Origin of the sequence: Psychrobacillus psychrotolerans (assembly GCF_900115805.1) — a bacterium.
Classification (GTDB): domain Bacteria; phylum Bacillota; class Bacilli; order Bacillales_A; family Planococcaceae; genus Psychrobacillus; species Psychrobacillus psychrotolerans.
On the sequence record NZ_FOXU01000004.1, the window covers coordinates 115,343 to 230,685 of the forward strand.

General features: G+C 35.8%; 100 protein-coding genes (2 of these 100 running past the window's edge). 84 read left to right on the plus strand and 16 right to left on the minus strand.

Annotation, left to right across the window (positions count from 1 at the left end):
- The 22 genes from BM260_RS09825 to BM260_RS09930 all read left to right on the plus strand — a co-directional run.
- On the plus strand, positions 1–939 hold the 3' portion of the coding sequence (locus tag BM260_RS09825) for an alpha/beta hydrolase family protein (RefSeq protein ID WP_175496258.1). It extends 132 nt beyond the left edge of the window; 939 of the gene's 1,071 nt are visible here — the last part of the coding sequence; the start codon falls outside the window, past its left edge; the stop codon is at positions 937–939.
- 80 nt (positions 940–1,019) lie between these two features.
- Complete coding sequence (locus BM260_RS09830; RefSeq protein WP_093537179.1) at positions 1,020–2,450, plus strand: extracellular solute-binding protein; 1,431 nt, start codon at positions 1,020–1,022, stop codon at positions 2,448–2,450.
- A 57-nt stretch (positions 2,451–2,507) separates the two neighbouring features.
- Positions 2,508–3,155, plus strand: a complete 648-nt coding sequence (locus tag BM260_RS09835; protein WP_093537180.1) for a YesL family protein — start codon at positions 2,508–2,510, stop codon at positions 3,153–3,155.
- 164 nt (positions 3,156–3,319) lie between these two features.
- Positions 3,320–4,243, plus strand: coding sequence for an ABC transporter permease (locus tag BM260_RS09840; RefSeq protein WP_407691711.1), 924 nt, complete (start codon positions 3,320–3,322; stop codon positions 4,241–4,243).
- Positions 4,244–4,275: 32 nt separating this feature from the next.
- Complete coding sequence (locus BM260_RS09845; protein WP_093537181.1) at positions 4,276–5,151, plus strand: carbohydrate ABC transporter permease; 876 nt, start codon at positions 4,276–4,278, stop codon at positions 5,149–5,151.
- Positions 5,152–5,217: 66 nt separating this feature from the next.
- Positions 5,218–6,837, plus strand: a complete 1,620-nt coding sequence (locus BM260_RS09850; protein ID WP_245762686.1) for an extracellular solute-binding protein — start codon at positions 5,218–5,220, stop codon at positions 6,835–6,837.
- A 240-nt stretch (positions 6,838–7,077) separates the two neighbouring features.
- Positions 7,078–8,322 (plus strand): Nramp family divalent metal transporter, encoded by a 1,245-nt coding sequence (locus BM260_RS09855; RefSeq protein ID WP_245762687.1) that lies wholly within the window; start codon positions 7,078–7,080, stop codon positions 8,320–8,322.
- Between the two features lie 18 nt (positions 8,323–8,340).
- Entirely contained in the window at positions 8,341–9,357 is a 1,017-nt protein-coding gene (locus BM260_RS09860; protein ID WP_093537183.1) for an NAD-dependent epimerase/dehydratase family protein, read from the plus strand.
- On the plus strand, positions 9,358–10,413 hold the full coding sequence (locus tag BM260_RS09865) for a dihydrodipicolinate synthase family protein (protein ID WP_093537184.1): 1,056 nt from the start codon (positions 9,358–9,360) through the stop codon (positions 10,411–10,413). It abuts the gene before it with no gap.
- A 63-nt stretch (positions 10,414–10,476) separates the two neighbouring features.
- Positions 10,477–11,799, plus strand: a complete 1,323-nt coding sequence (locus tag BM260_RS09870) for a GGDEF domain-containing protein (RefSeq protein ID WP_093537185.1) — start codon at positions 10,477–10,479, stop codon at positions 11,797–11,799.
- The gene (locus BM260_RS09875) at positions 11,796–12,665 is read left to right on the plus strand and encodes a Gfo/Idh/MocA family oxidoreductase (RefSeq protein WP_093537186.1); all 870 of its coding nucleotides are present in this window, start codon (positions 11,796–11,798) and stop codon (positions 12,663–12,665) included. The genes BM260_RS09870 and BM260_RS09875 overlap by 4 nt, the downstream gene beginning before the upstream one ends.
- Before the next feature lie 97 nt (positions 12,666–12,762).
- Complete coding sequence (locus tag BM260_RS09880; protein ID WP_093537187.1) at positions 12,763–13,629, plus strand: STAS domain-containing protein; 867 nt, start codon at positions 12,763–12,765, stop codon at positions 13,627–13,629.
- Positions 13,630–13,954: 325 nt separating this feature from the next.
- Entirely contained in the window at positions 13,955–17,584 is a 3,630-nt protein-coding gene (locus BM260_RS09885) for a S8 family serine peptidase (protein WP_093537188.1), read from the plus strand.
- Positions 17,585–18,009: 425 nt separating this feature from the next.
- On the plus strand, positions 18,010–18,861 hold the full coding sequence (locus tag BM260_RS09890) for an ABC transporter permease (protein ID WP_245762688.1): 852 nt from the start codon (positions 18,010–18,012) through the stop codon (positions 18,859–18,861).
- Positions 18,840–19,631, plus strand: coding sequence for an ABC transporter ATP-binding protein (locus tag BM260_RS09895; RefSeq protein ID WP_093537189.1), 792 nt, complete (start codon positions 18,840–18,842; stop codon positions 19,629–19,631). Before BM260_RS09890 ends, BM260_RS09895 begins: the two co-directional genes overlap by 22 nt.
- 38 nt (positions 19,632–19,669) lie before the next feature.
- Positions 19,670–20,680 (plus strand): ABC transporter substrate-binding protein, encoded by a 1,011-nt coding sequence (locus BM260_RS09900; RefSeq protein WP_093537190.1) that lies wholly within the window; start codon positions 19,670–19,672, stop codon positions 20,678–20,680.
- Positions 20,681–20,785: 105 nt separating this feature from the next.
- On the plus strand, positions 20,786–22,252 hold the full coding sequence (locus tag BM260_RS09905) for a sensor histidine kinase (RefSeq protein WP_093537191.1): 1,467 nt from the start codon (positions 20,786–20,788) through the stop codon (positions 22,250–22,252).
- 17 nt (positions 22,253–22,269) lie between these two features.
- Positions 22,270–22,944, plus strand: coding sequence for a response regulator transcription factor (locus tag BM260_RS09910; RefSeq protein ID WP_093537192.1), 675 nt, complete (start codon positions 22,270–22,272; stop codon positions 22,942–22,944).
- A gap of 34 nt (positions 22,945–22,978) precedes the next feature.
- Positions 22,979–24,379: a sulfatase family protein gene (locus tag BM260_RS09915; RefSeq protein ID WP_093537193.1), complete on the plus strand. Its 1,401-nt coding sequence runs from the start codon at positions 22,979–22,981 to the stop codon at positions 24,377–24,379.
- A 16-nt stretch (positions 24,380–24,395) separates the two neighbouring features.
- The gene (locus tag BM260_RS09920) at positions 24,396–25,079 is read left to right on the plus strand and encodes a chromate transporter (RefSeq protein ID WP_093537194.1); all 684 of its coding nucleotides are present in this window, start codon (positions 24,396–24,398) and stop codon (positions 25,077–25,079) included.
- 10 nt (positions 25,080–25,089) lie between these two features.
- A complete protein-coding gene (locus BM260_RS09925) occupies positions 25,090–25,629 on the plus strand; it encodes a chromate transporter (protein ID WP_093537195.1) in 540 nt (179 codons plus the stop codon).
- Positions 25,630–25,649: 20 nt separating this feature from the next.
- A complete protein-coding gene (locus tag BM260_RS09930; protein WP_093537196.1) occupies positions 25,650–26,582 on the plus strand; it encodes a formylglycine-generating enzyme family protein in 933 nt (310 codons plus the stop codon).
- Positions 26,583–26,794: 212 nt separating this feature from the next.
- Here the strand turns inward: BM260_RS09930 and BM260_RS09935 are convergent, their stop codons facing one another.
- Together BM260_RS09935 and BM260_RS18790 are read right to left on the minus strand one after the other, a co-directional pair.
- Entirely contained in the window at positions 26,795–27,730 is a 936-nt protein-coding gene (locus BM260_RS09935) for a putative bifunctional diguanylate cyclase/phosphodiesterase (RefSeq protein WP_093537197.1), read from the minus strand.
- Positions 27,731–27,809: 79 nt separating this feature from the next.
- Positions 27,810–27,935 carry a hypothetical protein gene (locus BM260_RS18790; protein WP_281249750.1) on the minus strand — a complete coding sequence of 42 codons (126 nt, stop codon included), beginning with the start codon at positions 27,933–27,935 and terminating at the stop codon, positions 27,810–27,812.
- Positions 27,936–27,976: 41 nt separating this feature from the next.
- On the opposite strand from BM260_RS18790, the gene BM260_RS09940 reads away from it, so the two are divergent.
- Together BM260_RS09940 and BM260_RS09945 are read left to right on the plus strand one after the other, a co-directional pair.
- Positions 27,977–28,858 (plus strand): helix-turn-helix domain-containing protein, encoded by an 882-nt coding sequence (locus BM260_RS09940; RefSeq protein WP_175496260.1) that lies wholly within the window; start codon positions 27,977–27,979, stop codon positions 28,856–28,858.
- Between the two features lie 349 nt (positions 28,859–29,207).
- Positions 29,208–29,870 carry a ribonuclease H family protein gene (locus BM260_RS09945; protein WP_093537199.1) on the plus strand — a complete coding sequence of 221 codons (663 nt, stop codon included), beginning with the start codon at positions 29,208–29,210 and terminating at the stop codon, positions 29,868–29,870.
- Positions 29,871–29,961: 91 nt separating this feature from the next.
- On the opposite strand, the gene BM260_RS09950 is transcribed toward BM260_RS09945, so the two are convergent.
- On the minus strand, positions 29,962–30,363 hold the full coding sequence (locus BM260_RS09950) for a hypothetical protein (protein WP_093537200.1): 402 nt from the start codon (positions 30,361–30,363) through the stop codon (positions 29,962–29,964).
- A 174-nt stretch (positions 30,364–30,537) separates the two neighbouring features.
- Between BM260_RS09950 and BM260_RS09955 the strand changes: the two genes are divergently transcribed.
- Complete coding sequence (locus BM260_RS09955; RefSeq protein WP_093537201.1) at positions 30,538–31,017, plus strand: metal-dependent hydrolase; 480 nt, start codon at positions 30,538–30,540, stop codon at positions 31,015–31,017.
- A gap of 114 nt (positions 31,018–31,131) precedes the next feature.
- On the opposite strand, the gene BM260_RS09960 is transcribed toward BM260_RS09955, so the two are convergent.
- Positions 31,132–32,415: a S8 family serine peptidase gene (locus tag BM260_RS09960; protein ID WP_093537202.1), complete on the minus strand. Its 1,284-nt coding sequence runs from the start codon at positions 32,413–32,415 to the stop codon at positions 31,132–31,134.
- Between the two features lie 126 nt (positions 32,416–32,541).
- Here BM260_RS09960 and BM260_RS09965 point away from each other — a divergent pair, with 126 nt between their 5' ends.
- The 5 genes from BM260_RS09965 to BM260_RS09980 all read left to right on the plus strand — a co-directional run bounded on the left by BM260_RS09965 (position 32,542) and on the right by BM260_RS09980 (position 36,907).
- A complete protein-coding gene (locus tag BM260_RS09965; RefSeq protein WP_093537203.1) occupies positions 32,542–33,759 on the plus strand; it encodes a helix-turn-helix domain-containing protein in 1,218 nt (405 codons plus the stop codon).
- Positions 33,760–33,773: 14 nt separating this feature from the next.
- Entirely contained in the window at positions 33,774–33,911 is a 138-nt protein-coding gene (locus BM260_RS18420) for a hypothetical protein (protein ID WP_175496261.1), read from the plus strand.
- 147 nt (positions 33,912–34,058) lie between these two features.
- Complete coding sequence (locus BM260_RS09970; protein WP_093537204.1) at positions 34,059–34,952, plus strand: NAD-dependent epimerase/dehydratase family protein; 894 nt, start codon at positions 34,059–34,061, stop codon at positions 34,950–34,952.
- Between the two features lie 87 nt (positions 34,953–35,039).
- Entirely contained in the window at positions 35,040–35,741 is a 702-nt protein-coding gene (locus BM260_RS09975) for a gamma-glutamyl-gamma-aminobutyrate hydrolase family protein (RefSeq protein ID WP_093537345.1), read from the plus strand.
- Between the two features lie 161 nt (positions 35,742–35,902).
- Complete coding sequence (locus BM260_RS09980; RefSeq protein WP_245762700.1) at positions 35,903–36,907, plus strand: M23 family metallopeptidase; 1,005 nt, start codon at positions 35,903–35,905, stop codon at positions 36,905–36,907.
- A gap of 9 nt (positions 36,908–36,916) precedes the next feature.
- On the opposite strand, the gene BM260_RS09985 is transcribed toward BM260_RS09980, so the two are convergent.
- Positions 36,917–37,252 carry a DUF5658 family protein gene (locus BM260_RS09985; RefSeq protein WP_093537205.1) on the minus strand — a complete coding sequence of 112 codons (336 nt, stop codon included), beginning with the start codon at positions 37,250–37,252 and terminating at the stop codon, positions 36,917–36,919.
- A 115-nt stretch (positions 37,253–37,367) separates the two neighbouring features.
- Between BM260_RS09985 and BM260_RS09990 the strand changes: the two genes are divergently transcribed.
- Together BM260_RS09990 and BM260_RS09995 are read left to right on the plus strand one after the other, a co-directional pair.
- Entirely contained in the window at positions 37,368–38,027 is a 660-nt protein-coding gene (locus tag BM260_RS09990) for a Dph6-related ATP pyrophosphatase (RefSeq protein WP_093537206.1), read from the plus strand.
- A gap of 65 nt (positions 38,028–38,092) precedes the next feature.
- The gene (locus BM260_RS09995) at positions 38,093–38,557 is read left to right on the plus strand and encodes a divergent PAP2 family protein (RefSeq protein ID WP_093537207.1); all 465 of its coding nucleotides are present in this window, start codon (positions 38,093–38,095) and stop codon (positions 38,555–38,557) included.
- A gap of 172 nt (positions 38,558–38,729) precedes the next feature.
- Here BM260_RS09995 and BM260_RS10000 read toward each other — a convergent pair whose 3' ends face one another.
- A complete protein-coding gene (locus BM260_RS10000) occupies positions 38,730–39,236 on the minus strand; it encodes a YusW family protein (RefSeq protein ID WP_093537208.1) in 507 nt (168 codons plus the stop codon).
- 163 nt (positions 39,237–39,399) lie between these two features.
- On the opposite strand from BM260_RS10000, the gene ytxJ reads away from it, so the two are divergent.
- From ytxJ to BM260_RS10020, 5 genes are all read left to right on the plus strand, one after another.
- The gene (ytxJ, locus tag BM260_RS10005) at positions 39,400–39,732 is read left to right on the plus strand and encodes a bacillithiol system redox-active protein YtxJ (protein WP_093537209.1); all 333 of its coding nucleotides are present in this window, start codon (positions 39,400–39,402) and stop codon (positions 39,730–39,732) included.
- A 17-nt stretch (positions 39,733–39,749) separates the two neighbouring features.
- Positions 39,750–40,565: an STAS domain-containing protein gene (locus BM260_RS10010; RefSeq protein WP_093537210.1), complete on the plus strand. Its 816-nt coding sequence runs from the start codon at positions 39,750–39,752 to the stop codon at positions 40,563–40,565.
- Between the two features lie 129 nt (positions 40,566–40,694).
- The gene (locus tag BM260_RS10015; protein WP_093537211.1) at positions 40,695–42,446 is read left to right on the plus strand and encodes a mechanosensitive ion channel; all 1,752 of its coding nucleotides are present in this window, start codon (positions 40,695–40,697) and stop codon (positions 42,444–42,446) included.
- Positions 42,447–42,455: 9 nt separating this feature from the next.
- Positions 42,456–42,629: a hypothetical protein gene (locus BM260_RS18425; RefSeq protein ID WP_175496262.1), complete on the plus strand. Its 174-nt coding sequence runs from the start codon at positions 42,456–42,458 to the stop codon at positions 42,627–42,629.
- Between the two features lie 170 nt (positions 42,630–42,799).
- Positions 42,800–44,293 (plus strand): class I adenylate-forming enzyme family protein, encoded by a 1,494-nt coding sequence (locus BM260_RS10020; protein WP_093537212.1) that lies wholly within the window; start codon positions 42,800–42,802, stop codon positions 44,291–44,293.
- A 302-nt stretch (positions 44,294–44,595) separates the two neighbouring features.
- On the opposite strand, the gene BM260_RS10025 is transcribed toward BM260_RS10020, so the two are convergent.
- The 3 genes from BM260_RS10025 to BM260_RS10035 are packed head-to-tail and all read right to left on the minus strand — an operon-like array spanning position 44,596 to position 48,189.
- Positions 44,596–46,512: a PTS fructose transporter subunit IIABC gene (locus BM260_RS10025; RefSeq protein ID WP_093537213.1), complete on the minus strand. Its 1,917-nt coding sequence runs from the start codon at positions 46,510–46,512 to the stop codon at positions 44,596–44,598.
- Positions 46,513–46,528: 16 nt separating this feature from the next.
- Complete coding sequence (gene pfkB / locus BM260_RS10030) at positions 46,529–47,440, minus strand: 1-phosphofructokinase (protein WP_093537214.1); 912 nt, start codon at positions 47,438–47,440, stop codon at positions 46,529–46,531.
- A complete protein-coding gene (locus tag BM260_RS10035) occupies positions 47,437–48,189 on the minus strand; it encodes a DeoR/GlpR family DNA-binding transcription regulator (RefSeq protein ID WP_093537347.1) in 753 nt (250 codons plus the stop codon). The genes pfkB and BM260_RS10035 overlap by 4 nt, the downstream gene beginning before the upstream one ends.
- A 643-nt stretch (positions 48,190–48,832) precedes the next feature.
- On the opposite strand from BM260_RS10035, the gene BM260_RS10040 reads away from it, so the two are divergent.
- The 13 genes from BM260_RS10040 to BM260_RS10100 all read left to right on the plus strand — a co-directional run bounded on the left by BM260_RS10040 (position 48,833) and on the right by BM260_RS10100 (position 64,082).
- Positions 48,833–49,126, plus strand: coding sequence for a WXG100 family type VII secretion target (locus tag BM260_RS10040; protein WP_090565261.1), 294 nt, complete (start codon positions 48,833–48,835; stop codon positions 49,124–49,126).
- A gap of 78 nt (positions 49,127–49,204) precedes the next feature.
- The gene (locus BM260_RS10045) at positions 49,205–49,444 is read left to right on the plus strand and encodes an EsaB/YukD family protein (RefSeq protein ID WP_093537215.1); all 240 of its coding nucleotides are present in this window, start codon (positions 49,205–49,207) and stop codon (positions 49,442–49,444) included.
- Between the two features lie 14 nt (positions 49,445–49,458).
- Positions 49,459–50,823 (plus strand): type VII secretion protein EssB, encoded by a 1,365-nt coding sequence (gene essB / locus BM260_RS10050; protein ID WP_093537216.1) that lies wholly within the window; start codon positions 49,459–49,461, stop codon positions 50,821–50,823.
- Between the two features lie 63 nt (positions 50,824–50,886).
- On the plus strand, positions 50,887–55,365 hold the full coding sequence (gene essC / locus BM260_RS10055; protein ID WP_093537217.1) for a type VII secretion protein EssC: 4,479 nt from the start codon (positions 50,887–50,889) through the stop codon (positions 55,363–55,365).
- Positions 55,362–58,208 carry a type VII secretion protein EsaA gene (esaA, locus tag BM260_RS10060; protein WP_093537218.1) on the plus strand — a complete coding sequence of 949 codons (2,847 nt, stop codon included), beginning with the start codon at positions 55,362–55,364 and terminating at the stop codon, positions 58,206–58,208. The genes essC and esaA overlap by 4 nt, the downstream gene beginning before the upstream one ends.
- Entirely contained in the window at positions 58,198–58,707 is a 510-nt protein-coding gene (essA, locus tag BM260_RS10065; RefSeq protein WP_175496263.1) for a type VII secretion protein EssA, read from the plus strand. Before esaA ends, essA begins: the two co-directional genes overlap by 11 nt.
- Before the next feature lie 17 nt (positions 58,708–58,724).
- Positions 58,725–59,084: a YwqH-like family protein gene (locus tag BM260_RS10070; protein ID WP_093537220.1), complete on the plus strand. Its 360-nt coding sequence runs from the start codon at positions 58,725–58,727 to the stop codon at positions 59,082–59,084.
- Between the two features lie 21 nt (positions 59,085–59,105).
- A complete protein-coding gene (locus tag BM260_RS10075) occupies positions 59,106–59,408 on the plus strand; it encodes a YwqI/YxiC family protein (RefSeq protein WP_093537221.1) in 303 nt (100 codons plus the stop codon).
- On the plus strand, positions 59,405–60,865 hold the full coding sequence (locus BM260_RS10080; RefSeq protein WP_093537222.1) for a ribonuclease YeeF family protein: 1,461 nt from the start codon (positions 59,405–59,407) through the stop codon (positions 60,863–60,865). The genes BM260_RS10075 and BM260_RS10080 overlap by 4 nt, the downstream gene beginning before the upstream one ends.
- Before the next feature lie 20 nt (positions 60,866–60,885).
- Positions 60,886–61,599 carry a hypothetical protein gene (locus tag BM260_RS10085; RefSeq protein WP_093537223.1) on the plus strand — a complete coding sequence of 238 codons (714 nt, stop codon included), beginning with the start codon at positions 60,886–60,888 and terminating at the stop codon, positions 61,597–61,599.
- A gap of 55 nt (positions 61,600–61,654) precedes the next feature.
- On the plus strand, positions 61,655–62,386 hold the full coding sequence (locus tag BM260_RS10090) for a hypothetical protein (RefSeq protein ID WP_093537224.1): 732 nt from the start codon (positions 61,655–61,657) through the stop codon (positions 62,384–62,386).
- Positions 62,386–63,183, plus strand: coding sequence for a hypothetical protein (locus BM260_RS10095; RefSeq protein ID WP_093537225.1), 798 nt, complete (start codon positions 62,386–62,388; stop codon positions 63,181–63,183). Before BM260_RS10090 ends, BM260_RS10095 begins: the two co-directional genes overlap by 1 nt.
- Positions 63,184–63,323: 140 nt before the next feature.
- On the plus strand, positions 63,324–64,082 hold the full coding sequence (locus tag BM260_RS10100) for an ABC transporter ATPase (RefSeq protein WP_093537226.1): 759 nt from the start codon (positions 63,324–63,326) through the stop codon (positions 64,080–64,082).
- A gap of 82 nt (positions 64,083–64,164) precedes the next feature.
- On the opposite strand, the gene BM260_RS10105 is transcribed toward BM260_RS10100, so the two are convergent.
- The gene (locus tag BM260_RS10105) at positions 64,165–64,374 is read right to left on the minus strand and encodes a hypothetical protein (protein WP_093537227.1); all 210 of its coding nucleotides are present in this window, start codon (positions 64,372–64,374) and stop codon (positions 64,165–64,167) included.
- A 200-nt stretch (positions 64,375–64,574) separates the two neighbouring features.
- Here BM260_RS10105 and BM260_RS10110 point away from each other — a divergent pair, with 200 nt between their 5' ends.
- From BM260_RS10110 to gdhA, 3 genes are all read left to right on the plus strand, one after another.
- Positions 64,575–65,012, plus strand: coding sequence for a HEAT repeat domain-containing protein (locus BM260_RS10110; RefSeq protein ID WP_093537228.1), 438 nt, complete (start codon positions 64,575–64,577; stop codon positions 65,010–65,012).
- Positions 65,013–65,242: 230 nt separating this feature from the next.
- A complete protein-coding gene (locus tag BM260_RS10115; protein ID WP_093537229.1) occupies positions 65,243–66,838 on the plus strand; it encodes a M20/M25/M40 family metallo-hydrolase in 1,596 nt (531 codons plus the stop codon).
- A 648-nt stretch (positions 66,839–67,486) separates the two neighbouring features.
- A complete protein-coding gene (gene gdhA / locus BM260_RS10120) occupies positions 67,487–68,869 on the plus strand; it encodes an NADP-specific glutamate dehydrogenase (RefSeq protein WP_245762689.1) in 1,383 nt (460 codons plus the stop codon).
- Between the two features lie 257 nt (positions 68,870–69,126).
- Here the strand turns inward: gdhA and BM260_RS10125 are convergent, their stop codons facing one another.
- Entirely contained in the window at positions 69,127–70,827 is a 1,701-nt protein-coding gene (locus tag BM260_RS10125; protein ID WP_093537230.1) for a methyl-accepting chemotaxis protein, read from the minus strand.
- Positions 70,828–71,198: 371 nt separating this feature from the next.
- Between BM260_RS10125 and BM260_RS10130 the strand changes: the two genes are divergently transcribed.
- From BM260_RS10130 to BM260_RS10140, 3 genes are all read left to right on the plus strand, one after another.
- Positions 71,199–71,684, plus strand: a complete 486-nt coding sequence (locus BM260_RS10130) for a C40 family peptidase (RefSeq protein WP_245762690.1) — start codon at positions 71,199–71,201, stop codon at positions 71,682–71,684.
- A 232-nt stretch (positions 71,685–71,916) separates the two neighbouring features.
- Positions 71,917–72,993: a branched-chain amino acid aminotransferase gene (locus tag BM260_RS10135; RefSeq protein WP_093537232.1), complete on the plus strand. Its 1,077-nt coding sequence runs from the start codon at positions 71,917–71,919 to the stop codon at positions 72,991–72,993.
- 65 nt (positions 72,994–73,058) lie between these two features.
- Complete coding sequence (locus BM260_RS10140) at positions 73,059–73,856, plus strand: gamma-glutamyl-gamma-aminobutyrate hydrolase family protein (protein ID WP_175496264.1); 798 nt, start codon at positions 73,059–73,061, stop codon at positions 73,854–73,856.
- Between the two features lie 18 nt (positions 73,857–73,874).
- Here the strand turns inward: BM260_RS10140 and BM260_RS10145 are convergent, their stop codons facing one another.
- Entirely contained in the window at positions 73,875–74,474 is a 600-nt protein-coding gene (locus BM260_RS10145) for a transposase (RefSeq protein ID WP_093537234.1), read from the minus strand.
- Positions 74,475–74,743: 269 nt separating this feature from the next.
- On the opposite strand from BM260_RS10145, the gene BM260_RS10150 reads away from it, so the two are divergent.
- Genes BM260_RS10150 through BM260_RS10160 form a run of 3 tightly spaced genes read left to right on the plus strand, consistent with a single transcriptional unit; the run spans position 74,744 to position 78,041 of the window.
- Positions 74,744–75,451: a response regulator transcription factor gene (locus BM260_RS10150; RefSeq protein ID WP_093537235.1), complete on the plus strand. Its 708-nt coding sequence runs from the start codon at positions 74,744–74,746 to the stop codon at positions 75,449–75,451.
- The gene (locus tag BM260_RS10155) at positions 75,441–76,802 is read left to right on the plus strand and encodes a sensor histidine kinase (protein WP_093537236.1); all 1,362 of its coding nucleotides are present in this window, start codon (positions 75,441–75,443) and stop codon (positions 76,800–76,802) included. The genes BM260_RS10150 and BM260_RS10155 overlap by 11 nt, the downstream gene beginning before the upstream one ends.
- 39 nt (positions 76,803–76,841) lie before the next feature.
- The gene (locus BM260_RS10160; RefSeq protein ID WP_093537237.1) at positions 76,842–78,041 is read left to right on the plus strand and encodes a hypothetical protein; all 1,200 of its coding nucleotides are present in this window, start codon (positions 76,842–76,844) and stop codon (positions 78,039–78,041) included.
- Positions 78,042–78,557: 516 nt separating this feature from the next.
- Here the strand turns inward: BM260_RS10160 and BM260_RS10165 are convergent.
- Positions 78,558–79,535 (minus strand): proline dehydrogenase family protein, encoded by a 978-nt coding sequence (locus tag BM260_RS10165; protein WP_093537238.1) that lies wholly within the window; start codon positions 79,533–79,535, stop codon positions 78,558–78,560.
- A 263-nt stretch (positions 79,536–79,798) separates the two neighbouring features.
- Here BM260_RS10165 and BM260_RS10170 point away from each other — a divergent pair, with 263 nt between their 5' ends.
- The 3 genes from BM260_RS10170 (at position 79,799) to BM260_RS10180 (ending at position 84,007) form a co-directional block, all read left to right on the plus strand.
- On the plus strand, positions 79,799–82,114 hold the full coding sequence (locus tag BM260_RS10170; RefSeq protein WP_175496265.1) for a 5'-nucleotidase C-terminal domain-containing protein: 2,316 nt from the start codon (positions 79,799–79,801) through the stop codon (positions 82,112–82,114).
- Between the two features lie 205 nt (positions 82,115–82,319).
- A complete protein-coding gene (locus tag BM260_RS10175; RefSeq protein ID WP_093537239.1) occupies positions 82,320–83,168 on the plus strand; it encodes a hypothetical protein in 849 nt (282 codons plus the stop codon).
- A 197-nt stretch (positions 83,169–83,365) separates the two neighbouring features.
- Positions 83,366–84,007, plus strand: coding sequence for a hypothetical protein (locus tag BM260_RS10180; protein WP_093537240.1), 642 nt, complete (start codon positions 83,366–83,368; stop codon positions 84,005–84,007).
- Positions 84,008–84,141: 134 nt separating this feature from the next.
- On the opposite strand, the gene menC is transcribed toward BM260_RS10180, so the two are convergent.
- On the minus strand, positions 84,142–85,248 hold the full coding sequence (gene menC / locus BM260_RS10185) for an o-succinylbenzoate synthase (RefSeq protein ID WP_093537241.1): 1,107 nt from the start codon (positions 85,246–85,248) through the stop codon (positions 84,142–84,144).
- Between the two features lie 453 nt (positions 85,249–85,701).
- On the opposite strand from menC, the gene BM260_RS10190 reads away from it, so the two are divergent.
- The 4 genes from BM260_RS10190 (at position 85,702) to BM260_RS10205 (ending at position 88,869) form a co-directional block, all read left to right on the plus strand.
- Entirely contained in the window at positions 85,702–85,899 is a 198-nt protein-coding gene (locus BM260_RS10190) for a hypothetical protein (protein WP_093537242.1), read from the plus strand.
- Between the two features lie 139 nt (positions 85,900–86,038).
- A complete protein-coding gene (gene guaC, locus BM260_RS10195; RefSeq protein ID WP_093537243.1) occupies positions 86,039–87,022 on the plus strand; it encodes a GMP reductase in 984 nt (327 codons plus the stop codon).
- A 93-nt stretch (positions 87,023–87,115) separates the two neighbouring features.
- Positions 87,116–87,544 carry a VOC family protein gene (locus BM260_RS10200; RefSeq protein ID WP_093537244.1) on the plus strand — a complete coding sequence of 143 codons (429 nt, stop codon included), beginning with the start codon at positions 87,116–87,118 and terminating at the stop codon, positions 87,542–87,544.
- A 146-nt stretch (positions 87,545–87,690) separates the two neighbouring features.
- Positions 87,691–88,869, plus strand: coding sequence for an aminotransferase class I/II-fold pyridoxal phosphate-dependent enzyme (locus BM260_RS10205; protein WP_093537245.1), 1,179 nt, complete (start codon positions 87,691–87,693; stop codon positions 88,867–88,869).
- Positions 88,870–89,063: 194 nt separating this feature from the next.
- On the opposite strand, the gene BM260_RS10210 is transcribed toward BM260_RS10205, so the two are convergent.
- Together BM260_RS10210 and secA are read right to left on the minus strand one after the other, a co-directional pair.
- The gene (locus tag BM260_RS10210) at positions 89,064–89,984 is read right to left on the minus strand and encodes an LCP family glycopolymer transferase (protein ID WP_093537246.1); all 921 of its coding nucleotides are present in this window, start codon (positions 89,982–89,984) and stop codon (positions 89,064–89,066) included.
- 166 nt (positions 89,985–90,150) lie between these two features.
- Positions 90,151–92,520, minus strand: a complete 2,370-nt coding sequence (secA, locus tag BM260_RS10215; protein WP_175496267.1) for a preprotein translocase subunit SecA — start codon at positions 92,518–92,520, stop codon at positions 90,151–90,153.
- A 163-nt stretch (positions 92,521–92,683) separates the two neighbouring features.
- Between secA and BM260_RS10220 the strand changes: the two genes are divergently transcribed.
- The 18 genes from BM260_RS10220 to BM260_RS10305 all read left to right on the plus strand — a co-directional run.
- The gene (locus BM260_RS10220; protein WP_093537248.1) at positions 92,684–94,996 is read left to right on the plus strand and encodes a hypothetical protein; all 2,313 of its coding nucleotides are present in this window, start codon (positions 92,684–92,686) and stop codon (positions 94,994–94,996) included.
- A 33-nt stretch (positions 94,997–95,029) separates the two neighbouring features.
- Positions 95,030–97,531: a phosphodiester glycosidase family protein gene (locus tag BM260_RS10225; RefSeq protein ID WP_093537249.1), complete on the plus strand. Its 2,502-nt coding sequence runs from the start codon at positions 95,030–95,032 to the stop codon at positions 97,529–97,531.
- Between the two features lie 89 nt (positions 97,532–97,620).
- The gene (locus tag BM260_RS10230) at positions 97,621–98,025 is read left to right on the plus strand and encodes a hypothetical protein (RefSeq protein ID WP_093537250.1); all 405 of its coding nucleotides are present in this window, start codon (positions 97,621–97,623) and stop codon (positions 98,023–98,025) included.
- 460 nt (positions 98,026–98,485) lie between these two features.
- Positions 98,486–99,550, plus strand: a complete 1,065-nt coding sequence (locus BM260_RS10235; protein ID WP_093537251.1) for a glycosyltransferase family 4 protein — start codon at positions 98,486–98,488, stop codon at positions 99,548–99,550.
- Between the two features lie 71 nt (positions 99,551–99,621).
- Positions 99,622–100,737 carry a DegT/DnrJ/EryC1/StrS family aminotransferase gene (locus BM260_RS10240; RefSeq protein WP_093537252.1) on the plus strand — a complete coding sequence of 372 codons (1,116 nt, stop codon included), beginning with the start codon at positions 99,622–99,624 and terminating at the stop codon, positions 100,735–100,737.
- An 80-nt stretch (positions 100,738–100,817) separates the two neighbouring features.
- A complete protein-coding gene (locus tag BM260_RS10245; protein ID WP_093537253.1) occupies positions 100,818–101,555 on the plus strand; it encodes a hypothetical protein in 738 nt (245 codons plus the stop codon).
- On the plus strand, positions 101,552–102,565 hold the full coding sequence (locus BM260_RS10250; RefSeq protein ID WP_093537254.1) for a Gfo/Idh/MocA family protein: 1,014 nt from the start codon (positions 101,552–101,554) through the stop codon (positions 102,563–102,565). The genes BM260_RS10245 and BM260_RS10250 overlap by 4 nt, the downstream gene beginning before the upstream one ends.
- Before the next feature lie 18 nt (positions 102,566–102,583).
- On the plus strand, positions 102,584–103,900 hold the full coding sequence (locus BM260_RS10255) for a nucleotide sugar dehydrogenase (protein WP_093537255.1): 1,317 nt from the start codon (positions 102,584–102,586) through the stop codon (positions 103,898–103,900).
- Positions 103,901–103,913: 13 nt separating this feature from the next.
- A complete protein-coding gene (locus tag BM260_RS10260; protein ID WP_093537256.1) occupies positions 103,914–104,645 on the plus strand; it encodes an acyltransferase in 732 nt (243 codons plus the stop codon).
- Entirely contained in the window at positions 104,646–106,061 is a 1,416-nt protein-coding gene (locus BM260_RS10265; RefSeq protein WP_093537257.1) for a lipopolysaccharide biosynthesis protein, read from the plus strand.
- Positions 106,062–106,074: 13 nt separating this feature from the next.
- Positions 106,075–107,673 carry an asparagine synthase C-terminal domain-containing protein gene (locus BM260_RS10270; protein WP_093537258.1) on the plus strand — a complete coding sequence of 533 codons (1,599 nt, stop codon included), beginning with the start codon at positions 106,075–106,077 and terminating at the stop codon, positions 107,671–107,673.
- Positions 107,670–108,734: a non-hydrolyzing UDP-N-acetylglucosamine 2-epimerase gene (gene wecB, locus BM260_RS10275; RefSeq protein ID WP_093537259.1), complete on the plus strand. Its 1,065-nt coding sequence runs from the start codon at positions 107,670–107,672 to the stop codon at positions 108,732–108,734. Before BM260_RS10270 ends, wecB begins: the two co-directional genes overlap by 4 nt.
- A 351-nt stretch (positions 108,735–109,085) precedes the next feature.
- The gene (locus BM260_RS10280; protein ID WP_245762691.1) at positions 109,086–110,384 is read left to right on the plus strand and encodes an O-antigen polymerase; all 1,299 of its coding nucleotides are present in this window, start codon (positions 109,086–109,088) and stop codon (positions 110,382–110,384) included.
- Entirely contained in the window at positions 110,381–111,496 is a 1,116-nt protein-coding gene (locus tag BM260_RS10285; RefSeq protein WP_093537261.1) for a glycosyltransferase, read from the plus strand. Before BM260_RS10280 ends, BM260_RS10285 begins: the two co-directional genes overlap by 4 nt.
- Complete coding sequence (locus BM260_RS10290) at positions 111,493–112,560, plus strand: glycosyltransferase (RefSeq protein ID WP_093537262.1); 1,068 nt, start codon at positions 111,493–111,495, stop codon at positions 112,558–112,560. The genes BM260_RS10285 and BM260_RS10290 overlap by 4 nt, the downstream gene beginning before the upstream one ends.
- Before the next feature lie 28 nt (positions 112,561–112,588).
- Positions 112,589–113,452: a UTP--glucose-1-phosphate uridylyltransferase GalU gene (gene galU, locus BM260_RS10295; protein WP_093537350.1), complete on the plus strand. Its 864-nt coding sequence runs from the start codon at positions 112,589–112,591 to the stop codon at positions 113,450–113,452.
- 13 nt (positions 113,453–113,465) lie between these two features.
- Complete coding sequence (locus BM260_RS10300; RefSeq protein WP_093537263.1) at positions 113,466–114,686, plus strand: glycosyltransferase family 4 protein; 1,221 nt, start codon at positions 113,466–113,468, stop codon at positions 114,684–114,686.
- A gap of 80 nt (positions 114,687–114,766) precedes the next feature.
- Positions 114,767–115,343, plus strand: partial view of an LCP family protein gene (locus tag BM260_RS10305; RefSeq protein ID WP_093537264.1) — the 5' portion only. 461 nt of this gene lie beyond the right edge of the window; the window shows 577 of its 1,038 coding nt (coding positions 1–577); its start codon is at positions 114,767–114,769; the stop codon falls past the right edge of the window.

A 115,343-nucleotide genomic window follows, 5' to 3' on the forward strand; every position in this document is an offset into this window, starting at 1 on the left:
GGTCTTCCTCCTTTAGTTAAACCAGAGATGAAGATTAACTCATGGGAGATCTTTACCGATTATTACCTGATCAACATTTGCTACGCTACAGTTTTTGAAGACTGGGTACCTGCCAATCTTTTAGTTCCGAAACTACAACAAGTAGAAAATTTAACGTCCAAAAGTGATGTACTTTTTTTACTTAACTGCACGAATAGCAAGCCGTTTCCAGCAGTGATCGCTCTCCATCCGACGAGCGATAATGGAAAAGATGATATATGTACAACAGCGGGAAGAAAGAATAGACAGTATGGATTGGAGCTTGTAAAAAGAGGATATGTAGTCTTAGCTCCAGATACGATAACTGCAGGAGAACGCGTTTTACCAAACGACAATCCTTTTCAAACAGCGACATTTGATAAGAAACACCCAGAGTGGTCCGCGGTTGCTAAGATGATTATTGACCATCAACAAGGTATTAGCTTACTAGAAGAACTTAGTATAGTAGACAACACCAACATTGGAGCTATTGGGCATTCGTTAGGTGGGTATAATAGCTTCTTTCTAGCTGGAATTGACAGAAGGGTTAAAGCAGTTGTTTGTAGCTGTGGATTCTCTTTGTTTGCACAAGATCCAGAACAGCATCGGTGGGGCAGAAGAGAGTGGTTCAGCCATATTCCAAAGATTAGTGACTATATAAATGAAGGAATTGTACCATTTGAGTTCACTGAAATAGCTGCTCTAGTTGCTCCGACTCCGTTATTCATGTGGATGGGCCAAAATGATCACATATTTCCTCATTGGGAATCTGCAGCCAAAGGGTTAGTGGAACTTAACACCTTATACGAATGGATGGAAACAGGAGAACGCTTTACATCATTAATAGGAAACTCTGGGCATGACTTTCCATCTGAGATTCGTCAACTGGCCTATAGCTTTCTAGATCAATGGCTTAGTTAAAGTAGTCGTTCAAGTTTTCAAAGCAAATATGCTATCCTAAATAAATATAAACTAATCAATATGGTAGGGAGTTGAGACAATTGCTAAAACGGAAAAGTGCATTTGAAGATCGCTATAACAAGTTCATACATGAATTAAAAAATGAAATTATTTCGGGAAAGTTAAAGCCTGGAGAATTCATTCTCCCTGAAAATACATTAAGCAAAGTATATGACTTAAGTAGAGTATCTATTAGAAAAGTATTGGCAGAGCTAGTAGATGATGGCCTTATCGAGAAGATACCTGGAAAAGGAAACCGGGTAACTATTCCAAATGATACGCAAAAACAAACAATTACTTTAGGATGGTTTTCACATTCTTATGAGTTAGAAGTTGTTCATAAAATTATTGAACGATTTGAGATGCTCAACCCGTTCACGAAAGTAAATCTACAATTACTACCTAATAGTCAATATGTTTATAATCTAAAACAATCTTTGAAGCATGAGAGCGGACCAGATGTATTTATATTATCTGATTATCATTTTCGGGAACTAATGGATTCCAATTCATTGGATATCATAGATCCCTACTTACCGTATTTTATAGAACCAGAAAAAGATAGTTATAAACAAGTATTTGAAATGTTCACTTACGACAAGAAAATTCCTGTAACACCTTTGGTATTCTCTCCAGTGATGATTTGCTATAATCGACGAATGTTTGAAGAGGCGGGAATTGCAAAGGATTTCAAAATGGAAAACTGGGATGATTTATTAGAGTTAGCAACCCGAACTACGAAGGAAATGGATAGAGAAGGCATGATTAACGAATACGGCTTTTGTTTTTCCTCCTCTACGAATCGTTGGCCGGTTTTTCTTTTGCAGAATAAGGGTAGTTTCATGGCAACCGATAGATCTAAATCCGTTATGAACAGTAAAGAAAATATAGAAGCATTGAATTACTGTGCTGATTTAATGTATAAGCATCAAGTTTCTCCAATTTTCTCTCATGGGAGTAATGAACTTGCCGAAAATCTTTTCATGCGAGAAGGAGCAGCAATGATTTTGACTACTTACTATTTTATGAATGAATTTAGAGATCATAAAATTGAATGGGACGTTGTTCCGCCTCCTCAAAATGATGCTCAAGGAACATTAATCATAGGAGGAGCTTTAGGGATTAGTGCAAATAGCAAAATAAAAGAATCTGCTCAAGCATTTGTTCAATTTATGGTAAGTACAGAAGCACAAACATTACTCAAGCAAAATGGTTGTACGATTCCAATGCTTCGCAAAGTTGCCGAGGATAACCATCTTCTGCAATCAGGCATTCATCCTGAAAAGTATAATGCTTTTAAAGAAGCTATGGGATTCTCCAAGACAATGAAAGACCTTCATCTCACCATTGAGGAGACTGAACTAGTAGAACGAGAGATGCAATTTTTCTGGGCCAATATGGAAAAGGCAGAGGATACGTGTAAACGAATTGAAGAACTTCTAAATTCAAAACAAGCGGTAAATAACGTTTAAACCTATTTGAAGTTCATCCATTCTCAAAGGAAATATGTTTTTAAAGAGGTGATTTACATGGAACTAACTGGTTGGAGAGGTTCACTATATCATTATATGGATTGGGCATTAAAGCTTGCATATCTCAATATTCTTTGGTTAGTAGGGATAATCATTGGTATAGGAATTGCAGGTTTTTTTCCCTCAACCGCGGCAATGTTCTCTGTAATTAGGAAGTGGACCCAAGAAGAGGAAGATATAAAGGTATTCGCTCATTTTAAAAACGAATATAAAAAGGAATTTCTTCAGTCCAATAAATATGGCTATTCCTGGGCAGTTCTCGGAGTAATAATATATGTAGATTTACAGTTCTTCCGTGGCATTCCTACTATTTGGGCATTAGTTATTTCTTTGTTCTTTTTTATACTTGGTGCCATTTATATAGTTTCTTTACTGTATGCATTCCCTGTTTACGCTCAATTTCAATTAACTATAAAGCAATACTTTAAAAATTGTTTACTCATTGTCCTTTCTAATCCATTATTTTCTGTATTAATGGTCTTAGGATTTTATTTCCCCTATTATTTAATGACTAAGGTTCCAGGGTTAATACCATTTTTCGGAGGCAGTCTTATAAGTCTAGTGTTAGTGATTATTTCTAATAGAATGTTCGAAACATTAGAGAAAAATAATAAGAAGTATATAGAAGAACAAGAAATAAAATAGTAAGTGTTTAATATGTACAAATCAAATTATTATAGAATACATGTATATTACATGTACTGAATGGAGTTAAAAGAAAGCAGGAATTTGAAAGGGGAGATTAGTTATTGAAACTAAAAGTCAAAAAAATTGACCCGCTAGATTCACCTTTAGCAGTATCAAATAATATCCCGATTAAAAGAAAAAAGAATTCCTTGAAAAGTAAATTATGGCGGGATCGCTATTTGTTACTACTAATCTTCCCCGGAGTTCTATACTTTCTTATTTATCGTTATATACCAATGGCAGGAATACTTTTAGCATTTAAGGATTATAGCCCGTTTCGAGGATTCGCAGAGAGTCCGTGGGTAGGGTTAAAGTATTTCAAACTAATCTTTGAAGATGCAGAAGTTATTCAAGTTATATGGAATACGTTACAAATTTCTATGCTACAAATCTTTTTTGCTTTTCCTATCTCTATAGTACTTGCCTTAATGCTGAATGAAATTAGAAATCAAGTTTATAAAAGGTTTCTCCAATCAATTGTGTATTTACCACATTTCTTATCCTGGGTAGTCGTAGTTGGGATAACTGTTATATTTCTTAGGAGTGAAGGGTTGATCAACGGAGTTTTAGTAAATTTTCTGGATCTCAATCCAATTCCGTTTTTAACAGATCCCACTTTGTTCAAACCTATAGTCATTTTACAGGTTATTTGGAAGGAATCAGGATGGGGTACTATTCTTTTCTTAGCTGCATTATCTGGTATAAGTCCACATCTATATGAGGCTGCTGTGATAGACGGAGCAAGTAGACTGAGACAAATGTGGCATATCACTTTGCCAGCTCTTAAAAGTACAATTGTCATCTTATTAATACTTCGTTTAGGAAATGTCATGGATAGTGGGTTCGAGCAAATCTTTCTAATGTTGAATCCTTTCAATATGGAAACAGGAAATGTATTAGATACGTATGTGTATTTTAAAGGGATCCAGCAGGCTAACTTTAGTTTTGCCACAGCTGTTGGGCTATTTAAAGGAATTATAGGTTTAATACTTGTTGTACTTGCCAATAGACTTGCGAAGAAGTTTGGCGAAGACGGCTTGTATTGAAGGACTTATAGATTTTGGTAGGGGGGTAGATTATGTTCAAATCTTCTGGTGGGGAAAGGGTAATGGAAATCATTAATAACATCGTTTTGTTATTAATCGCTGTAACGATGCTCTTTCCCTTCCTTTACATTTTTTCTGTTTCATTTTCAAGCGTAAGTGATGTACTCAATAGTGATTTCCTTTTATGGCCAAAGGAATGGGTGACAGACGCCTATTCGTATATCTTAGGGTCGGACCAATTTATCCGTTCTTTAGGAGTAACCGTTTATATTACTGTGGTTGGAACATTTGTTAATCTAGTGTTTACATCAACGATGGCCTATTCTTTAACAAGAAATATTATTGGACAACGATTAATCTTGTTCTTAGTATTGTTTACAATTTTATTTTCTGCGGGAATGATTCCAACTTATATAATTGTGAAAGAAACTGGATTATTAAATTCGTTATGGGCATTGATCATACCAGTGGCGATTAGTCCTTTTAACTTAATCATCATGACTCAATTTTTTAAAGGAATTCCAGAGGAACTAACAGAGGCTGCCATTATAGACGGGGCCAATGATATTCAAATTTTTACTAAAGTGATTTTACCGTTATCTAAGCCTGCTTTGGCAGCATTTGGTCTGTTTTATGCAGTGGGTCATTGGAATAGCTACTTCTCGGGAGTGCTCTACTTGAATGATCCGTCGAAGTGGCCAATACAAGTTATTTTACGCCAAATTGTTATTGTAAATGAACCAAATGCTGCACTGGGCGGTCATGCAGCAATGTTAGAGGCTTTACCTCCTCCAGAAACGGTTCAAATGGCGGCAATTTTGTTGGCAACCTTGCCAATACTTATTGTTTATCCGTTCTTACAAAAACATTTTGCAAAAGGAGTGATGCTTGGATCTGTAAAGGGTTAGTAACTAGAAATTTGTCTGTACTACTGTTTTACGAAGCCTTACAATAAGATAATTGGAGGGGTTAATGTGAAGAAAAAGCACAAAATAATTAGCTTTCTACTTCTTTTCCTAAGTTTTATGTTAGTTGCATGTACGGATGAAAAAACAGATGAAAAAGCAACTGTGGACGAAGGAAATGAAACAGCAGGAGAAAAAGCACCAGTTACACAAATTGATCCATTTGATCATTCAGAGAAATATACAATTACGGGGATGACATTCCGTTTTGGTGATCCACCTCCCTTAAAAAGTCCTGGTTTAGATATGATAAATGAGCGATTTAACGTAGATTATAAACCAGAGATTATCCCACAAGGTGATTATGTGGAAAAATCATCTGCCATTGTAGCATCAGGTGCTATGCCAGATTTAATTGGATTTCAAGCTGGCGATACCCGTTTTTATCAGTGGGCAGAAGATGGAGCATTTCTACCTTTAGATGACTATTTATCACATTATGCAACGTTAGGAAACATTCCAGACTATATTTATAATTCTTTTAAAGTAGATGGAAAGATTTACGGCATTCCACGTTATTCTAATCCATATCCTGTAACGCCAATTATTCGTCAAGACTGGTTAGATAAATTAGGAATGGAAGTTCCAACAAATTACGAAGAGTTAGAGAAAATTGCCATCGCATTTACAAAAGAAGATCCAGATGGGAATGGTAAGGACGATACGTATGGGGTAGCTATTGGAGAAAATATTAACCCAAGTTTTAATATGGGAACTTACTGGGACTTCAATTCTTGGTACCACCAAAATGATGATGGTGATTTTATCCCTGGTATCATTTCGGATGGAAGAAAAGATTTAGTTCAATTTTTTGCTAATTTGTATAAAGAAGGCGCGATGACAAAAGACTTTGCAGTACTTGATTGGGCTAGTACTAATAATGAGTTTTACTCTGGTAAAGCAGGAATTTTCGTTGCTGGTGTTTCAGGAATGTCACAGGAATACTTTGATGGATTATTAGCTATTAATCCAGATGCAAAGCTTGTAGCAATTCCACCATTTGAAGCACCTGATAAATCGAAAGGATTTACAATGGGTTCAGGTAACTCAGGTATTCTTGCATTAAATGCTAATCTTGCTAAAGATGAGGGTAAAATATACCGTGCATTAGAGTTAGTAGACTTTGGGAAAACATATTTCCCAGCTGAGGAAAAAAATCCGCAAAATGCGGACTTTGATTTCTATTTAGGTAAAGAAGGAACAGGTTATAATATGGAAAATGGATTACCTGTTCAAGTTCCGACATTCTCTTCTGAAGGACTTTCTCCGTCAACTTATTTCCTAGATAACAGAGAACAGGTGCCTGAGGATGCGAAGATTACCTATTCAGATAGCTATACATTACCAGAATTGAAAGAGATGACCTCGTCATTACAAGAAATGTTTGAAACGACCGATTTATATGTGGATCCTTCTCATGGAGTGCAATCCCCAACAAACCAAGAAAAGGGTACGGATCTATTTCAATTCTTAATCAATGAACAATCGAAAATGATTGCTGGCCAAAGACCATTATCAGACTGGGACGCACTTGTTAAAGAATATTTAGCAAAAGGCGGCGAAGCAATCATTAAAGAGACAAACGAAGGAATTAAGTCAAAAGGTTATACAGAAAGAGAATGGAAGTAATAAGAATATAGCCTGTTCGCTCATGCGAATAGGCTATTTTTATTTTTGTCTTTGTAAGTTAGCACTGCTGATACCTTTACATGTGGACTCTTTCTAATATATTCATAGTCCATTCGAAAAGACTATAGTTTAGAATTCCTCCTTCCCTATTTAAAGACATATTAAAGACATGTCATAAATTCTACTCATAAGTTAATATAATAATAGAGTATTCAGAAAATTAGTGAGGGAGGAATTTGTTTGGTAGTTCAAGGGGAATCAGTCTCAACAAAGGGTAACGAGAATATTAAAAAGAAAAGTATATTTAGTTATCTTGGGCCGGCTTTAATAACTTCTGCATTAGTTTTAGGTCCCGGAAGTGTTACGCTTTCATCGAAAATCGGTGCTATATATGGCATGCAATTGGTTTGGACGATTATTTTAGCCATTGCTTTAATGATGGTGTATACAGAAATGAGTACTCGAATAGGTTTAGCTGCTGAGCATAGTTTCATACAAACAATTAAGAAAAAGTGGGGGATACCTGCAGGCATACTAATTGGGATCGGGGCATTTCTAGTTACGGCTTCCTTTCAGGCCGGTAATGCAATCGGTACAGGTATCGCTGTATCAGCAGTAACTGATATGAATCCTACAATTTGGATTATTATCTTTACTTTAATATCCATTGCGCTGTTATTTGCAAAAAAGTTTTATCAAATTCTTGAAAAAATGATGCTTGTATTGGTAGTGATTATGTTGCTAGCATTTTTAATCACTGTAATAGTAGTCCAACCATCTATTGTTGATATATTTAAAGGATTTATACCAGTGTTACCTGAAGGTAGTATGGGGTTAGTCATTGCATTGTTTGCTACAAGTTTTTCTATAGTAGGTGCCTTATATCAATCTTACTTAGTTAAAGAGAAAGGCTGGAAAATTACAGATGCTGCAAATGGTCGAAAGGAATCGTTTTTAGGAATCTTTCTATTAGGTTTTATATCTTTTCTAATAATGATTACAGCCGCTACAATTTTAAAGCCTCAAGGACTTGTTGTGAGTGATGCAAGTGAAATGGGTCTGGCGTTAGAGCCACTTTTCGGGAGCTGGTCTACTTTCGTATTTATGCTCGGATTGTTTGGCGCTTCTTTTTCTTCCCTCATGGGAAATGCCACAATTGGTGGATCCTTACTTGCTGATGGCCTTGGTTTAGGAAGCAGCTTATCGAATTTGAAAGTGAAGCTCCTCATTATTGTCGTGATGCTCTTCGGTTCTATTATTGGTATAGTATTTGGCTCTGCTCCATTAAATCTAATTGTATTTGCACAAGCCGTCACCATATTTGTAGTACCTTTTATCGCAATTGCTATTTTAGTAGTGGCTAATGATAAAAATATTATGGGGGAACTTAAAAATAAACTATTAAGTAATATCCTAGGAATTATTGGGCTACTCGTTCTAATTTATTTAGCATTTAATAATTTGAAGAATATCTTTTTCTCTTAATGAACAGGAGGGTTTCAGTTGAAAACAGTCGAAGAACTAGAAAACTTAATGACCGAGCCATCGGATGCATTGGTAGAGGATATGCGTAAAATAGACGGAAATATTTTGATATTAGGTATTGGAGGCAAAATGGGACCGACATTAGCTATTATGGCTAAAAGAGCGATTGATAAAGCTGGAGTAGACAAAAAAGTGATTGGTGTATCTCGATTTTCCAATGGCACCTTAAAAGAAGATTTAGAAAAAGCCGGAATTGAAACAATTTCCACAGATTTATTAAACGATGAGCAATTGAAACTTCTTCCGAAAGAGAAAAATATCATTTATATGGCAGGCAATAAATTCGGGACAACTGGAAATGAATACTTTACTTGGGCAATGAATACATATTTGCCTGGTAGAGTAGCAGAGCACTTTAAAGGAGCAAATATTGTGGCTTTCTCTACTGGAAATGTTTATCCACTGGTACCACTTTCACAAGGTGGCTGTGATGAACTGCATGAGGTTGCTCCAGTTGGTGAGTATGGTCAATCCTCTCTTGGTAGAGAAAGAGTGTTTACTTACTTCTCTCATAAAGATAATACGCCACTAACTGTTTTTAGATTAAATTATGCAATTGATATGAGATATGGCGTATTACTAGAAATAGCTCGTTCTGTATATAACGGAATTCCTTTGGACTTATCGATGGGTCATGTAAATGTTATTTGGCAAGGTGATGCAAATGAATATGCAATTAGATCATTGTTAAGAGCTAGCTCTCCTCCTACTATTCTTAATGTAACAGGACCAGAAACATTATCAGTTCGATGGCTTGCAAATGAATTTGGAACGTTGCTAGGAAAAACTCCGGTTTTTGAAGGAGTAGAACAAGAAAATGCATTATTAAATAATGCCAGTAAAGCACATAAGGAATTTGGATATCCGCGTGTCTCCATAAGAGAGATGATTGAGTGGACAGCAACGTGGGTAGCCAACGATGGAGAAACGATTAATAAACCGACGCACTTTCAGGAACGGAAGGGGCAATTCTAAATGTCTTTAACACCAGAATTACAAAAACATTTACAAGATGGAGCCTTTATCCCAGCTCACCCTTTAGCCTTGACAAGGGAGAAACAATTAGATGAATATGCCCAAAGAAGATTGACTAGATATTATATGGAGGCTGGTGTAGGTGGAATTGCAGTAGGCGTTCATACAACTCAATTTGAAATTAGAGATCCACAGTTTAATTTGTACGAAATTGTTTTACGGTTGGCGATGGAGGAAGTTGAAAAAGCACAGTTACAGCGTCCGTTCCTGAAAATAGCAGGTGTTTGTGGTAATACGGAGCAGGCTTTAAAAGAAACGAAAATAGCTAAAGCGTTAGGCTACGATATGGTACTTTTAAGTAACGGCGGGTTACAAGATTATTCGGAAAAGGAACTTATTGATCGAACTAAAGTTGTTGCAAATGAGTTACCAGTGTTTGGTTTTTACTTGCAACCTGCTGTTGGAGGAAGAATCTTCAGCTATAATTTCTGGGAGGAATTTGCAAGTATTCAAAACGTAGTAGCTATTAAAATGGCGCCTTTTGATAGGTATTTAACATTGGATGTAATTAGAGCTGTGTGTGCTTCTCCTAGAAGAGATGAAATTGCACTTTACACTGGAAATGACGATAATATTGTTTTGGATTTATTGACAATGTATGAATTTGAAGTAGATGGTAGGAAGGAGAGCAAAAGCATAGTTGGTGGTCTCCTAGGTCATTGGTCGGTCTGGACTCACGAAGCCGTGAGGCTTTTTGAGAAAGTAAAAGAAGCTAGGCTTCATAGTCAAATAGATAAGCACTGGTTTTCTATTGCACAAAATGTCACAGATGCGAATTCAGCATTCTTTGATTCTAAAAATAGTTTCAAAGGGAGTATTGCTGGGATCAATGATGTCCTGAGCAGACAAGGTCTACTGCAAGGAAATTGGTGTTTAACTGACCATGAAGTTTTAAGTCCAGGTCAAGCAAAAGAAATCGACCGTGTTTATGCAACGTATCCACAGTTAAATGATGAAGTTTTTGTACAGGATTTTCTTCGTAGTGATAAAGAATAATGAACAACGGAAAGGACACATTGCTAATTATGTGTCTTTTCGTGGTGGAATGGAGGAAGGGGAATGAAAGCACATTTAAAAGTAGGAGTGATTGGTCCATTATGGATTTATGACACATTAGTACGTTGTTTTGGGCTTTTTCCAACCATTCAGCCGATATTTCGTTTGTCTGATGAAATAGAGAATGCTAAAAAGTTCACTGTTGAACTAGAGGACAAAGTGGATTGTTTATTTTACTCCGGACGAATTCCATACTTGTTAGCAAAAGAAAAAGTATCAGTGGAAATTCCAACATTTTATATACCCTTAAAAGGAGCAGGTTTATACCAATCGTTGTATAAATTGAAAAGTAATATGAATTTTACTCAAATAAGCTTTGACGGAATTCAAAATGATTATATTGAAATTGTAAAAAAAAATTTAGAAGAAACGTTTAGTTATGACAATTATAGTGACTTAGTTTCCCTAGACAACATAGAGGATATTGTTAACTTTCATATGGAGAATGTAGAAAAGAATTCTGGTACGGCTGTAATTACAAGCTTAAGATTAGTAAGTGAACGTTTGACGAGTAATAATATTGTAAATGAATGGTTAAAGCCCTCTGAAGAAGATATTATTGTCGCTATCGAACGAATGCTATTAGGGACTACTCAGCGAAAACAAAAAGAAATGCAAATTATAGTGGGGCGAATTTGTATAGAAAACTTGACTATGTTAGCATCAGAATTTATGACCGAGCAACAAATTCAAAAACGAAACCATACTACATACCGAATGCTCCTCCATTTTGCTGAGCAAATGAGCGGTTATTTGACGGCATTAAGTAGTACTGAATACTTGTTTGTTACAAGCCGGGGAATATTTGAAAGAGTCACTGAAGGTTATAAAGTATTGCCAATTTTAGATGAGTTAAAGAAAAAAATAGGTGTCACCCTTTCAATCGGAGTAGGCTTCGGCTTTTCTGCATTAGAAGCTGGATCTCATGCAAGAGTTGCACTTATGCAAGCTCAAGAAAACGGAGGTAATAGCTGTTATATCGTGAATGAGGATAAAAGTGTATTTGGACCAATTAACTTAATAGCCCCTATGAAATATCCATTAACAGTGACCGATCAACTATTAATACAACAATCAGAGGCAGTTGGTTTGAATGCAGCAAACATTGAAAAGACGATGGCGTTAATAAGAAGAAAAAAGAAAAATGAATTTACCGCTCATGAGCTCGCTTCGGTATTAGGAATTACGCCAAGGAGCGCGCATAGAATTGTTCAATCTTGGCTAGATATCTCTTTAATAGAAGTGATTGGTACAGAGAAAATATCGAGAAGAGGTAGACCACGGCAAGTTTTCACTCTACTAAAAAGTGAGGAAGAGAGATTATGAAAATAGGTTTAATAGGTTTGGATACATCCCATAGTGAGATTTTCACGCGATTGTTAAACGATTCGGAGGACGCTCATCATGTAAAAGGTGCTCAAATAACACATGTTATTCCAACTTACTCCGAAGACTTACGCATCAGTCGGGAACGTTTCCCTCAATACTACGAAATCGTCACCAATAAATATGGAGTTATTCCAGTTGAAGATGTAGAAGAGTTTATGACGGTCGTTGATGCAGTAATTATCGGAACGGTAGATGGTAGAAATCATTTAGAATGGTTAAAAAAAGTGGTTAGTTATAGTAAACCAGTATTCATCGATAAACCGATTGTCATGAACAGTGGGGAAATGAAAGAATTAATCAATCTTAGTAAAATTTATAATACCCCTGTTATGAGTTCCTCCTCTTTGAGATTTTCAGAATCAGTTGTACAAGCAAAAAGTGCAGATATCCAGAGTGGCTATTTTTTTGGACCGACCCCTCGTCAAGAACAAATGCCAGGATACTTTTGGTATGGGATTCACTTAGTTGAAATGGTTGTCACTATATTTGGTACCGAAGTTGAAAAAATGAAAGTAGAGACATATAAGGATTGCGAACAAATTCACATGACATTTTCTAACGGAAAACACGCCATCATTCGAGGAGAAAACGAGTGGCATAATCGATTTGGAGCAACTCTGCATACCAAAGAAAATGTTCATTCCTTACGTTTATGGGAAGAGGAGAAACCGTATTACGCAGGGCTAATAGAGCAAGTCGTACAATTTTTTGAAACTGGCGTATCCCCGGTACCCATTGAGGAGACGAAGGAGATTGTTGGGTTACTCGAGGAGATTTCGTCCCTGTGTAGCAAACAATTCTGAATGTTTTTAAATATACTTACTTTAGGTATAGTCCATTACACTCTAAACGTTTATACTAAATGGTAGATGGTGGTAATGTAGAAAGTAGGTAGATATAATGGCATCGATTGATCGCGAACTTTATGAATACATTCTTGTAAATTCAAGTAATATTACAACCAAATGGTTTACCGCAAAATGTGATTTTGACAGCCCTTTTTATTCTAATAATTTGAATCCTGAAATAGACAAAGTTTTAAAAGAACAGCATGCATTAACAATTAGTACCGTAGCTTATGCTTTTTTGGAGGAAGAACACGGCTTTCAGGAGCAACTTTTAATATGGGCTGAAACAGTAGCCCAAAGTAGAATTGAACATAATATACCGATCCATGACGTCATAAAGGCGCTAAATAAAACGCGTGAAACAATATGGCTATTTGTGGAGAACTTTGCATTTGCGCATCATGATGATTTGCTCAATACCGTTGTGTTGAAGTGGAGTCGCTTGTTTAATACCGCATTCGATCAACTTATTCATAGTTTTTCGGAAAGGTATTACTATCTATCTAACAATAGATTGAATGCCCAACAAGCGTTGATAAATGAACTTAGTGTACCAGTCATACCAATTTTAGAGAGTGTCGGAGTTTTACCTATAGTAGGAGATATCGATACATTTAGGAGCAGGTTATTATTGGAAAGTGTCCCTAATACATGTGTGGAAATGAATATAGACAAACTTTTCATAGATATTTCATCGGTCACGTTTATGGATACAATGGTAGCAAATGAATTATTCCGTTTAATAGATGTACTTCAATTGCTTGGCATTAAGACTGTCTTATCTGGTATTCGACCTGAAGTGGCGCAGACTTCGATTCAACTTGGAGTCAATTTCGGGAATATTTCTACTTTTAGTTCATTAAAGCAAGCCTTGTTAAGGACTGGAGTTTATACTACTAGTGGAACTAGTAAAAAATAGAAGTCTAAAAAATAAAACACTTACAGGAGAGGTCTGTAAGTGTTTTTTTATGTCCCTGTGTAGCAAACAAATCTGAATGAAAAAAATAACGAGATTTAAGTATTAATAAATCTATTAATTTAAACCAATTATACTAGTATAAAATACTAATATATAATTTTGAATTAGGTTCAAAAGATATGCATTATATTTAGTAAACTAATACTATTTTACAATCTTTTGAATAATTAGAAATTTCGGTATTCGCACTAGTTTAATTGTGATAAATTGGTATTGTCACACTTAATTGGAAGTGTGAAAACTCAAGTTAAAGGGGAAATGAGATTTGAAGAAGTTTAAGTTTACGAAGTTCTTTAGTAGTATGCTAGCTGTGATTATGGTTTTATCTCTATTGGTTCCATTCTCAAATGCTAGTGCTGAAGAAGTTAAACCATTCAAGCAGAATGGTCAAAGTGAAAGTACTATTCAACTGAAGGCTGCTATAGCGGAACAATTGAGCTTATCTAAAGATGGCCCAACCCTTCATGAAAGTTTACAAAATGTGTCAGGCAATCAAGATGTTGCAGTAATTATTCATTTATCCGAAAAGCCTGTAGCACTAGAACAAGGAATTAGCCAAGTGAAAGGCAACAAATTCTCAAATGCGCGCGCAAATCAGGTCCGTGCAAATGTAAAAGCTCAACAAGCAAAAGTGAAAAAAGAACTAACTGTTAAACAGGTTCAATTAAAGCAAGGATATACGTTTGATACAGTATTGAACGGATTTGCAGCAACAGTTAAAGCAAGTGACATTACGAAACTATTAACTGTAGAAGGAATTACGTTAATCGAACCAGATGCTACTGTTTATGCATCAGAAGAAAGTACAACTAAATCTTCCGGTCTTATAAAAGATGAAACATTAGAAGCACAAATGAATACAAGTGTTTCCTTCCTAGGCATTGAACAGCTATGGGATGAGGGAATTGAAGGACAAGGGGTTAAAGTAGCGGTACTTGATACAGGTATTGATGCGGATCATCCTGAGTTTGCTGGTATTTATAAAGGCGGGAAGAACTTCATTCCAAACTCATCTACTTATGCGAAAAATCGTGCAGATGATGATGCTTCCGAGACATTACCTTCGGAACGCCCAGCGGGAACACCTGAATTTAATACAACGGGAAGTTCATTTTATACATCACATGGCACACATGTAGCCGGAACAATAGCAGCAATTGGTGCAAACGAATTCGGTATTAAAGGGATTGCACCTAAAGTAGATTTATATGCTTACCGTGTACTTGGTGCGTATGGTAGCGGAGCGACTTCAGGAATAGTTAAAGCAATTGAAACAGCTGTAATAGAAGAGATGGATGTTATTAATCTATCACTTGGTGGTGGAGCTAACTCTGAAACGGATGCAGGTTCATTTGCGATTAATAACGCGATGATTGCTGGAACTATTGGAGTAATTGCAACTGGTAACTCTGGTCCAAATCGTGGAACAATGGGAACTCCGGCTACTGCACGTTTAGGGATTGCAGTGGGTAACACAACGAATCCTGAAACAATGTATAACGGACAAGTAAATCTTACGGTTGGAGATTACAACTTAACGAAACAACTACAATTAATGGGCACAACATTTGGGCAAAATTTAGCAACACAACTACAAGGTGAGTTTGACCTAGTTGAAGTACCTGGGCTAGGGGAAGTAAAAGATTTTGAAGGAATTGATGTCAAAGGGAAAGTAGCTTTGATTGCTCGTGGTTCTATCGCATTTGTCGATAAAATTGAAAATGCAAGAGCGCAAGGAGCAGTTGCTACAATTATTCATAACTCAGCGACAGGATCAGGTGCGCCAAATGCATCAGGTACATTCCTTGGAGATTCATTTGCCTTCATTCCGACATTTGATATGTCCTATACGGATGGAATGGCAATCCGTGCGGAATTAGCAAAAGGAACAGGTAAAGTAAGCTTTGGTCAGTTTGCATCCACAAAAACACTTGGTGACGATGTAAACGATTCTAGTTCACGTGGACCATCTACACCAAACTTTGATATTAAACCAGATGTAAGCGCACCTGGAACAAATATTATGTCTACTATTCCAATGTACAAAAAAGATTTCCCTGAGGCTGTTTACGACGAAGCATATGATCGTAAAACAGGAACTTCTATGGCAACACCACATATCGCAGGTATTGCTGCGCTTGTAAAACAAGCAAATCCTGATTGGAATGCTTTTGATGTAAAAGTAGCACTTTCCAATACGGCTAAAATATTGGATACAAATAAGTATGATGTATTTGCTCAAGGTGCAGGTCGTGTAAATGCGTATGCAGCGGCACATCCAGAAATTCTTGCGTATGCATTAGATACGGCTGTATTAGATAGCAATGGAGCTATTGTGGATAACGTGAAAGGAACAGTTACTTTCGGTCCTCAATCATTGAAAGATGGTAATATTTCCGTCACAAAAGAGATTTTAGTAAAAGATATTGCTGGTAAAGGTGGAAACTATAACGTCTCAGTAGATGTAACCAAGTCATTTGGTGACGCAAAAGTGACGATAGACAAACCGACATTCAATCTTGCTGGAGAGCAAGTGTTAAAAGTTACATTGACAGCTTCTAAAGCAACTGCACCAAATGGTTCTGAAATACTAGGATATATCCATATTAACGGTGGTAATTCAGAAGTTTCCTTGCCATTTGCGGCTGACTTTGGTGGAGCAGAGGCAACACAATTAAAAGACTACAAAATTTCAACAACAGATTTATCCTTTAATGGTGACGGAGTTCAGGATTCCGCAGTTCTTTCGTTTACATTAACTGGTGACGTAACAACAAACTATATCGAACTTTGGGATATTATGAATCCTGAAGGTGGGGAATACGGGGATGGCTATATTGGTTACTTACATTCAGGTTCCGCACTAGCAAAAGGATCTTATAACCTGAATATTGCAGGACAATATAAACCGTGGGGCACAGATCCAGCAACTACTATTCCTGATGGCTTATACACTATAGACTTCACTGGTGTTGCAGCTTCTGGAGTTGTGCAAGATTATGTTGGACCAGTTATCGTGAAAACAACAAAACCAGAAGTTGCTGGAACAGTAACTGAAGGCGTTGCAACTGGTCAAGTAACAGACAAATATATCGATTATAATGAAAAACTATATTTGTATGGATTAGATTATAATTTAAATGAGAAATTAAAAGCTTCCTATATTACTACTGTCAATGGTGAAGCAACTGCACCAGTAGCGTTTAACTTGAACCAAGACGGTAGCTTTACATTCCCAGTAACAGCTGACACAGATTCAGTAAAAGTAATCGTTAAGGATGCTGCAGGAAATGTCGGCGAAGCGTTAATTTATGAAAAAGAAATAGTAGAACCAGTAATAACTCTTTCTATTAATCCAACTACGCTAGAATTAACAGCTGGAGAAACATCTCAACTAACTGTGACAGAAACATCTACACCTGTAGAAGGTGATGCAACTGATAAAGATGTAACTTCAGATGCTACTTATACAGTAGCAGACGAAAGTATCGCTACAGTTAAAAATGGAGTAGTAACTGCAGTGGCAGAAGGTACGACAACAATTACAGTTTCATATGGTAAAAATGAAGTTACTGTAAATATTACAGTAAAAGCACCTGTCGTTGTTGAACCTGTAGTAACACTAACTATCGACCAAGATCAGGTAGAAACTAGACCTGGCAAGGAAGTAAAAGTGAAAATTACAGAAGTTACAACTGTAGATGGTAAGACAACAGAGAAAGACGTAACGAATCTTGCATCATACAAAGTTGAAAAAAATAATGTGGCTTCCGTAAATGCTGGAGTTGTAAAAGGTAAAGGCCCTGGTGAAACAACAGTTACCGTAACATATGGTAAGCATACGCTGACATTCGATGTGACTGTAGTAAACCCGGGAAAGGGTAATAATAAGTAAAATACATTAAAAGAAGCAGCCCTACTCGATAGAAATGTTGAGTAGGGCATTTTTTTGTCCCTGTGTAGCAAACAATTCATAAATTACTGTATTTAGGACTAACTTCTGTCTTTAAAGGAGCAACTATATCACTTTGATGAGAAGAGATAGTTAATTGTCAGAATAGTTTGATACACAGGGAACAATGGAACATCAGGGATGATTAAGCAATAGTATTCGTTTTTCCTTTAGACAGACTACCAGCCTTTATTTAATCTTTGCATGGATTTATTTTTATAATATTTGTCCATGTAACTTGCTATCCGGAAAAGTTATTGAGATGTGCTTTTAAGTCGAAATGAAATCGCTTACAAAAGGTAGTAAGAAAATTCATACTATTTAATAATAGGGTAGGGTGATAGCATTAGTAATAATAAATAACCGAAATGAAGAGGGTGGTTAAAATAGTAATAAATCAAACATTAAAAACGAAAAATAAATCAAATGTGAAAAAAACACCAATGACTAAATCGAATTGGGTTGAAAAAATTCCTAGTAACTTGTGGGTTCTAATATCACTAGTTGTCGCTATTTTCATTTGGACCATCCTGTCTATAATACCGAATACTTCTAGAAGTTTTCCGAACATTTTCTATGTTTCAGAGTCTGTTGTAACAATGATGCAACGGGGAGTATTTTGGAGTGATATTGCGAGCAGTCTAATATCTGTTTTGGTTGGGTTCTTGATTGGGTTTGTTATTTCTTTACCAGTAGCTGTACTGATGGCATGGTATCGGCCTATTCGTTTTATAATTGAACCTTGGATACAGTTTGTTCGGAATATCCCCCCTTTAGCGTATGTTCCGTTGGTTGTTATATCGGCTGGGGTTGGACGCACTCCACAGATTATTGTCATAACAATTGCTACATTTTTGACAATGTCTATTACAATTTACCAAGGGGTACGTAATATTGATCCAACTTTGATCAAGGCAGCGAGAGTGCTTGGAGCAAAGGATAAAGATATATTCTTGAAGGTCATTGCTCCCGCTTCGCTCCCTTTTATTATGACTGCAATTCGTCTTGGAACAGCAATAGGGTTAACTTCTTTAATCGCAGCCGAGTCTACAGGGGCAAGTGCAGGACTTGGAATGAGGATAAGGGCATTAAATAATACTTTCGAGGCGAGCCCGATGCTACTTTACATTATAGTCATTGGTGTAATTGGATTAATATTTGAGCGTTTAGTGAAACTGCTTGAAAGGAGATTAACAGGATGGCAGGAGAAGAGAGAGTAGTAAAGTTAAAGATTGATAATGTCCGGAAAGTATACAACTCGCAGAATGGCGAGGTTATTGCTTTAAATGGTGTTAGTCTCGATATTTATGAAAATGAATTTATTACAGTTGTAGGGCCGTCTGGTTGTGGGAAGTCAACTTTGCTTAATATTATTGCTGGATTAGAAAAGACAACTTCTGGAAAAGTTTTCTGTGATGATCAAGAAATAATGGATACAGGAACTGAAAGAGGAGTAGTTTTTCAGCAGTATGCGCTATTTCCATGGTTAACGGTGTTGGGGAATGTGAAATTTGGATTAAGCCTGCAAGGTATGAAAAAAGAAAAAGCAGACGAAATAGCCATGAAATATATTCGAATGGTGGATTTGGAGGACTTTGTAAATTCTTATCCGAAAGAGTTATCTGGTGGTATGAAGCAACGAGTTGCAATAGCTAGAGCGTATGCAGCGAATCCAAGTGTTCTATTAATGGATGAACCATTTGGTGCTTTAGATGCTCAAACTAGAACACAGTTACAGGAAGAGCTGCTACATACATGGGAAAAAGAACAAAAAACCTGCTTTTTTATAACCCATGATGTAGATGAGGCGATTATTTTAGGGCAACGAGTAATTATTATGAGCGCAAGACCTGGGCGTATTAAAGAAGTAGTAGATATAAATATTCCATATCCTCGTAGTCAGGAAACGAAAATTACACCTGAGTTTTTAGAGGCAAAGAATTATATTTGGAGTCAAGTATACAAAGAGTATTTAGAAGTTAGGAAATAAGGATACACCACTAATTCTAAACATAGGGAGGAAAGAAGATGAGGAAGTTTTTAAGCATTATAGCTATTGCACTATTCGGCTTTATGTTAGCGGGGTGCTCGGAAGATGAAGGAACTAGTGAGGCAGAGGGCAAGGAAGCAGACAAAGTTAAAGTAGCATATATGCCCAACTATGCAAGCTTAAATACGGTAGTTGCTGGTATGAAGATCGGTGCCTTCGAAGAGCAAGGAATAGAAGTTGAGCTTGTTGAATTTGCAGACGGACCTACAATTATTGCAGCTTTGGAATCTGGAAGCATTGATGTAGGATATATCGGACCTGGTGCACATGTACTACCTATTCAAGGAGAAGCGGAGATATTCGCATTTTCTCAGTTAGGAAATGCTGATGAAGTTATTGGTAGTTCTGAAAAGGGTGTAAAAACTATTGAAGATTTAAAAGGAAAAACAATTGCAGTAGCAACGGGGACCTCAAGTGAAACAATTTTAGATTTAACGCTTGCAGAAGTAGGTTTAACAAAAGATGATGTGACATTGATGAATATGGATGCGTCAGCTATAGTAACAGCGATGATTTCCGGGAGTGTAGATGCAGTTGCTACTTGGTCTCCAAATACGAATGCGATTAAAAACGAAATGGGTGACGATGCCGTCATGCTTTCGAATAACGCTAGATACGCTGACCAATTTCCATCCATTGCATCATGGTTAGTAAAACCGGGTTACGCCGAAAAGAATGAGGATGTATTGGTGAGATTTACTAAAGGGTTATACAAAGGTATGGATTATCGAGTGGATAATTTGGAAGAGGTAGCGAAGTGGGTTGCAGAAGAAATTGCTGTCGATCCAGATGCTGTAGTACAACAAATTGGAGACGGGGAATGGATCACTCAAGATCAATTGATGACAATGATCGAAGATGGCACTTTAGAAGCATACTATAAAAAACAACAAGAAAACTTTAAGGACGCTGGAAGATTAAAAGAAGAAGAGATGCGACCAGTAGAAGAATATGTATTATTTAATATTATGACAGATGCGGCAAAATAAAGTTATATATTTAGAAGATTAATTAAGTTAGAATTATCTGAAAGAATATTACAAAAGGTTATCCTTTACCAAGATAACCTTTTGTATTTAGTAGGTGAATTCTAAATGCTCATTATTCTAATGCTTTTTCTATTTCTATCATCCATTTTGGTATTAATACTCAAACGAAATCGAGAGACCTTCTATATTTTTGGAATGTGTATGAGTCTTGTAATTATGTTCTCTGGTATTTTACTATATATAGCTAAAAAAGGCGGAATAAGCAGGGAACTTCAAGAATTCCTTTTCTTAAATCTAGAAATTAAAATGCATATTCAATACTATCTTATAGATGTCTATGATATGGGCTATATTATTGCGATTGGCAGACACTTATTTCCAATGTTTTTGCTGTTTTTAGCTTTCCATTTCTCAATGATTCCATGGTTACAAAGGAATTATTGGGTGAAGAGGTTTACTTTTGTTATACCACTATTCACCCTGATCATCTATTATCCACCTATTTTTAGTTACTTAACAAATAACAATGAAAGCCTGCAACAAATTATTGCTGTTGGTACCATCATATGGATTCTGCTGTATATAATCATCTCTATAGCGTTGTTGCTATTTGAAGCATATTCAATTGAAATGATTTTTTTTCAAAGAAAGTTTATTTTAATTACATCCTTCATCCTATCATTAATTTTATTTTATTTTCTTTATTTCGGTCAGGATCCAGCTCAGGTTTATCAATTCTATTCGTTCAAAACCGGTATCTATTATATGAACACAGTATTGTCAGTACCTATCTATATTTTTATTGTGTTTATTAATGTAATCTTTGCCATTATTGGTTTCACGAGTCTAATGAAATATACAAATGATATTGTACAGTCGAGTAAAGAAGAAGTTATAATTCAACGAAAATTTGATGCAATCAGCACAGGTACCTCGGTATTTGTACATAGTATAAAAAACCAACTATTAGCAAACCGAGTAATCTTCAAGCGAATTAATAATAACTTAGATGATCTTGAAAAGGTGAAGGAATACACGGATAGATTGTCTAAGCAAAATGAAAATATATTGACGCGTATAGAAGAGTTATATCGTTCTGTAAAAGCAAATTCAGTTTATTTGGTTCCGGTTAGTTTGAGTGACGTGGTGGAGAGCGCTCTGGAACGTTTTAACCAAAAGTTTCCCGATAAAGTAGTGGAATTGAATTTAATGATCAAAGGAAATGTTCTAGCTGATAAAAATCATTTGAGTGAGGCTGTTTATAACTTATTAACTAATGCACAAGAAGCGGTAAATAGCCTGACAAGTGTAGAAGGAAGCGTAGTATTAAGTTGCTATAATGTTAGACAGTATACAGTAATTGAAGTGAAGGATAACGGGATAGGTTTTAGTAAGGAAGATGCCAAAAAGATTTGTGAACCGTACTTTACGAAAAAGAACTCTAATTACAATTGGGGTATGGGTTTACACTATGTTCGTTCCATCGTTAAAGAACACTTCGGAAGTCTTCGATACGAAAGTAAGGAAGGCAATGGGAGTACATTCTATCTATTACTTCCCAAATATAAATGACAAAGTAGTGAAGCTAAATGAGTGAAATTATTAAAATAATGATAGCGGAGGACTTTTCTTTATTATTAGAGGATTTATCCGAACTAATCAATGCCCAAGAAGATATGCAGGTGGTAGCTACAGCATCAACCGGAAAAGAAATGATTGATTTAGCAAAGAGTATTGAGCACGATATTATTTTAATGGATATTGAAATGGAAAATACTACAGCAGGCATAATAGCTACTGAATATATACGGGATTGGGATAAAAGCGAGAAAATCATTTACTTGACTGCCCACGAAACAGATGAATTTATATTAACGGCGATGGGAACAGGCGCTATTGACTATATGGTGAAGGGAATTCCAGACGAAGAACTGCTGAATCATATTAGAAGTGCTTATAATGGTCATTCATTATTAGAAGGTAAGATTCAACAAGTTGTCATGCAGGAGTATAAACGGTTGCAGCTATCAGAGAGAGGCCTTTTGTTTTTTATACAAAATATCTCCAATCTCACAATGACAGAAAGAGAATTAATACGTTACTTAATAAAAGGTATGAAAATAAGAGAAATAGCGATGGAAAGAAGTGTTGAGGTCGTTACCATTAAATCGCAAATCAGCACTCTACTAAAGAAATTCGGTGTATCGAGAACGAAGGAAATTGTAAAGAAAATAAATGATCTAAACCTTTCTCACTTATTTTAATGTTCAATAACCATAATTAAAAAGGAGTGGAATTATGCCGGAACAAAACAAGCAACCTAATGTCATTTTTATTATGAGTGATGATCATGCTGCACATGCAATGAGCTGTTATGGCAGCAGAATAAATGAAACACCAAATTTAGATAGAATTGCAGATGAAGGTATGCGCTTCGATAATTGTTTTTGTACCAATTCTATTTGCGCACCAAGCCGGGCTACTATACTAACTGGACTCTATAATCATAAAAATGGAGTGAAGACACTCGGTGACCAATTTGATAGCCGTCAACCAACTGTTCAAAAAATTTTAAGAGACAATGACTATCAAACAGCCCTTGTTGGTAAATGGCATCTAGGACATGGTGAAAATCATGATCCTGCCGACTTTGATTACTGGAACATTTTCCCTGGCCAAGGCGTATATCATGATCCAGTGATGATTGAAATGGGAGAGGAAAAGACAGTCCAAGGTTATGCAACTGATTTAGTGACAGATTTGTCCATTGATTGGATGGAAAAACGTGATAAAGATAGACCATTCATGCTAATGTGTCACCACAAAGCACCTCATCGTCCTTGGGATCCAGATGAAAAACATGCTCACTTATATGAGGATGTGGATATTCCGGAACCTTTAACTTTCCATGATGATTATTCTGGCAAGGCCTCTGCTGCCAAGGAAGCCAAGATGAGAATTGATCGGGATTTAGTAACTCGTGACGTTAAGGCAGAACCCCCTGAAGGTCTAACTCCCAAGCAATTGAAAAGTTGGTACTATCAGCGTTACATAAAGGATTACTTAAGATGTATCGCTTCCATTGATGATAATGTAGGTAGATTACTAGAATATTTAGATTCCGAAGGTATTGCTGAAGATACGATGGTCGTTTACACATCTGACCAAGGCTTTTTCCTTGGTGATCATGGCTGGTACGATAAGCGATTTATGTACGAAGAGTCACTTAGAATGCCATTTATTATCCGCTATCCACGCGCTATTAAAGCTGGTACTACTACACGAGACTTTGCCACAAATGTCGATTTTGCTGAAACATTTTTAGATTATGCGGGAATAGATATTCCTGAGTTTATGCAGGGGAGAAGTCTTCGTCCAGTTCTGGAAGAACGCACTCCAGAGGATTGGCAGACTTCGATGTATTATCGTTATTGGGAACATTTGAGTGTAGAGCATCAAGTGGGGGCGCATTATGGACTTAGAACCCATCAATATAAACTTATTTATTATTACGGAGAGGCATTAGGATGTGCGGATGCGATTGACGATCCAAGAACTCCTGAATGGGAATTATTCAATTTAGAAAATGACCCGTATGAAATGAATAATGTATATCACGACCCTACTTATGCAGAAACAGTTGAGAGATTAAAGGAAGAATTGTATAGCTTTAAACAACGTGTTGGTGATGACGAATAAAGTGAATAACTAATCAATGCCTTTCATCAATGAATTTAGCTACAAGGTAGCCTTACATTGTTGGAGGGCATTATTAACTCTCCGTAAGAGGGGTAGTGATTCTATTAAGAAAACGGACTGGAAGCTTATTAGAGATATTTTCTTTTCATTCTTAAAAATTGGCCCTGTAACATTTGGTGGTGGATATGCGATGATCCCGCTAATTGAACGGGAAGTCGTATGGAAAAAAAGATGGATTACTGTTAAAGAGGTGACAGAGATTTTTGCAATAGCTCAATCGGTACCTGGTGCCATTGCGATCAATTCTGCTATTTTTGTTGGATACCGGCTTGCTGGCTTTAAAGGGGCAGTAGCAGCGATGTTTGGAGTATTATTACCAACGTTTTGGATCGTGATATTATTGAGTGTTTTGTATCTGTATGTTCAAGATAATCACTATATAGAAGCCGCTTTTGTTGGAATACGTGCTGCCGTAGTGGCTATAATTGCGTATGCAGCTTATAAAGTTGGATTAACATCCATATACGATAAAACAACTTGGTTAGTAGCTATAACGTCAGTAATTGTTTTATATGTTCTTCAAGTGCATCCTGTATTTATGATTGTTGGTGGGATTTTGACAGGTCTTATTGCTGTATATATAAAAAAATACTTGGGAATAGTGACGAGACTTGAAAAGGAGTCGGAGCAAATAGATTAGGGGGTACTTCATGCTGTTGTTGGAATTGTTTACAACCTTTTTAATGATTGGCTTCGTCTCTTTTGGTGGGGGATATGCGATGATTCCAGTTATTGAATCAGAGGTTACTGTTCACGGTTGGATGACAACCCAGCAGTTTACAGATGTAATAGCGATAGCTGGTATGTCTCCTGGTCCTATAGCTACTAACTGTGCCATCTTTGTAGGTTTTCATACCGCTGGTTTACCTGGTGCTATTATTTCAACAGTAGGAATGGTTTTACCATCTATACTTATTATTTTAATAATTGCTAAGTTCTTTTTCCAATTTCATGAAAATAAATATGTGAAGTTTGCATTTTATGGACTACGACCTATTATAACAGGACTAATCGCTTATTCTGCAATTGAATTTGCGATTTCAAATGATGTAATCGGGGAACTTTCCTGGTATACGTTTAGTTTAGTAGCAATCTTTGGACTATCTTTATTTGCAGTTACTAAAACAAAGATGCATCCAATTCTAATCATTTTGTTGTCTGGAGTTTGTGGAACTATATTATATAGTTAAGATGTATAGGAGCTGGAAAAATGAACAAAGAAAATTCTTGTTGCTCAGTGAATAGAAATAGACAATCGATCCAAACCAGAGAGAATATAGTACAAAATAAAGAAACGCTAGATAAGGAAATAAAATTCAAAGAGAAAATGGTCTATTTGTCAGGCGGTGAATTTATAATGGGGACAAATGATCATGATGGCTCCCCAGAAGATGGAGAAGGACCTGCAAGAAGAATGAGCGTTTCTCCATTTTACATAGATCGCCATACAGTAACGAATGAAGAGTTTATGCAATTTGTGCAGGAAACAGGATATAAAACGGAGGCAGAGCAATTTGGCTGGTCATTTGTTTTTAATCATTTTGTAGAAAAAAATAAAGCAAAAGTAATACAGCAGGTTCCTGGAACCCCATGGTGGCTAGTTGTTGAAGAAGCCTACTGGTACCAACCAGAAGGTCATGGATCTACAATCGACAATCGAATGGATCATCCTGTTATTCAAGTATCCTGGAATGATGCAATAGCTTTCTGTGACTGGGCTGGAAAACGCTTGCCAACAGAAGCAGAATGGGAATTTGCAGCGCGTGGGGGTCTGGAACAAAAGAAATATGCCTGGGGAGATGAATTAACTCCAAATGGTAAACATCACTGTAATATTTGGCAAGGTAACTTTCCATATGAAAATACGAATGAGGATGGTTATTTAGGAACTGCGCCAGCACAGTCTTTCCCAACCAATGGATTTGGTCTCTATAATGTAGCAGGTAATGTATGGGAGTGGTGCTCGGACGCTAGACAAACAGATTCGATGGAATCTCAAAGCCATGCTTCAAAAGTGATGCGAGGTGGCTCTTATCTATGTCATGAGTCTTATTGTAATCGTTATAGAGTGGCTGCACGTAGTTCTAATACAGCAGATAGTTCTACAGGGAATATTGGCTTTAGATGTGTAAGTGACGTTTAATAACTGATGGTAAGTATAGTTAGTAGATTAATAGAGGCAAGATATAATTAGAGGTACCGTTAATTCAAGCTCAATAAAGATGTTTTGTACGAGGTATAGAATTACTATAAGTAGAAAACAGAGGAATTTTGGTAAAGTAATAGAAAAGTAAATTAGATACCTATACTAAATCTAAGGTTTCCTTCATAGGAGGGGAACCTTTTATAGAATTTTCATCGAATAGGTTCTATCCTCTGTTTCTTCAATAACTCGGCAAACTGATTTGCGGGTACTGGTTTGGAAAACAAATAACCCTGAACTGTGTTGCAATTATAGTTTTGTAGAACCTTCAATTGCTCCATAGTTTCAACGCCCTCTGCGATTACATCCATGTTTAAGTGATTTGATAATTGCAGAATCATATGTACGATGAAATTTGCATCTTCTTGCTTAGTGTTACTCAAATCTTTAATAAAAGAACGATCAATTTTTAATATGTCAATTTTTCCATTAAAATGATGCAAATGGGATAACGAAGAGTAGCCAGTTCCAAAGTCATCTAATGCAATTTTAATCCCTAACTTTTTTAACGCATCTAATTGGGAGAATACAATTTCCTCGTTCCTCATAATAGAAGTTTCGGTAATCTCTATCTCTAAATAACGAGCTTCAAGCTTAGTTTGCTCCAGTGTTTCCCTAGTACTGTTAACTAAATCTGTCTCCATGAAGCGTGAGGCAGATAAGTTGATAGACACTGGAATAGCAGGAAGTTTCGCATCTTGCCATGCTTTATTTTGAGCACATGCAGTTTTCTTAACCCATTTGCCAATATCATTAATAAAACCTATTTTTTCAGCCAACGGAATAAAATCATTGGGCGATATTAACCCTAATTTAGGATGATTCCATCTAATAAGTGCCTCGGCACCAATAATAACATTTTCTTTCGTATTCACTTTAGGTTGGTAATACAATTCAAACTCGTTTCTATGTATTGCATATATAAGGTCCAATTCCAGCACGGAGGAGGAAGAAACAATTGCTTGGTCGCTATCCACTCCATTTAAGCTATTTAAATCAGTTTCACTATTTTTTTGATGATTATTTTTATTAACTGCGCTATGCTTAATAGACGAGGGATTCGGTTCAAGGTTCACTTTAGGCTGCATTGGTTTTTCTCCTTATATATGATTTGGTTTTGTTTAGAGAAGTCCAATAAAATTATGAATTTTATTGGACTTTGATGTCTTAGTTAATGAATGGTAAATCAAATGTAGTTATAGGTTGTTTAATTGATTTTGTCTCTTCACTGCTTCCATTTGGATATAAAGCTACTGCTAATACGATTAATAGGATAATAGATAATTTTTTCATGTTTTTTTACCGTCCTTTTTTCTATAATTTGGGGTGATATTTTGGAAATTAAATACTTAGGTTTAGAAATTAGTAAACTGCGGACAGAGTTGGGTTTTTCCCAAAAGGAGCTCGCAAAAGATATTTGTACACAGTCGACGATTAGTCGAATTGAAGCTGGAGAAGTATATCCAGCAATAGATACTTTATTGAAAATTGCTTTAAAACTTCAAGTCCCTATTGAGTACTTTATTGAAATGCTATTCCATAAAAATGTCCTTGAAAGTGAGGAATTAATAAATGATATTGATTACCACTTAAAGGAACATAATTATAAAAAGGTAATTTCAATAATTGATAATAATAAACTTGAGAAAGATAATATTTGGTTAAACTTATACTTAGAATATATTTTAAGTACAGCAAAATATTATTTGAAAATAATCTCGCCAGAAAAATGTATAGAGAACTTAAAGAGTATTATAAAATTTTCAAATCCAACAACAATCCAATTTAGATTCTTACAAATCAAAATTAATAATACGATTGCGAATGTCTATGGAGAGAATGGTGAGAGTCAGAAATGTCTATACCATTATAATAAAATCTTAAAAGAACATATTCATAAAAATTATAGTGATTATAAAATTTATAGAACCCTAATAACAGTTTTATTTAATAAATGTAAGATCCTTTATGACTTAAAAGAATATGATACTTCCTTAGAAACTGCTAACCAAGGTATTCAAAAATCTAAGGAAAGCTCGTTTATGTTCTTAAATGGTCAATTCTTATACTACAAAGGCCAATGTTTAGAAAAGAAGGCCGCTCCATTAGAAGAGATTAAAGAGGCTTATAAACAAGCATTGTTTTTCTTTGAGTTTCAGGAACTACCTTTTTACATTCAAGCAATAAATCAAAATAAAAAGCAATTTTTACATTAGACTGGGAGTCTTGTGTCGATTTTCAGTAAGCTTCTATTGTTAGATGTTTTCCTCCATTTCTGTAATTAAGTAATTTACTCACTCGTTACTAAAAGAGCATTTACAAAAGAGTACAAAATACTTAATAAAACGTGTTTTAAATACTTTTTGCATTTCAAATATACTAGATAATTTGAAAAAAATCTGTAGGATATGCATAAATGGATATTTTCTTAAGTATTCAACAACTTTTATTTAAAATTTTTCCTTAACAAGAATATCGGTCATTTTCTTAAGCTTTCACTTTGTAGAAGAAGCATCATAAATGGATATAAAATGGTGATACTAATGCTATTAGGAGGAATGCGATATGAAAGTGAGAATAGAGTGGATTTACAAAACGAAGCGAGGAGCGGAGATGGATTTCTTTTCAGAGGAAGTGCCCGCAGCGCAAGCGTTGTTATTTGCCGAAGATATGGAGCGTACCGGTCGACTAAAGCAAGTTACTTTTGTGGATAGGTTTGATAGTTCGTGGACAGTAAAGGAATTGAAGGGGTATTTGAAAGGTATTGAGACGGAGCCGCATAATGTCTCGGTTTATTTTGATGGGGGATATGATCGAGATACGAAAAGTTCGGGGCTAGGTTGTGTTATTTATTATGAACAGAATGGCAAGTCTTATAGACTTAGAAGAAATGCTGCTACGACGGGTTTAGAATCGAATAATGAGGCGGAATACGCTGCTATGCATTTAGGTTTACAGGAATTGGATTTACTAGGAGTTCATCATTTGCCTGTTCGATTTATAGGGGATTCACAGGTTGTGATTAATCATTTAAATGGTGAATGGCCAGTAATTGAGCAGGATTTAACTGGGTGGGCAGATCGAATTGAAGGAAAACTATCGAAGCTTGGCATACAAGCAGAATATGAGTTGGTGCCAAGGAAAATGAATGGAGAAGCAGACCGTCTTGCTACTCAAGGTTTAAATGGTATTGAGATTCAGGCTGTTATTGAATTAGTAAAGGATTGAATATTAAAATGATGTTGATCATTAACTATATACAATATAAATAAACACCAGTGCCGCAGAGAGACACTGGTGTTTATTTATATTTCAAATTTTATAAGTGTGCTGCATTTTCCTGTTTTGCTGGTGAATCATTATTATCTTCTGGTAATGACTCTTCTTTTTTAGCTAATTTTTTATGTTGTGATTTAGGAAATGCTTGTTTTGCCTCAGCTTTTGAGTTAGCGTCCTGTACGTTTTCGTTATAATATTGGACGCTTGTCATTGCTCCCTCTTCCACCATACGATTATCATCTGGATCGTTTGGATCAGAGTAACCTGTCTTAGTCGCCTGACTAGGTTTTGTGTTCTTAGAAGACATCATCGAATCGATCTTCGTTTTCGAATTTTTTACTGCTGTTTTTAATTGAGCTTTATTGTTTTTGTTTGTGAAATATACTGCTGCGAGCGCAGTAGCTGCCCCTATTATCAGAGATCTTTTATTTCCGTTTGCCATAAATCATCACTCCCTTTCTTTATATATACCCAAATGTTTTCATGCTCAATCCTTTTACTATTTATTTCATTTTTGTTTGTTTTAATATTCAATGGCAGTACAAATGCCCGATAACGTTTATCCTCATAATAGTGTAAAATAATTGTCTATATACATAAAAAGGAGAATAAAAGCATGACAGGAAACACACACATCATCGGCGGTCTTGCAGCAAGTCTTGCTTTTGCCCAAGTTTCAAATTATGATCCGGTATTATTAGTTGGAGCAGGCGTTGTTGGGGCAATCATCCCGGACATATGCCACGGAGGTAGTAAAATCGGTCGCAAATTTAAAGTATTATCAAAGGTGATTAACACGCTTTTCGGGCATCGTTCATTCACACACAGTTTACTATTTTTAGTATTAATGGCATTTCTTTTGAATGGTTTTATTAACAATGATTCCATCATACTTGGTTTTCTTGTTGGGATGGCAAGTCATTACATACTTGATATGGCAACAAAAAATGGTATTAAATTATTGTACCCACTTAAGATAACGGTTCGATTTCCTGTAACTACGAGAACTGGTGGTACAGTTGAGTATGTCGTATTTGCAGCTTTATCAGTACTAACGGTCTATTTTGGCTACGGGGTATTTGGTAAATATATATAAATCATTCAACATAGGATGTAATGCTGTAGAATATTTTGTCATAACTATATAAATAAAAGAGGCTTATTCCACTTGTCCCGGGGGCGAAACAGTGGAGTAAGCCTCTTTTGTTAGTTATTGCACTCTTGCAAAACCGAAACCAGAAGCATAGTCGTCGCCAGTTGCTGCGCCGCTACCTCCTTTAATATCTACTGCTCTCGCACGGGTTTGTAAATTTGTGCGGAGTTGTGTATGGGACCAAGAGGGGTTTTGGGACCATACCTTTGCTGCCAGTCCAGCTAAATGGGGAGTGGCCATTGATGTTCCGCTTATTGTATTATATCCACCATTATTCCAAGTAGAATATATAGATGCTCCAGGAGCTGAAATTTCTATATCTCCTTGTTGAATTACATAGTCTCCGTCAGTGGAGCTATATCCGCGTGAGGAGAAATCAGCAACCCGGTATGTACCGTTTTGTTGACGATTTTCTAGAGCTGCTACAGCCACAGCATTTACTAAGGCTCCTGGATAACCTATTGATCCTTGGGAAGGACCTGAATTTCCTGCAGCTGCAATTATTAATACTCCTTTGTTATAAGCGTAATTTACAGCACTTGTTATTAAACTATTACTAGCAGAAGAGCCAAGAGACATATTAATAACTGTTTTTGTTCCCGTAGAAACGGCTTGGTCGGCTGCATGTCTAATTGCTGCGGCGATATCATCTGAATATCCCGATCCATCATCTCCTAGAACTTTATAAGCCCATAAGTCAGCACTTGGTGCTACTCCGTAAATTCCTGCTCCATCACTCCCACCGTCTGCAAGGGCAGTGCCAGCAACATGCGTACCATGTCCATTTGCATCATTACAGCTATTATTGACAATTGGAGTAGCGGTAGTGAAGTTTTTACATTGTTCCACTGTATTAGTTAAGTCATAATGATTAATATTTACTCCAGTATCTAAAACCGCAATATTAATACCTGCTCCACCAGAAGTGGCCGTTAAATTTGAATTATTATAAATAGCTTTTATTCCCCAAGGGGTTTGCTCGGTTGGATATTCACCTGCCATTGTTTCGAATTCAGAAGAACGTACATCTGCATCAAGTGTTACTTTGTCAATTTTTGTTACGGTTATATTTTTGTTTTTTTGAAGTGCTTCATATTGATTTTGGTTCATATTAGTGGAGAAACCATTCTCAGTTAACTCCCAACGAACTTGGTATTGATTTTTTATATTATTTTTTGTAGATTTATTATTACTTTCAACATAAACTCGAAATGCCTCTGATCCTTTAGCAGAATCGATTAATTCGGAAGAAGTTGCGTTTACTAATGAAGTACCTTGCAGTGGTATTGTTAATGAGCCGATTAATGCTGCGCTTAGTAATAATAATTTTGCTTTGTTCATTTCTCCAAAACTCCTTTTCGATTTTTTTGTAGTGCAATTTAAAACTAGCATACAAAAGTAATTTTGTTTATTGGGAAAATTTAAACTACTATAGTATTATAAGAAAACTAGAAAGAATGTGATTATATGAAAATAGGACCATTGATCAAATATCATCGCACGAAGAAAAAAATGACCCAAGCTAAACTCTGCGAGGGGATTTGTTCAATCACGCATCTAAGTAAAATTGAGAATAATTTTAGAGAAGGAAATGCTGAAACAATTCAATTATTACTAGAACGCTTAAAAGTTGATATAAAAGAAGTGGAAAAAGGGGAACGCAATATTCAATACCTACTCGACGAATTTGTTTCTTACCTTCAATATTATGACTTAGAAAAGTTACCTCTAGCTTATAAACAATTAGAAAATTTTAAGGACTTTATTATTTTTACAGACTTTATGTACTTGTATGAACTATATAAGTTTAGGTACTTTCTATCTATGAATGAGCTAAAGGAAGCAGAGAAACAATATAAATGGTTACATGTTCAGAAACAGAATTTTTCCCAACATGAGAGGTATTTACTTTCCTATTTCCATTCGATATCTTTAGTAACAAGAGGTAAATATACGGAAGCTGATAAGAATCTAATGAAAATTATTCGACAAAATATTAATCTAGGTGTTTTTAAAGGAGAGGTTCTTTACCATATTGCGGTAGTTAAAGGCCACTTGGAGGAATCCAATCAAGCAATAATTTACGGAGAAAAAGCTTTGGAATATTTTATAGAACAAATTAACTTTAAAAGAATTCTTTACACGTTGTTATCGCTTTCGATGAATTATTCACGTGTAAAGGTCTATGACAAAGCACTAGAAACATATGGACACTTACTAAGAAACGCTGAAATATTTAATTATGATTCTTTACTTCCTCAGGTTTATCATAATATTGGAGATTTACATTACATAATGGGGAATTATTCTATAGCAAATGCCTATTTTAAGAAGAGCCAAACAAGAATGCTAAGAGATACGGAAGATTTTCTGTTATGTCTTTTCAATCTTGGACAAACAGAATACCAACTACAAAATTGGGATGCGAGCAAAGGTAATTTTGAATTATTAAAAGAAGAAGCTAGTAGACTTAAGGTTCACCATTATGGAATGTACGCAACCTTTTATTTAATACTCTTAGATAACAAAAAGTCCAAAGCCATGGATTATTTAGAGAAGAAGTTATTGCCGTATATTTCTACTGATGGGCGTTGTGCTGATGCGTATAAACTTTTTTCAAACCTCCTTTCTGATTTTTACAAGGAAGAAGGTAAATTTGATAAAGCAGTATATTTTAAACTTTAAGGAGGTGAATCTTTATGAAGAAAGCTTTCGTAGTTTTAGCTATCATAGTAGTTTCTATTTCAATTAACTTGAATGTAGACAAAGTAGAATCTGTCGCAAATAGTACAATGTCAGATAGTCTATATCTTCCTATTCATCCTCCTATTATTTAAATAAGGTATCGCTTTTACCAGTCTTTGAGTCAATTAACTCTGAGACTGGTATTTTTTTATGATAATTGAAATCTAAATATTCTCATATTGACTAATTGGTAGTAGAAATGGGATAGTAGAGAGAATATTATGATAGGGGGATTACATATGACCAAAGCTTTAGTATTAGGTGGAACAAGGTTTTTTGGTGTGCAGTTAGTCGAATCTTTGTTGCAACAGGGAGTTGAAGTGACCGTTGCCTCGCGAGGTAATGTGGAAGATCCGTTTGGAGATAAAGTAAGTCGTATTAAAGTAGATCGTCTCGATGTGGGTGATATGCAGAAGAATTTTGTACATACGGATTGGGATATCGTATTCGATCAAATATGTTATTCATCTCAAGAAGCAATTGATACAATCGATGTGTTTGCCGGTAAAACGAAAAAGTATGTATTCACTTCTTCTAAATCCGTTTATGAACTAGGTGGTGGAGAACAAGGATTTATAGAAGAGTATTTCAATCCATTTGAATACAACTTAAATATTGGGCCAAAAGAAGATTTTTCGTATGGTGAAGGAAAAAGACAGGCAGAAGTAGCATTTTTCAGTCGTGCACCTTTCCCGGTTGTCGCTGTAAGATTTCCTATTGTAATTGGTATAAACGACTATACGGATAGACTCAATTATTATATTAAAAAAGTTCGAGATCAAGCAGATATTCATTTGGTCAACTTAGAAGCTGCCATAGATTTTATATCAGAGGAAGAGGCTGGCGATTTCTTAGCTTGGGTTGGGCAATCCGATTTTGAAGGTCCGATTAATGCGACATCTAACGGAAATGTGAAAATAGGAGAATTGCTTGCCTATATAGAAGAAAAGGTTGGCAAATCAGCGATAGTAGTAGCAGATACGAAAGAAGAGAGTGATTCACCCTACAATATTTCTAAAACTTGGTTGATCAGCAATGAAAAAGCTGAGCGGCAAGGATATGAGTTTAGGGAGCTTAAAGAATACCTTCCTAGCCTAATAGAGGAGGCATTAATAAAAATAAATACTAAATAGGTTCCTAGACTCTATTTAGCAAAAGTGAAAGATACTCGTATCACAAGCATACAATCATTATATATTTCACCAGGAGGAGTGTTTGGTATAAAAGCTGTAATTGGTGTGTCGTCAAATATAAAAGAGGATTTGCTATCAGTCCCAATGAGTAATGTGCGTGCAATCACACAATTTGGAGGAGTTCCAATTGTGTTACCAAATTTAGTAGGAGATGGAATTACAGAAATCGCAAATACAATTAATGGTCTTTTACTAACTGGTGGTGGAGATATTGACCCGACATTATTTGGAGAAGAGCCACTTCCGGGTCTAGGTAATATTGTTCCAGAGCGAGATCTATTTGAAATGGCACTTGTTCAAAAAATGCTAGAGTTAAATAAACCTGTTTTAGGAATTTGTCGTGGAGCCCAAATTATGAGCATTGCGATGGGCGGGGATATGTATCAGGATATCTATTCTCAAAAGGATGGACCATTACTACAGCATGAACAGCAGGCTCCAAATTGGCATGGCTCTCATTTTGTTGAAGTGACGGTGGGATCTTTGTTACGCAAAATAGTTGGAATGGAAAAATTTAAGGTGAACAGTTATCATCATCAGGCACTTAGAAATATGCCAGCAGGTTTTATCGTCAGTGGTGTCGCTAGTGATGGTGTAATTGAAGCTTTTGAAAGTACGAAGCATCTATTCGTTATGGGTATACAGTGGCATCCGGAGAGCTTGTTAACAAAAGGGGATGCTAGTTCGTGTGCAATATTTCAAGCCTTTATGAATGCATGTATGAAATGAATGTAGAATGTATTGTCTAGCTGTTGGACTTAAGCTTTAATAAACGACTGTTTATACAGTCGTTTTTATTATTCTCCTATTTACTTAAAAAATGTAATTCATGAAATGTTTTTTCTAGGGAAAGCTATTTGAATCATGAATGAGGAGGTATTGCTTTGAAAATCGGGCTGAGGCAAGGGTTTTTTGTTTGTGTGCTTTCCTTTTTAATATCGACTAATGTTTCGGCTGCGGAGAAAGAGCCGACGCGTGAAGAAATTTTGGAAATGCGCATGGACTACTATATAAAGTATTCAAGTGAGATGCTCCCATGGTATTACTTGGCAGCAATTGACCAATACGAACGCAATTTACAAGAAGTTCGCAGTGATCTCCCAAAACGAGAGGGAGTTGTGGCATTTCAATTTTCCGATGACTTTTGGGTTGGATTATTGAATCCTATAAGAGATGATCGGAATAGTACATCCATCACTTTTTTTGATGGTAGTGGACTTGATGGGAATAATGATGGCTTTGCTGATCTTAAACACGATGATGATGTGATGTTTACATTAACTAATTATTTAAGCGAGCGTGTCGTAACAGAAGAAGATTTTGAAAAAACACTGAAGGACTATTACACTCGAGATGAAGCAGTTAAACAAATTATGACAAATGCTGAAATCTATAAGCATTATAATACGGTAGACCTAGATGGACGTGCATTTCCACTGGCACTTCAGCATAATTACAGTTACCGCAGTACTTGGGGTGACAGAAGAGGCTGGGGAGGACGACGGATGCACGAAGGAACCGATTTGTTCGCTTCCTATGGTGTACCTGTGAAGTCCACAACTTATGGAATTGTAGAAACAAAAGGTTGGAATGATTATGGTGGCTGGCGTGTTGGAATTCGTGATGTAAATAATACTTATCATTACTATGCTCACTTATCAGGCTATACAAAGGAATTAAAAGAAGGAGATATTTTGGAGCCAGGAACCGTTATCGGCTATGTCGGAAGCTCGGGTTATGGTCGGGAGGGTACCTCTGGTAAATTCCCACCACATTTACATTATGGAATGTATAAATTTAACGGACGTACAGAATGGGCTTATGATCCTTTCCCATTGTTAAAACGTTGGGAGCAGCAGGAAAAGAGTGCGAAAAAGAATCCAGCAGCAAATTAGTTGCTGGATTTACATTTCTATAAAAGCAAGCGTTAACCAAAAAAAATGAAGGAATAACACACTTACATAGAGAAAAATAGCAACATTCAATAAAACTACTATAAATGGTCTCGATTTTAATTTGGAAACAATACCGATTAATAAAATAGGAAGAGCAATTTTTATCAGATAAAAGCCTATTAAGTTACCTTCATATAGGTTCCGCATAATAGGATTTGCTTCTGTAATATGATGACTTTGAATGCCAAAATCGGTAAAGAAAGCATCGAGAGTAGCAAGTATTAATAGGATTATTCCTAATTTGACTAATTTATTTTGTATGAATGAGAGGGGATTTGTAAGCAATAGAAAATGTACTCCTTTTACTTTTTTCTATTAGTATGTGATTGAAGCAACGGATTATATTCTTCATTTGCAAAATAGCTTACAATGAGATGAGGTAGGAAAGGTTGTGCTAAAAATGAAGGATGTTCCATTTGTTTGTTCTTGGTCGGGGGGGAAGGATTCTGCGATGGCCTATTATCGGGCAATGAAAATGGGGATGAAACCGAAGAGGTTACTGACCATGTTCGAAGAAGAAGGAGAAATTTCTAAATCTCATGCACTACCATTTGAAGTGGTGACAGCTCAGGCAGAACGGTTAGGAATACCATTATCTATAAAAGAAGCAAGCTGGAGTTCCTATGAGGGACTATTTACCGAAGCAATGGACGAATGTCGCGCTGAAGGAATTACTCATGGCGTCTTTGGAGATATTGATCTCGATGGGCACTTAGAATGGGTTCAAAATACATGTGCAAAATCGGATATAGTTGCGGTTCATCCCTTATGGAAAGAACCACGCCATAAAATTATTGTAGATTTGATAGATGCAGGATTTGAAGCCTGGATTGTAGTAGTGAACACTACAATGATGCCAGCTGAGTTTGTTGGTAGGAAGTTTTCAAAAGAGTTGATAGTACAATTGGAAGCTCTAGGAATTGATGCTTGTGGAGAAAATGGAGAATTTCACACGGTTGTTGTGGATGGCCCCATATTTTCTAGTAGAGTGCCTATAAAAATTGGACAGACTATAGTAAAGGGTGACTATATTTTCTCTCCGGTAATGATTAATGATTAATACAAACGGAAAAGGGTATCGTAAAGAAGAAAATACATATTATTTTGAAATGGTGGAGGAGAAAAATGACCAAAATGAATAGAGGAATTATAACTGCTTTATCGGCAATAGGGCTAGCACAGGGTTTGAAGGTATTAACACATAAGAAATTGACGGGCAATTGGGATTTGAAACAGGCGTTTACTACAGGTGGAATGCCAAGTTCTCACTCTGCAGGTGTCGCAGCATTAGCATCCTATGTTGCTGCCAATAAGGGAACTCGACATACAGAAACTGCTCTTGCTGTTGTTTTCGGGGCAATTGTTATGTATGATGCGCAGGGAATTCGAAGACATACAGGGGAAATTGCACAATTAGTAAACGATTTGGAAGATAATATTGCAGCACTTTCAGGGAATTTTCCAAGTTTTGAATATGTTCAACGAGAAAGTGAATTAAAAGAGCTTCTTGGACATCAACCAGTAGAAGTAATGGCAGGTGCAGTATTAGGAACTGCATTTGGGGTATTATGCGCTAAATTAGAAGATTAATTAATCCATTTAGATAGGAAAGGCCGAGTTAGATAGTAATTCTAACTTGGCCTTTCCTATTGTTTATTTTTTCGTCCATCCTCATACTCAATCTCTAAATCTGTTAAATAATCTCTAAAATAAATTGACAAAATAAAACCAAGTTGAAAAGATCCAACTCGGCTAAATAAGGTTATTTTTTAGAATCGGTATAGGTTTTAACTTCCTTTTCACCATTATAAGCAATCTCTAAATTAAAGTTTTTATATTCTTCAATACCAAAGGCAAGTGTCACTCTTTGAATGACATCTTCATCAGCCATATCTTTGTTTAGTTGTAGCTCGCCTAAAACAGAATGAAGAAGTTCCTTGGCTTCTTCTCCTTTGATATCAGCAGCATCGAGTTCATTGGAGTAAAGAGAGTCTTTCGGTTCTTTACTATATTGAGCAACTACCGCCTCTTTTGTATCTGCAGTATCTATTTTTAGATTAAACGTTTCGAATGCTACTTCTTTTGGCTCTTCTTCAGGAGTTTCTACAACAGTATCCTCTTCTGTTGTTACTTCTTCTTCTTGTTTTTGAACTTCTGATTCATTTAGTTCGTTTTCTTCTACCTCATCATTGTTGTCTCCACAAGCTCCTAGCAGTAATGCCGAAGTTAGAAATGTAGATGTAAGTACTTTAAATTTGGTGGTTTTCATCTAGTTGGCTCCTTTCCAGGTGTTTAAACCTACTCTTTTATTATATAACCCAAATTGTTAGCCCTAAACATTTCCATATAATTTAAAATAAATGTAGAAAATGATTATGATTATAACAATGGGGGTAAAGAACTGTAATATTAAAGTATAGGAAGGTGATGGAATGGGAAATTATAAAGAAATTACATCAGTTAATCAGTGGAAGAATATCTTTGATGAGTCAAAGGATAAAGCAATCCTAGTGTTCAAACATAGTACAACATGTCCTGTGAGTGCACATGCATACGGGGAATTTACAGCTTTTAATAATTCAATAGAAAGTTATTTAGTGAAAGTTATAGAAAATCGTGCAGTATCTAATGAGATCTCAAAGGACCTTGGCATTCAACATGAATCTCCTCAGGCGTTTGTCATAGCAAATAGCGATGTTGTATGGAATGCCTCTCACTGGAAAATTACGAAAAAGGAGTTAGATAAAGTAACTGAATCATTATAAAAGATTGGAGCAATGAAATGGAATCAATACTAAAAGTAAAAAATTATTTAGTGGATAATGCCGAGAAGATTATACGAGACATGACGGATACAGCAAACGACAATCATAACCCGAAATTATCACCGGAAGAGCTGGAACAATTCATTCAAAAAAATACGCAGTTTTTAGTATTGTTGGCAGATTCCTTACAAGGTTCAAGAGAGTCGGCAGAGGAAGAACTGAAACAATGGAGCAAACAGACGGGGGAAGAAGAAGCTAAATTGTTCCGTCGATTTTCTAACATTATGAAACCGTACCCAAATCGACGATTAATATTTTTACAAAAAATTTCTCAAATATCCATGGAGCATGGACTGTCTACAGAAGATGTTATTAAAGTAAATAATCGCTTTTGTTATTTGATGGATGTCAGTATGGCAGAAACGATTAGTGCGTATGAAATGTATCGGGATAAGTCAATAAAAGATCATCAACGTGAAATCAATGCACTATCTGCACCAATTGTTCCTATTCAGGACGGTGTGGCAGTCTTACCATTAATAGGAGCGATTGATTATACACGGGTGCAGCATTTATTAAATTATGTTGTTCCGACCATTCCAGATTTGAAAATTGACTATCTCATTATTGACTTTAGTGGAACTATGGCAATAGATATGGAAATAGCACAGCATATATTCACTATTCACAATGTGCTCGGATTATTAGGTATCCATGTGTTATTCTCCGGTATTCGTCCTAACTTATCGATGACTGTCGTGAAAGCAGGGATTGATTTTACCTCTTTTAATACATATGGTAGTGTAAAAATGGCCATTAATAGTTTGAAGTAATAATCTCCAATAAATTCAATCCTATCTTCGGGGATTGGATTTTTTTTGTATTTCTGTTTAATTTTTCTTTGTGGTGGGTAACTAATCTATGTCAAGGATATAAAAAGTTGAATTGAAGGAGGAGAGAGTATGCTAGATAGTTATTACTGGAATGATACCTTATCTTATATACCGGAGTTAGTTGTTGCAATTCTTGTGCTTCTTATTGGATTTATCGTTGCAAAAGTATTGGAAAATGCAACTCACAAATTATTACGTAAGTTTAGGGTAAATGAACGATTAGGAAACACGAAGTCTAAATGGACCGTAGAAAAAGTTATTAGTAAGGTTGTTTTCTTCATCGTATTGATTTTAGCACTTGTTTTATTCTTTAATATATTGAATTTAAATACGATGGCAGCACCATTTGTTTCGATGTATTCTGGTTTGACGGGGGCTTTCTTGAACATTTTGAAAGCTGCTTTGATATTATTATTTGCTTGGGTTTTAGCTACTGTTGTGAAAAAAGGGATTCAAATGCTTGGATCAAAGTTCAATTTGAACAAGTATTCGGAGAAAGTAGGGTTTGACGCAAAACCTGAAAATCAAATGAAGTGGACAGATACTGCAGCTAAAGTTGCGTATTACTTAATCTTCCTATTATTCATTCCAGCAGTGTTAAGTGCACTAGGAATTGATGGGTTAAGTGGACCGTTTGAAGGAATGCTCGCGAGTTTCTTTACCTTTATACCGAAGTTAATATCAGCGGTACTTGTATTTGCTATTGGTTGGTTTATTGCGAAACTAGTTCGTAACTTACTAGAAAAGTTATTGCATTCAGCAGGATTGGACCGCTTAGCTGATAAATGGAAATTGTCCTCGTTTGTTGAGGGAACAAGTTTATCTAAAATTGTAGGCATCCTTGCATTTGTTTTAATAATGATTCCAGTTTCCATTACAGCACTGGAGATTTTAGATTTAGAAGGTATTTCAGGACCAGCCATTGCAATGTTAAATGATGTCATGACAATGCTGCCGAAAATATTCGTAGCAATTGTACTTGTATTAGTTGGTATTGTTGCAGCTAAATGGGTCAAGGATGTGGTTGTATCTCTCCTTGAAAAATTAGGTGTGAATTCTATTTTTGGAAAAATGGGCTTCCAATCTGCTAATGGAGCAGCACCATCTTTTGCTACTTTAATAGGGACGATTGTACAAGTCATTATTATCCTACTATTTGTAGTGGAAGCACTTCAATTATTAGAGCTAGACTTTATGGTAACACTGGCAACAGGTATCTTTGCTTACTTGCCATCTGTAATTGCAGCTATTATTATTTTAGCGGTAGGATTCTGGTTAGCTAGTTTAGTAGAAAAAATAGTTGGAAACGTAATGACGCATTCATCAGGAACACCACATTTCCTTCGTTATGTAGCAAAATATGCTATATTAGCATTTGCATTTTTCATGGCATTAGACCAATTAGGCATTGCCGCATCTATTATTAACGCAGCATTCATCCTTATTCTTGGAGGAGTGGCATTAGCATTCGGACTTGCATTTGGACTAGGTGGTCGCGAACATGCTGCAAAATATTTAGCGAAAATGGAAAAAAGCTTAAATGATGCAGAAGTTTCTACTGAAAGATATCAACAAGAAAAAGAAACAATGAAAGAATCATTTAAAGAAAACTTTCAAGATCCTAAAAAAGCGGAACAAAGCTTAAAGGGCACAAGTCCCCATATGGACGAAGTGAACCCTATTCAAGAAGCGGATGTAAATGTTGTAAACCCGGCTCATGAGGAAGATTCCCCAAGCACGGGTTATAATATCCCATCAACGGATGATCTTCACCCGTTTGAAGACTTACCACCAATTGATGAAAGAAAAGATGAACAATAAAAATATGAATTGGCTCCAGCGAGTATAAAACTCGCTGGAGCTTTTTTTGGAAAGGAATATTTTTTGCATTTAGAAGCGAAAATTATTAATGACCACCATGATCATCGATCGATTATTGCCGCGGATCAATCGATTCTTGCTATTGATCGATCGATTATTAGTGGCTATCGCTCGATTTTATAGGATCATCAATCGATTATCTTCAACCATCGATCGATTCACACTTTTATATGGTTGGAATTCCCGGTTAAAATATTATCATTTTGCTACTAATTATGTATAATAACATTAAAGTTATAATATTATATAAATTCAGAATAATTGAGTGTGAGATAGGATAAAGGGGGAATAGAATGTTAGTATCAGAGAGATTGGCATACTTAGCAAAGGAAACACCTAATAAAATTATCACTTCTTTTCAAGGCAGGGAGACAAGCTACAAGGAATTGTTCGAACAGGCAAAACGTCTAGCAGGATATTTTCAATCGAAAGGGTATGAGCAGGAAGATTTCATAGCGGTATACTTGATAAATTCCGATTATTTTCTGACTTGTTATTATGCATGTCAGTTAGGCGGATTTACCATTCTTCCGATTAATACGAAGTTAACTGCTCCAGAAGTCAATTATATATTTAAGCATTCAGAGGCAAAGGCCTTAATATATGATACTCGATTACACTCAATATTAAATGACCTTCCAGAAACAATGAATAGTTTTGAGGATGTTTTATATTTAGGAGAAGAAAATACGCTTTTGGAAGTGTTCAATAATGATAGTTTGTCATTTAATGAAGGAAAAGTAGATGAAAATACAACGACTGTTATCTTTTACACATCTGGTACAACTGGTAAGCCAAAAGGGGTTATGCTTTCGGCAGCGAATGTTCGAGCAACCGCGAAGCTTTATGTGGAAGCACTTGAACTAAAATCAGCAGATCGTATGCAAATAGTAGCTCCTCTTTTTCATTGTGCAGCAAGTCATGTATTTAGTATCCCGGTTATTTATGCTGGTGGAACTGTTGTTATTGAAGAAGGCTTTTCTCCAGAACAAACAATGGATACATTAGAACAAGAGAACATCACTGTCTTTTTTGGTGTTCCAGCGATGTATAGTATCTTATTGAATAACCCTAAAATGGAAATACTTAAGTTAACTAATCTAAGATTGTTTACGTATGGTGCAGCGCCTATGCCATTTGGGTTAATCCGTAAAATAAAAGCAATGTATCCAGAAGTGAAAGTTCAAAATATATATGGGCAAACGGAAAACTCGCCGGCGGCAACGACGTTGAAGGATCGTTATGCCCTTGAAAAAGTAGGATCTGTCGGAGAGCCTGTACCAGGAACACAAGTGCGAGTAGTTGGCGAGCAAGGTAACCCTTTGCCTATTGGGCAAGTAGGTGAAATTGTTGTGAAGGGTCCTCAGTTAATGAAGGGATATTTGAAAAATGACGAAGCAACACGACAGGCAATTAGAGATGGGTGGCTGTACACTGGGGATTTAGGACGAATGGACGAGGACGGTCTATTATATATTGTCGACCGAAAAAAAGATATGATCATTCGTGGTGGAGAAAATGTATTCCCAGTAGAAGTAGAAGAGGTGCTTTATGAAATACCGGAAGTACTAGAAGCCGCAGTAATTGGTGTCCCTCATGAAGTATATGGGGAGGTTCCAAAGGCGTATGTAGTTTTGAAGGAAGGGAAACTACTTAAAGAAGAAGATATATTGGGTAAATGCTCCAAAAGTTTAGCGAAATATAAGCTCCCCGTAGAAGTCGAATTTATCGACAGCTTACCACGTAATGCAAGTGGAAAAGTCCTAAAGACTATATTACGAGACTGATAATAATGACATTCTACTTCTGATAAGGAATAGGATGTCTTTTTTTGAATTTCTCCAAATAATTAGCTAACCTGCAAAATTCATGTACAAGCGTAACTGATATAAAATAAAAAACAGGCAAAAAGATGCCTGGTCCTCTAAAAAAATGTAGATATGCTATTGATTTCTGCTCCGAGCGTCCACATGTAACGGAAATCAGTAGTATGATTCATTCCATAACTATGTATTCATACTGTATTTTTATATACTTATCCATTAAAAAAGCTTTCGGAGAAAAGATCCGAAAGCTAGAGTGTATTGAATCATGCAGCAATTACGATTTTCTTTTTCAGGAATCCAAGGGTTATAGCTGTTATAAAGGACCCCACGAGAATAGCGAATGCATACAATAGTATATTTATCGCACCTCCATAAACAAGGCCGATCACAAAAATTCCACCGTGAGGAGCGCGCAAACCAATGTCAAACAGCATTACCAATGCACCAGTGACTGCAGCTCCGGCAACAGAAGCTGGGATAACGCGTGCGGGATCTGCTGCTGCAAACGGAATAACACCTTCCGTGATAAAGCTAGCACCGAGCACATAAGCTGTCTTGCCGGCTTCTCGTTCAGGTTTTGTGAATTTATTTTTGAAAAGTGTGGTAGAAATCGCTACGCCAAGTGGCGGTACCATTCCTGCTGCCATGACAGTAGCAATAAAGTTAAAGTTTTGTGCATCAAGCATAGCAATGCCAAATGTATAAGCCGCTTTATTGACAGGACCGCCCATATCAATAGCCATCATGCCTCCTAGAAGTAATCCGACAAGCACTAGATTTGTCCCACCAAGGCTTTCAAGAAAACTTGAAATGCCTGTATAGACTTTCGTCAATTCAGGATTGACTAACATCATGATTATTCCAGTAATGGCAATTGAAAACACTGGGAAGAACAATACTGGATTTAACCCTTCAAGTGAATTAGGAAGTCTTGAAAATATTTTTTTGACTAACAGCGTAACATAACCAGCGAGGAACCCGGCAATCAGTCCACCAAGAAATCCGGAACCACCACTTGCTCCTTCAACGCCTGTTACGGTAATAGCAATCAGTCCGCCGACCATTCCTGGTGCAAATCCCGGACGTTCGGCAATACTCATTGCGATAAATCCGGCTAGAACTGGAACCATTAGGAAGAAGGCATTGCCTCCACCAATAGTATTCAGCATCGCAGCGAATTCATTGTATTCAGGACTGTCAGGATTTGATGCATTTATGCCCCAGAAGAAGGAAATGGCAATTAGAATACCCCCACCTACGACAAATGGTAGCATATTGGAAACACCGTTCATTAAATGTTTATAAAACCCGCCTTTACCTTCACTAGAGGATGCTTCATCCTTTGACTTGTCATGCTTATAGATCGGTGCATCTTGGTTAACCGCTCGATTCAGTAAATCGTCTGTTTCATAAATCGCTTTGCCAACTGCAGTCTGGATGACATGTTTTCCATCGAAACGAGCCATATCCACTTTGGTATCTGCTGCCACGATAATAGCTTCCGCTTCTGTGATTTCCGCATCGGTCAGCCGATTTTTTACACCACTCGAGCCATTGGTTTCCACTTTCAGTGTAATACCAAGTTCTTTTGCACGATCATTGAGTTTTTCTGCCGCCATATAGGTATGGGCGATTCCTGTCGGACAGGCTGTAACCGCTAGAATCTTTTTAGCGGATGAACGAGGTTCATCCTTTTCTTCAAGCGGCTTTTCTGACCCTTCGGCTTCCATCTCCTTGTCTGTAATCGCTTGCAAAACTTGCTGTTTAGAACTGGCTGCAAGAATACGTGAACGGAATTTTTCATCCATTAAAAATGTTGCTAGTCTTGACAAGGCTTCCAGATGATCATCATTGGCACCTTCAGTGGCTGCAATCATGAAAAATAGATGAGCGGGTTGGCCATCCAATGATTCATAGTCGAGACCATGTTCAGATCTGCCGAATGCAATGGCTGGAGCATCGACTGCTACTGACTTGGCATGAGGAATGGCAATGCCTTCGCCGATACCTGTAGTGCTCTGGTTTTCACGCGTTAGGATATCCTTCAGGAACGCTTGGCGGTCCACTAGTTTTCCGGCCTGTTCCAATTGTCCAGTCAATTCTTCCAGAACCTGTTGTTTTGAAGTGGCATCTAAATTCAGTATAATTGTTTCTTCTGTCAATAATTGTGTAATTTTCATCCTGTCACATCCTTCATCAGATTGGGGTGATTTCTACTTGTTCAAGTAATACTTCGACGCCTTGTTGATCACATAAATCTGAACGGAAGGCCGTGGCGCTTCCACTTGCAACACCGTAACGAAAAGCTTTTTCAGGATTTTCGTCTTTTGAATAGGAAGCGATGAAACCAGAAACGAGTGAATCGCCTGATCCTACGGTATTGATGACAAGACCAGTCGGCGCTTTAGCTCTTAAAGAGAGGTCTTTGGTAACGAGTAAAGCCCCGTCGCCGCCCATCGACACGATGACATGTTTGATGCCATTTTCTAAAAGTCTTCTGGCATAATGATGGGCATCCTTAATAGTTGTGATTTCGGTATCGAATAATTCTCCTAGTTCCTCGAGGTTAGGCTTGATCAAAAAGCAGGGTACTTTTGTCAGTTTTTTCAGTGCTTGACCGGAAGTATCAAGTACAAAGTGCACTCCGTTCTCCCTACAGATTTCCGCAAGGTCAAGAAAATAGCTATCGGAGATGGAGATAGGAAGACTGCCTGCAAGAATGAACCAATCGCCTGTTTTCATGCCTTTTACTTTATTTGTGAGAACTAGTAATTGTTGCTCCGTTAATTTTGGACCTGGCCCGTTTAATTCCGTTTCTTTATCTGCCTTTATTTTAATATTTATCCGGGTTATTTCCGAAGTTTCAATGAAATCAGTATCTACTCCTTCTTTTTGTAGAAATTCTTCTATATAGCTACCTGTAAAGCCGCCAGTAAATCCTAGGGCTTTGCTCTTAACACCAAGTCTGTTCAATACTCTGGAAACATTAATACCCTTGCCGCCAGGATAATAATATACTTCTTCGGAGCGGTTTAGTTTTCCATTTTCGAAAGCCGCCAGGTAAACGGTATAATCGATTGATGGTGTAATAGTGCAAGTATAAATCATTCGTGCACCACCTTTACTGAAGTTTTTTTTCTGAAAATATCCAAAGTTTCTGCCGGTATACTATCGATGATGAGTTCGGCCTTTTCCAAATCCATGATTTTCGCAAAACTAACTTGATTAATTTTTGAATGATCAGCTAGCACAAAGGTTTTTCTAGACAAGGAACTTGCCAATAGTTTGATAGCTGCTTCTTCAGGATCGGGTGTCGTATACCCATATTGCTCATGCAGACCATTAACACCAAGAAAACAGATATCAAAACGATAGTTTTTCATAGCCTGGGCAGTTTGAGAACCGACAAATGCACTCGTTTTAGACTTAAATAATCCACCGGTTAAATACGTGGTGATGCCATAATCTTTCAAGGCATCAACGAGTGTCAAACCATTAGTTACAACCAAAAGGTTTTTGTTTTGCAAAAATGGAATCATTTGAAAAGTTGTGGTACCAGCATCCAAATAGACGCTGTCTCCTTCTTTGATCAGTTCCGCTGCAGCTTGTGCAACATGAATTTTTTCGGCTAGATTCTGAGTAGATTTATCTGTCACACTTTGTTCTATTAGATTGTTCCTAGTCAGAATAGCGCCTCCGAAAACGCGTTCTAGTTTCTGCTGGCTTTCAAGTTCTGTTAAATCTCTTCGAATTGTCGATTCGGAAGCCGCAGTTTCATCCACCAATTCTTGGATTTTTACCGTGTGTTTTTTTTCTAGCTTTTTTAAGATATAAGCATGTCTCTCGTTTGTTAACAAGTAATCAACCGCTTTCTTGAATAGAGTTAAATTTCTGTTAAATAAATAATACCTGAATTCATAATTTAATTCAATCACAAACATTCATAAACGCCCAAAAACAATCATTTTTTCTCTCTCTTTTTTAATTTTGCTCTCAACCTTTATCTAATGATGAATGGGGACAATAAACTAAGTCTTTGAGTATCTTTATAACGAGATATTATCCTGTTGCATTTTTGAAAAAATGATATAAAAGTAATGCGTATTATTTTTAATAATATTTTTATGATTTTTATACAACTAATTTTTAAATATGAAAACGAAAAAATATTAAGTAACTCTATATTCGAAAATTTAATGACAAAAGTCTATGAGTTTATATATCTAGTATTTTTTTGGGTTTTTGATAGGATTTTTGACTATGAGATTATGTAATGTTATTTATAATAATAAAGGAAAAGTTTTCTAAGACTTATAAAAATTTTTTAGTTTATAGATTTTTTGAAATTAATAATTTTATTAGGTTTATAAACTAATAGATAGAGGGTAATGGGTATTAGTGGAACTTTGAATGTAGGAAGTACCTGTGGGTTCTGTTGAAAGCGCTACACAGTTATTTTATAAATGTCATAAAATTTCAAAGAAAAGGGAGATGTTTGGAATGTCAGGAATTATTCGCGTAACACCAGCTGAGTTAGATGCTATGGCTTCTCGCTACAACCATGAATCAGGGGAGGTTGCTTCACAAATTGGTCGCCTAGATGGCATGATCGGTGAATTACAATCGATGTGGGAAGGTTCTTCTAGTGCTGCATTCGCTGAGCAATATGAAAGACTAAAACCTCATTTCAATGAAATGCGTGAATTATTAAGTGAAGTAGGTATTCAATTAAGCCGCGCTGGTCAAGCACTACAAGATGCAGATCAACAAGTTGCTAGTCAAATTCGTGGATAATTTATCAGTTAGCTTGTAAAAAAATAGGGCGTCATTCCCGAACAGGAAGGCGCTTTTTCCTTAATTGGGGTGAAAAAAGTGTATATAGAAATTACTGTCGATCTTTCTAAATACGATGGAAAAATCATCGATTTAAGACTATCCGATTATTATACAATGAAAAAAATGATTGATATTGCCTGGCAGGCCAGTTCTATTTCAAAAAATCCACGCGAAGGTCATTGGGTGCGCGTTGTGAACAAAGATAAAATATTCCCTGGACATTTGACGTTAGCCCATTGCGGTATAACGACAGGTGATCGAATTGAAATTATTTGATAGGAGCTACAAAGATGGTCAATCATTCACATACATACTTGAAAAACCGAATCGGTGCGGAAATTAATGAAGAACCTTCTAAAACTACTTTTGTCTTTCAGAAAGAGAGAGTTGGGTTTAAACGAACAGAAGAGATTATTTTTTTAAAAGAAGTTAATCCAAAAATAAAAAAAGACATAGTCATAACCGACGATGAATTAATTATACAAGCAGATATTCCCGCATCCTTTAAGAGATATGATGCTATCCATGTGGAGGATGAAAAGTCTAGGTGGATGTTTGCATACCAATTAGTGGAAAAGGTATATTCACATCCATACCCGCGCTTAAATTTAATTGTTTCTCCGGAAAACATTATATATAGCAAAGGGATGGATCCGAGTTTTCTTTATTTTGGAGTTTTAGGTAGTTTACCACCCTTTGAAACAAATGATGAGCGGGTCTGGTTAGAAACAAAAGCCGTAGTTGCAGCCGCAATAGACGGCTCTTTCACATTTGAGGAGTATTTAAAGTATTCAGAGATTTTGGAATTGAAGGATCTAGGCTCTACGATTATGACGATGAAGGAAAGTGACTCGCTACTCAACTATATAAGTCAGCAAATGGAGCTATTAGAACAAAAAGAACTAGAAAATGTGAAGCTTCCTCGAAAGAAATGGAAATTAACTAAGTGGTTATCGATTGGGTTAGGTGTACTTATTATTCCTGCTATTGTATTTGCAATTATTTACCTCGTACATGAAAAGCCAAAAAACGAAGCCTTTATCGATAGTCAAATGTCATTCCTCGGTCAAAACTACAGCCAAGTAGTAACAATATTAAGCCCTTATAGTGTTAAGTCCATGCCGTTTATCGTGCTGTATGAACTTGCCTATTCCTCCGTTACAAATGAACGCTTAGATGAAGAACAAAAGAAAAATGTACTTTCTAATATTACCTTGCAAACGGATCCTGATTATTTGAAGTATTGGATTTATCTCGGACGTGGTGAGGCAGAAAATGCTGTAGATATCGCTAGAGCAATGGAAGATGGAGAGTTAATCACGTATGGTCTGTTGAAATTAAGAGAAGAAGTGAAGGCAGATAAAGATTTAACTGGTGAAGAAATGCAAGAAAAGCTAAATGAAATAGATCAAGAAGTAGCGGAATATGAGAAGTTAATGGAAGAAATAGAAGAACAAGAACAACAAGCAATAGAACAACAGGAACAGCAAGAACAAGAAAAAGAAGAACTAAAGAAAAAGGAAAAAGAAGAACAAGCACTGGAACAAAAACAAAAGGAACAACAAGAACTAGAGCAAAAACAAAAGGAACAACAAGCACTAGAGCAAAAGCAAAAGGAACAACAAGATCAGCAAAAAACGGAACAACCAAAGTAATAGCAAACAAAAATATTGCTCCCTATATAAAATTCGAAAATGAATTGAAAGAAGGTGTACCTATTGCAACAATTATGGTTGTTCTATGACGAAAACTATCAGCAAATTACAATTCCTGAAAAAGGTTTTACCGCTTTGACGATTGGTCCAGCAATTGAACATGATATAACGATTCAGACGTTTCCCTTTATAAATGGACCATTAACGTTAAAAAAAGAGGAGGATGGACTCGCCGTTTATAGCGAAGATAATTCCTTTGGAAAGTTAACAGACGATGAGGGATTGACAATTGAACAAAAGGAAAAGTCCCTCCACCTATATGCTTTTTCCACTCCGGTCTCTTCCGGAACATACTATATAGACTTTAAAAATGAAGTTTCATTTGATACCCAATTAGAAATCGCAACATTTCAAAGGCTGAAAACTAGTTTTCCAAGAATAGAATCTGGACATTTTTCACTAAATCAAATCGCAGATGGGTGGATTATAAAAAAAGACTACGGGTGTCCATTATATGTAAATGGGAAATTAGTGGATTCTAACACGATTCTAGCTAACGGTGATGTGCTTCAGTGGGCTTTTATGGAGATGAAATTACTTCAAAAAGACTTAATAGAGGTAACTGCTGCAGTTCCTTATACGACGAAACTTCCTATAATTGACATTCCGGCATCTGAAATATTGCAGATGTATCCAGATTATCGTCGAACACCAAGAATGATTTATGATCTTCCAGATGACAAAGTTTCGTTAACATTTCCTACCCAAGAAACGGAGGCTTCTGGAAGAGGATTATTGCTTATTATAGCACCGCCACTTGTGATGCTTGTTGTAATGGCACTTGTAGCTATTTTCATCCCAAGAGGAATTTTCGTCATTATTTCTATTACTATGTTTTTAACAGTATTAGTTACCTCTACCGTTCAATACTTCCGAGACAAAAAGAAAGATAAGCGAAATGCGGAAAAAAGACTTCGAGTTTATACCGCCTATTTAGAGAATATGAGAGAACAGCTTTATGAATTATCCGAGAAGCAGAAGAAAGTGTTGACCTACCATTTCCCCTCTTTTGAAGAAATGAAACAAATGACAGAAGACTTGTCTAGTAGAATTTGGGAAAGAACGCTAGAAAGCCATGATTTTTTAGAATTCAGATTAGGAACAGGAAATGTGAAAGCTAGCTATGAAGTTAAACTATCTTCTGGAGATTTAGCAAACCGAGAAATAGATGATTTACTAGAACAAGCTCAGCGAATGGAAAAGGTTTACAAAGAAATTCCAGACGCACCAATTACAACGAAGTTATCAGAAGGCATCTTAGGTTTAACAGGCAAAGAAACCGTTATAAAGCGTGAATTACAACAAATAATTGGTCAATTGGCATTTTCACAAAGCTATCATGATACGAGATTTATCTATATTTTCAATCATGAGGAATATGCCGAAATGGAATGGATGAAATGGTTACCACATTTTAAACTGCCGCATATGCATGCAAGAGGTTTGATACATAACGAAGAAACGAGAGATCAATTATTATCTTCGTTATATGAAATTATTCGTGAGCGAGATACTGACGTCCAAAAGGGTAAAACAATATTTACCCCCCATTTAGTTTTCTTCGTGGCAGATTATTCCCTGCTTGCTGAGCATGTCATCTTGGAATACTTAGAAAGCCAGCATACAAAAGACCTTGGCATATCTGTTGTTTTCGCAGAATCTGCGCAGGAACGAATGACCGAAAATGTTCATACGCTCATTCGATATGTAAATGAACGCGAAGGAGATATCCTCATTGAGGCAGGAAAGGCTGTTGATATTCCTTTTTATTTAGATGAATTTGATGCTTCGACTAATGAAAGGTTTACACGAATGCTTCGAACATTGAATCACCAAGTAGGCATTAAAAACTCGATTCCAAACTCGGTAGGTTTCCTAGAGATGTTTGGTGTGAAAGATGTAGAGGATGTACCAATAGCACGAAATTGGACATTGAATGAGTCAGCAAAATCACTTGCTGTTCCAATTGGTTTCAAAGGGAAGAATGAACTTGTTGCATTGAATTTGCATGAGAAGGCGCATGGTCCCCATGGATTGTTAGCGGGGACAACTGGTTCAGGTAAAAGTGAATTTTTACAGACATATATTTTATCGCTTGCAGTCCATTATCATCCCCATGAAGTAGCTTTCTTATTAATCGACTATAAAGGTGGAGGAATGGCTCAACCTTTCAAGCATATTCCCCATCTTTTGGGAACAATTACGAATATAGAAGGTAGTAAAAACTTTAGTATGCGAGCACTTGCATCTATAAATAGTGAGCTCAAACGAAGACAACGTCTATTTGATCAATATGTTGTGTCGCATATTGATGATTACACAACCTTGTATAAAGAAGGAAAGGCAATGGAACCTCTTCCTCATCTATTCCTTATTTCGGATGAATTTGCAGAGTTAAAACGAGAGGAACCAGATTTTATACGAGAGCTTGTGAGTACGGCTCGAATTGGGCGAAGTTTAGGGGTACATCTTATATTGGCTACTCAAAAGCCCGGCGGTATTATTGACGAACAGATTTGGAGTAATGCGAGATTTCGAGTTGCACTAAAGGTTCAGGATGCATCGGATAGTAAAGAAATCCTGAAGAACGGAGATGCGGCTACGATTACTGTAACTGGACGGGGTTATTTGCAAGTTGGAAATAATGAAGTGTATGAGTTATTTCAATCTGCATGGAGTGGGGCTCCTTACAAGGAGGAAGTTTTAGAGGGTGAAGACGATGTGGCACTTATCACAGATCTTGGTTTATATCCTCTTTCTGGTATTGCGACAAATGTGAAAAAGACATCTAGTGGCTTGACAGAAATGGAGGCAGTTACTGCTAAAATTGCTAAGATAACTAGTGATTTGGGTATCCAAAAGGTGGCTAGTCCATGGTTAGAGCCGTTATCTTTGCGTCTTGAAAACCAACAAGAGGTAACTACTATTCGACCAGGATTCCCTATAGGAATGATTGATGAACCAGAAAAGCAAAGTCAGTCACCGATTGCCTATAACTGGACAAAGGATGGAAATCTTGGCGTGTTCGGTTCCTCAGGGTATGGGAAATCATATACATTACTTACAACTATATTGGGACTTGCGGAAAATCTTTCTCCAGAAGAAGCAAATTTTTACTTGCTTGATTATGGAAATGGCTCGCTACTTCCTCTCAGACAGCTCCCTCATACTGCTGATTATTTCACGATTGATGAAGAGTTAAAAAGAGAAAAACTAGTGAAGCTTATGAAAGAAGAAATCACCAAAAGAAAGGTTACTTTCCAACAATCAGAGGTTAGTAACATTCATATGTACAATAATTTATCGACGGAAAAGTTACCTCTTCTATATATAGCCGTTGATAATTATGATATTGTCCGTGAGGAAATGGAAGAATTGGAAGCACAACTAATTCAATTTGGTCGAGATGGTCAATCGCTTGGAATTTACCTGTTTGTGGCTGCAACAAGAGTTCAATCCGTTCGACAGTCCTTAATGAATAATTTAAAAACTAAAATTGTTCATTATTTAATGGATGCAACGGAATCATTTACAGTAATCGGACGAGTACCATTTGACCTAGAACCTTTCCCGGGTAGAGCAATTCTAAAGAAAGAAGATGCCTACTTTACTCAAATTTACTTGCCAGCTAGTGGGGCAGATGACTATGAAGTATTAGAATCTATTAAGAATAAAGTAAGTAATTTAAGAGCGCAATATAAGGAAGGAACACTTCCGTTACCAATTCCAATGCTTCCACTAGAGCTATCAGCTTCAAGTTTCTCTTTCTACTTGGATGGAAAGAAAAAGGATGCAATCGTTCCAATTGGATTGGATGAGGATACAGTTCTTCCAATTACCATCGACTTTAAGAAAAATCGTCATTGTCTACTCATAGGGCAAGTCCAAAGAGGGAAGACCAATACGATCACTTTGATGCTTCACACACTATTAGAACAGAAAACAGGGTTTATCTCTATATTTGATTCGTTTGACAGAGGATTATCCAAATTTACTGCTTATGAATCCATTGATTATCTGGAAACGAAAGAGAATTTAGTGGAATGGATTACTCGGACAGAGCAATATTATGCGGAAGTAGAACGGGACTATCTCGAAAGTATTCAACAAGGGAATCCAGGAGAAATCACGCTTTCTTATTTCATCATCGATGGCTATACAAGATTCCTGCAAGTAGCTGATATTACCATACAGGACAGACTAGCGAAATTGATGAAACGATTTGGTCACTTAGGATTTAATGTCATCGTGTCTGGGAATAACGCTGAGATTACGAAGGGCTATGATGCCTTTACGAATGAGTTGAAGCTTGTTAGACAGGCGCTCGTCTACATGAAAAAGTCAGAGCAGACTTTGTTTACAGTTGCATATGAACGAAAAGAAGCAGAGCTTCCACTTGGATTTGCACATTATATTTTAAATGGGAATGCCATTAAAGTTAAAATCCCTTTAAGTGAGTTGGAGAGGACGAACGTACAATGAAATCAACTAAAAATACCAGACTATTAAAATATGGTGTTGGAATTCTATTAATACTAGCTATTCCTATTATCTTTTTCCAACTGATGGGCGTTAATATTCTCGATTTGAATAACTCGAACAAGCGCACTATTGCAATCGTAAATGAAGATATGGGATTAACAAAAGATGCAGAACAAGTACAAATGGGTGTCGAAGTAGTCTCTATTTTAGCAGAGGACTCAGATTTTGGTTGGAAAGTAATGGGACGTGGTGCGGCAGAAAATGGGTTAAAGTCTAACCAATACGATGCCATTGTTTATATTCCTTCCAATTTCTCGGAAAATATAATGTCTTATGATGAACAAAATCCGAAAAAAGCAGAGTTTGCCTATCAAGTTCAGCGTCAGAAAACGGGATTGCGTAAGGAACAGGTTTTACATGAAATAGAAGTAGCAACGGACCGCGTAAATGATAAAATTTCCACTCTATACTGGAGCTATATAGCGCAGGAAATGAATCATATTAAAAAAGAGTTTACGAGCATTTTAGGAAAAGAAACAGAATTCCTTAGTTCCATGTCTGCTTATTATAAGCCTGAGTCGGAAACATTAGCTGAACAGATGCAAACGCAAAAAGATCAAATGGCGGCATTGCAAACGACAATCGGATCAGCAAATAATGCACATAATAGTCGAATTGAAAATGCCGATACATTCGGATTGCAGATGAATAACTTCATCACCTATATTCAGCAATATAAAGAATTTCAAAATACACAAAGGCAAATACTACAACAAGTACAGGATGCCAGCTTGGCAAAAATTCACGCAACAGCAGCAACACAGGCTGAACAATTTAATCAGTCCGTGCAAATGTTAGAAGAAAGTAATAACAATATAAATGAAGAAATTCAAAAAGTGAATCATGTTATCGATACAAATAAAGAAAAATTTAATGAATTATCCGAACTACGTAAAAATGAAGTGGATCGTCAACTGGCAGATTTACTAGTAGTGCAGGGAACTGCAATCGATCGCTACAACAATACAATCTTAGATAGTTTAGAAAAAGGCATAGAAGCAGGGAAAAGTGGAAATGCAGTTCTTGCAGCAGCTTCCATAGGAACAGAGCCGAACCAATTTACTTCTATTAAAGAACAACTGGAGAAAAAAGCTGCGGACAAAGCTTCTGTTGTTCTACCTGGTTTAGAAGAACAGCGTGTGAAAGTGGATAGTATATTAACAGGGTTAACCTCTTTAAAAACAAAAGTGGCTGAAACTGATCCTGCATCGGCTTTTATAAGTGAAATTGATATCCTTCAAGCAGAATTAGGCTCGATTACAGCAGCTTTATCAGAAAGAGAAGCTACATGGGCTAATACAAACCAAACCGCAACGACTGACTATACGCAAGCTTCTGCAGATTATGCAAAACTATTGGAAAACTATAACTCTATTTATAGGGAATACGAGTCTATACAACAAATTATAAATACTTACCCAACTGATACTGCACGTATTGGAATGGAAATAATGCAAAAAGAAAATGATTTGCTAGCTAACCCTAACGTTTCAAAAAATCAAAAAGATAGATTACAAGAACTATTTGATAAGGGAGCAGCTAAAACGGATACTAGTTCTTTGCTATCCTACTACGCTACTTTAGAGCAATTTGAATTTACTCTCAATGAAGGTGGAGGTAGTGCAAATAAGGATGCTATTCTAAAGGATGAAATTTTAACAGCGTTGTTGAAAAATGTGGTAAATATTAATGAATTGGAGTTAGAAGGTTGGACTTCAGTTGAAGAAAGTATTCCTGAAACAGAACTAGGAATGTCTGATTTAAGTACAACATTTGCCGCAATCATGTCTGGTTACAAAGAAACTGCGGAACAGCAGCATGCTTCTTTGATCAGCGAACTAAATTCTATCGATGAACAAGCAAATGTCTTACTTGCTCAAATTCAGAATCCAGCGAATATGATTCCATCTGGAGAACCGGTGGCAACTACCTCTGAAGGGCAAGTAATGGCTGGTCAACAAAATGTCACTTCTCAGCTTGTAACATTAAGTGGAATGATTCAATCTTTATCGCAAAAACAAAGCAGTTTAGTAGATTATGCCAATGATTTAACTGTGAAAGCAGACAATATAAAAGAGACATCTAATGAATTCAGTGGTAAATGGGATACGAATGTAAATGCTATGTCTGATTTTGATAATGATATTCAAGAGTTTTTAGCTAACACGTATGTAGATGGTCAGGAAAATGGATATGCATTTAATCACTTTGTGAATCCATTGGAAGTAAAAGGCGAAGCAGCTGTTTCGGATGAAATGGAAAAAGTTCCGCCTGTTATTTTATTTATCATTCTACTAATCAGTAGTTTATTGATCGGTTATTTCTCTTATCAGATGAAAGAAGGTCCTATTGGACTCCAGTTAGCTCTGACTGCTCTATTGTCTATACTTGTTGGTCTTATTATCAGTTTCTACAGTATCTATATGTATATTTTAAATGACCACCGTGCACTAGAATGGACAATCTTTACTATTCTTTTATTGCTTACTGGCGCAGCTATCATTCGTGCTGCATTAGAGTTCGGACAATCCGTTGGGTGGCTAGCTAGTGTGGCGTTGATGTGTTTATACATTATTCCATTATTAATACTTGCTGTACCTGATATTAATATACCAGATGTCTTGTCTACCGTTTATATGTCTATCAAATATGAACCTGAAACTAGCTTTATGTGGGGAGCAGTGATTACAGCAGTTATCGCTCTAGCAATGCTTGCTACTACTTACTTTATGAGTACTAATAAATCAAAAGCATCTGTGGCAGATGAAGCGTATGAGAGCTAAATGGCGGTTTATCCTTCCACTGATAATACTTATGTTTATAGGAACTAGCTTTATCGTTGTTGCAGAAGAACCTAAAGAAGCAAAAGACTTGGATCCTTTGATTTATGAAAAACTAGAATTTAAGAAAAATACCGATTATCTACATGACAAGCAAAAAACAGAGATGAAAAATACAATTCCTGAAAAGCAATTTGATATATACTTTGACGGGAGAAATAAGCTACCTAATCGAGGAGATACATCCTTTTTGTTTCAAACAGCAGAGCGCGGGGAAAAAAGTACCGTAACTGCGAAATCTTCAGAGCTAAAATTATTTTCTAGCTCTGATACAAAGAAACTAGAATTATCAGCTGCCGAAATGAAGGAAGAGAAATCTTCAAATAATAGCGTAAGAAATATCCTGTTTTTCGGAATAATAGCGCTAGGTGTTCTGATGTTATTTGTCATTCTATTACCAAGGCTAGTCAATGCTAATGATTCCAAAAAAATTGCAAAATGAATTAGGAGGTAATGTATATGCTTGGTCATTATTATGCACTCTTAGCTAAAAAGAGGGAAGATTTGCAGAGATTAATAACATGTCAGTCTTCTTTGCAGGGGAAACAATCCGAATATAACACGAATGAACCCAAATGTTTGGAACCGGAACTAACATCCACTACTTGGCAAGGAAATCACGCAAATAAGTTTGACGATATACGGGAATCTGGTATTCACACTAGTTATGTAGATATATCGGGAACTCAATTTTCTAATGTATTTAGTGCTATTTCCGCGAAAATTAGTGAATTGAATGCAGAAATTATATCGATTCAACAGATTATCGCCAATATTGAAGCAGAACAAGCACGGCAAGCTCAAGCGAAAGCATACTAACTTGCAAGGGGGAGAAACGTTATGTCTACAGAAGTTAAAATCGTCTATGCAGATGTAGAAAATCAGCTTGGAGAAATGACTGGTGCAGTTAATCTACTCAATCCAAAAGCAGAACCACCTATTAGTGGAAATACCCTAGATGTTGTTACAAAATTTAATGAGTTATCCTTAAAATTAGATCAATTACTTGTAAAATATCAAACATTGTCGACTGGAAATATTCAAACAACTTCTGCTTCTATTGACTTTATGGAAGAGTCCGATCAAAAAATATCAGCAGCGATGCAATGTACAGTAAATGGAACTAGTGTGGTGGCGAGATGAAAATACTAAGCGTACAACCATTTCATGAGGGACTTCAAGGGAATATTAATATGCTGTCAAGACTAGAAGGGGAAATTAATGCGATTCAAACTGCGGTTCAAGGCTTAGTTATGATGGAGGAAACGCTTAAAGGAGAAGGTGGGAATGCAATAAGATCATTCTATAATGATTGCCATCTCCCCTTTCTACATTTTTTTTTAACATTTAAAGACCTATTCAATACGACCCTTACTACGATGAATTCCGCCTTGGATACTTTAGAGCCGGATGCTAATGGCTATATTCGACAAGCATATCTGGAAGGAGAAGTAGAAGATGGGCTAAACGAAATTTCTCAAGTAACCACTAGTTTAACGGACGAATCCAATAGTATTATCAATTCTGTTTCCGATATAGTTCCACTGCCACATTTAGACGATAGTGGTGTGCAAGAAGGTGTAACTAGCGCTAAAACATCTAGAAATAATACGGTTTCGGATTTAAATGAATTCGATTTGTCTCAAACCAATGCACTGCTTCTTATAGAGGCAGCCATGTTAAATATGGAAGCATGGCTAACAGATATGGAGTATTTAATGGAAGAAGGATTAACGGATGTTAACTTCCCAGCCGATAGTTGGAACTCAGTGCAAGATGCAACGCCGATTGGTCAATTTTATTTGCAGCATCAAATAGACATGCTGGCTTCAGATCCCCGAGTAGAAGAAAATGGTGTGGAAGTGTCAGCCCCTATCCCTACTTCTACTACTAAGGAAAGTTTATGGGAAGGCATTATGTCTACTGTAGGCGTTAATATTAATGATTGGCAAAATAAGCCTATCAATGCAGCTGCGACTTTATTAGGCACAGCTGTAGTGGGAAACTCCACCTACAAAGAAGTCAGATTAGCTGCCCAGGGATTTGGGATTACTAGAACTACTAGGACAACGAAACAGAATGTCACTAAAACAGTTATTAAGATTACTAGACCAGACTTAATTGGTGTTAAAAACAAAACATATTCTGGGGCAAACGCTACAAACTATGAAAAGATTTTTAAAAGAGTGGATCCAGCAACAAATGTCAAATCCACGTTTCGTTTTTCTGCAAATAAACTTGGATATATTGGAGTATTTGCTACAGCCGGTGGAGATATCGTACATGGTATACAAAATAATGAGTCTGCGAGCGAAATAGCTGGTAATGTAACAGGTGACGTTGCAGTTGCTGGTGCATCAATGGCAGCTTCAGCATGGGCTGGGGCCCAAGCTGGAGCAATGGTAGGTGTAGCCGGAGGACCAGTAGGCGTTGTTGCAGGAGCAGTTGTAGGATTAGTTGTCGGTGTAGCAGTAACTGCTGTTTTAAGTGAAGTGAAAATTATGGACGTTGATGGTGATGGTGAGTCCGATTCTATAAGTGATGCTATTAAAATAGGAACTAAAGGTCTTATTGACGGTGTTGCTGGTTGGTTTGATTAATAGATTAATTGGAGGAGAAAGTGATTAAACAGCAAAATATGGACAGTAATACATTGTCTTACTTAAAATTTCAAACTCCCGAGATGAATAAAAAAAATATTATAGTATTTTTCATTATACTTTTATATTTCACAGGAATAATTCCTATAATAGGTGAACCGTTCTCCTATTCATTTTTTATGGCAGCAATAATACCAATTGCACTCATTTCTATATGGGCAATTGTTTATGTAATTGATCCTTATAAAAATGAAAAGTCCTATTATTTATTCTTCGGTATTTATGGAATAGTGAATACGTATGTATTTTTCTTAGTTGTAGTAAAACTACTTTATGTGAATATTGGAGTAGAAGGTACTAAACCGTTTGTTTTATGGCTAATGTTATTTATAGCTCTGTTAGTAGGAGTGAATATATTAAATGTTAGAGCTTTAAATTCAGGAACGTATGATAAGTTACAGAAGAAAAAGAGTCTAAATATGTCATGGGCAATGATAGGGGCTTTAGGGTATATTGTCGGTCAGTTTATATTATCGTTCATTTACAGTGATGACGCTGTAAGTACACTACTGATTGTGTTAGTTTCTTTACTTGCTCTTTTGACTTCCTATTTTTCCGTTTATATTCATCGTTATTATTTTATTCATAAGAATATAGAACTGGTAAAACAGGTATATCCAAACTTTAGTTTGCCGAAAAGTGAGAGAAATACGAGAAAGAAAAAGTTAAAATAAACGGTATATTTTAGCTGGAGTTAGTAAGGAGAGAATTCTAATTCAAAAAGAAAAAATGGATAACATTTTCTCGTCTTATTTAAAATTTGACTCACCTAAATCTAATAAAGAAGGAGTAATAGGATACTTACTTTTATTTTTGTATTTAATGGGGGTTTTCCCTATTTTAGCGGTTCCCTTCTCATTGCCATTTTTATTAGCAGCTATTGTCCCTGCAGCTTTAATAACATGTTGGGGAATTATTTATATAATAGATCCTTATAAATATGAAAAATCCTATTATTTATATTTAGGGGTATACGGTGTCGTCAATACTTACGTCTTTTTTGTAAGCATACAAAAAATGCTATACAAAAATCTTGAAATAAATGGTTGGGCTCCATTTATGTTTAATATAATATTATTCATTCTACTAATTTTGGGTATGAACTGGATGAACTGGAAAGCTCTTTATAGTGAGACATATTATAAGTTACAACAAAAAAGTTCTATTCCAGTAGGATGGGCATCTATCGCAGGGGTTTCATATATATTAGGACAAATAATATTGTCCGTTGTCTATACAGACTCGGGGATCAGTATATTAATGATAGTTTGTCTTACTCTTTTATCTTTTTTTACGGCATTTTTATCTATTAATATTCACCGATACTTTTTTATCAGAAAGCATATGGATAGAGCGTTGGCAATTTACCCAGAATTCGGTTTACCAAAGGATGAGAGGCGCGGAAACGAAAAGAAAAAAAGAAAGAGAAGAAAAAAGAAAAAGAGGAAGAAGGGGAAATAATGATTCCAACATTTACTGTACAAGACATTTTTGTAATGATGCAAACGTTAAATACGAAAACTTTAATAGGTTTTTCTAATCCCTTCGAACATTTAACAAAGTACGAAATTGAAAGGGAATGGGAGAAAACCTATAAAAAACTACATAAGTTAAATCTAATTGACTTAGTCGATAAGGAAATAAAATTAGAAGAAAACTTTGGAAATGCACTATGGATCATGTCACGTACCAATATGGTTGTGGAGATTATAAAAGATGGGACAGAAAAAAGTTATTTTTATTTTAGTAAAGACCATGTAGTGGAATGCAAAGAGAACGATGACAGTGAGTTTACATTATATGTACATGGAACTCCAGATTATGTTTGGAATAATGTTATTTATCCTCGAATGCTTTTAGGTGTAGAAAGTCGCTCAAACGGTGAAGTGGAAACTATTCTTATACCTACTTCTTCCTATAATTCGTGGGTTAAAGCACGTTCCATAACGGATGTACAGAACTTGGAATCTATCAATTCGGGTGAGATTTGGAAGAGTGTTAGTAGTCAGTTGGATGCTGCATTGAAAAGTATGGTACATAATAATCGATTAATGGTATTTTTTAAAGAGGATAATCATTGGGTTATCGAAGGGATGCATGTGTTGACTTCACCTAGAAATAATTGGACATTCAAAATGGTGAAAAAAGACAATAAAGAGTTATTGGAAGGAAAACAAAGTTCCAATTTGGAAATTGTTTCAGAAATCTTAGATGTGTTAGTAAGGATGCAAAATCAACAAACAACACTTAATAAGTGATAGTAGAGAAATCAAGCACCTTTTCGCAAGTTGAAAAGAGTGCTTGTTGTCTATGGAGTTATATTTGTTTTATTCTTTTATGTATTATATTAACCCTCCAACAATACTAATAATAATTCTTTTGAGTGGGGAGTGTATCAATGGCTTGTAAGCTGAGTGAACAGGATTTTGAAGTCCTAAAAGAGCCTCTTAAATCAGGAAGACAGTCACCTGGTTCAATAGCTGGAGCACTATTTTTAACTATATTTCTACAGGCAATTCTATTTTCATTAGAGTATTTCTTTGTAGGAGTTAACACTACCTATCCATATAAAGATGAAATACTTTCAGTTCATTTATGGATAACTGGTGTATTAATTTTGTTTTCTCTTCTTTATTCTATTCCTGCAATATATAAAAGAAGCGACAAAATGCAGTATTTTATTTCCATTTTAGTATCGCAAAATTTATTTTCTGTTAGCTTTTTAATCTGTGCATTATTTTTGATAGGGAATGACGATGGGAGTGGAACAAAGGAAAGCTCAGAATCTTTACTAAACTTTACCTATGTAACGCTTGGAATTGGGCTGTTGGTCTTCGTTCTCACATGTATTCGTTTCTATATTTTGTTACAAAGAGGCGAGTATAGAAAAGGATCAAAAAAAGAAGAACTTCGTGGACGGTTTGAAGTGAAATCATATATACCTGTTGCTACTGTTGCAGGTACAGGATTGGTTTTTGTCATACAATATATTGCTAGAATATCTACACTCAATGATTTAAATATGATCATTTTCATTGTTATAGGTATAGGTTTATTTTTTACTATGGTATTTGTATTGCCAGAACAATTGGTGATATTATATTGTAAAATTCGTTTTCAAAGTTTTAACTTCAATGAGCGAGGTTATTTAAAGTAGAATACTATTAAATAATAGTAGAGAAATCAGGCACTTTTTGTGTAATTAATCAAAGTGCCTGAAATCTCTATAGTAGAATTTCTTATGTATTTTCATGAAGTATTTTGACATTTAATTTTTCTAATTGCGCTAGGTTGATTGTATAGCTGTTTTCGGTCTCTACAAATATTCCGCCATCAACTTTATTTCTTTCAGCTGTACGGATATCTGTATTCGTTTCGAATATCAGATTATTACCACCTTTAAATTTCAGGTAAAATTTATACTTTTTCAATTCACCAGTATTACGCAATATTCTCCCTCCTTTAACGGAGTATAGCATTTGTCTATCTAAAGGTTAATAGATAAAAGATAGTTTTATTGGGTATATAGTTTATGAGACTTAATGAGGATACCTTTCTTATAGAATAAATTAGGTGATATTACTTAAGTAGTATATAATGAAGGGATGCTGAAAATACTGAATTAGAGAATATAAAGGAGTTTGATCATATGGGAAACAATACAATAAAAACGGAATTACCAGAGAATTATGAAGAACTAAAAAAGGCAGCTAATCGTACTGCAAGCTGGAAATCGCGTTACGATGCAGTAGTTGAGTTAGGAAAGTATAATCACAGTCAAGTGAAGGATATTTTAAGAACAAGACTTGCAAATGATCCGGTTTACAAAGTACAAGAGGCTGCTTTCCAAAGTTTATTGGATTTTGGAGAAGAAGCACAATTACCAAAGCGTAAAAAGTTTGAGTTAGTAAAAGGAGCAAACAAAGTGTTTGTTCGTGTTAAAAAGAGTTTGCCTAAAGACCATACATTTGAAGAGTTTTTAACAAAGTTAAAGAGAATGCGTATTGATGTATATGATACGTATGAAGGTGACAAAGGCGATGAATTCAAAACTTGGTTAGAAAACGAATGGTCTAACTTAAAATAATTTTAATTACAAAAAAGCAATTGTCTTCATAGGCAATTGCTTTTTTCGTGCATATAAATTTATTATTTATACTTCTGAATTAAGTTGTATTCGGTAATAAAATTAAGTTTTTATAGAAAATAATTTAGTAAATAATAAGTATAAGTAATAATAATCCTTATTAGATTGACAGTTAATAGGGTAGCGCATATATTTTAAATAGATAGTTAGTAATGATTGGAGAGAATATCATGGGGAAATTATGGGATACACCTGAGAAGCTGCGTACTTTGCTATGTGAATTGGTTAGTTGGGATAGTATTACTTTAACAGAAGGTGAAAGAGCATTTGCACCAAAATTAGTGAATAAGTTAGGGGAACTTCGCTATTTTCAAGACCGTCCGAGTTTATTACAAATGCATGATGCGGGGCTAGGAAGACAAGTAGTGACGGCATTATATAAACATCCTGAGGCGACCGAAACAGTTGTATTGATCAGTCATTTTGATACAGTTCAGACGGAAGAGTACGGTGTATTACAGCCGCTTGCGTATTTCCCTGAAGAGTTAACAAAAAGATTGATGGAAAATCCGGAAGAATTACCAGAAAGTGCTCGTTCGGATTTGGAGACTGGTAAATATTTGTTTGGTCGCGGTACGATGGATATGAAGATGGGTCTTGCCTTACATATGCAGTTGATAGAAAAAGCAAGTGTCGAGGAGTGGCCGATCAATCTTATTTTGACAACGGTTCCAGATGAAGAAGTCAATTCTGCTGGTATGCGTGCTGCTGTTACACATTTAGTCCGAATACGGGAGGAATTCAACTTAACTTATAAGCTTTTTTTAAATAGTGAACCTTCCTTTTCTCAAAACCCTACTGATATTGCAGAATATATTTATACAGGGTCGATAGGCAAAATTATGCCTGCTGCTTTGTTTTATGGGAAGGAAACGCATGTTGGGGAACCTATGAAAGGTATGACTGCCAATTATATTGCATCTTTCTTAACACAACGTATGGAATGGAATGATTTATTCCGGGAAACAGATCTTGGAGAAAGTACGCCGTTACCTGTTTCATTGCAGCAAAAGGATTTAAAATTATCTTATTCTACCCAAACACCGTATCGTGCTGTTGCATTATACAATGTGTTTTTACTAAAACGTACTGCATCGGAAGTAATGGATCTGTTCGAGGAAGTAACAGAAGATGCAATGAAGGCATTGAATGAAAGTTATTCCATGATTTGTGAGCGTGAACAAGTAACAGGTGTGGGACAAGTAAAAGTTATACGTTATGCAGAACTATTAGCATACGCAAATAAAAAGCTGGGCATTGAACAGGTGGAACAGCTTAAAGCCCAAACACTTTCTAATGAAGAGTGGGATGATAGAGAAAAATCACTTCGTATAGTAGATGATCTGATGATCCAGTGTCAAGAGCTTGCACCAGCAACAGTGATCCTATTCGCGCCACCTTATTATCCGGCAGTGAACACATCGGATGATCCGGTGATAAAAGATGCAGTAGAATTGATGCAGCAAGCAGGTCGATCGTTTAACAACAAAATTGATCAAATACATTATTTCAATGGAATTTCCGATTTAAGTTATGTCAATTACGTGGATGACGGCAAAGGTTGGACCGCATTTGAAAAAAACACACCTGTTTGGGGAGATACTTATGATATTCCTTTTAACGATATGGCGAAGCTAAAAGGTCCTGTTTTGAACGTTGGACCATTTGGTAAAGATGCGCACCAAAAAACAGAGAGACTTCATGTAGACAGTGCATTTGTGGAGATGCCCGAAATGCTAGAAAAATTGTTGAAGAGTTTATACTAAGTATACAAAAAAGACTTCCTAAAAAAGGAAGTCTCAGACTGACAACAAAGGTATTTTTATAATTATTCATAAGGGTTTTATTCATCCTATTAAAAGTAAGATGTTGCATACTCTATTGGAACTGTATATAAGGCAAGGCCCACCACGAAGACTCCTGTGGGAATAGCTTGAGCTGAAGAACCCCGCAGGAAAGACATTGGTCGAACTTTGTTTGACCAATGTCTTTGCGACGAGTGACCGCAGGAGCATATGTTTTCGTAGTGACGAGGAGGCTGAAGCCAAGCCCACGGAAAGCGAAGTGGTGGGCCTTGCCGAGTTTAATATTCAACTCTATACATCTAAAATAAAGTTTATCTACAGTCTGAGACTTCCTTAAAAAAGGAAGTCTTTTTTACTTGGGCTTGTTAGCTGATTACTTTCGGATATAAGATGCGTGTATGTTGTCGCTACAAATTGACTCACTAAAAGAGATAATTTACTTTCGAAACGAAAAAAACTGTTATATTTATGACTGATGGTTATTTTACTAATTGTGTAACTTATTAGACTTTTTTGTATTTTAATAATATTTTGTTTATAAATATGTTGAATATCTTGGTTTTTTTGGAGATAATGAAACTAATAATTTTTTACGATAGGAGTAATTGGATGGAAATAACAATGAGAACTAATTTAGAACATAAAAATAGAGCAAATGATTATGTGCATGAAGTATTCGAACTGGTAAAGAATAGAAATCAAGGGGAAAAGGAATTTTTACAGGCAGCACGTGAAATCTTTGATTCACTACGACCTGTATTTCTAAAGCATCCCGAATATATACATAATGGTATTTTAGAACGCATAACGGAACCGGATCGAGTTATTACGTTTCGTGTTGCATGGGAAGATGACACTGGAAAAGTCCAGGTAAACCGTGGTTTCCGCGTCCAATTTAATAATAGCTTGGGGCCATATAAGGGAGGAATCCGTTTTCATCCAACGGTAAATAGTAGTATTATGAAATTTTTAGCTTTCGAACAGACATTTAAAAATGCTTTGACCGGACAACCGATAGGAGCAGGTAAAGGTGGATCGGATTTCAATCCTAAAGGGAAGTCGGAACGTGAGATCATGAGATTTACCCAAAGTTTCATCACCGAGTTAAGCAAATATATAGGACCTGATATGGATGTTCCGGCTGGAGATATCGGTGTTGGGAAAAGAGAGATTGGTTATATGTTCGGTCAGTATAATCGTTTAAAAGGTGGTTACGAGGCAGGAGTGTTCACCGGAAAAGATCCAAACCACGGTGGGAGTCTAGGTCGTAAAGAGGCTACAGGTTATGGGACAGTTTATTTTGTAGAAGAAATGTTGAATGCAGAAAACGATACCTTTGAAGGAAAAAAGGTAGTCGTTTCCGGATCTGGGAATGTTGCAATATATGCTATGGAGAAAGCTATAGAGCTTGGTGCAGTGGTATTAGCGTGTAGTGATTCAAGTGGATATATTTATGATCCTCAGGGGATTGACGTAGAAACGGTTAAACAGTTAAAAGAGTTCGATAGTAAAAGAATTCAGGAATATATAAAGACTCATCCAAATGCAGTCTATCATGACGGCTGCACAGACATTTGGTCAGTAGCCTGTGACATTGCATTACCTTGCGCCACACAAAATGAAATGGAAAAAGAAGATGCTTTGTTGTTAATAGAAAATGGAGTAAAAGCAGTAGGGGAAGGTGCTAATATGCCTTGCACCGAGGAAGCTATTCTTGCATTCCAGGCAAAAGGGGTATTATTTGCTCCAGCTAAAGCAGCAAATGCTGGCGGCGTTGCAGTTTCCGCAATGGAAATGTCACAAAATAGCATGCGCTTATCGTGGACTGTGGAAGAAGTAGATGAAAAGTTGAAACAGGTAATGAAGAATATATATACAAGTTGTTATAGTGCTGCAGAAAGTTACGGCCATCCAGGTAATCTGGTAATTGGAGCTAATATAGCAGGTTTCCTTAAAGTAGCGGACGCAATGGTAGCACACGGGATTCATTAATTAAAACAAAAGGGGCAACTCGAATAGAGTTGCTCCTTTTGCATATTTAGCATTGGTTCTTACTATGACAATAAAATTAGCTGTGGTTAATGTAGTAATAAAACCTTTCGGAAATCACTGTTGAAATAGGGATCCTATTATTCAAGGATGGATGAAGGAAATAGATACACATTGCTTAACACTACAAGAAATAAAGAAAGAGGTTGGTCTCGACAAAGTCGCGACCAACCTCTTTAAAAAACTTACGGGAAACCTGATTAAAGCTTAAATTTATTAACAATCTGATTTAATTGATGTGCAATATCATTTGTCTCGTTTGAACGAAGGGCAATCTCATCAATGGAAGCAGTTGTTTCTTCTGTTGCTGCTGAAATGGATGTAGTAACCTGCTCAATTTCTCTTATCGATTCAGTAAGTTGTGTGATTAACTCAACGACCTGTTTTGAATTATCGGCTTCTATTGTTGTCAGCTCTGAGATCATGGAAATTTCTTCAACTGTAATGGCAACGGCAGTAGAAATATCACTTAATGATTGAGAGGTCTGAAGGACAGTAGAAGAACCTGTTTCGATTAACTTTGTACTTTCTTCAGTAGATTCTACTACTAACTTAATACTCTCTGTAATGTCTTTTATAATTGTTTCAACTTGATCAACTTCGTTATTGGATTGTTCAGCTAGTTTTCTTACCTCTTCAGCGACTACAGCGAAGCCTTTTCCATGCTCACCTGCACGAGCTGCCTCAATCGAAGCATTAAGTGCCAGTAAATTGGTTTGAGCTGCAATTGCTGAAATAGATCCAGTAATTTGTTGAATCTGTTTTGTTGCCTCATTTAGACGGCCAATTGTTTCACTTGTTTCAATAGAAGCAGTTTTGATTTTATCCATATCATGACTAATCTCACTTGCACGTGTCAGACCTTCCTTGGCAGTGTCCATAGTAGTTTTGGAATTTATGACTGTTGAATCTGCTCGATCTTTTGAAATTTGTAAACCTTGTGCGAGATTTTGCAAGATTTCGGATGAACGTTCTGCAGTAATCGTACCATCAGATACCGATGCGGCAGTTTCACTCATGTTTGTAGATACTTGATGAACAGCATCCTTCATCTCATTAAGAGAGATAGAGTTATTCTCGACATTATTCGTTAATTTTACTGATGTCGTTTGAATTGTTCCTATAATTTCTCTTAGATTTGACGCTAATGTATTTAATATTTTACTTAAATCTCCAACCTCGTCTTTACTAGTAAAGTTGGTGTCCTCGACTGTTAAATTACCTTTTGCAATTTCGCCAGCATGTGCAATAAGTGCTGAAAGTGGTTTTGTTTTTCTTCTTATTAAATATAAAGTAATTAATGATGCTAAAATCAGTGGAATCAAACTAATAAGTATCCCCTTACTAACTACGTCCCATGTACGATCTGATACAATAGAAGCATCAAAATCAATAACACTTATAGCGATAATATCCTTTGAAGGATCATGATCTTCAAAAATAGGTGCATATCCAGATAGTCTTTCTAAGTCAGCAAATTCATAAGGCTCTGAATAAGTAGCATGTTGCATTTCTACTAACATTGCAACAGCTTCTTTGTCTATGTAAAACTGATCTCCGGCTTTGAACCCATCTTCTCTTAAATTGTCATCCATAGAGAGCAGTTTACCATCTAAATCTATAATGTACTGCGTTTCAAAGATTTCCTTATGAGCAGTAGTCCAATTTAGTTGTTCCCCAACACTTTCAATTGCTGAAGTATCTCCTGCTAGAATCTTTTTAACATCATCCGGTTGGATTAAACCAGTTGTGATATTGGCACATCCATATGCCTCAATTCCTGCTGCTTTATATAACTCGTTATAAGCAGTGTTGTACGTGGCAACGGAAGTGATTAATAGCATAGAAGCAATTATCCCAACAATGATCATTCCTAGATGCACTGTTAAATTATTTTTCATTTTAAAATCTCTCCTGTCTAACTTTCAAACTTATATAACATTTATAACATAACAATAGGGATAAAGATATAGTATTATAAGCGTGATTAATGCGCAAATGTGACTAATTACCTTCCATTTTAAATTTAAATATATAATTCTTTGTCTTATTAACAGGCAAACTATTATAGGAAACACAGATTTAATTTATAAATTGATTCAGAAAAATTTGAATCTATTAATAAAAAGTCTATCGAAACGACATAAACTCTGTAATATTATTGTTACACAACTGTAAAGGTAGTTTTGTTTGAAAGATGTTAGTATGGGTATAGAGAAATTTTCCGACATGAAAATGAATTTTTCAATCACATCTTTGGGGGAACATAATTTTGACTTCTTTGTTTAAAAAAATCATTACAATCTTTAGTTTAACTGTAGTTTTAGCCGCGGGAACATTTGCAGGAAATACAGAAGCAGCAAGCACTGTAGCATCCAATGAAATAGTATCGAGTGCGAAAAGTTTAGTAGGAATTAAATATCGTTATGGTGGAACAACGAAGGCTGGTTTTGATTGTTCAGGTTATATCGGTTATGTTTACAAAAGTAAAGGTGTTAACTTACCAAGAACAGCAGCAGGCATGTATAACTCTGGAAAAACAGTGAAAAAAGCAAATTTAGCAGTAGGAGACTTAGTATTCTTTAACACATCGGGTAAAGGCGTATCTCATGTTGGAATGTACATAGGTAGCAATAAATTTATCCATGCTTCAACTTCTAAAGGCGTTCGAGTAGATAAGTTAAATGATCCTTATTACTGGGGTAAAAAGTATGTTGGTGCTAAAAGAGTAGCAACTGTTACAGTAGCAAAAAAATAATTAAAATTATACAACCGTTCCGGCAATTTGCTGGAACGGTTTTTTGACTCATGTAATTTTATAATGGAGAATGTTGTTAATAGGTGAATTAAAGTTAGATAGTTTTAAATTATTTGAAAATAGTTTTAAAAAGGTATTTCTAATTTACGTAAAAGTAGTATAATTGCATATAATATATTGCACACTTAAAATTGTCGCAATTTACTAATTTATTCGATAGGGGACAAACACCATGAATAGTCTAAAAATCCGTTTCACAGAAAATGAAATGAAAAATGAGAAAACACCAGCTGAGCAGTTAGTGTTCGGTACAAAATTTACAGATCATATGTTTGTCGCTGATTATACTGAAGGGACAGGTTGGCATGATCATCGAATTGTCCCTTATCAAGCCCTTACTTTAGATCCATCAGCATCCATTTTACATTATGGTCAAACAGTTTTTGAAGGAATGAAAGCATATCTATCAGAGGATGGAATTGTTCGTTTGTTTCGTCCAGAACAAAATATGAAACGTATGAATATTTCAGCTGATCGACTAAGTATGCCTCAAATAGAAGAGGAGTTAGCTCTTGAAGCTTTAAAACAGTTATTAGAAATAGATAAAGAGTGGATTCCTAAAGAGCAAGGTACTTCGTTATACATTAGACCTTTTATGATTGCAACAGAAGCGCATCTAGGAGTGTCCGCTTCTAAAACATATACATTCATTATTATTATGTCTCCAGTAGGATCTTATTATAAAGAAGGAATTCATCCAGTAAAGATTTTAGTAGAAAGTGAATATGTACGGGCGGTAGCGGGTGGAACTGGAACGGCAAAAACTGCTGGGAATTATGCTTCAAGTCTAAAAGCCCAGGAAGTTGCCGATCGTGAAGGCTACGCCCAGGTACTTTGGTTAGATGGACTAGAAAGAAAGTACATTGAAGAAGTAGGAAGTATGAATGTATTCTTTAAAATCGATGGCGAAGTAGTTACTCCAGCCTTAAATGGAAGTATTTTAGATGGGATAACGAGAAAATCCATCATTGAATTATTAAAATACTGGGGTGTCCCAATTACTGAACGCAAAGTTTCAATGGAAGAAATTCGTGAAGCGTTCTTGAACGGAAAACTGGATGAGGCTTTTGGAACTGGAACTGCCGCTGTAATTTCCCCAATTGGAGAATTACGTTGGAAAGGGGAATTGTTCTACGTAAATAACGGAGAAACAGGAGAACTTTCACAAAAACTATATGAAACACTAACTGGTATTCAAAGAGGCGTTATTGAAGATCCATTTGGTTGGGTTGTTGAATTAAAAAAATAATATTTCGTTGTCGCTTCTCTTAACGGAGAGGCGATCATTTTATGTTGGCAGAATGGAGAATACTGATGAAACCACTAATAGGCATATGTGCCAACTATTTATCCGATGATGCAATAGGACTAGCAGTTGGCATTGGGGCGAAATATCAAGAATGGCAGTTACTAGCGGATGATTATATTGTAGCTATTGAAAGAGCCGGAGGGGTTCCAGTTATTTTACCTATCACTAGAGAAGTAGAAACTTTGATGCCACTCCTTCAGAAGTTGGACGGAATACTATTTTCTGGTGGTTCTGATATTGATCCGAATTTATACGGAGAATATCCGAAATTTGGCTTAGGAGCTATTGAACCACGCAGAGATGCTCATGAGATCAGACTGGCTCAAATCGCTTTAACGAAGTTAAACATACCGGTACTGGGCATATGTCGTGGAATGCAATTGCTTACAGTAGCAACGGGAGGCAAGCTTTATCAGGATTTAGCATCTCAAAAACCAGAAGGAATTAACCACTCCGTTCCAAAATCCATCAGACATCATGCATTTCATCCGGTTAGGATGGAAGTTGGTTCTGTATTGTATAATATTTATCAAGGTGACGTTTTGACAGTAAATAGTTTCCATCACCAAGCAGTAAAAGAGTTAGGGCAAGGTTTTAAAGCAACAATGATTGCTCCTGATGGAATTATAGAAGGGATGGAATGGGAAGAGTCAAACCGATTTGTTGTAGCCGTACAATGGCATCCCGAAATGATGGAAGAAAAAGTGGATACGATCCGACCGATTTTCACTGCATTTGTTGAGGCTAGTAAAATGACGGCCGAAGTTAACGAATTAGTAGCATCAGTAGAGACTATAGCATAATGATGAAGAAAGTCCTCCCTACGTCAAGCTATATGGACGATGGAAGGATTTTTCTACTTCAATTTGAATAGTTTCACAGTACATAGTATAAGTTTGCATTTTTAATTCAGGATACTTTTTTATTAATGAATTTAGTAAATGCGTGTTAATATAAGAAGGTTTTCTTATTTTCTTATCCGTATAAAATATAAAGGAACTATAAGGGTAGTTTGCCAATCCTTCTAGGATAGTTCTTTGGGTATAAAGATGATTTCGATGAATATACTTACTAGCTTTTAATAAATCTTTCGCATCAGAAATCATATTAGTGTAATATCTAGTTTCGAATAACTGATCAGAGTATTTATATTTACGCTTAAAATAGGATGAGTATTGTTGATTAATGAATATTAAAACTTCAGAAAGTGGGATTACGGGAGAACGTATTAATAAATGGTAGTGGTTATTCGTAAGAGAGTAAGCGATTATAGTAATAGTGTATATATTATTTGCCTGGTATAGCGTAGTTGTAAAAAATATGAAATCATCTTTGTTTTTAAAAATATTTTGCTTATTATTGCCACGCATCGTAATATGATAAAATATTTCTGGTTGCCATACTTTCCTAATATTACCCATTAAACCTTCCCCTCCTCTATATATTGATAACACTATATTTTATAAAAGCTTAAAATGCAATTGTCATAATTTGTCCTTTTAAGCAACAATTTCATTTTCATCTCAAAAACAGTCTCAAAACTTCATTTATCTCAAAGTTAAAGCCTCAAAATAAAATTCTTTAATAGTTCTCTATATGACAAGTGAACTAATGGAGTCAGTTATTATCGCATGATGTAGAAACTACATTGCCCTTTGTATGATAAAATAGGGGGAAAAGGAGTGTTTATATGAAGGACAAGGTGTTAATTGTAGAAGATGAAAAAAATATTGCACGTGTTCTTCAGTTGGAACTAGAATTTGAAGGATACGATGTAGATATTGCATATACAGGAACTGATGGATTGATCAAATATCGTGAGCAACAATGGGATTTAGTTTTACTCGATTTAATGCTTCCAGGTTTAAATGGCTTAGATGTATTGAGACGAATCCGTGCTACAGAAGACGAAACACCAGTAATCTTATTAACAGCAAAAAATAATACAGAAGATAAAGTCACGGGCTTGGATCTTGGGGCAAATGATTATGTTACTAAACCTTTTGAAATTGAGGAATTACTTGCACGTGTTCGCTCGGCAATTCGATTTACTAAAACATCGAGTGTAACTCCTGTTCAGGACGAGAATATTCATGTTTTTCATACGCTTTCACTGAATGAGCAAACACGGGAAATTACTAATTCTGGAGAGTCTATCAATCTAACTCCACGAGAATATGACCTGCTATTATATATGTTGAAGCATCCTAACCAAGTATTGTCTCGTGAACAGTTGTTAGATGCTGTCTGGGGGTTTGATTATTATGGAGATACGAATGTTGTAGATGTTTATATACGTTATGTTCGGAAAAAGTTAGAAGAAAAACAAGAATCTTCTTTAATTCAAACAGTGCGGGGCGTCGGATATGTGTTGAAGGAGCAAAAGAATGAAGCTTAAAACGAAAATACATCTATTCTCTACCCTATTGACGTTCCTAATCATAGGATTAATGAATATAGGTGTATATTTTTTATTTGAGGATATGGCCTATGATTCGGAATATACCCAGTTTAACTCGGATGTAGATGAAATGATCCAGGCATTAAGTAAAATGCAAGAAAAGGACGATCCTGCAACTATTTTACGTACTTATATTCCGCCTAATGGTGGGATTCGCATCTTAAATAGTAAAGAAGAGCTGCAATTAGTTGTTCAGTCCATTGAAGAAATAACAAATTATCAACCTAACTTTGAAGATGGTGAACGTTACTCAATTGGTATGCTCAAAGGGTCTCCTGTTTTGACGATTAGCAAACCAGTTATTTGGTCAAATGGAGAAGTAGTAGAAGTTCAAACATTGAAACAATTATTAGAAGTAGGAAACAATCTAGACTTTCTTCGACTTATCCTACTTGGTGTCACCGTAGGTGGAATGCTATTAATGGCCTTATCAAGTGTTACTTTAGGAAAAATTATTACGAATCCAATTAGTAAATTAATCAATACAATGTCCCATAGCAGGATTTCGGGTAAATATGAAAAAATTACAGTCCACCCAAATCGAAAGGACGAAATGGCACAAATGGGCATCGCTTTTAATGAAATGATGGAGCAGCTGGAACAAAATTATAAAAAGCAGGAGCAATTTGTTTCTGATGCATCTCACGAATTAAAAACACCGTTAACAGTAATAGAAAGCTATGCAAAACTATTGTCTCGACATGGTTTCAATAATATTGAAATTGCGGAAGAATCCGTTCAGGCAATTATTAATGAAACTAGTAGAATGAAAGAAATGGTCTCACAAATGCTCGTTCTAGCAAAAAGCAACGGGAAACAACAACATAAATATGAATTAATAGATGTAAACATTTTAGTAACCGAAACTTTACAGTCGATGCGAACTGCATATGATCGAAATTTTCTTTTAAAAGGAGAAGGACCATTCTATATAAGTACAGATACTGAGCAACTAAGACAATTGCTTTTTATCATTTTGGATAACGCTCGTAAATACAGTGAAAAAGATATAAAGACAACTATTGCTGAAACTGATGATGGAGTTACTATTTCTATCATGGATTATGGTGATGGGATTCCGAAAGAAGACTTGGATCGGATTTTTGATCGTTTTTACCGAGTCGATGAGGCAAGAAATCGTAAAACGGGAGGTACTGGACTTGGTATGGCAATTGCAAAAGATATAGCAAACCGGTTATCTGCAACTTTAACCATTCAGAGTATGGTAGGATTTGGTACAACCATCCATATTTTTCTTCCTTCTAATCAAATTCTCATTGATTTTTAATGTTCGTCTATTAAGATGAATTTGAGGAGGCGTGCGTGAATGAAGTTTATGAAGATGAAAAAGTTTTTTATCGTTTGTTTCGCTACATTGGGAATTATAGTAATTGTATTCATAGTCAACATCGGCTCAGATCAATTGCCTATAACCGAAAACAATGTACGCACCCAACTCGAGCAAATGTATGATGCAGAAGTAGCAGAAGTGAAGAAAAATGAAGATGTTTATGAAGCTATTATCGCTAAGAGTGGACAAGTGTATTTGGTAGAAATGAATGCCTCGACTGGCGATGTGAATTCATTGGAACATACAGATGAGTTTATCATCCAGGAAGTACCACTAGAACCTTCAGTGACCTATGAAGAGATAGAAAATGATCATAAAGAAAATTCCAAAACATTAAAAGATTCGACTAAAGTAGAAATAGTTGAGAGTCATATAATTTCCTCTAATGGCACTACTAAATTAGTTATTATAGAAAAGCCTAAGGGAACATCCTCGAACATTAAAGTGGTGGAGAACCCTAATATTGCTGAAAAGAAAAACTCAAAACAAACTTCAGTAGCTAAAGATACGAAAGCTGAAGAGAAACCAATGAAAGAAGTGTTTAAAGATGCTATTAAAGGAGTATTGGCAACTGAAAATACTAAAACAGTCGAAATTGTTAAAGAAGAAACAAAAAAAGATTTAAAAACAGAGGTAACCAATAAAACAGAGGTTCCAAAGACAGAAACTGCTAAAGCAGAAGTAAGCAAAACAGATTCAAGTAAAACTGATACAAGTAAGACAGAGGCTAGTAAATCAGATTTGGAAAAATCAGAACAGGCTACTACAAAACCAATCAGAACAGAAGCAGAGAAATCAGAAACTTCTAAGAGTGAAGCGACTGTAAAACCCGAAGTATCGAAAACAGAGCCTTCAAAAACAGTTGTACAACAGAAACCTGAGACCAATGAAGTCACTGTAACAAAAACAGAAGAAAAGAAGACGGAAGTTACCGAAAAACCAGTTACTGTTCTAATTACAGTAGATGAAGCTTTAAAGATTGCTAATCAACAACTAAAAGGCATAGTAGAAAGTAATTCCTTTGTGAAGACCAATGAGGGTGGGTACTATTTAATAGTAATGACCGCTTCGAAAACAGAGGAATCAAAAGATGCTAATGCGAAGGATAAGAAAACGAAAGCAACAATTCAAGTTCATGCAATCTCTGGGAAAATACTTTCTGTGACTTGGGAATAATATTCTCATCAAATTCTAATAAAACTCTATTGGTATTCTCATTTAGTTCCTATAATATGAAATTAACAAATGAATAGTATTTCAAGTTGTTGAACGAGTTTGAAGGAAACAAGTTCAGTCAACTAAGCATAATAGGGGAACGATCTTACGGCGATCAAAGCGATAAAACGAGCGAACGAAGGTACTAATGTTTACGGCGTAATAATATAATCCTTGTGCGATAACAAGGAAAAATACACCTCATTCTACAATTCCCCGTAGAATGAGGTGTTTTTTTATTTCTGAAAATATAGTAATGCAATTTCTAACATTTAAGTTCTAACCAAATAAAATTTTAGTGAATAAAAGGTACATAAACACACGTAAATAAAATACATTGAAAAATTAAATATATCTGTCCATTAATAAAATACAGTACAAGTAAGTAACCATACGTAGAGGTGCTAGACTGATGGTCTCCGAAAGTAGAATTGAAAAAGTTGTCTCCCTATAGCTTTCAACAGGGAGACAACTCTATTATTTGCGTTTGTTACGTTTAGTTATGCGACCAAGTGCAAATGCACCGGCAGCAAGACCAATCATTGTATTAGTATTTTTATTGAAAACTTGTTTTACAACTAAGTTCATATTGGCTGGACGCTCTGCAAGACGACGCATGAAGTAACCGTACCAATCTTGTCCAAATGGTACGTACGTACAGAAGTTGTAACCTTCGTTAGCAAGTTGTTGTTGCATTTCTGTGCGGAAGCCATATAACATTTGGAATTCAAACTTATCATAAGGAATGTCATTATCTTTAATAAACTGTTTGATATGGTTAATCACATTATGATCATGAGTTGCAATAGAAGTAAATTTACCATTAAGAAGATGCCATTCAATAAGCTCTACATAGTTTTTATCAATTTCTTCCTTTGTTTGATACGCATATTCAACAGGTTCTTTATAAGCTCCTTTTACAATACGTAGGCGGAAGTTTTTGTACTTTTGAATATCTTCCTCTGCACGGTAGAAATATGCTTGAATTACTGTTCCCACGTTATCATAGTTTTTAGAAAGCTCGTCCAAAATATCGAATGATGGTTGTAAATGTTTGGTAGATTCCATATCAATATTGATGAAAGTACCATATTTATGTGCGATTTCAACAATTTCTTTTAAGTTATTTAATGCGAAGTCATAGTCAATATCAAGTCCAAGTTGGGATGGTTTTAAAGAAATATGTGCATCCACTTGATGTTCTTCAATTGCCTCAATTACTGCGATAATTTGTTCTTTAGCAGCCAATGCTTCTTCTTTTACGAAAACAAATTCGCCTAAATTATCTACTGTACAAGAGATACCCATTGCATTTAGCTTTTTGATGCTTTCAATAGTCTCTTCAATGTTTGTCCCAGCAACAACGTGCTGTGCTCCCATTTTTAAACCATATTTTTTTGCCGCACCATTTAATACTTGATTCTCCGACAAAGCCATAAAGATATCTTTTAACATTGTAATGCTCCTATCTCTGTTTTGATGCTTAGATTATACCACATTTAGTATACCTGATAGTATTCATTTAGCTGTTAATTCGACATATTTCTTTGAGTAAAAAGTTCAACCTCCTACTAGAAAAATATTTACAAAATATTAATGCTATTTATCAACAAATTATCTTGCCATTTACAAAATTGTAAGTTAACTTTGAGTTAGTGAGTAATTTTAGTGAATTTTCAATAATTACTTATATTAAATACTCTTTCAGGAGGCAGAATATGACGAAAAATAAGTTTAAAAAGTCTGCGGTAGCAGCAGTAATTGCAACATCATTATTCTCTGTTTCAAGCGTTTCATTTGCAAATAGTTCGCTACAAGAGGTAGTTGACAACGCAAGGAAAGACGTAAAGAATTCAGCTTACTCCTATGTAGTTCCAGCTCAAGCAGGAAAACTCGCGCCAAGTAAAGACTTATACCCAGCTTTGAATATTGCGAAAGCAAACTACCAAAAAGCAAGAAATGAAATTATTAAATCTTCAGCTAAAAACAAAGATCTATTACTCAAAAATTTAGATGAATTATATAACGAACGAGTTGTTAAAGGAATAGTTCCTTATATCGATGCTTATAATTATGCGGATAAGTATTTAAATCCAATTATGAAAGAAATTGAACAGGCTGAAGCTAGTAAAGATTGGGATAAGTTAGAGAAGGCATACCATAAACTTTCTGTACAGTTAAAAACTCGTACTGCTATTTTGTACCGTTTTACAGGTAAAGCAGCTCGGGATCTATTACTAGACCAATATAAAGAGCCTGCAAATAAAAAACGTGACGAACTAATGCTACCGGTTACTATTTTTATGAAAACGAAGGAAGCAGAAGCCTACATAACTGCAAATAAAGAACAAGAAGCTGTAAAAGTGCTTGAATCTATTAATCTATTAATAGAGAAGTTACCAAGCAATTCTACTTCACCAATTATTAAAGAATTACTAGTGTATGTTGAGAATATTAAAGCTCAAACAAATACAAAATTCACATTATCTTTAATGCATGTAAATGATACACATGCCCGTACAACACAGGCACCTAAACGTTTAACAGCTATCAAAGAAGTGAGAGCTCAAAAACCTTCTACTCTACTTATTGATGCTGGAGATGTATTCTCTGGTACATTATATTTCAATGAATTTAAAGGACAAGCAGATTTAGAGTTAATGAAGTTAATGGATTATGACTTAATGACATTTGGTAATCACGAGTTTGACCTAGGAAATGACACTGAAGGACATAAAGCATTAAAAGAATTTATAGAGAAATCTAACTTCCCATTTGTTAGCGCAAATGTTGATTTTTCAAAAGATGCAAATTTAAAAGGATTGTTTAATGTAAAGGTTTCAGCAGATCCTAAAGATGGGCAAATTTATAGTGGAATTATTAAAGAAGTAGATGGTCAGAAAATTGGTTTATTCGGTCTTACTACTGCTGAGACTGCTACAATATCTAGTCCGAAAGACGTTACTTTTACAGATTATATAAAAGCAGCTCAAACAATGGTGGATGAGTTTGAAAAACAAGGCGTAAATAAAGTTGTTGCTGTTACGCATATTGGATATGATGATAATCCTACAGTAGACAATGATCTATTGCTAGCAGCTGCTGTAAATGGTATTGATGTGATCGTTGGTGGCCATAGCCATACTAAATTAGAAAAACCTGTATTAGTAGGAAAAGATAGCTCTGGCAAAGAGAAAGATCCTACTATTATCGTACAAGCTTCGCAATATAGTGAATTCTTAGGAACACTGGATGTGGACTTTGACAAAGAAGGTAAAGTAGTAGCACACGCTGGAAAACTGATTGAGATTAAAGATCAAGTAGAAGATAAAGCGGCAGCTGCTTTATTAAAAAAATACTCGGATAAAATAGATACAATCAATAAGACTGAAATTGGTGTAGTTGCGGAAGAAGAGTTGCAAACACCACGTACTGATGGAGATGATACAAAGCCAAGCGTTCGTAAAAATGAGACTGCTCTTGGAAATATTATTACTGATGGTATGTTGTCAAAGGCAAAACAATTTGATAATAAAGTTATTATGGCCTTCCAAAATGGTGGAGGTATACGTGCTGAAATTGGCAAAGGCCCGATTACAGTTGGAGAAGTAATTACAGTTCTGCCGTTCGGCAATACACTTGCTACGATGGAAATCACTGGAGCAGAACTAAAAGCTGCATTTGAAATAAGCTTTAAAACTTATCCAAAAGAAAACGGCGGATTCTTACACGTGGCTGGTGCAAAAATTGAATTCGATTCTTCAAAACCTGCTAATGAACGGGTAGTTTCCATTAAGTATAAATCAGCAGATGGCTCGTTAGTAGATATTAAAGATAATGAAAAATACATGGTAGCAACTAATGCATTTACAGCTAAAGGCGGAGATGGCTACGATGTATTTGAAAAAATTTATAAAGAAGGTCGTGTAACAGACCTGGGCTTATCAGATTGGGAAAATCTTCAAGAGCAATTGAAAACTTTAAAAACAGTTAACAATAAAACAGAAGGTCGAATTGTTGACCTGAAAAAGTAAGATCTGTAAAATGCTTTCGCTATTAATTTAGCGAAAGCATTTTTTTTTTGGAAAACTTTACAGTTATTAATTACCATTACTGTTATATTACAGATCTGTGATTTCCGTTTATAGAAAAAGTGGTGGGGTATCAAAGTGTTAATGTAGTTATGATTATATATGTATCGGTAATTCCTGGTTTATTAAGAAAGAGGAGGGATTTCATATGAAGATCAATACTTTTAAGTTAACAGCTGCAACGGCTCTATTATCTACAACAATTTTTGGTGTTCCTTTAATGGGAGAAGCTCATGTCAATGGAGACGGAAGAGATGGTGGACACAAAGAAGGAAAAAGCTCTCACCAAATGATGGATCGCAAACAGGAGCGAAAAGAACAGCGGCTAGGGACAAATCATAGAAACTATGATAACTGGGATAAAAAAGAAGATTTAAAGTTTAATGATAAAAATACAAGCAATAAAATGTTAGATAAAGTTAAGAACAATTCAGGTGAAGGAAAAGATAAAGAAGCTAATACTAAGAAAAAAGGTGATACCAAAATACAGAACAAGCCAGAAAAGGTGAAGTATGAACCAAAAGTTCCACTGGTTACCTATACAGAGGCAGATGCTTATGGGAAGGATACTATTTTACCATTAATAGCTGGATTGGAAACTGCTAAAGCAAATTTAGATTGGGAAACATTGGCTAAAAACTATCATTTATTATCAAATGAATTGAAAAAAGGCACGAAAGTCTTCTATAAAGCGGATGGAAAAGCCAACCGTAACAAACTAATTGCCACATATAAAGCTCCTGCACAAGAAAAGCGAGCTGAACTAGCTTTAACATTATCTATTTATATGGGTGTGGAAAATATAGAAGCAGAGTTAGAAACTGAAAATATCGGCGAAGCAGCTTTAAAATTAAGAAAACTGAAAATGTTAATAGAAAAATTAGGTAATACTGAGAATAATGCACTACTTACCGATTTGGTTGCTAAAGTAAATACTTTAGAATCTAAAATTAATACTAAGAACTCTATGAGTTATTATAAACCCGTTTCACTATAAATAATAAGAAAAAGGATAAGACTACTGGAAAGATTGAAAGAGTCCTCGATGATATTTGAAAGCGAGTAGCAATTAAATGAGAAAAGTTAGGACTAGCCTATAAATCTCTATTAAAAAGGAAAATATACTTTAAATATCAAAATATTACTATTTTATATGTTGTAATTTACTTATTAACTAGTGAAAGAGGTAAGATAATGAAAAAAATTATGTTAACAATAATTGCATTTACTTTAATGGCGATGTTTACTTTCGGCATTACATCAGAAGCTTCATCCACAAAAGTAATGTGGGGTAAAACGGAATTAAAGAAGGGGCAAATTGGTAAAGTTATCATCTTAAAGAACACACCTCTATTGCATATAGGTAAAGACCCAATGCTTGACGGAGGTGCTGTCCGTGAATTGAAGAAGGGTGAAGAGTATCGAGTATATTCCACCAAAACACCAGAAGGATATTTTCCTATGTATAATGTAGGCGGTGAGTATTATGTTGTCCAAAATAGTACATTAAATGGTGTAAATGTAAAATTCGAAACACCATCTAAAACAAAACTTGCATTACTAGAAGATTCATCCCCAAAAGTAATGTGGGGAAAAACGGAACTTAAAGTAGGACAGATTGGTAAAGTAACACTTTCCGCAGATGTGGCAACATTTAATGCAGATGGCACTAGCAGAAAAGAAGTGTTACCAGCGGGTGGAGAGTATCGTGTCTATACATTCGTATCAGATAATCACGGAGGAGCATACGGCTTAGGCGGCGGCTTGTTTGTGGATATGCACGGTGCTTTGAAGTATGAAACACCTTCTAAATCAAAACTTGCATTACTTAAGTAAAATAAGTCAGCTTTTGTTGTAATTCCTTAATGTTAGAGATTAATATAATGAAAGCTAATTGGCTGGCGTGCATACGGTATGTAACCGAACCCATGCCAGCTAATTTTTTTAAGACTGTTTTTTTACAAAGATTACTATTCAAATACAATCGTGTCTAACAAATAACGTTGAATTACTTTCATATTTGGCTCATAACCTATTCCATTCCCTTTTGGAACTTCTATATAGCCATTCACAACAACTATTTCCGGGGAAATGATATCCTCCTCCCAATAATGAGAAGAACCTGCAGTATCACCTGGCAGCGTGAAATTGGGTAGCGAGGTGAGGGCGATATTATGTGCACGGCCAATCCCTGCCTCTAACATTCCACCACACCAAACAGGAACACCTTTTTCCATACATAAGTCATGAATTTTCTTGGCTTCCGTCAGACCTCCAACACGCGCAATTTTTATATTGATAACCTTTGTGCTACCAAGTTCGATTGCATTACGTGCATCAGCTACAGAAAGAATACTTTCATCTAAGCAAATAGGGGTATTTAACTGTTTTTGTAACTTAGCATGATCGACAATATCATCATTAGCGAGTGGCTGTTCAATCATCATAAGCTCATAATCATCCAGTTTTTTTAAAAGTTCAAAGTCCTCGAGCGTGTAAGATGAATTCGCATCAGCCATAAGAGGGATACTAGGAAATGCTTCTCTCAGTTTTTGAATCATTTCGATATCATATCCAGGCTTAATTTTCACCTTAATTCGCTTGTATCCTTCTTGGATATAATTGCTGACCACTTCTAATAATTTCTCTGTAGTTGTTTGAATGCCTATGCTAATGCCTACTTCAATTTTTTCGGTAACTCCGCCCAGAGCTTGTGAAAGTGATTGATTCGTTCGTTTAGCATATAAGTCCCAAATAGCCACTTCCACGGCGGCCTTTGCCATATTATTCTTTCGAATAGGTGCAAAAATTTCGCTTACTTCATCTGGATGACTAATTTCTTTGTTCAACACAAGTGGTATTAAAAAGTCCCTTATCATATGTAAAGTAGTTTGAACGGTTTCTTCTGTGTACCAAGGTGCTTGGAAAGCTGCGGACTCTCCCCAACCAGAGTTTCCATTTTCATCAAAGACCTCTAGTAAGAAAAATTCTTTTTCCTGCATACTTCCAAAGCTAGTGACAAATGGGTTTTTCATTGTCATTTTCAGATGCCGCATAGTTATTTTTTTTATAATCATGTTTAATAACTCCTCTAAGAACACTATTATTATTCAACTTATCATGTTCTAGCTACTAAAACAAATTAAAAAAACCCTACTACTGTAGGGAAGTTAAGGTGTTTCATACTCCTCTTTTTCGATTTCCATTGTCGAAACAGGGGCGCCTTCCCAAATCATTTGAAGGGAAGCTTGTATATCTAAATCATTTCTATAAGCCATTTCTTCTGGTTCAACTGGATTTGGTTTAATAGAAATCTCCTCCTCCTTTTCTTTCTACTATTATATTAACCAAAAATAAAATAAATCATGGAACATTCAAATTTATTTTGAGTATCTAAATCCGTTGAAAAAGGATTTTTAAGGGCGAAATGTCGATGAAAATTCTATAGTTGTATTTAATGATATATTCTGACAATTGCAATAACTTGTTGAGCAAGTAAAATAAGGGGAAATGAAGGGAGTGGATAAATTATGACAGTTGAGTATCTAGTACAAGTAATGAATCGCAGTATTCAAAAAGTGGAGGAAACAGTTGACCAGGTAGAACGTCATACAAATATGTCTAAGGCAGATCAGCATCAAATTATGCAAGCGGTATTGGAACTAAGTGACCGGATAAAATTAATTGAAATGCAAATAGATATAAATAAGATGAAAAGAATTCAGTAAAATGTATGTAATACTTCGAGTATTTATGTGCATGCTTAGTATAAGAGATTGACATACTACTCAAAATGATGTAAATTACCAAATGGACGAACGGTTTTAGTTCAATTGATAATAATATTCGTATTTGGGAGTGTATATGATGGAAAATGTATTCGATTATGAAGATATTCAATTAATTCCGGCGAAATGTGTAGTAAATAGTAGATCAGAATGCGATACTACAGTCACACTTGGGGGACATACTTTTAAATTGCCAGTAGTGCCTGCTAATATGCAGACAATTATAGATGAAAATATTGCAAATTATTTAGCGGAAAATGGTTATTTTTATATAATGCATCGCTTTGAACCACAAAAACGTATTGCCTTCATCAAGAGTATGCAATCACGTAGCTTAATTGCCTCTATAAGTGTGGGTGTTAAAGAAGAAGAGTACACATTTGTAGAACAGTTGGCGGAAGAAAATCTTGTACCTGAGTTCATCACCATCGATATTGCGCACGGTCATTCTAATGCAGTTATTAACATGATTAAACATCTTAAAAAACATTTACCGAATAGCTTTGTCATTGCTGGTAATGTTGGAACTCCAGAAGCAGTAAGAGAGTTAGAAAATGCTGGAGCGGATGCAACGAAAGTTGGAATCGGACCTGGGAAAGTATGTATTACGAAGATTAAAACAGGATTTGGAACAGGTGGTTGGCAACTTGCGGCATTGCGTTGGTGTGCAAAAGCAGCTAGCAAACCAATAATTGCAGATGGTGGAATTCGTACACATGGTGATATTGCAAAATCCGTTCGTTTTGGTGCTTCTATGGTTATGATTGGCTCTCTATTTGCAGGTCATGAAGAATCTCCTGGAGTTACAGTCGAAAAAGATGGCAAGCAGTATAAAGAATACTTCGGTTCTGCATCTGAATTTCAAAAAGGCGAAAAGAAAAATGTTGAAGGTAAAAAAATGTTTGTAGAATATAAAGGTCCGCTAGAAGATACTTTAAGAGAAATGGAACAAGACTTGCAATCTTCTATATCATATTCAGGTGGAAATAAATTAGAGTCGATTCGTAATGTAGACTATGTAATTGTAAAGAACTCTATTTTCAATGGCGATAAAGTTTACTAAAAATTAATGTTATTTTAGATCTCTGAGTGCTACAATAAAGTTGATATTTATTGTTTGAATAATTACATTATTTGAGAAGAGGAGTGTTCTAAAATGGCTATTAATATATATCTTACTTTTAACGGGAATTGTCGAGAAGCTGCAGAATTTTATGCAGAAGTATTTAAGACAGAAAAACCAGAGATTATGACTTTCGGTGAATCACCGCAAAGCCCGGATTTTGTATTGCCTGCAGAAGCAAAAGACTTAGTTCTCCACACTCGCTTAAATATTAATGGAAGCAATATAATGTTCTCTGATACGTTTCCAGGATCACCGTTTACGGAAGGAAATAATATCAGTTTAGCTTTTGTAAGTAATGAAGAAGATACGGTTAAATCCGCATTTAATGCTCTTAAAGAAGGCGGTAAAGTGAGCATGGATCTTCAAGAAACATTTTGGAGTAAATGTTACGGTTCCTTAAGAGATAAGTTCGGTATTGAATGGCAATTTAGCCACGAACCAGATCAACTGCCACAATAAAATAGGAAGTCATGCAATGTTCAAGTATACATTGCATGACTTTTTTTGTTACTAAATAATTCAGAATGTAATAATAAATCGATGCTGTTTAAAGTATACTAGCATATATACCTACTAGAAAATTAATAGAAAGAAGAGATCAACCGATGAATATACAGATAAATCCTCGAGCACAAGCATTGAAAATTCCTGGAACACGACAATTCTCCAATCAATTAATTCATTACCCAGATGCTGTTAATCTGACGATTGGTCAGCCAGATTTTCCGACACCTACATCTGTAAAAGAAGCAGGTATCCGGGCAATTGAACAAAATTTAACCGGGTATTCGCATAATGCAGGGCTGTTAGAGTTAAGAAATGCAGTGAACTCTTTTTTCTTTGACAAATATGGTTTTTCATATGATCTTCAAAGTGAAATTATTATAACAAATGGTGCTAGTGAAGCAATCGATGCAGTCTTTCGAACAATTTTAGTAGAAGGAGACGAGGTTATTCTACCAGCTCCTACTTATTCAGGCTATGTACCTGTGATTGAACTTTGTGGAGCGAAAGTAGTGTATTTAGATACGACGGACACTAATTTCCAACCGTCTGCAGAAAGACTTGCAAACTTGATAAATGAGCGAACAAAAGCCGTGTTTTTCAATAATCCCTCTAATCCTACTGGGGTTGTTCTTACAAAAGAGACGATGAATGAATTAGTTGATGTGATACAAGAAAAGAATTTATTCGTACTAACAGATGAAATATATAGCGAGAACACTTTCTCAGGAAAGCATCATTCCTTTGCAAGCTATGAGGAAATACGCGAAAAATTATTTTATATTCATGGTGTTTCCAAGTCGCATTCGATGACGGGTTGGCGAATCGGCTTCCTGATGGGACCAGCAAATGTGATGGAGCATGTAGTAAAAGTGCATGCCTTCAATACAATTTGTGCCTCACTACCTGCCCAATATGCAGCAATGGAAGCACTCACAAATGCCAAAGACACTCCAAGTGAGATGAACTTGGAATATGTGAAAAGACGTGACTTTGTATTTAATCGACTAATAGAGATGGGACTGACGGTGGAAAAGCCAAATGGCGCTTTTTATATATTCCCTGATATAAGAAAGTATGGAATGCATTCCTTTGAGTTTGCTACGAAGCTATTACAGGAGGGCGGTGTGGCTGTCGTTCCTGGAAGCGCGTTTACAGCATATGGAGAAGGTTTCATACGCATTTCCTATGCGTACAATATGGCTGTGCTAGAAAAAGGCATGAATAGACTAGAAGAATTCCTTCTTACATTAAGTCATCTCAATTCCTCTAGCATTTAAGTTTAGATAACAAAACAAAGGCTATTCCATTAATTTGGAATAGCCTTTTGCAATTTAACCTACTATAGAATAGAAGAATCTCCCGTACCGAGAGTAACCACAGGTTTAACAAGAGTAACAACTCCCGAACGAGAGTATCTGAAGTGCGGCCACGAGTATTCAACCATCAACCGCGTGTAAACATCTTCAAGTCATTATTCCCTCTGATTGTTAAGGAGTTCCAAATGCTCCTTCAAGGTCCATGTTACATCGCTCATCTCTTCATCGTTGGGCACATAATACCAAATGCCGTCCATTCGCTGCCCACTTCCATTCGTTAGCGTAATAGATTCTACATTTGTTAGTGAAGTCTTATAACCTTTTTGAATATCCATCATTTGACCGAATGTCATGTTTGTACGGATGTTGTCCGATAATGAGGCCAATAGTTCCTTATAGTTGAGTAAGCTATTGAAAGAAGCACCTTCCTTCAATATACCCAGGAGAACTTGTTTTTGGCGTTCCTGTCTTCCAAAGTCACCCAGTGGATCATTCTTTCGCATGCGAACATAACTAAGTGCACTATCGCCGTCTAGATGTATGGGACCCGCAGCAAATTGATAACCGTTTTCTGTGAAAGCAGAAGGGTTCTCAACCGTAACACCGCCAACGCTATCGACGATTTTTAAAAAGCTGTCCATATTAACCTGTACAACATAGTCAATCGGTATATCTAGTAGATTTTCAACGGAATGAAGAGCCATATCTATTCCACCAAATGCATATGCGTGATTTAATTTATCCTTCTTATCTAATCCGATAATTTCCGTATACGTGTCTCTTGGAATGCTTAATACTTTAACAGAAGCTAGAGAGGGGTTAGTGGTGATGACAATAATAGTGTCGGACCGTCCGATATCCCCGTCTCGTTCATCCACGCCTAGTAGTAAAATGGAGATTGGTTCCTTTTCTACGAGTTCTACTTTCGTTTCTCTAAGCTCAGAAACTTTGCGAATCTTTGGTTCATGGATTGTTTCGAGTGTAGTGGATACATTTTGATAAATACTTGTAGCATATACAATACCAGCTAAAAGCAAGCAACTAATAATTGTAATCCAAATTTTTTTCTTCGACATTCATGGTCCTCATTTCTTATAACTACAAGCCTTTTTGTAAATATATGAGTGTAAGTCCCAGAATATTAATGAGAACTCATAATAGTATGTATAGTTTATTGTTTTATTAAACGTCAAAAAAGAGGATTGTGGCAGTAATCACAATCCCCTTAAGAGATATAAACATTTATTCTTCTATTTTCGTTGCACTTAATTGTAGGAAGTGTCGAATAATATCACGGAAGAACGCCTGTAACATTTCGTCGAAAGTATGAAGTGCATCAAAAGCATACAATCTATAAGGATCTTCTTGTCCATATCCACGTATATTGATACCTTCTCTTAAATGATGAAGATTATCTAAATGCGTGATCCACGATCTGTCTAATGCTTCTAAGTATATGGATTGTATATTTGCCCAAATAGCTTCTTCCAGGGAAACCGTACTGGCAACATCCATTACTTGGCTATACACCTTATTTAATGCTACTTCTAATTGCTCTTTACTTTCTTTATCGGTAGAGTCCATTAAATTTTCGGTATCGGAATTTAGTGTGGATAAAATTTTAATTTCATCAATAATTTCATTCCACATAGCAACACTGTCTACATTATCTAAGTTAATGTCCAACAGTTCTTGGATAAGATGTTCTTTTCTTTCGTGCATCGCATCAATGATGAGCGACTGCATATTATTGACATGTAGCGCTTTCTCCCGATAATTATACATAACTGATTGCTGATCATTATTAATATCATCAAGTTTCAATAAATGAGAGCGACTAGAGAAATGTGTACCTTCAATAACCTTTTGTACATTATAAACAAATTTAGATGGATTCGGAGCAATTATCAAACCAGTTTGATCCGTTTTGACTTTCTTTCTATATTTCTCCAATTCTTCTTCGTCATAATAGTAGAACAGTTCATCCTCTAAAGAAATAATAAATTGTGTACTACCAGGATCTCCTTGACGACCTCCACGGCCACGCAGTTGCATATCTATACGAGCACTGCTATGTAGCTCGGTACCAATAATATGAAGTCCACCTAGTTCGTGTACGTCTTTACCAAGAATAATATCGGTACCACGACCAGCCATGTTAGTGGCAAGCATAATTTTGTGTAGCTGCCCTGCGTTAGAAATAATCTCTGCTTCATCTTCTTCGGTTTTAGCATTTAATATAGAATGTTTTATATTTAATTCTTTTAGAGCAGCAGAAAGCTTTTCAGATTGTTGGATAGAAGTAGTTCCTATTAATACTGGACGACCAATACTATGGTAATTTTTCGTTTCTTCAATAATTTTTTTGATTTTATCTTCTATTGTCACATAAACAAGTGTTTCTAAATCTATACGTTGATTTGGTTTGTTCGTTGGAATTTCTGTAACACGTAAATTATACGTCTCCCAAAATTCATCTTTAGATGGAACTGCACTTCCCGTCATACCAGAAACGTGTTTGTACAATCGGAAGTAATGTTGGATCATAACTGAAGCTTGGGTGTTATTTTCTTCCTTCAATGAAACCTTTTCTTTTGCTTCAATAGCTTGATGTAGTCCATCACTAAATGTGCGCCCTTCCATTACACGACCAGTGTAAGGGTCTACAATCATAATCTTATCTTCTTTTACAATATAATCTACGTCTTTACGCATTACTACTTTAGCCCGAAGCGTCTGCATTGCGATATGCATAAATTCCCGATGCTCACTATCATAAACATTGTCAATTCCAAATGCCTCTTCTAATCGGTCTGCTCCATCGTCTAATAATACGATTTGTTTTGTTTCAGGATAATAATCATATTCTACTTTATCTTTAAATGAATCAATTACCATATGCATAATTGGGAATAAGTTCAAACTTGCATTAGACTTCCCAGCTATTATCAAAGGTGTTCTAGCTTCGTCTATTAAAATACTATCCACTTCATCGATTAAAGCGTAAAAAAGAGGACGCTGAACTAGCTGATCTGCTTCTTGCACCATATGGTCTCGTAAGTAATCGAAGCCAAATTCTGTCCCAGTCCCATAGGTAATATCACAATTGTAAGCTGCTTTTTTTTCGTCTGCTTCTATTCCAGAAATATTTAAGCCAATTGTCAATCCTAAGAACTCAAACAGTGGTTTCATTTGTTGATAATCACGAGTGGCCAAATATTCATTGGCTGTAATGATATGAGTTCCTTTCCCATGTGCACCCATCACATAAGCAGGAAGTGTTGCAACTAATGTCTTACCTTCACCCGTTTGCATTTGAGCGATTTGTGACTGCGTTAGTACAGCACCACCCATCAACTGAGAATCATAATGTCTTAACCCCAAAACTCGTTTAGATGCTTCCCGAACGACGGCGAAAGCCTCAATGATCAATTCCTCTGGAGAGATTCCATTATTTAGTTGATCTCGGAAAACTTGTGTATAAGCTTTTAATTCCGCATCTGTCTTAAGAGAAAATGACTCTTCTAAGGCATTTATTTTAGATACAATTTTATTCAGTTGTTTTAATTCAATCGTTTCACCAGATATCATCTTTTTAATAGAATGTAACATATTCATTCTCCCTACTTTTAAATTCCAAACTCCATTATATCATGAATTATATAATGGAGCATTTGTAAGATAAAGTGCTTATATTTCAATTATATTACAACAATAAGTTTTAAATGTTACCAGTAGATGTTAATGTTAGAATAAGAGGGAAAGGGGTTATAAAATGATAAAAATTTACAAATCTATGGTATGTATTATGCTAGTTGCTCCAATAAGTTCAACCGTTTATGCAGAAGAATTAAAAGCCACGGAAGTAAAGATAGAGAACGTAGTAGAAGTAGAAAAAGTTGAAAATTCAGTGGAAGAAATTATTGAAGTAGAAGGTGACTCCGAAGAATGGCTAGAGGATGCGGTTGAAGCTGAGCCGGAAGAAGAGGTTATTTTAGAAGGTTATGAAAATCTTGGTTCGTTGATATTCAAATCATCAGCAGTTTCTTCGAAAATTGCAGCAAATGAAAAGGGAGAGTACTTCATCTATTACATCATGCATGGTTCTCCAGCAGCTTTAGTAGTTGTTAGTTATGCTACAAAAGAAATTCTACATACGTTTACGTTGGAAGATTCAAAAAGTGCATGGGGTCTTGATGTAGATGAAAACGGTAAGTTATGGGTTGGTGGTTCTGTTTCTAGTACGTTGTACAGCTATGATCCTAACTCAGAGGAATTCGAAAAGCATGGTGCTATTTTTTCGAATAAAAGCGATACATCTATACAAGATTTAATCGTTTCTGGTAACAAAGTATATGCTGGCTCTGCATATGGGGGAAGTTTAGTTGCTTTTGATACAGAGACAAAAGAAATTGAAGAATTTGGTCAAATTCGTAAAAGAAGAGAATTCGTGAAAGCAATCGTAGCAGATGAAGAGAAAGATGAAATCTATGTTTCAATAGGATCTCCAATGGACTTATTGGTGAAAAAACCTAAAACAAAAAACTTCACTTCATTTTTACCTTCTAAATATATGTCTGAAAAATATGCACAGGATTTAGTTCTAACGGAAGACTATATTATTGCAAGATTACATCCTTCGAATCTAGCAGTAATCTTCGATCGTAAAACATTAAAAGTTGTTGATGAGTTTGAATTGAATTCTAAAACAGTTTCAGTTCTCTCTCCGAATGAAGATGCATTGTATTATACAAAAGCGCAACAGCTTATTAAATATGATTTAGAAACGAAAGAACATACAGAGCTAGGAGTCTATCTACCAAAAGGAACAGAAGCTATTAGCTTAGACTTTATCATTAAAGAAACTCCAACATTGGAACAAGAGATTCAAGATAATTCTAAGGATAAGATTTTAAAAGGAGCTCTAGACGCATTTGGAAAAGAAATCCGAATTGGAAGTACTCTACCAGTCACAGGACATCCAATTGACAAAGGAATTCCAAGTGAAGGAGACGTAGTAATAGAGGAGCCTATCGAAGAAGAACCAAAAGAATTTGTTCTTTCTGGGATGGTGGATAATTTAGGGCAACATTTTGAATATAATCCACAAACAGGTGAAATGACTTACCATCAATTTGAGTTACCAGAACAGCCAGTAGAGTTATATACACTTGCTTCAAGTTCAGATGGCAAGAAAATTTTTGCTAACGGATATATGTCTGGTGGACTGGGTGTTTACGATGTACAAACAGGAAACAAAGAATTGTACCGTAATATCAGCCAAATTGAATCTATGTTTGATATTAATAACAAGCTATATATCGGTGCTTACCCACTAGCAAGATTACTAGTTTATGATCGTGAAAAAGAATGGTCTACTGGAAATCCAAAAGAAGTTATTCGTATGAACCAATATGGTCAAGAACGCACAACTGCTGTAGCACCATATAACAAAGGTAAAGAGATCATTTTTGGAACCTTGCCGGATACAAGTGTTGGTGGTGGAGCTTTAGCATTCTATGATACAACAACAGAAAAAATGGAGATTTACGAGAATTATATTTATAACCAAAGTATTGTTTCACTTGTTAGTAGAGGAACACAGGTATTTGGTGGTACTTCTATTCATGCAAACCAACAAGTAAATCCAAGGGGAGCAAGACTATTCTACTTTAATAGAAGTACTCCGGAAGACAAGAAGTATATTCATTTACCATTTAGTGCGAGTATGGTTACTAGTTTAATAGTAGATAAGGATAATAAAGTTTGGGGTATGGCGGATGGAAAGTTATTCGTCTACACAGATGAGTGGACAGATGTTAAAACAGTTGAATTACTACCATTAATCTCCGGTAGATTCCGTAATGCTCAAATCCTTGAAAACGTTGATGGATTTATATACGGAAGCGTTGAAGGTAAATTATTCAAAGTGACAAAAGATACATTAAAGGTTGAGTGGTTAAAAGATAAAGGTGTTTACGGCCTTGAGAAAGATTTGAACGGTAATTTATATTACTACGATGGCAGTAATTTATGGAAATATACAATCGAACAAAATCGTAAAGTGAAGGAAAACGAAAAGCGATAAAAGTTCAACGAAGCGAAGGAGAATGTAACTTAAATGAAACAAAAATTGCTATATCTTTTTATTATTTTTGCAGTAGCCATGGGCGGATTATTTCAAACGAATCAGGTAGAAGCACAAACTACTAAAGTGTATTGGGATGGGATTTTAATGGTTCCTGGACAAGCAGGGAAGATTAAAGTTGTTAAACCTATAAACTTATGGAAGCGCACTTCAGATGGATTAGTATTTGAAAGAATATTAAAACCTGGAGAACAATACAGAGTTTACCGTTATGACAATATGTACGGTGGACAGTATGGTTTAGGTGGCGGCATGTACATTACGAAAATGGCTGGCTATGTAGAATATAAAACACCATCTAAAGCAAAGTTAAAAGAATTAGCAAATGCACAAGGGACGGCGCCAGCACCAGGAAATACAACTTCTAATTTATTTCCTGTAGAGAATAAACCTTCTTTAACAATAGGTAAGGTTTCTAACCAATCTATTACACAAATAGCTCCTGGTGTACGCAAAAAGTACTTTGATATCGATTCAACAAATGGTTTACAAAAACTATTCATGCTTGAATACGATGGCAAAACATCAAATATTGAGTTGAAGACTGAGTTAGCAAAAGATCAGATAAAAGGTTTTGAAACTACTTCCTCACAGGCAAATAGTGTGGCTGAAAATGATTCCTATCATGTGGTGGGGGGAGTAAATGGAGATTATTTCGATAAATATGGTCAACCTATCGACTTAATGATGATGGATGGATCTATCGTATCTACACCTCAAACGGCATTAAGTGATTTAGCCGTATTAGGCATCAAAGCAAATGGAAAAGCTATTATTGGTGCCCCAACAGTGGCGATGAATGTTACAGTAAATGGTGGACAATCTTATGCTATTAATTCGGTTAATAGAAGTAGAGCTGCAAATCACCTAGTAATATATACGAAAGACTTCTCGGGAACTACAGGGACAAATAACCTAGGAACCGAAGTCAGAGTGAAAGTGGAATCTGGCAAGTTAAATGGTTCTGAAAAATTAGTAGGTACCGTAACTGAAAATATCTCTAGTGTTGGAAATGCAAAGCTGAACAGTGGAGAAATTATTCTTTCAGGACACCATTTTGCAAGTAAGTTCTTAGAAACTGTTCAAGTAGGAGATCAAATAGAAATTGCAACTAACTTCACGCCTACTGAATGGAATGATGTTCGTGAATCTATTAGTGGACGTTATCATTTAGTGAAAAATGGAGCACTACAAACGATCAAAGTTGCAGGGGTTGCGCCACGTACGGCAGTTGGTATTAAAAAAGACGGAAGTATTTTTACAGCAGTAGTAGATGGTCGTAGTACTGCAAGTAAAGGTTTGACACTACAAAATACTGCTAAACTTATGAAAGATTTAGGTGCTCAATATGCGATGACATTCGATGGCGGTGGTTCTTCTACTCTAGTAGCTAGAGAACTAGGAGCAGATAAGGTGACTGTTGCGAACAAACCATCAGATGGTGGAGAACGTTCTGTATCTAACACACTATTATTTATCAGCAAGTATAAGACAAGTGCACTAGCAACAATTGCACCAGCTTCGGATGTTTTAGAACTTTTCCAAGGTGCAACTTATACTAATCTTTCCGTGCCTGTTAAAGGTATTGATCAATACATGAATCCTGTAGCAGTATCCGGGAATGGCACAGTAACTTCTTCTGTTCTAAAAAGTACGAATGGAAAACAAATAGTTACAGCAGGTCCAGGAACCTATGCTGGCGTTGTAACATATGACGGCAAAACTACCAATATTCAAATTAAAGTTACTAATACGTTAGATAGCATTAAAACGAACGAAAGTACGTTGCATGCAAACAAAGGACAAGCTATTCAAGTTACTGCAAGTGGAATGAATAATGGCCAAGCAGTAATTACAGATCAAGCTGCATTTACTTGGTCAACTACTATTGGAACGATAAAAAATGGTAAATTTACAGCTCCAAACAAAGATGGTATTGGGACGATTACTGTAAAATATGGATCTAAGAATACGACAGTTCCTGTTGTTATAGGAGAACTAGCTCCAACTATTCTAGAATCATTCAATAAAGGTATTTCTAACTATGAGGCTTCAGGTGATCGTGTAAATTCTGTTTCAGTTGAATCAGTTACAAGTGATAGAGATGGGTCCAAAGCGCTTAAACTAGTTTATGACTTTACAGGTACCACTGGAACATCGGGTGCGTATGTGGATGCAAAAACTAGTCTAACGATCACTACTCCTGCTAAGAAAATTGGTATGTGGGTTAAGGGGGATAGTAAGGGACATTGGTTGCGTTCTCAAATTACCGATGCCTCTGGTAAAACAGTCCAGTTAGACTTTAGTAAAAATGTAAACTGGTCTAATTGGCAGTTTGTTTCAGTAGAAGTACCAGCGGGGTTATCGTATCCACTGAAAATGGCTCTACCTGTTCGTTATATGGAAACAGAGAATAACAACAAAACAAATGGTTCTATTATAATTGATGATATTCAATCTATTTATAAAGACTAACGTAAGAAAATAGTAATAGTAGTTGCGAACTATATTAATGTATGATAACGTAATTCGTATGGATTTTTGCTAATAGTGGAGGGAAGTACATGAGTTCGGAAGAGAGAGAAACGAAAAAATCAAACGCCTCAGTGGAAGCTGGAGCGGAAAAGATTATTGGTTATTATAAGCGACAAGCTTGGGCTTTAAAAGTATTTGATAAAATTGAACAAGATAGCGTTGTCGAGGATGGTAAAAATGTAATACTTGTTTCTTCTATTATACAATCTAATAATGATTTGTTCTTCCCAGCTTTTATTCGTATTAATACGAAAGAAGCAGGAAAAGTGGAGGGAGCATATTTGATTCTAGAAGAAGAGGAAAGTTTTCAATTGCTACCACTTGAAAAGGCATTGGAAGAATATAAGTTGGATGAGCTAGTACCATTCAAGTATAGAACTCTCGAAAAGATTGAGGGAGATCAGTTTCAAGTAAACTGGCCAGAGTTCTCTTAAAGAATAGTTGGAGTTCTTACTAACTATGTTTTTCACAAAGGAGTGCGACTACTGTCGCGCTCCTTTGTGTGTTTTTATAGATAAAAGAAATAGCGGAGCCTATCAAATGGTTTTACAAGCACCCCTTTCCGATAATGGAGATTGTGATTATTATATGCATAATTTACCATTTTATTTATCTTGTAATACAGTTAACATATAGAATTGAATCTGATAGTAGATATTTCAAGTAGTTATATAAATTTGCGATCAGTGCAAGTGGATTCTAAAATTTAGTGCTTTATTACGAACCTGACTGGATTGTTTAAGAAAAATCTGTCTTTTCTTTCTTTATACTAAATTTGGTTATAACCGTATTTTTATAGTATAATCAGTAATTGAAGAAACTTTCATATAGCATATACGTCTAAATGGGAGTTGCATTTAAATTTTTGAAAATAATAAAACAAGGATGATATATTTGGATATTAAATTACTTCTTGCTTTTATCATATCTATGGCGACAGCAATAGCGGTTACTCCGCTTGTTATTAAACTAGCACACAAAATAGGAGCGGTTGATAAGCCCTCTGAAAGAAAAGTACATCAAAACGTAATGCCTCGATTAGGAGGACTTGCTATTTTTATAGCGGTGATTGCTGGTTATTTTGTTGCTGGGTTATATGAGGCGAAAATTACTGGTATTATGGTCGGTGCATTGATCATAATTGTTTTGGGAATAATAGATGATAAATACGAGATTTCAGCAAAGATTAAACTATTAGGTCAGATATTAGCGGCTTGTGCAGTAATGGGTAGTGGATTAACGATTGATGTTTTAAATATCCCATTCATTGGTGTTTTCGAACTTGGTATCTTCTCGTATGTAGTTACATTGTTTTGGATATTAGCTATTACCAATGCTATCAATTTAATTGATGGCTTGGACGGGTTGTCGGCTGGGATTTCCTCCATTGTATTTGCGAGTATTGCGTTCCTGGCTTTCACAGGAGATAAAATGTTGATTTTGACACTTTCCTTAATATTATTGGGAAGTACGCTTGGATTCTTGTTCCATAACTTCTACCCTGCGAAGATTTTCATGGGTGATACTGGTTCGATGTTCCTCGGATATGCAATATCGATACTGTCATTACTTGGTTTATACAAAAGCGTCACTCTGTTTAGCTTTGTTGTTCCAATTATGATTTTAGGTGTTCCAATTTTTGATACGTCCTTTGCGATAATTAGAAGGGTCGTCAACAGGAAACCTATTTCTGTTGCAGATAAGTCGCATTTGCATCACCGATTATTAGCATTAGGGTTGAAGCATCGTGACACTGTATTGGTAATATATGGTTTTGGTTTAATATTCAGTATTACAGCAATTACATTTGAAACACTAACTTTGCGATGGGCAATATTTATCTTGTTGTTTATATTAGTTGCGTTTGAAATTATTGCTGAAAAGATTGGACTAGTGAGTGATGAATACAGGCCGATTATTTCTGTATTCCAAAAAGTTGTTGGGTATAAGCGCAATTAATTTGTGCTTTTCACATATTTATTTAAATTTATATTAGATTTTAATTTATGGAATAGGTTGGTGTTGAGACAATGAAAGTACCAATGTTAGATTTATCAGAACAATATGCAACATTAAAAAGTGAAGTTTTAGAAGCATTAGACGGAGTTATGAGTAGCTCTCAATTTATACTTGGTAGTAATGTTAAAAAACTAGAAGCAGATATTGCAGAATATAGTCATGTTGCTCATGGTATTGGCTGTGGGAATGGTAGTGATGCAATTCATATAGCTTTACAAGCAGCTGGAGTTGGACCTGGAGATGAAGTTATTACAACTCCATTCACATTCTTTGCGACTGGTGGAGCAATTGCAAGAACTGGTGCAACACCTGTATATGCAGATATTGATCCAGTATCATTTAACTTAGACCCTAATGAGATTGAAAAACATATTACTGATAAAACAAAAGCTATTATTCCAGTACATTTATATGGACAAATGGCTGACATGGTAAGCATTCGTAAAATTGCAGATAAACATAATCTTTTTGTTGTGGAAGATGCAGCACAAGCAATTGGTGCTAAACAAGGGGAGTTTACAGTTGGTGAATTAGGAGATGCAGCTACATATAGCTTCTTCCCTACTAAAAACCTTGGTGCCTACGGCGATGGTGGTATGGTCGTTACGAATAATGATGATATTGCAGAAAAAAGTCGTGTAATTCGTGTGCATGGTAGCAAGCCGAAATATTACCACCATGTACTTGGTTATAATAGCCGTTTAGATGAGTTACAAGCAGCTGTATTAAATGTTAAATTCCCTCATTTAGATACATGGAGTGCACAACGTAGAACACATGCTGATTTTTATACAAATCTGTTAAACGAAAAAGTTGCAGATCATGTAAAAACACCAGTAGTTGTAGAAGGATTCCATCATGTATTCCATCAGTACACTATTTTGACGGAGCGTCGTGATGAATTACAAGCTTTCTTAAAAGAAAATGGCGTTGCTACAATGATCTATTACCCACTACCATTGCATGTTCAACCTGTTTTTGAAGGTTTAGGTTATAAACAAGGTGATTTCCCTAAATCTGAAAAAGCTGCAAACGAAGCGCTTTCTTTACCAATGTTCCCAGAGTTAAAAGAAGAACAACAACAATACGTGGTAGAGAAAATTGCCGAGTTTTTTGCTAGTAAATAATGAATGGATAAATAGTAGAGGGAGACGTTATTTACGTTTCCCTCTAACTGCCTGTTCAAGAGATTTGAAGGAGAAGTGAAATGGCTGAAAATAAAACATATCGTTTGTACGATTCATTAGAATTTTTTTGGAAAAAGAAAGTATGGTTTATTATTATTCCTGTAATTTTAGCTTTGTTAGGTTACCTTGGAGCAATGGTCCTACCTAAAGATGGAGATTACGTAGGGAAAAGTACAATCTTTACAGGTTCTGTTAAGTTAGAAGCATTAACAAACCCTGAGCATATTGAAGCAAAATATGGGCAAAACTTTAGTGGGCCTACAAAAGCATTTGTGCCTACAAGAAGCTATATTAAGGTAGAAACATATGGGGACAATAAGGAAGAATTAACAAAAGAGCTAACACAATTTAATGATCAGTTATTAGACGGGTTAATGACCCAACATGATAAAGTTATTCAAGGAACAGAAGCTTATGCACAAACACAATCAAAACGAGTTGAAAATTTAACAACGGCTATTAAATCTTATCAAGGAATTCTAAACGAAACAGTTATTAAAGCAGTTGAATCTAATATTGGTGCTTTATTGAGTACTGCTGAAATGGATTTAACAAATGCATTAGCTACAGAGCAACGTGTGAGAAATGACATAATTACTTATGAGCAACCTGCAATAGCAAATACGTATGTGGTAGAAACAAAATCATATGGTTTAGAAGGAGCAATCGCAGGATTCATTCTTGGTATATTGGCTGCTATCCTTACTTTATCATTATGGAAATATATTTTAGAAGCTAGAGGGAGTAAAAGAGTATGATTCAATTTGCAATTGTAGGCATGGGTTTCATAGCAGATAAACATATAGCTGCTATTCAGAATGCAGAAGGAGCAAATCTTCTTGCCATCTGTGATACAAATCCGGAAAGATTATTAATCGATGATGAAAATGTGTTGAAATATACAGATTTAGATAAAATGCTAACTGAAAATCCACAAATTGATGTAGTAAACATTTGTGTTCCTTCTGGTCTTCATGCAACTTTAACGAAGGCTGTTGCAAAACATAAAAAGCATATTGTTACAGAAAAGCCAATGGCACTAAATTCTTCAGATGCTCTTGAAATGATGGAAATTGCCAAAGATGCAGGCGTTAAACTTTCTATCGTTCATCCAAATCGTTACCGTCCAGCTATTATGGAAGTTCGTGAATTAATGGATGCAGGGAAATTCGGTAAAATTAGCCATGCTAATGCAACTGTCCGTTGGAATAGAGGACAAGCGTATTATGATCAAGCACCATGGAGAGGTACAAAACAATTCGACGGTGGAGTCCTGATGAATCAAGCAATACATAATCTAGACCTGTTGTTATGGTTTATGGGACCAGTGAAATCTGTTCAAGGAATGGTCGCTACACGCTTCCGTGATATAGAAACAGAAGATGTGGCAACTGCGTTAATAGAGTTTGAAAGTGGTGCTCTCGGAGTGGTAGAAGCAGCTACGACTGTTTATCCGCAAAACTTGGAAGAATCTTTATCCATTTTTGGTGAAACTGCTAGTGTTAAAGTCAGTGGGAAAAATGCAGTATTCATCGATACTTGGGATGTAGAAGGTTATTCTCCAGAAGAAGTAGAAGCATTAAAAACTAAAATACAAAATGATCCATGGGGCAAAAAGGGTCACGACTGTATTATTGAAGATATGGTTGCAGCGATCAACGAAGACCGGGATCCAGAAGTTGGCGGTTTAGATGGTTATAACCCTGTTCGACTTATAGAAGCAATTATCGAATCATCTGAGACAGGTAAACGTATTACATTCAGTTAATTTAAAGGAGAGACATATATGTCAAATTACTATGAAGAATTATTAGCAAAAATTGAAAACCGTACTGCTGTTATTGGTGTCGTTGGATTAGGGTATGTTGGATTACCACTAGCTGTAGAAAAAGCAAAAGCTGGTTATACAGTTATCGGTTTTGATGTACAAGAATCTAAAGTTGAACAAGTAAACAAAGGCGTTAACTATATTGGAGACGTTGTAGATAATGACTTAAAAGAAATGGTAGACACAGGTCATTTAACAGCCTCTTCTGATTATGGTTCTATTAGTTCAGTGGATGCGGTAGCTATTTGTGTACCAACGCCTCTTGATATTTATCAACAACCGGATACTTCATACGTTGAAAGTTCAGTAACTGAAATCGCAAAATATGCGAAAAAAGGTACACTAGTTGTTTTAGAATCGACAACTTATCCAGGTACTACAGAAGAAATTATTCGTCCCGCTTTGGAAAAATTAGGATTTATTGTTGGAGAAGATATCTTCATTGCATATTCTCCAGAGCGTATCGATCCAGGTAACAAAACTTACAATACTAAAAATACACCAAAAGTAGTTGGTGGGATTACAGAAAAATGTACGGATGTAGCCGCTGCATTATACAGCAGTGTTCTTGAAGGCGATGTCCATAAAGTTTCAAGTCCAGCTATTGCTGAAATGGAAAAAATATTTGAAAACACATTCCGTCACATTAATATCGCTCTTGCAAATGAAATGGCCATTCTATGCGAAAAAATGGGAATTGACGTTTGGGAAGTAATTGATGCAGCTAAAACGAAACCATATGGCTTTATGGCATTCTATCCAGGTCCTGGTTTAGGTGGTCACTGTATTCCAATCGATCCATTCTATTTAACATGGAAAGCACGTGAGTATAACTACCACACTAGATTAATCGAACTAGCAGGAGAAATAAACAACTCTATGCCTGATTATGTTATTACGCGCGCAATGCAAATCTTAAATGATGAAGGTAAAGCGTTACGTAATGCAAAAGTTCTTCTTTTAGGTGTAGCATACAAAAAAGATATCGATGATATGCGTGAATCTCCATCACTTAAATTAGTCGAATTATTATTACATCATGGTGCTGATTTCAAAACAGTGGATCCGCATGTAGAATCTTACCGTGTAAATGGAGAAGTTCTTCATACTTCAGAATTGACGGATGAACTACTTGATAATGCAGACATGGTTATCCTAGCTACAGATCATACTGGCTTTGATTATGAAAATATTGCGAAGAGATCTAAAGTTATCTTTGATACGCGTAATGCATTCAAAGGAATCGAAACTCCAAATCGTTATATTAAACTTTAAGGGGGATATGAACATGAACTTTATACATGAAACTGCGGAGCTAGGTGAAAATACAACAGTTGGACATTTTTCAGTAATTGAAGAAGGGGCCAGAGTGGGAAGTAATGTACGCATTGGTAATCGTGTGACTATTCATGCAAACACAATCATTGGTGATGGAACAACTGTCGATGATGGTGCTGTTGTTGGAAAGCAACCGAAGCCAGCTAAAACGAGCACAATGCAAATTACAAAAGAAATTCCACCCCTTGAACTAGGAAAAGAATGTACAATTGGTGCGAATACAATTATTTATAGAGGTGCTATTATCGGTGAAAGTACATTAATAGCCGATTTAGCTACTGTTCGTGAAGATGTGAAGGTTGGATCATTTGTTATTATCGGACGTAATGTTACGGTAGAAAACTTTGTAACAATCGGTGAACGCACAAAAATTCAATCGAATTCTTATATAACGGCGCATTCTACTCTAGAGGATCATGTCTTTATCGCACCTTGTGTTACTACTACAAATGATAACTTTATGGGAAGAACAGAAGCTCGTTTTGATAAAATCAAAGGAGCAATTGTGAAAAAAGGTGCACGTGTAGGTGGCGCATCTATTATTCTTCCAGGAATCACTATTGCAGAAGAAACTTTTGTTGCTGCAGGAGCAATCGTTACAAAAGATACAGAAGCAAAAACAGTTATAAAAGGATTCCCAGCTAAATTCATGAAAAATGTACCTGAAGAGGAGCTTCTCTAGGTGTTCTCTCAGTTAAAACGTTTAGGAGCGGATTCGCTCCTTTACGCATTTATGAATGTAGGAACGAAACTAATAGCTTTCATCCTGTTTCCTTTGTACGCTCATTATTTAGTTGATACATCGCTAGTAGGTTTGCTTCAGTTAGTCGATACAAATGTGTCGATGCTTACTTTCTTAGTAATCTTTGGTACAGATTCAGCTTTGGCCTATTACTACTTTGAGTATAAAGATAAAGAGACACGTGAAAAATATGTTCGATCCGTTATGACCTTTAGAATATCCATTGTTATTTTGTTATTTGTTGTATTTTTAATCGGTGGAGAGTGGCTTTCTGTATTGCTATTAGATGTTCCTGGTCAAGCTACATTGTTTTATATAGCTCTTGGTACACTTTGTTTAGATACAATACTGACACTTGTTCTAACTATTTTGAGATACGATTTTCATACAAAAAAAGTAGTCGCAATGACTGTTGCCAAGATGCTTTTAATAGCAATCGTATCTCTCCTTTTCTTGATGTTCGTTTGGACTTCACTGGAAGGAATACTATTAGCTCGCTTGATAAGTGTAGCTATTATTGTCTTAGTATTGATAAAGCCAGTAAGAATTTATTTGAAACCGCTGTTTGATTGGAGTATTTTAAAGAAAATACTTGTTTATGCTACTCCGTTAGTACCTGCTTCTTTAGCGTTTTGGATTATTGCAAATGCAAATAATTACTTTATCAGAGGGTATGGAACTATTGGCGATGTGGGGCTCTATGGTACCGCTATAAAATTTGCTACGTTCATCACATTGTTGACGAGTGGGATTCAGCTTGCTTGGAGACCTTTTTCTATGTCATTGAAAGATAAGGAAAGTAGCCCAAAACTATTTTCTACTCTATATGCAGCATTTTTATTGATAGGTAGTTTTGGAGTTTTAGCGTTAGCTACTGTTATGCCATGGGTTATTTTAGTAATGCCAGAGCAGTTTAGAATTGCGTTTCAATATGTAGCACCTATTTCAATTGCTACTTTTTTAAGCTTTTATTATATGATCGTTTCTACGGGGATATTTTATTCCAAACAAACAAAACACATTTCTATAGCATTTGGAATAGCAGCAGTTGTATCTGTTATATTGAATTTTATATTCGTTCCAAGTTTCTTAATCTGGGGCACTGTCATTTCCTATATATCAGCATACTGCTTGGCTCTATTTATGGTGTTTCGCAAAAGTCAGAAGCTATACTATGTACCTTTCTCTGGATTTAAAATGGCATGGACAATCTTCTGGTTAATCGCTGCTACACTTAGCATAGTGTATATACAATTAACGGATTTAAATGACTTGCTAATAGCTGGAGTATGGTTAGCATTCATCATTTTAGTACTGCTTGTTCGAATGGATAAGTATTTTGTAAATAGAAAGTAATGGGGGATATGACATGGCGAGAAATTGTAAAATTAACCTGAGGCATAAAGATTTTTATCCTATTATAGGCGAAGGGTATGAAGGGTTTTTCAGAGGTTATTTCTACTATGAAAATCAATATGTCACCCATGAAAATTTTGGTAGCCTATTTAATGAAGCACAGCTTTCCACTATGGACTATTCTAAATGGAATGGCGAATATGCATTAATATTTACGAATGAACATAACACCACTTTAGTGACAGATATGAAACGATCCATCCCATTATTCTATTCACAAGATTCTGCAGCCAATTGGATTGTCCAAGATTATATTACACCTCATGAAGGCATGGACATGGTAATGGAAGCAGAAGATGAGTTTCTTGTCACGGGATTTGTATTTAGAGATAAAACTCTATTTGCAGACTGGTTCCAAGTACCAGCGGTTTCTTATGTAAAACTTGCTAAGGAAGCTAAGCAAACATATTATTACACCTATGTTTTGGAAAAAGAATCCGAGTCTATTGATACATTTGCTGCGGAATTGGAGCAGGTTTTTCATGATTTATTTGATGATTTGGCAACGCGTTTAAAGGGACGTCAAATAATTATCCCACTTAGTGGTGGCTATGATTCTAGGTTAATAGCATTGAATCTCGTGGAACGAGGTTTAAAAGAGAATATTACTACCTTTACATATGGAAGACCAGGTAATGGTGAATCTACAGTTAGTAAACAAATAGCAGATCAGTTAGGGCTTAAGTGGAAGTATTTTGCTTATGACAAAAAAATGTGGGAAGACATGTACAAGTCTGAGGAATGGAAAGACTATGTTGTATATTCCAGTAATGGTGTTTCTGTTGCCCATTTACAGGATTTTCCGAGCACAAAGTTATTAGTGCAAGAAGAGAAATTAGAGGATGCAGTATTCCTTCCAGGTCATTCCTTAGATTATCTAGCAGGTGGTCACTTACCCTATGAATCGATTATTGATAAAGACTTTGAAGTGAGTGAAATTCAAACCTTTATCATGAATAAACATTTCCGATTATGGGAACTAAATGGTGAAAAAACTTATGCAAACACGAATATAGGAAGAGGTTTAATAGAAGACATAGAAGTGTATTCCAATTACACGAATGAGCGAGTGTCTTCATTAATAGATGAGTGGAACTGGAGAGAAAGACAATCTAAATTCATTATTAACTCTGTCCGCGTGTATGAATATTTTGGCCAAAGTTGGTCCCTTCCGTTATGGGACGATCGGTTAATCCATTTCTTCAGTAAGCTTCCAGCAGATTTAAAATATAAAAAATATTTATATGATTATACTTTGCATAAAATGCATCCAGATTATTATTCAATGCCTCAAAAACCAGGTCCAGAAAATTCATTAAAAAATAAGTATGGGATTCTTTATCCTGTTTTGCGCAAGCTATATAGGAAGAAAAATCTATACCGGAAATACTTTGATGAGCCTATGGAATGGTTTGGTATTTATCCAACTTATAAGCAATATATAAAATCGTTAAAGTTTTCACGAAATGGTAAAAAGTATGAACATCCATATAATATTAATTCATTTATCGTAAAAGACATGATTGAAATGATGAAGGAGATTACAAAATGAAGGTTCTTACAATTTTAGGAGCAAGACCCCAATTTATAAAAGCTGCAGCGGTATCACGTGTAATTCGTGAAGAAGTGACAGAACTTATCGTGCATACTGGGCAGCATTATGATGCGAATATGTCCGACATCTTTTTTGAAGAGTTAAATATTCCTAAACCAGATTATCATTTAGGAATTGGTTCTGGAAACCATGGGAAACAAACTGGAGAAATGTTAGCTAAAATTGAAGAAATAATTTTAACTGAGACTCCGGATTTTGTACTTGTATATGGTGATACTAACTCAACACTAGCAGGGGCTCTTGCAGCGGCTAAACTTCATGTGCCGATTGTGCATATTGAAGCAGGACTTCGTAGTTTCAACAAGAAAATGCCAGAAGAAGTAAACCGTATCCTAACAGATCATATCTCTACACTACTTCTTTGCCCAACTGATACAGCTATCCAAAATTTAACAAACGAGCATATAACAGATGGCGTTTATAATGTAGGGGACGTCATGTATGATGCAGTATTGTACAACAAAGAATTAGCAGCGTCATCTACAACTATTTTAGAACGTGAAAATCTAACAGCTAAAGATTACTTATTAATCACGATTCATCGTGCAGAAAACACAGATGATGTAGAACGTATGAAATCTATTTTAGATGCATTTAGTCAAATTCCCGATAAAAAAGTATGGCCAATCCACCCACGTACGAAGCATATGTTAGAAGATTATGGATTTAAATTAGATGAAATTCCTAATTTACATGTAATTGAACCTGTAGGTTATCTAGATATGCTCTCATTGGAAACAAATGCGAAAAAAATCGTTACAGATTCTGGTGGCGTACAAAAAGAAGCATATTTCGCAGAAGTACCATGCGTAACAGTTCGTGATCAAACAGAATGGGTAGAAACATTAATAGAAGATGCAAATATTTTAACTGGTACAGATACAGATAAAATAGTAGCAGCAGTAAACAAACAAGTTTCTCCTTCATACACACCTGTATTTGGAGATGGGAACACAGCTCAGAAAGTTTTGACGTTACTCAAGGAATATTTAGCTTAGTTCTGAAAATCTCGGTAAGTAAGTCCTTTTTATATGTAAGTCGAGCTTGTTGATTGAAGTGCAAGGCGGCGACTCCAGCGGGAACAGCGAGAGCTGAAAGCCCCGCAGGAACGCAGTGACGAGGAGATTGAAGCCGTGCCCGCGGAAAGCGTCCGCCTGTAAGGGAAATCAACAGTGATTCAAGTGATCAAAAAATCTAGCAAATGCCACAGATATCCAAGCTGGGCGTTATTGATGAATATAAAGTAGGTGTGAGCATTGTTAATTTTTAGCATATGGCTCTTTACTGTGGTGGCTTCCACATACCTTTTCAAAAAGGTTTCTGGAAGCCTTTCTCCTGTAAGGCCAAATATGATTACGATAATATATTATTATTCTTTCCTTATCTCCAGTTATATTGGCGGATTATTGATAGCTTTAGGAATTGACGATTATTATATGATCAAAAGAATGGACCATGAGGAATATCGAATCATTGGATTTATTTTGTTGACGATATTAATGATTTTATTTCCATTAACGCAATTGGTTGTAGGAAGAATGTTCGGTTTTAATTCCGAAAAAGAGTTTGACCGCTACCTACACGAACCCGTTCGTACAAGTGTAGATAAGAATAGACGCTTGTTTAGGTTAGCATTTGGTGCATTAACTGCTATATCAGTGTTAGCCGTTGCGTATACAATGTTAAAAACCTCCACAGTTCCTTTATATGAATTGTTAAAAGGAAACACTTCTGAACTTGCGAAAATGCGTATTGATGCATCGCGAGGAATAAGTGGAATAGATGTATATATACGGAACATATTTGCGATTGCTTTGACACCGGTGCTTTCTATTATTGCTTTTATATACACAACACAATCTAAAGCATTGTATTGGAAAATTGTATTCTTCTTATTGTTTATGTCATCTTTAGTAATAACTACATACGATTTGGCAAAGTCACCTATTTTCTTTTATGTCATCATGTTGTTGTTAGCGGGTGTATTCACACAAACGTTAAAGTTAAATTGGAAGAAAATCAGTGCCTTTGTTATTTCAGGGACTGTGTTATTAGTAATAATGTATATAGCTATCCAAGGAGTTACAGAGGTAGAGAGCTTTTTGTCTTATAATTCTGGTCCAATCGGAAGAATTATTCTCGCACAAATATCTCCTTTCTTTTTACATTTGGATACTTACTCGCATTCAATCGCTTTCCTTGAGATGAAAGGATTGCCGTCATTTATTGCTGGTATTTTCGATGTTGAACAGGTACGTTCAGCAAGAATGGTCATGGAAAATGTGTTCCCTGAAAATGTAGATAAAGGAACTGGCGGTGTATTAAATACAATTTTCATCGGAGAAGCATTTGGTTCTTTTGGTTATGTCGGTGTTATTGTATGTATTATTTATGTAGCGGCTGTTATTCAGTTGTTATATATCGCTTTCTTAAGACTGCCAAAAACTCCAGTCGTTATTGCATTAACAGTTTACTTTACGATTAATATTCCAAGAACACTAGTTGGTGGAGCAGCAGACTTTTTCTTCAATCCTATTTGGATAATGATGACAGTCGTGCTAGCAGGATTATTTATAGTAGAGCAATATTTTCACGTCATTTGGACATTCCTTATGAGTAAGGTGAAGAGGAAAAAGGTGAAAGCATGAAAAATATCCTTATTTATTATCCTTTTACGATAGCTACAAATCCAAAGAGCGGATCTGCTATCCGTCCAGTAGAAATGATTAAAGCCTTTGAGTTATATGCACAAAAGCATGATTTAGAAATAATCATCATTTCAGGTAATACAACTGAACGTCGTCTCTTGTGGAATAAAGTATTACAGGAGAGAAAGCTAGAGCAGACACTATTCTGTTACTCTGAAAATCAAACGATACCGCTGTGGTTAACTGATGCGGGGCATATTCCAAAGGACTGGAAAATTGATAAAGATGTCTTTAAAACTTTAAAAAAACACGATATTCCAGTCGGAGTATTTTATAGAGATGTATACTGGAAATTCGACGAATTGTATTCGTTAAAAGGGTTAAAGAAATTTATCATGCAATCTATCTATAAGCTAGAAGAGAAGTTTTACGGAAAATATGTGCATACGGTCTTTTTGCCAAGCGATGCTATGGGCAAGTACGTTAATATAAATGCTACTAGAATGGCGCTTCCTCCAGGAGGACGTTTTACAGAAATAAAATCAAGTACAAATGAGATACAAAATCCGTTTAAAGGGATTTATGTAGGTGGTATTAATAATGATGATTACGGCTTACCTACATTAGTGGATGCCTATGATGCGTTAAACAATAGTGGAATTCAAGGTAAATTAGTAATTGTTTGTCGTGAAGATGAATTTAATGATTTACCAAGAGCGGATAAGGACAAGCTAAACAAATCCTATATAGAGGTTAAGCACGTTAGTGGGGCAGAATTACAGAAAGTATATGAGGAAGTAGATTTTGCTTTTATTCCACGTAAACGTTCGGTGTACAATGATTTTGCAGTGCCGATTAAAATGGTGGAATACTTAACAGCAGGACTGCCGATCATTGCAACTAATTGCTCTGCACAAGAAGACTTCATAGCTTCTGGACCTTACGGGGTTCTAACAGGTGATGATGCTGAGAGTCTTGTAGAAGGAATGCAAGCAATCCCATCTCATTTCGCTGAATACAAACAAAATATACAGCGAACTTTTTTACAAAAGCATGCATGGAATGAACGAGCTGAACAAGCAGCGCATGCGCTAATAGGAGGTAACCAATGAAAATTGCGTTATTAGCACCAAGCAGATCCATTCATACTCAAAAGTGGGCGTTATTTTATCAATCCCAAGGAATTGACGTAAAAGTATACACATTTAAAGATCATTACTCTGAGGACAATGCTAAATTAGTACCAACTGTTGTATTACCGAAATCATTACCAGGCAAAGCTTCCTATTTAGCAGCAGCTCCTGCGTTGAAAAAAATGCTGAAAGAATGGCAGCCAGATGTTTTACATTCTCATTTTGTTTCTAGCTATGGATTGTTAGGGGCTATGGTTAATTATAAAAAGTATTTTGTTTCGGTATGGGGAAAAGATATTTTTGATTTCCCTAAAAAGAGCAAACTCAATAAAAAACTAATAGAATTCACATTAAGTAAAGCTACAGCTGTTTTCTCTACCAGTCATGTGATGGCTAAAGAGACAAATTTATATACAAAACGTTTTGTAGAGGTAACTCCATTTGGGGTAGATATTAATATTTTTTATCCGGAAACAGGTACAGAACAATCTACTGATAAAATCATTGTTGGTACAGTAAAAGCACTGGAAGATAAGTATGGAATCGCTGATTTAGTGAAGGGCTTTGCTTTGTTTCATAAGGAATTTTCAAATTCCGAGCTGGTGATAACAGGTGACGGACCACAACGAGCAGAGTATGAGCAACTATCCAAAGACTTAGGTATAGATTCAGTTACTACGTTTACAGGTAAAGTACCGAATACAGAAGTACCAAATGTAATTCGGAAAATGACCATTTTTGCGGTACCATCTACGGAAGATAGTGAAAGCTTTGGAGTTGCTGCAGTGGAAGCGATGGCTTGTGGGATTCCAGTAGTCGTCTCAAATGTTGGTGGACTTCCTGAGGTAGTAGTCAATGATGTGACTGGAATAGTGACCGATAAAGAAAGTCCAGATCAGCTGGCAAATGCGTTCAAGAAGCTAGCAAGTAACGATGAATTGAGAGCTTCCATGGGACAAGCTGGAGTTACACATGTATTGGAACACTATAGTTGGATTGATAATGCGCACTATATGTTAGAGCTATATAAAAAGTATCTATAATCGTATAGAAAGAGAAAGGTGATTGGATATGATTAAAAAAGCGGTTATACCTGCAGCAGGCTTTGGAACTCGTTTCCTTCCTGCCACAAAAGCATTACCAAAAGAAATGTTACCTATCGTAGATAAGCCCAACCTACAATATATTATTGAAGAAGCTATTGCTTCTGGAATTGAAGATATTATTATTGTAACAGGTCGCAACAAAAAATCGATGGAAGATCATTTCGATAAATCCATTGAGCTAGAGCTATTATTGAAGAAAACTGGGAAATTAGAGCTGCTAGAAACAGTAGAAAACATTTCTAATTTAGTCGATATACATTATATGCGTCAAAAAGAGCCACTTGGACTTGGGCATGCTATTTTATGCACAAAGAAATTCATTGGCAATGAACCATTTGCAGTCTTACTACCTGATGACATTATTGATGCGGAAGTACCTGCATTAAAACAAATGATTGATAAGTATGAGCAAGTGCAAAGTAGTATTTTAGGAGTCAATGAAGTACCAACTGAAGATGTAAGTAAATATGGTATTGTTGACTATAGCGAAGCAGATAATAATTTATATACAGTGAAAAGATTAGTGGAAAAACCAGCCATTAAGGATGCTCCATCCAACCAAGCAATAGTTGGTCGTTATATTTTGACACCTGGTATTTTTGAAGAATTAGAAAAAGTACAACCAGATGCAAAAGGCGAAATCCAATTAACAGATGCAATCGATTCCTTGCTCGCTAAAGAGCCTATTTACTCTTATATGTTTGAGGGGAAACGCTATGATGTCGGTGATAAATTTGGATTCCTACAAGCGACATTTGATTTTGCTTTAAAACGTGATGATTTAAGAGAGCCTTTATTGGCATATTTAAAGAATAAATTGAAAGATTAAAACGGTGATTTAAATGCGTATTGTATATTTGTGTCAACATTTCCCGCCAGAAACAGGAGCACCACAAATTCGAGTATATGAAGTGAGTAAGGAACTTCTTGCTCAAGGCCATGATATTCAAGTGGTAACAGCATTCCCTCATCATCCTCACGGCATTATTCCAGATGAGTATAAAGGAAAAAAATATGAGTTTGAAAAATGGGATGGAATTCCTGTTCATCGTACTTGGATTTATCCTTCCAAAAAAGGAACATTTTATAAACGTTTAGTATCGTACTTTTCTTTTACATTCAGTTCGTTCTACGGATTGATGAAAACTGGTAAAGTAGATGTTATTATAGTGAATTCACCGCCTATCTTTTTAGGCTTAACGGGACTACTAGGAGCCAAATTAAAAGGTGCAAAATTTGTCTTTAATGTTGCCGATGTTTGGCCAGAGTCTGCGGTAAAATTAGGATTGGTAAAAAATAAATTTTTTATTAAACTTGCTGAAATTTTAGAGTCATTTTTATATAAGCATTCATGGAAAATTGCTACTGCAACAGATGGTATAAAATCATACATTATTAACCACTCTCAGCCGGAAGACAAAGTATTTGTCTTGCCGAATGGAGTAAACACAACTTTCTTCCAACCAGAAGAAAAAAATGCGGAGTACGTTGAAAAGTTCAATCTACAAGATAAGTTCGTGTTTTCTTATGGTGGTAATTTGGGTTATGCTCAAGGGTTGGAATTTATTTTATACGCTGCAAAGAAAATGCAGGAAACAGTTCCTAACGCTTTCTTCTTAATAGCTGGAGCAGGTCCAGAGGAACAAAAACTTCATGAATTAGCAAAAGAATTAGGACTTATGAACATAGCTTTTTTAGGTCATTTACCTTTAAAAGAAATGCCTAAATTATTCTCAGTGACAGATGTAAGTATCGTACCACTAAGAGACATTCAATTATTTGAAGGAGCTCGCCCATCGAAAATTTTCCCAGCTGCTTCTTCTGGGGTTCCGGTATTATATTGCGGAAAAGGGGAAAGTGCTGAAATTGTGACGAAAAATAATATTGGATTAGTTGCAATGCCAGAAAATGTTGATTCTATAGCGGATACGATGTTCTCATTTGTAGAAATGGATGAGGCAGTGCGTACAGAAATGAAAGAATGCGGACGAAATTTAGCATTGAACGAATACAGCTGGGTTTCAATCGTCAAAGATCTCTTGCATAACCTTACGAAGAAGTAAGCAACTTCCTGATATACATACGACAATATTTTATGTATAATTGGTGAGATTATATTTTAACAGTAAAGTAGGGAAGAATTATGGCTACTTCACGTCATACAAAACGAAAAAAGAAGACGAGAAGAAAATTATTATATACGGTTCTAGTCATTTCGATGGTTTTATTGTCTGGTGTGATTGTATTCGCTACTAACCTATCCTTACAGACAAAAAATGCGACCTCGAACATGTTTGAACCGTTAGAACGAGATAAAGAAAATAAAGCAGAAAGTAAGTTTGATAGTGCGATGGCAGAAGATTCCGCTTTCACATTGATGCTTACAGGTATTGAAAATCAAGAAGGTGCTACTTATGGTAGATCCGACGTGATTATTGTAGCAACGATTAATCCGAAAACGGAAAAAATCTCAATGGTTAGTATCCCTCGTGATACTAAAGTGTATATTCCGGATTTAGGTTATGAAGATAAGATCAATCACTCTTATGCAAATGGTGGTATTAACTATACGATTAATGCTGTAGAAGAGTTTTTAGATTTAGAAATTGACTACTATGTTTCTACTGACTTCCAAGGATTTGAAGATATCGTCGATACAGTTGGCGGTATTGAAGTAGATGTGCCTTTTACGTTTAAGGCTCAGTTAACTGAGAGCTTAA

Coding starts and splice junctions, on each gene's coding strand:
- BM260_RS09835 (WP_093537180.1), top strand. CDS start 2,508: ATGGAACTAACTGGTTGGAGAGGTTCACTATATCATTATATGGATTGG.
- BM260_RS09845 (WP_093537181.1), top strand. CDS start 4,276: ATGTTCAAATCTTCTGGTGGGGAAAGGGTAATGGAAATCATTAATAAC.
- BM260_RS09865 (WP_093537184.1), top strand. CDS start 9,358: ATGTCTTTAACACCAGAATTACAAAAACATTTACAAGATGGAGCCTTT.
- BM260_RS09870 (WP_093537185.1), top strand. CDS start 10,477: ATGAAAGCACATTTAAAAGTAGGAGTGATTGGTCCATTATGGATTTAT.
- BM260_RS09875 (WP_093537186.1), top strand. CDS start 11,796: ATGAAAATAGGTTTAATAGGTTTGGATACATCCCATAGTGAGATTTTC.
- BM260_RS09880 (WP_093537187.1), top strand. CDS start 12,763: ATGGCATCGATTGATCGCGAACTTTATGAATACATTCTTGTAAATTCA.
- BM260_RS09890 (WP_245762688.1), top strand. CDS start 18,010: ATGAAGAGGGTGGTTAAAATAGTAATAAATCAAACATTAAAAACGAAA.
- BM260_RS09895 (WP_093537189.1), top strand. CDS start 18,840: ATGGCAGGAGAAGAGAGAGTAGTAAAGTTAAAGATTGATAATGTCCGG.
- BM260_RS09900 (WP_093537190.1), top strand. CDS start 19,670: ATGAGGAAGTTTTTAAGCATTATAGCTATTGCACTATTCGGCTTTATG.
- BM260_RS09905 (WP_093537191.1), top strand. CDS start 20,786: ATGCTCATTATTCTAATGCTTTTTCTATTTCTATCATCCATTTTGGTA.
- BM260_RS09910 (WP_093537192.1), top strand. CDS start 22,270: ATGAGTGAAATTATTAAAATAATGATAGCGGAGGACTTTTCTTTATTA.
- BM260_RS09915 (WP_093537193.1), top strand. CDS start 22,979: ATGCCGGAACAAAACAAGCAACCTAATGTCATTTTTATTATGAGTGAT.
- BM260_RS09920 (WP_093537194.1), top strand. CDS start 24,396: ATGCCTTTCATCAATGAATTTAGCTACAAGGTAGCCTTACATTGTTGG.
- BM260_RS09925 (WP_093537195.1), top strand. CDS start 25,090: ATGCTGTTGTTGGAATTGTTTACAACCTTTTTAATGATTGGCTTCGTC.
- BM260_RS09930 (WP_093537196.1), top strand. CDS start 25,650: ATGAACAAAGAAAATTCTTGTTGCTCAGTGAATAGAAATAGACAATCG.
- BM260_RS09935 (WP_093537197.1), bottom strand. CDS start 27,730: ATGCAGCCTAAAGTGAACCTTGAACCGAATCCCTCGTCTATTAAGCAT.
- BM260_RS18790 (WP_281249750.1), bottom strand. CDS start 27,935: ATGAAAAAATTATCTATTATCCTATTAATCGTATTAGCAGTAGCTTTA.
- BM260_RS09945 (WP_093537199.1), top strand. CDS start 29,208: ATGAAAGTGAGAATAGAGTGGATTTACAAAACGAAGCGAGGAGCGGAG.
- BM260_RS09950 (WP_093537200.1), bottom strand. CDS start 30,363: ATGGCAAACGGAAATAAAAGATCTCTGATAATAGGGGCAGCTACTGCG.
- BM260_RS09955 (WP_093537201.1), top strand. CDS start 30,538: ATGACAGGAAACACACACATCATCGGCGGTCTTGCAGCAAGTCTTGCT.
- BM260_RS09960 (WP_093537202.1), bottom strand. CDS start 32,415: ATGAACAAAGCAAAATTATTATTACTAAGCGCAGCATTAATCGGCTCA.
- BM260_RS09965 (WP_093537203.1), top strand. CDS start 32,542: ATGAAAATAGGACCATTGATCAAATATCATCGCACGAAGAAAAAAATG.
- BM260_RS18420 (WP_175496261.1), top strand. CDS start 33,774: ATGAAGAAAGCTTTCGTAGTTTTAGCTATCATAGTAGTTTCTATTTCA.
- BM260_RS09970 (WP_093537204.1), top strand. CDS start 34,059: ATGACCAAAGCTTTAGTATTAGGTGGAACAAGGTTTTTTGGTGTGCAG.
- BM260_RS09990 (WP_093537206.1), top strand. CDS start 37,368: ATGAAGGATGTTCCATTTGTTTGTTCTTGGTCGGGGGGGAAGGATTCT.
- BM260_RS09995 (WP_093537207.1), top strand. CDS start 38,093: ATGACCAAAATGAATAGAGGAATTATAACTGCTTTATCGGCAATAGGG.
- BM260_RS10000 (WP_093537208.1), bottom strand. CDS start 39,236: ATGAAAACCACCAAATTTAAAGTACTTACATCTACATTTCTAACTTCG.
- ytxJ (WP_093537209.1), top strand. CDS start 39,400: ATGGGAAATTATAAAGAAATTACATCAGTTAATCAGTGGAAGAATATC.
- BM260_RS10010 (WP_093537210.1), top strand. CDS start 39,750: ATGGAATCAATACTAAAAGTAAAAAATTATTTAGTGGATAATGCCGAG.
- BM260_RS10015 (WP_093537211.1), top strand. CDS start 40,695: ATGCTAGATAGTTATTACTGGAATGATACCTTATCTTATATACCGGAG.
- BM260_RS10020 (WP_093537212.1), top strand. CDS start 42,800: ATGTTAGTATCAGAGAGATTGGCATACTTAGCAAAGGAAACACCTAAT.
- BM260_RS10025 (WP_093537213.1), bottom strand. CDS start 46,512: ATGAAAATTACACAATTATTGACAGAAGAAACAATTATACTGAATTTA.
- pfkB (WP_093537214.1), bottom strand. CDS start 47,440: ATGATTTATACTTGCACTATTACACCATCAATCGATTATACCGTTTAC.
- BM260_RS10040 (WP_090565261.1), top strand. CDS start 48,833: ATGTCAGGAATTATTCGCGTAACACCAGCTGAGTTAGATGCTATGGCT.
- essB (WP_093537216.1), top strand. CDS start 49,459: ATGGTCAATCATTCACATACATACTTGAAAAACCGAATCGGTGCGGAA.
- esaA (WP_093537218.1), top strand. CDS start 55,362: ATGAAATCAACTAAAAATACCAGACTATTAAAATATGGTGTTGGAATT.
- essA (WP_175496263.1), top strand. CDS start 58,198: ATGAGAGCTAAATGGCGGTTTATCCTTCCACTGATAATACTTATGTTT.
- BM260_RS10070 (WP_093537220.1), top strand. CDS start 58,725: ATGCTTGGTCATTATTATGCACTCTTAGCTAAAAAGAGGGAAGATTTG.
- BM260_RS10075 (WP_093537221.1), top strand. CDS start 59,106: ATGTCTACAGAAGTTAAAATCGTCTATGCAGATGTAGAAAATCAGCTT.
- BM260_RS10080 (WP_093537222.1), top strand. CDS start 59,405: ATGAAAATACTAAGCGTACAACCATTTCATGAGGGACTTCAAGGGAAT.
- BM260_RS10090 (WP_093537224.1), top strand. CDS start 61,655: ATGGATAACATTTTCTCGTCTTATTTAAAATTTGACTCACCTAAATCT.
- BM260_RS10095 (WP_093537225.1), top strand. CDS start 62,386: ATGATTCCAACATTTACTGTACAAGACATTTTTGTAATGATGCAAACG.
- BM260_RS10100 (WP_093537226.1), top strand. CDS start 63,324: ATGGCTTGTAAGCTGAGTGAACAGGATTTTGAAGTCCTAAAAGAGCCT.
- BM260_RS10110 (WP_093537228.1), top strand. CDS start 64,575: ATGGGAAACAATACAATAAAAACGGAATTACCAGAGAATTATGAAGAA.
- BM260_RS10115 (WP_093537229.1), top strand. CDS start 65,243: ATGGGGAAATTATGGGATACACCTGAGAAGCTGCGTACTTTGCTATGT.
- gdhA (WP_245762689.1), top strand. CDS start 67,487: ATGGAAATAACAATGAGAACTAATTTAGAACATAAAAATAGAGCAAAT.
- BM260_RS10125 (WP_093537230.1), bottom strand. CDS start 70,827: ATGAAAAATAATTTAACAGTGCATCTAGGAATGATCATTGTTGGGATA.
- BM260_RS10135 (WP_093537232.1), top strand. CDS start 71,917: ATGAATAGTCTAAAAATCCGTTTCACAGAAAATGAAATGAAAAATGAG.
- BM260_RS10140 (WP_175496264.1), top strand. CDS start 73,059: ATGAAACCACTAATAGGCATATGTGCCAACTATTTATCCGATGATGCA.
- BM260_RS10145 (WP_093537234.1), bottom strand. CDS start 74,474: ATGGGTAATATTAGGAAAGTATGGCAACCAGAAATATTTTATCATATT.
- BM260_RS10150 (WP_093537235.1), top strand. CDS start 74,744: ATGAAGGACAAGGTGTTAATTGTAGAAGATGAAAAAAATATTGCACGT.
- BM260_RS10155 (WP_093537236.1), top strand. CDS start 75,441: ATGAAGCTTAAAACGAAAATACATCTATTCTCTACCCTATTGACGTTC.
- BM260_RS10160 (WP_093537237.1), top strand. CDS start 76,842: ATGAAGTTTATGAAGATGAAAAAGTTTTTTATCGTTTGTTTCGCTACA.
- BM260_RS10165 (WP_093537238.1), bottom strand. CDS start 79,535: ATGTTAAAAGATATCTTTATGGCTTTGTCGGAGAATCAAGTATTAAAT.
- BM260_RS10170 (WP_175496265.1), top strand. CDS start 79,799: ATGACGAAAAATAAGTTTAAAAAGTCTGCGGTAGCAGCAGTAATTGCA.
- BM260_RS10175 (WP_093537239.1), top strand. CDS start 82,320: ATGAAGATCAATACTTTTAAGTTAACAGCTGCAACGGCTCTATTATCT.
- BM260_RS10180 (WP_093537240.1), top strand. CDS start 83,366: ATGAAAAAAATTATGTTAACAATAATTGCATTTACTTTAATGGCGATG.
- menC (WP_093537241.1), bottom strand. CDS start 85,248: ATGATTATAAAAAAAATAACTATGCGGCATCTGAAAATGACAATGAAA.
- BM260_RS10190 (WP_093537242.1), top strand. CDS start 85,702: ATGACAGTTGAGTATCTAGTACAAGTAATGAATCGCAGTATTCAAAAA.
- guaC (WP_093537243.1), top strand. CDS start 86,039: ATGGAAAATGTATTCGATTATGAAGATATTCAATTAATTCCGGCGAAA.
- BM260_RS10200 (WP_093537244.1), top strand. CDS start 87,116: ATGGCTATTAATATATATCTTACTTTTAACGGGAATTGTCGAGAAGCT.
- BM260_RS10205 (WP_093537245.1), top strand. CDS start 87,691: ATGAATATACAGATAAATCCTCGAGCACAAGCATTGAAAATTCCTGGA.
- BM260_RS10210 (WP_093537246.1), bottom strand. CDS start 89,984: ATGTCGAAGAAAAAAATTTGGATTACAATTATTAGTTGCTTGCTTTTA.
- secA (WP_175496267.1), bottom strand. CDS start 92,520: ATGTTACATTCTATTAAAAAGATGATATCTGGTGAAACGATTGAATTA.
- BM260_RS10220 (WP_093537248.1), top strand. CDS start 92,684: ATGATAAAAATTTACAAATCTATGGTATGTATTATGCTAGTTGCTCCA.
- BM260_RS10225 (WP_093537249.1), top strand. CDS start 95,030: ATGAAACAAAAATTGCTATATCTTTTTATTATTTTTGCAGTAGCCATG.
- BM260_RS10230 (WP_093537250.1), top strand. CDS start 97,621: ATGAGTTCGGAAGAGAGAGAAACGAAAAAATCAAACGCCTCAGTGGAA.
- BM260_RS10240 (WP_093537252.1), top strand. CDS start 99,622: ATGAAAGTACCAATGTTAGATTTATCAGAACAATATGCAACATTAAAA.
- BM260_RS10245 (WP_093537253.1), top strand. CDS start 100,818: ATGGCTGAAAATAAAACATATCGTTTGTACGATTCATTAGAATTTTTT.
- BM260_RS10250 (WP_093537254.1), top strand. CDS start 101,552: ATGATTCAATTTGCAATTGTAGGCATGGGTTTCATAGCAGATAAACAT.
- BM260_RS10255 (WP_093537255.1), top strand. CDS start 102,584: ATGTCAAATTACTATGAAGAATTATTAGCAAAAATTGAAAACCGTACT.
- BM260_RS10260 (WP_093537256.1), top strand. CDS start 103,914: ATGAACTTTATACATGAAACTGCGGAGCTAGGTGAAAATACAACAGTT.
- BM260_RS10270 (WP_093537258.1), top strand. CDS start 106,075: ATGGCGAGAAATTGTAAAATTAACCTGAGGCATAAAGATTTTTATCCT.
- wecB (WP_093537259.1), top strand. CDS start 107,670: ATGAAGGTTCTTACAATTTTAGGAGCAAGACCCCAATTTATAAAAGCT.
- BM260_RS10280 (WP_245762691.1), top strand. CDS start 109,086: ATGATTACGATAATATATTATTATTCTTTCCTTATCTCCAGTTATATT.
- BM260_RS10285 (WP_093537261.1), top strand. CDS start 110,381: ATGAAAAATATCCTTATTTATTATCCTTTTACGATAGCTACAAATCCA.
- BM260_RS10290 (WP_093537262.1), top strand. CDS start 111,493: ATGAAAATTGCGTTATTAGCACCAAGCAGATCCATTCATACTCAAAAG.
- galU (WP_093537350.1), top strand. CDS start 112,589: ATGATTAAAAAAGCGGTTATACCTGCAGCAGGCTTTGGAACTCGTTTC.
- BM260_RS10300 (WP_093537263.1), top strand. CDS start 113,466: ATGCGTATTGTATATTTGTGTCAACATTTCCCGCCAGAAACAGGAGCA.